This window comes from uncultured Sphingomonas sp. (assembly GCF_964244265.1).
GTDB lineage: Bacteria > Pseudomonadota > Alphaproteobacteria > Sphingomonadales > Sphingomonadaceae > Sphingomonas.
This window is the reverse complement of sequence record NZ_CAXTHV010000014.1, coordinates 1-82,095: the sequence shown is the minus strand read 5'-3', so window position 1 is coordinate 82,095 and position 82,095 is coordinate 1. Positions and strand designations below refer to the sequence as shown.

At 67.6% G+C, this 82,095-nt stretch carries 73 protein-coding genes; 45 read left to right on the top strand and 28 right to left on the bottom strand.

Annotated features, from left to right (window positions below):
- Positions 1-16 precede the first annotated feature (16 nt).
- Positions 17-319 (bottom strand): hypothetical protein, encoded by a 303-nt coding sequence (locus tag ACFE7K_RS07840; protein WP_375397623.1) that lies wholly within the window; start codon positions 317-319, stop codon positions 17-19.
- Positions 320-701: 382 nt separating this feature from the next.
- On the opposite strand from ACFE7K_RS07840, the gene ACFE7K_RS07835 reads away from it, so the two are divergent.
- On the top strand, positions 702-959 hold the full coding sequence (locus ACFE7K_RS07835) for a type II toxin-antitoxin system RelB/DinJ family antitoxin (RefSeq protein WP_375397622.1): 258 nt from the start codon (positions 702-704) through the stop codon (positions 957-959).
- A gap of 46 nt (positions 960-1,005) precedes the next feature.
- Here the strand turns inward: ACFE7K_RS07835 and ACFE7K_RS07830 are convergent, their stop codons facing one another.
- From ACFE7K_RS07830 to ACFE7K_RS07820, 3 genes are all read right to left on the bottom strand, one after another.
- Positions 1,006-1,860 carry an SMP-30/gluconolactonase/LRE family protein gene (locus ACFE7K_RS07830; RefSeq protein ID WP_375397621.1) on the bottom strand — a complete coding sequence of 285 codons (855 nt, stop codon included), beginning with the start codon at positions 1,858-1,860 and terminating at the stop codon, positions 1,006-1,008.
- A gap of 137 nt (positions 1,861-1,997) precedes the next feature.
- Positions 1,998-2,633: a 2-dehydro-3-deoxy-6-phosphogalactonate aldolase gene (locus tag ACFE7K_RS07825; protein WP_375397620.1), complete on the bottom strand. Its 636-nt coding sequence runs from the start codon at positions 2,631-2,633 to the stop codon at positions 1,998-2,000.
- A complete protein-coding gene (locus ACFE7K_RS07820) occupies positions 2,633-3,529 on the bottom strand; it encodes a 2-dehydro-3-deoxygalactonokinase (protein WP_375397619.1) in 897 nt (298 codons plus the stop codon). The genes ACFE7K_RS07825 and ACFE7K_RS07820 overlap by 1 nt, the downstream gene beginning before the upstream one ends.
- Before the next feature lie 284 nt (positions 3,530-3,813).
- On the opposite strand from ACFE7K_RS07820, the gene dgoD reads away from it, so the two are divergent.
- From dgoD to ACFE7K_RS07790, 6 genes are all read left to right on the top strand, one after another.
- Positions 3,814-4,953 carry a galactonate dehydratase gene (dgoD, locus tag ACFE7K_RS07815; protein WP_375397618.1) on the top strand — a complete coding sequence of 380 codons (1,140 nt, stop codon included), beginning with the start codon at positions 3,814-3,816 and terminating at the stop codon, positions 4,951-4,953.
- 378 nt (positions 4,954-5,331) lie between these two features.
- Positions 5,332-7,767, top strand: a complete 2,436-nt coding sequence (locus ACFE7K_RS07810; protein WP_375397617.1) for a TonB-dependent receptor — start codon at positions 5,332-5,334, stop codon at positions 7,765-7,767.
- Positions 7,768-7,784: 17 nt separating this feature from the next.
- On the top strand, positions 7,785-8,735 hold the full coding sequence (locus ACFE7K_RS07805) for an NAD-dependent epimerase/dehydratase family protein (protein ID WP_375397616.1): 951 nt from the start codon (positions 7,785-7,787) through the stop codon (positions 8,733-8,735).
- A gap of 16 nt (positions 8,736-8,751) precedes the next feature.
- The gene (locus ACFE7K_RS07800; RefSeq protein ID WP_375397615.1) at positions 8,752-9,558 is read left to right on the top strand and encodes a sugar phosphate isomerase/epimerase family protein; all 807 of its coding nucleotides are present in this window, start codon (positions 8,752-8,754) and stop codon (positions 9,556-9,558) included.
- A 96-nt stretch (positions 9,559-9,654) separates the two neighbouring features.
- On the top strand, positions 9,655-11,031 hold the full coding sequence (locus ACFE7K_RS07795; protein ID WP_375397614.1) for an SRPBCC family protein: 1,377 nt from the start codon (positions 9,655-9,657) through the stop codon (positions 11,029-11,031).
- A gap of 29 nt (positions 11,032-11,060) precedes the next feature.
- Entirely contained in the window at positions 11,061-11,480 is a 420-nt protein-coding gene (locus tag ACFE7K_RS07790; RefSeq protein ID WP_375397613.1) for a DUF3237 domain-containing protein, read from the top strand.
- 37 nt (positions 11,481-11,517) lie between these two features.
- Here the strand turns inward: ACFE7K_RS07790 and ACFE7K_RS07785 are convergent, their stop codons facing one another.
- Entirely contained in the window at positions 11,518-12,732 is a 1,215-nt protein-coding gene (locus ACFE7K_RS07785) for a cytochrome P450 (protein WP_375397612.1), read from the bottom strand.
- A 112-nt stretch (positions 12,733-12,844) separates the two neighbouring features.
- Complete coding sequence (locus ACFE7K_RS07780; protein ID WP_375397611.1) at positions 12,845-14,236, bottom strand: VOC family protein; 1,392 nt, start codon at positions 14,234-14,236, stop codon at positions 12,845-12,847.
- 227 nt (positions 14,237-14,463) lie between these two features.
- On the opposite strand from ACFE7K_RS07780, the gene ACFE7K_RS07775 reads away from it, so the two are divergent.
- The 10 genes from ACFE7K_RS07775 to ACFE7K_RS07730 all read left to right on the top strand — a co-directional run bounded on the left by ACFE7K_RS07775 (position 14,464) and on the right by ACFE7K_RS07730 (position 28,551).
- Positions 14,464-16,947 carry a DegT/DnrJ/EryC1/StrS family aminotransferase gene (locus ACFE7K_RS07775; RefSeq protein ID WP_375397610.1) on the top strand — a complete coding sequence of 828 codons (2,484 nt, stop codon included), beginning with the start codon at positions 14,464-14,466 and terminating at the stop codon, positions 16,945-16,947.
- A complete protein-coding gene (locus ACFE7K_RS07770) occupies positions 16,932-18,068 on the top strand; it encodes a glycoside hydrolase family 5 protein (protein ID WP_375397609.1) in 1,137 nt (378 codons plus the stop codon). Before ACFE7K_RS07775 ends, ACFE7K_RS07770 begins: the two co-directional genes overlap by 16 nt.
- Before the next feature lie 25 nt (positions 18,069-18,093).
- Positions 18,094-19,470 (top strand): hypothetical protein, encoded by a 1,377-nt coding sequence (locus ACFE7K_RS07765; RefSeq protein WP_375397608.1) that lies wholly within the window; start codon positions 18,094-18,096, stop codon positions 19,468-19,470.
- The gene (locus tag ACFE7K_RS07760; protein ID WP_375397607.1) at positions 19,470-20,174 is read left to right on the top strand and encodes a hypothetical protein; all 705 of its coding nucleotides are present in this window, start codon (positions 19,470-19,472) and stop codon (positions 20,172-20,174) included. Before ACFE7K_RS07765 ends, ACFE7K_RS07760 begins: the two co-directional genes overlap by 1 nt.
- Before the next feature lie 25 nt (positions 20,175-20,199).
- Positions 20,200-21,480 (top strand): polysaccharide biosynthesis protein GumE, encoded by a 1,281-nt coding sequence (locus tag ACFE7K_RS07755; protein WP_375397606.1) that lies wholly within the window; start codon positions 20,200-20,202, stop codon positions 21,478-21,480.
- A 183-nt stretch (positions 21,481-21,663) separates the two neighbouring features.
- Positions 21,664-22,938 carry an AAA family ATPase gene (locus tag ACFE7K_RS07750; protein WP_375397605.1) on the top strand — a complete coding sequence of 425 codons (1,275 nt, stop codon included), beginning with the start codon at positions 21,664-21,666 and terminating at the stop codon, positions 22,936-22,938.
- A complete protein-coding gene (locus tag ACFE7K_RS07745; protein WP_375397604.1) occupies positions 22,931-24,856 on the top strand; it encodes a WecB/TagA/CpsF family glycosyltransferase in 1,926 nt (641 codons plus the stop codon). Before ACFE7K_RS07750 ends, ACFE7K_RS07745 begins: the two co-directional genes overlap by 8 nt.
- Positions 24,826-26,073, top strand: a complete 1,248-nt coding sequence (locus ACFE7K_RS07740) for a glycosyltransferase (protein ID WP_375397603.1) — start codon at positions 24,826-24,828, stop codon at positions 26,071-26,073. The genes ACFE7K_RS07745 and ACFE7K_RS07740 overlap by 31 nt, the downstream gene beginning before the upstream one ends.
- Entirely contained in the window at positions 26,066-27,226 is a 1,161-nt protein-coding gene (locus ACFE7K_RS07735; protein ID WP_375397602.1) for a glycosyltransferase family A protein, read from the top strand. The genes ACFE7K_RS07740 and ACFE7K_RS07735 overlap by 8 nt, the downstream gene beginning before the upstream one ends.
- Positions 27,223-28,551: a lipopolysaccharide biosynthesis protein gene (locus tag ACFE7K_RS07730; protein WP_375397601.1), complete on the top strand. Its 1,329-nt coding sequence runs from the start codon at positions 27,223-27,225 to the stop codon at positions 28,549-28,551. The genes ACFE7K_RS07735 and ACFE7K_RS07730 overlap by 4 nt, the downstream gene beginning before the upstream one ends.
- 28 nt (positions 28,552-28,579) lie before the next feature.
- Here ACFE7K_RS07730 and ACFE7K_RS07725 read toward each other — a convergent pair whose 3' ends face one another.
- Entirely contained in the window at positions 28,580-29,119 is a 540-nt protein-coding gene (locus ACFE7K_RS07725; RefSeq protein ID WP_375397600.1) for a cytochrome b, read from the bottom strand.
- Here ACFE7K_RS07725 and ACFE7K_RS07720 point away from each other — a divergent pair.
- Complete coding sequence (locus ACFE7K_RS07720) at positions 29,096-29,638, top strand: MarR family winged helix-turn-helix transcriptional regulator (protein ID WP_375397599.1); 543 nt, start codon at positions 29,096-29,098, stop codon at positions 29,636-29,638. The two genes, ACFE7K_RS07725 and ACFE7K_RS07720, sit on opposite strands and share 24 nt — an antisense overlap.
- Positions 29,639-29,668: 30 nt before the next feature.
- Here the strand turns inward: ACFE7K_RS07720 and ACFE7K_RS07715 are convergent, their stop codons facing one another.
- From ACFE7K_RS07715 to ACFE7K_RS07705, 3 genes are all read right to left on the bottom strand, one after another.
- On the bottom strand, positions 29,669-30,319 hold the full coding sequence (locus ACFE7K_RS07715) for a 3-oxoacid CoA-transferase subunit B (RefSeq protein WP_375397598.1): 651 nt from the start codon (positions 30,317-30,319) through the stop codon (positions 29,669-29,671).
- The gene (locus ACFE7K_RS07710) at positions 30,319-31,050 is read right to left on the bottom strand and encodes a CoA transferase subunit A (protein WP_375397597.1); all 732 of its coding nucleotides are present in this window, start codon (positions 31,048-31,050) and stop codon (positions 30,319-30,321) included. The genes ACFE7K_RS07715 and ACFE7K_RS07710 overlap by 1 nt, the downstream gene beginning before the upstream one ends.
- A gap of 178 nt (positions 31,051-31,228) precedes the next feature.
- Positions 31,229-34,300, bottom strand: coding sequence for a TRCF domain-containing protein (locus ACFE7K_RS07705; protein WP_375397629.1), 3,072 nt, complete (start codon positions 34,298-34,300; stop codon positions 31,229-31,231).
- An 81-nt stretch (positions 34,301-34,381) separates the two neighbouring features.
- Here ACFE7K_RS07705 and ACFE7K_RS07700 point away from each other — a divergent pair, with 81 nt between their 5' ends.
- Both ACFE7K_RS07700 and ACFE7K_RS07695 read left to right on the top strand, forming a co-directional pair.
- Complete coding sequence (locus ACFE7K_RS07700; RefSeq protein WP_375397596.1) at positions 34,382-34,726, top strand: DUF2945 domain-containing protein; 345 nt, start codon at positions 34,382-34,384, stop codon at positions 34,724-34,726.
- 22 nt (positions 34,727-34,748) lie between these two features.
- Positions 34,749-36,296 carry a cryptochrome/photolyase family protein gene (locus tag ACFE7K_RS07695; RefSeq protein WP_375397595.1) on the top strand — a complete coding sequence of 516 codons (1,548 nt, stop codon included), beginning with the start codon at positions 34,749-34,751 and terminating at the stop codon, positions 36,294-36,296.
- A gap of 140 nt (positions 36,297-36,436) precedes the next feature.
- Here the strand turns inward: ACFE7K_RS07695 and ACFE7K_RS07690 are convergent, their stop codons facing one another.
- The 6 genes from ACFE7K_RS07690 to ACFE7K_RS07665 all read right to left on the bottom strand — a co-directional run bounded on the left by ACFE7K_RS07690 (position 36,437) and on the right by ACFE7K_RS07665 (position 40,976).
- On the bottom strand, positions 36,437-37,888 hold the full coding sequence (locus ACFE7K_RS07690; protein WP_375397594.1) for an ammonium transporter: 1,452 nt from the start codon (positions 37,886-37,888) through the stop codon (positions 36,437-36,439).
- Between the two features lie 14 nt (positions 37,889-37,902).
- Positions 37,903-38,241, bottom strand: a complete 339-nt coding sequence (locus tag ACFE7K_RS07685; RefSeq protein WP_375397593.1) for a P-II family nitrogen regulator — start codon at positions 38,239-38,241, stop codon at positions 37,903-37,905.
- Positions 38,242-38,380: 139 nt separating this feature from the next.
- Positions 38,381-38,584 (bottom strand): DUF2007 domain-containing protein, encoded by a 204-nt coding sequence (locus ACFE7K_RS07680; RefSeq protein ID WP_375397592.1) that lies wholly within the window; start codon positions 38,582-38,584, stop codon positions 38,381-38,383.
- A gap of 210 nt (positions 38,585-38,794) precedes the next feature.
- Complete coding sequence (gene tldD / locus ACFE7K_RS07675) at positions 38,795-40,222, bottom strand: metalloprotease TldD (RefSeq protein ID WP_375397591.1); 1,428 nt, start codon at positions 40,220-40,222, stop codon at positions 38,795-38,797.
- Between the two features lie 47 nt (positions 40,223-40,269).
- Complete coding sequence (locus ACFE7K_RS07670) at positions 40,270-40,743, bottom strand: DUF3224 domain-containing protein (RefSeq protein WP_375397590.1); 474 nt, start codon at positions 40,741-40,743, stop codon at positions 40,270-40,272.
- Positions 40,743-40,976: a zinc-finger domain-containing protein gene (locus ACFE7K_RS07665; protein ID WP_375397589.1), complete on the bottom strand. Its 234-nt coding sequence runs from the start codon at positions 40,974-40,976 to the stop codon at positions 40,743-40,745. Before ACFE7K_RS07665 ends, ACFE7K_RS07670 begins: the two co-directional genes overlap by 1 nt.
- Positions 40,977-41,070: 94 nt before the next feature.
- On the opposite strand from ACFE7K_RS07665, the gene ACFE7K_RS07660 reads away from it, so the two are divergent.
- From ACFE7K_RS07660 to ACFE7K_RS07645, 4 genes are all read left to right on the top strand, one after another.
- Positions 41,071-41,997, top strand: a complete 927-nt coding sequence (locus ACFE7K_RS07660; RefSeq protein ID WP_375397588.1) for an ABC transporter ATP-binding protein — start codon at positions 41,071-41,073, stop codon at positions 41,995-41,997.
- Positions 41,998-42,092: 95 nt separating this feature from the next.
- On the top strand, positions 42,093-42,455 hold the full coding sequence (locus ACFE7K_RS07655; protein ID WP_375397587.1) for a hypothetical protein: 363 nt from the start codon (positions 42,093-42,095) through the stop codon (positions 42,453-42,455).
- 164 nt (positions 42,456-42,619) lie between these two features.
- Positions 42,620-44,206 carry an L-aspartate oxidase gene (nadB, locus tag ACFE7K_RS07650; RefSeq protein ID WP_375397586.1) on the top strand — a complete coding sequence of 529 codons (1,587 nt, stop codon included), beginning with the start codon at positions 42,620-42,622 and terminating at the stop codon, positions 44,204-44,206.
- 144 nt (positions 44,207-44,350) lie between these two features.
- Positions 44,351-45,433 carry a serine hydrolase gene (locus ACFE7K_RS07645; protein ID WP_375397585.1) on the top strand — a complete coding sequence of 361 codons (1,083 nt, stop codon included), beginning with the start codon at positions 44,351-44,353 and terminating at the stop codon, positions 45,431-45,433.
- A gap of 140 nt (positions 45,434-45,573) precedes the next feature.
- On the opposite strand, the gene ACFE7K_RS07640 is transcribed toward ACFE7K_RS07645, so the two are convergent.
- Positions 45,574-46,053 (bottom strand): SspB family protein, encoded by a 480-nt coding sequence (locus ACFE7K_RS07640; protein ID WP_375397584.1) that lies wholly within the window; start codon positions 46,051-46,053, stop codon positions 45,574-45,576.
- Between the two features lie 71 nt (positions 46,054-46,124).
- Here ACFE7K_RS07640 and hisB point away from each other — a divergent pair, with 71 nt between their 5' ends.
- From hisB to ACFE7K_RS07595, 9 genes are all read left to right on the top strand, one after another.
- Complete coding sequence (gene hisB, locus ACFE7K_RS07635; protein WP_375397583.1) at positions 46,125-46,712, top strand: imidazoleglycerol-phosphate dehydratase HisB; 588 nt, start codon at positions 46,125-46,127, stop codon at positions 46,710-46,712.
- A 25-nt stretch (positions 46,713-46,737) separates the two neighbouring features.
- Positions 46,738-47,343: an imidazole glycerol phosphate synthase subunit HisH gene (gene hisH / locus ACFE7K_RS07630; protein ID WP_375397582.1), complete on the top strand. Its 606-nt coding sequence runs from the start codon at positions 46,738-46,740 to the stop codon at positions 47,341-47,343.
- 25 nt (positions 47,344-47,368) lie between these two features.
- Positions 47,369-48,103: a 1-(5-phosphoribosyl)-5-[(5-phosphoribosylamino)methylideneamino]imidazole-4-carboxamide isomerase gene (hisA, locus tag ACFE7K_RS07625; protein ID WP_375397581.1), complete on the top strand. Its 735-nt coding sequence runs from the start codon at positions 47,369-47,371 to the stop codon at positions 48,101-48,103.
- A gap of 40 nt (positions 48,104-48,143) precedes the next feature.
- A complete protein-coding gene (hisF, locus tag ACFE7K_RS07620; RefSeq protein WP_375397628.1) occupies positions 48,144-48,908 on the top strand; it encodes an imidazole glycerol phosphate synthase subunit HisF in 765 nt (254 codons plus the stop codon).
- Positions 48,909-48,957: 49 nt separating this feature from the next.
- On the top strand, positions 48,958-49,152 hold the full coding sequence (locus ACFE7K_RS07615; RefSeq protein ID WP_375397580.1) for a hypothetical protein: 195 nt from the start codon (positions 48,958-48,960) through the stop codon (positions 49,150-49,152).
- Positions 49,153-49,184: 32 nt separating this feature from the next.
- On the top strand, positions 49,185-49,508 hold the full coding sequence (locus ACFE7K_RS07610) for a phosphoribosyl-ATP diphosphatase (RefSeq protein WP_375397579.1): 324 nt from the start codon (positions 49,185-49,187) through the stop codon (positions 49,506-49,508).
- Positions 49,505-49,906, top strand: coding sequence for an HIT domain-containing protein (locus ACFE7K_RS07605; protein ID WP_375397578.1), 402 nt, complete (start codon positions 49,505-49,507; stop codon positions 49,904-49,906). Before ACFE7K_RS07610 ends, ACFE7K_RS07605 begins: the two co-directional genes overlap by 4 nt.
- Before the next feature lie 107 nt (positions 49,907-50,013).
- Complete coding sequence (locus ACFE7K_RS07600; protein WP_375397577.1) at positions 50,014-51,573, top strand: amino acid permease; 1,560 nt, start codon at positions 50,014-50,016, stop codon at positions 51,571-51,573.
- Between the two features lie 27 nt (positions 51,574-51,600).
- Positions 51,601-52,017 carry an anthrone oxygenase family protein gene (locus tag ACFE7K_RS07595; protein WP_375397576.1) on the top strand — a complete coding sequence of 139 codons (417 nt, stop codon included), beginning with the start codon at positions 51,601-51,603 and terminating at the stop codon, positions 52,015-52,017.
- A gap of 3 nt (positions 52,018-52,020) precedes the next feature.
- On the opposite strand, the gene ACFE7K_RS07590 is transcribed toward ACFE7K_RS07595, so the two are convergent.
- Complete coding sequence (locus ACFE7K_RS07590) at positions 52,021-53,046, bottom strand: adenosine kinase (RefSeq protein ID WP_375397575.1); 1,026 nt, start codon at positions 53,044-53,046, stop codon at positions 52,021-52,023.
- 98 nt (positions 53,047-53,144) lie between these two features.
- On the opposite strand from ACFE7K_RS07590, the gene ACFE7K_RS07585 reads away from it, so the two are divergent.
- The gene (locus ACFE7K_RS07585) at positions 53,145-53,552 is read left to right on the top strand and encodes a hypothetical protein (protein ID WP_375397574.1); all 408 of its coding nucleotides are present in this window, start codon (positions 53,145-53,147) and stop codon (positions 53,550-53,552) included.
- Here ACFE7K_RS07585 and queG read toward each other — a convergent pair.
- Entirely contained in the window at positions 53,529-54,587 is a 1,059-nt protein-coding gene (gene queG, locus ACFE7K_RS07580) for a tRNA epoxyqueuosine(34) reductase QueG (RefSeq protein ID WP_375397573.1), read from the bottom strand. The two genes, ACFE7K_RS07585 and queG, sit on opposite strands and share 24 nt — an antisense overlap.
- Before the next feature lie 84 nt (positions 54,588-54,671).
- Between queG and ACFE7K_RS07575 the strand changes: the two genes are divergently transcribed.
- The 3 genes from ACFE7K_RS07575 (at position 54,672) to msrB (ending at position 57,469) form a co-directional block, all read left to right on the top strand.
- Entirely contained in the window at positions 54,672-55,595 is a 924-nt protein-coding gene (locus ACFE7K_RS07575; RefSeq protein WP_375397572.1) for an ABC transporter ATP-binding protein, read from the top strand.
- Positions 55,595-56,851, top strand: coding sequence for an ABC transporter permease (locus ACFE7K_RS07570; protein WP_375397571.1), 1,257 nt, complete (start codon positions 55,595-55,597; stop codon positions 56,849-56,851). Before ACFE7K_RS07575 ends, ACFE7K_RS07570 begins: the two co-directional genes overlap by 1 nt.
- Before the next feature lie 123 nt (positions 56,852-56,974).
- Positions 56,975-57,469, top strand: a complete 495-nt coding sequence (gene msrB, locus ACFE7K_RS07565) for a peptide-methionine (R)-S-oxide reductase MsrB (RefSeq protein WP_375397570.1) — start codon at positions 56,975-56,977, stop codon at positions 57,467-57,469.
- Between the two features lie 30 nt (positions 57,470-57,499).
- Here the strand turns inward: msrB and ACFE7K_RS07560 are convergent, their stop codons facing one another.
- From ACFE7K_RS07560 to ACFE7K_RS07545, 4 genes are all read right to left on the bottom strand, one after another.
- Entirely contained in the window at positions 57,500-58,057 is a 558-nt protein-coding gene (locus ACFE7K_RS07560; protein WP_375397569.1) for a CHAP domain-containing protein, read from the bottom strand.
- A 194-nt stretch (positions 58,058-58,251) separates the two neighbouring features.
- The gene (locus ACFE7K_RS07555) at positions 58,252-59,709 is read right to left on the bottom strand and encodes an MFS transporter (RefSeq protein WP_375397568.1); all 1,458 of its coding nucleotides are present in this window, start codon (positions 59,707-59,709) and stop codon (positions 58,252-58,254) included.
- Positions 59,710-59,824: 115 nt separating this feature from the next.
- Complete coding sequence (locus ACFE7K_RS07550) at positions 59,825-60,451, bottom strand: TIGR02281 family clan AA aspartic protease (protein ID WP_375397567.1); 627 nt, start codon at positions 60,449-60,451, stop codon at positions 59,825-59,827.
- Positions 60,452-60,503: 52 nt separating this feature from the next.
- On the bottom strand, positions 60,504-62,765 hold the full coding sequence (locus tag ACFE7K_RS07545; RefSeq protein ID WP_375397566.1) for an NADP-dependent malic enzyme: 2,262 nt from the start codon (positions 62,763-62,765) through the stop codon (positions 60,504-60,506).
- Positions 62,766-62,828: 63 nt separating this feature from the next.
- Between ACFE7K_RS07545 and ACFE7K_RS07540 the strand changes: the two genes are divergently transcribed.
- From ACFE7K_RS07540 to ACFE7K_RS07520, 5 genes are all read left to right on the top strand, one after another.
- A complete protein-coding gene (locus ACFE7K_RS07540) occupies positions 62,829-63,095 on the top strand; it encodes a hypothetical protein (protein WP_375397565.1) in 267 nt (88 codons plus the stop codon).
- A complete protein-coding gene (locus tag ACFE7K_RS07535; protein ID WP_375397564.1) occupies positions 63,035-63,283 on the top strand; it encodes a type II toxin-antitoxin system RelE/ParE family toxin in 249 nt (82 codons plus the stop codon). The genes ACFE7K_RS07540 and ACFE7K_RS07535 overlap by 61 nt, the downstream gene beginning before the upstream one ends.
- 94 nt (positions 63,284-63,377) lie before the next feature.
- Positions 63,378-65,978, top strand: coding sequence for a DNA mismatch repair protein MutS (gene mutS, locus ACFE7K_RS07530; protein ID WP_375397627.1), 2,601 nt, complete (start codon positions 63,378-63,380; stop codon positions 65,976-65,978).
- A gap of 73 nt (positions 65,979-66,051) precedes the next feature.
- Positions 66,052-68,832 (top strand): DNA polymerase I, encoded by a 2,781-nt coding sequence (gene polA / locus ACFE7K_RS07525; RefSeq protein ID WP_375397563.1) that lies wholly within the window; start codon positions 66,052-66,054, stop codon positions 68,830-68,832.
- Between the two features lie 21 nt (positions 68,833-68,853).
- Positions 68,854-70,350, top strand: coding sequence for a lipopolysaccharide biosynthesis protein (locus tag ACFE7K_RS07520; protein WP_375397562.1), 1,497 nt, complete (start codon positions 68,854-68,856; stop codon positions 70,348-70,350).
- 66 nt (positions 70,351-70,416) lie between these two features.
- On the opposite strand, the gene pepN is transcribed toward ACFE7K_RS07520, so the two are convergent.
- Positions 70,417-73,032: an aminopeptidase N gene (pepN, locus tag ACFE7K_RS07515; RefSeq protein ID WP_375397626.1), complete on the bottom strand. Its 2,616-nt coding sequence runs from the start codon at positions 73,030-73,032 to the stop codon at positions 70,417-70,419.
- A gap of 152 nt (positions 73,033-73,184) precedes the next feature.
- Between pepN and ACFE7K_RS07510 the strand changes: the two genes are divergently transcribed.
- Positions 73,185-73,994 (top strand): SDR family NAD(P)-dependent oxidoreductase, encoded by an 810-nt coding sequence (locus tag ACFE7K_RS07510; protein WP_375397625.1) that lies wholly within the window; start codon positions 73,185-73,187, stop codon positions 73,992-73,994.
- Here the strand turns inward: ACFE7K_RS07510 and ACFE7K_RS07505 are convergent.
- From ACFE7K_RS07505 to ACFE7K_RS07490, 4 genes are all read right to left on the bottom strand, one after another.
- Positions 73,904-74,821 carry a DMT family transporter gene (locus ACFE7K_RS07505; protein WP_375397624.1) on the bottom strand — a complete coding sequence of 306 codons (918 nt, stop codon included), beginning with the start codon at positions 74,819-74,821 and terminating at the stop codon, positions 73,904-73,906. The genes ACFE7K_RS07510 and ACFE7K_RS07505 overlap by 91 nt on opposite strands.
- Before the next feature lie 12 nt (positions 74,822-74,833).
- Positions 74,834-75,838: a threonine aldolase family protein gene (locus ACFE7K_RS07500; protein WP_375397561.1), complete on the bottom strand. Its 1,005-nt coding sequence runs from the start codon at positions 75,836-75,838 to the stop codon at positions 74,834-74,836.
- Positions 75,839-76,034: 196 nt separating this feature from the next.
- Positions 76,035-78,125 carry a transglycosylase domain-containing protein gene (locus ACFE7K_RS07495; protein WP_375397560.1) on the bottom strand — a complete coding sequence of 697 codons (2,091 nt, stop codon included), beginning with the start codon at positions 78,123-78,125 and terminating at the stop codon, positions 76,035-76,037.
- Between the two features lie 105 nt (positions 78,126-78,230).
- Positions 78,231-79,304: a protease inhibitor I42 family protein gene (locus ACFE7K_RS07490; RefSeq protein WP_375397559.1), complete on the bottom strand. Its 1,074-nt coding sequence runs from the start codon at positions 79,302-79,304 to the stop codon at positions 78,231-78,233.
- A gap of 169 nt (positions 79,305-79,473) precedes the next feature.
- Between ACFE7K_RS07490 and ACFE7K_RS07485 the strand changes: the two genes are divergently transcribed.
- Positions 79,474-80,040 (top strand): LemA family protein, encoded by a 567-nt coding sequence (locus ACFE7K_RS07485; protein WP_375397558.1) that lies wholly within the window; start codon positions 79,474-79,476, stop codon positions 80,038-80,040.
- Positions 80,037-82,016: a DUF2207 domain-containing protein gene (locus tag ACFE7K_RS07480; protein WP_375397557.1), complete on the top strand. Its 1,980-nt coding sequence runs from the start codon at positions 80,037-80,039 to the stop codon at positions 82,014-82,016. Before ACFE7K_RS07485 ends, ACFE7K_RS07480 begins: the two co-directional genes overlap by 4 nt.
- The last annotated feature ends 79 nt before the right edge of the window (positions 82,017-82,095 follow it).

The window sequence follows — 82,095 nt, the reverse complement described above, 5'->3', positions numbered from 1 at the left end:
GGTATGGCGGCGTGACTCACAACCAATGGCCTCCGGCAAACCCGGGGCGGTTCACCATTTCGCCGGGCTTGTTGAGCGTCACGAATGCGTTGTTGTCCCACGTACAACACCAAAGGGTGATGTACGTTGACGAAACCGGCGCACCCTTCGTCATTTCGTCCATGATCTTGGCGAGCAACGGGAGCGTTTTGGGCATTCGCGTGAAGCCCTTATCCGCGTGGAAATCCCACACCCATCGTTTATCAATGCCCGGCCAAAGATGCTCTCGCAACGCGATCTGCTTTTTTGCAATTGCCCCAGCTTCACGTCCCGAAACCATCTGCGTAGCCCTTATTCGTCAAAATCGACAAAAATGCTTCTACAGCACTTATCATTATTTATCATGGACTTAGATAGATATTTGCGACGGTCGAATCTAAATATACGACATTTTACATGTATGAGTTTTAGCCATACATTTCACCTCTTCGACGCGACATGCAACATATGTTGCGATATGTGTTCGGTAAGTTATTAAAAATGCTGATAAATATTGTCTTCAGCACAGTAATGCCGTCATGCCACGTCATGCGGTCATGCGGTCATGCGGTCATGCTGTGATGCCGGGGAGAGTGCAGAGAGGGGGTGGACCATTGACGGCTTGGTCAATGAACAGATATAGATCGTAGCTACAACGTGGCTACGAATTTGAGAGGTGTTAGATGAGTGCGGTTGATGTGGTGCGGGCGCGGATCGAACCAGGCTTGAAGAAAGAGGCTGCGGCGGTCCTGTCTTCAATGGGATTATCGGTGTCGGACGCAATCCGGCTGCTCCTTACGCGCGTGGCAACGGAAAAGGCCCTTCCGTTCGAAGTGCGCACCCCCAACGCCGGAACGCGCGAGGCCATTCAGGAATTGCGTGACGGTAAGGTTGCGGGCTTTGATAGTGTGGCGGACCTAATGGTAGATCTGAAGGGCTGAAGCTCAACGCCGGACGATGCCCGGGCGACGGCGCCGGGCCGGCCGCTCAGCCGGCGAAGTACGGCTCGGCCACGCCGCGCACGCCGGGCACCGCCATGAACACTCCGCCGGCGCAGGGCTGCGACGCCAGTGCCGCCGCGGTCAGGCCGCGCCGCGCGCTGGTGACGAACAGGTGATCGAGATCGAGGCCGCCGAACGCGACGCTGGTCGGGCGTTGCGCCGGCACCTTCAGTTCGGCGATCGGCTCGCCCGCAGGGGAGAGGCGCCGCACGCACCAGCCATCCCAGAAGGCGATCCACAGGCAATCGTCGGCATCGACGGTCATGCCGTCGGGATGGCCGTCACCCTTGCCGAACTGCGCGAAGACGCGGCGATTGGCGACGCTGCCGTCGGCCGCCAGGTCGAAGGCATAGACGCGCTGAAGCGCTGAATCGGTGTGATACATCGTCCGTCCGTCGACGCTGAAGGCGGGGCCGTTGGTGATGCGGTAACCGTCGTCGATCCGGGTCGATGCAAGGTTCGGGTCGAGCCGGTACAGCGCGCCGCTCGCCTGCCGCTCGTGTCGGTCCATGGTCCCGGCCCAGAACCGGCCTTCCCGGTCGACCTTGCCGTCGTTGAAGCGATTGCCTTCACGATCCGGCTCCGGGTCGCCCAGGACGGTGATGGCCGCGCCGATCTCGACCGCGAGAAAGCCGTCATGTCCCGCCCCGACGAACCCGCCGCCGGTCCGCGGCGCCAGCGTCGAGACGTGGATCGGCACGTCCCAGGTTCGCACGCCTTCGGTCGCGGACCAGCGGAAGATCTTCTTGCCGACGATATCCACCCAATAAAGCGCGGCGTCGCGCGCGACCCAGATCGGCCCTTCGCCCAGGATAGCGCGGACGTCGGCGATGCAGTCCATCTCAGTCCCGTTCGGCGTCGACGATGAGCGCCATCACCTCGGCGATCAGCTTGGTCATCGCGCCGTGCCCCGTCATCGATCAAGTCGGACGACCGGCGCGGCGATGGCGGGATGGCCGACCACGGCGATCCGGATCGTCATGCCAGCGGTCCCAGCGCCGCGACGAAGCCGCGCGCCTGGGCACCGACCTGCGCGGCGGTCTGGCCCGGTTTGTAGAGCGCGCCGCCCAGCCCGAACCCGTTAGCGCCCGCGTCGGCATAAGCCGCCATCTTGTCCGGTGTGATTCCCCCCACCATGACGAGCGGCACGTCCTTGGGGAGCACTGCCCGTTGCGCCTTGACGACCGCGGGCGGCGCGGCCTCGGCCGGAAAGAGCTTCAGCACATGCGCGCCGGCGTCGAGCGCGGCGAACGCTTCAGTCGGCGTGAAATAGCCGGGCGCCGAGACCAGCCCGGCGCGTGCGCTGGCGGCGATCACCGCGCTATCTGCGCCGGGCGACACCACGATGCCGCCGCCCGCATCGGCGACCCGCGCCACGTCATCGGCGCGCAGCACGGTCCCCGCGCCGACCAGGGCTTCGCCGCCGAACGCGCGAACCAGGCGCGCGATACTGTCGAACGGCGCCGGGGAGTTCAGCGGCACCTCGATGATGCGGATGCCGGCCTCGATCAATGCCGCGCCGATCGCTTCGACCTCGTCCGGCGTCACGCCGCGGGTGATGGCGATGAGCGGGCAGGCCGCGAAATGGCGGCGAAAAGCAACGAGGGCGTTCATCACAGCATCTCCGCAATCAGCCGGATGCCGGCAAGGAAGGCCTCGGCGCCGTCCACCCGGCGCGTCGCCACGCCGCGCATGGCCAGGGCGGCGGCATAGAGCGCACATAGATCGGGCCGACCGATCAACACGACTTCCCGAGCGGGGGCGGCGGCGTCCTCCGCCAGGGCGGCCCGGACGTCGCTTCCGATCAGCAATCCGCTCGCGAACGAAGCCGGCTCGCCGACGCTTTCGCCGAGCAGGTAGCGCGCGCGAACGCCGAACAGGCCCGAAAGGACGTCCCCCCCGGCAAAAGCCGCCGCGACACCCGCCGAAAAGCTGTCATCCGGCGCCGCCGGCCCCCGGAGCTGCGGGGCCAGGATGCTGTGCGTCCTGAGCAGGTTAAACAGCTCGCCCGTCATCATCGTCCGGAACCGCGCGATACGCCCGGCCTGCAACCGGATCCATTTGGCATGGGTCCCGGGATGGCAGACTAGGCCGTCCGGCGGCGTCACGCCCATCGCGGCGGCGCCAAACACCTGCACCTCCTCGCCGCGCATCACATCGGCGCCAGTCCCGGCCGCCCCGCACTGGCTCACCCCGGGCACGATGCCGGTGCGCCCGGGCTCGATCCAGACGATCGCCGCCGCCAGCGCCTCGGCGCCAACGGGACAGGGGAAATAGGGTGCCTCGCGCCAGCCGCGATCCGACCCGACCATCCCGGCGAGTATCATCGGATCGTCGCCCAGCCGCTGCCGGATCGCCGCCGCGGCCGCCGGGAAGCCCCCCTCCGGCACCGCTAGCAGGCCAAGATCGTCTTCGAACGATGCGGAAATTACGCCGTCCGGCCCCACCCGCCAGGCGCGCCGGTTGGTAGTGCCCCAATCCACCGCGATATAGCCGTCGTGCCAGGTCATGCTTGCTCCAGAGGTTGCCCTGCGGAATCCGCCGAGCCCGCGCGATATCTTTCGTGCGCCTGTATTATCCTTGCAGGCACATGATCATAAGATAAATGCTTAGAGTGCGGCGCCATGAAGCACGAGGTCGAGATGGAGCCGAAGATCGGCGCCGGGAGGAAGGGCGCGCCGCCGGATAGCGGGTTATCCGGCTAGCCTGCGTCCGCGCCGGCGCCGATCTTCGGCCCATTTGCAGGGCAGGGCTGTCAGCACGCTAGATGGCTCGGACGTGGTTGGAAGTTCCCATGAAGATAAGCCGTATCGAGACTTTCCTGGTGCCGCCGAGATGGCTGTTCGTCCGTATCGAGGCTGACGATGGCGCGTTCGGCTGGGGCGAGGCAAGCCTTGAGGGCCATGCCGAAGCGGTCGGCGGCGCGTTCGAGGCGATCCGGGACCGCCTGATCGGCGCCGACCCTCGCCGCATCGAGGACAATTGGCAGATCACCTATCGTGGCGGCTTTTATCGTGGCGGCCCGGTGATGATGTCGGCGCTGTCGGGCCTCGACCAGGCGCTGTGGGATTTGAAGGGTCGTCATTACGGTCTGCCGGCCTGGGAAATGCTGGGCGGCCGGGTGCGCGACAAGGTGCGCGCTTATGCCTGGATCGGCGGCGACCGTCCCGAGCACATCGCCGACGCGGCCAGGGCGCGCCGCGAGCAGGGCTTCTCGGCGGTCAAGATGAACGCGACGGCCGAGCTCGACTATCTCGTCTCGCCGCGCGCGCTGGAGGAAGTGAGCGAGCGGGTCCGCGCGGCGCAGGCGGCCGGCATGGATGTCGGCCTCGACTTTCACGGCCGGGTCCATCGCGCGATGGCCAAGCAGCTTGCCAAGGCGCTCGAGCCGCTCGGGCTGCTGTTCATCGAGGAACCAATGCTGTCGGAAAACGCGGAAGCGCTGGCCCGGATCGCCGGCCTGACCGCGACGCCCATCGCGCTTGGCGAAAGGCTCTATTCGCGCTGGGACTTCAAGCCGTTCCTCGCTTCGGGCATGGTCGATATCATCCAGCCCGATCTCAGCCATGCCGGCGGTCTCTCCGAATGCCGGCGGATCGCGGCCATGGCTGAGGCGTTCGACGTGGCGGTCGCGCCGCATTGCCCGCTCGGTCCGCTTGCCCTGGGCGCCTGCCTGCAACTCGCCGGTTGCACCCCCAACGTCGTGCTGCAGGAGACGTCGCTCGGCATCCACTATAACCAGGGTCACGATCTGCTCAGCTTTTGCACGAACCCTGAGGTTCTTACCCCCATCGACGGATTTCTGCCGATCCCGACCGGGCCGGGCCTCGGCATCGAGATCGACGAGGCAAAGGTACGTTTGGTCCAGGCGGAGCCGCATCGCTGGCGCAACCCGATCTGGCGCCAGGCCGACGGCAGCGTCGCTGAATGGTGAGCCGGCGGTTCGGATGACGCGTTAGCGTGGCTGCGCAGGGCGGCACCGCACCAAACTCGCTCTTCCGCGAGTTTTCAAACGGACTTTTGGACCGCCCGCACGATATCCGGCCGGGCGTCGTCCACGTCCTTGACGATTGCGGCGGCTGCCGACAGTTGGTCGGATATGATCCCGAAGCGGGATGGCGACGAGCGGCATCCGGCTCGGCGGATCGACGTACCGCTGCACAAGGCGGTCAGAACAGGAAGGACCCGTCGCATAGCGCGCGCTATCGAAAGGGTTCTCGTACAGCAGACTGAAGACCAGAAGGGTTCGGAGGGGATTTTTACCATGATGATGCAGCGGAAATCCGCGCTCGGTATGACGAGCGTGCTCGCGATGATTCACGCCGTTCCGGCCCTGGCGCAGACGGCGCCGGCGCCTGCCGGACCGGCGCCCGCCGCCGCCGCTGTCGGCCAGGCCGGCGATGATGTCGCCGGCGCCGGCGACATCATCGTGACGGCGCGGCGCGTCGAGGAACGGCTGCAGGACGTGCCGATCTCGATCACGACGTTCAGCCAGCAGCAGCTCGCCAGCCGCAACATCACGACGGCGGCCGATCTTTCGATCTACACGCCCTCGCTCCAGACCGACAATTTCTTCGGCGCGACCAAGACCCAATTCTCGATCCGCGGCTTTGTCCAGAATCTCGGGACCCAGCCGTCCGTCGGCGTCTATTTCGCCGACGTCGTCGCGCCGCGCGCCCCGGCGGTCAACGTGCCGGCGGGCGACGGCGCGGGCCCGGGCAGCCTGTTCGACCTGGAGAACGTGCAGGTGCTGAAGGGCCCGCAGGGGACCTTGTTCGGCCGCAACACGACCGGCGGCGCGGTGCTGCTCGTGCCGCAGAGGCCCAAGGACACGCTTGGCGGCTATGTCGAGGCATCCTACGGCAATTACGACATGAAGCGCATCCAGGGCGTGTTCAACACCCCGCTCGGCGATCGCGCGCGGCTCCGCATCGGCGTCGATCATATGGAGCGCGACGGATATCTGCGGAACGACAGCGGCATCGGGCCGGGCCGGCTCGCCGACGTCAATTATACCTCGATTCGCGCCAGTCTCGTGGTCGATCTGACGCCCACGCTCGAAAACTACACGATTGCCTCCTACACGCGCTCCCGGACGAACGGCGATCAGCAGAAGCTCGCGGTCTGCGATCCGGCGGTGGGCCTGGGTGCGCTCGCCTGTGCCCAGCTCGCCGGCGAAGCCGCGAAGGGTGCGGACTTCTTTACCCTCCAGAACGTCATACCCGAATCGACCGACAATCTGACGCAGTGGCAGGTCGTCAACACCACGACCTGGCAGGCCGGCGACAATGTGACGATCAAGAACATCGCCAGCTATGCACAACTTACCGAGCGTTATTCCTCGGGCGTGTTCGGCACCGTGCTCGACACCAGCCTGTTCGTTCCCTTCTATGCCAAGGGCACCGTCGTCGGCCTGAACAGCTTGCAGCCCGCCCCCAATCTTCCCACCGCCGACCAATATACGATGACCGAGGAGTTCCGCGTCCAGGGCACGAGCCTGAACGGGCGGCTGAACTGGCAAAGCGGCGCCTATCTTGAGGTCAGCCAGCCGCTGGGCCAGTCGGGCTACCGCATCCAGACGCTCGTCAATTGCGCCAATCTCGATACGCTGGTCTGCAACAATCCGCTCGGCGCGGGCGGGGTGATCGAACAGACGGCGCGGACCCGGTTCCACGATGTCGGGCTCTATGCGCAGAGCACCTACAGCCTCACCGACACGCTCAAGCTGACCGGCGGCTTCCGCTATACCTGGGATCGCGTGAGGACCGACGCCAATTTGCTCAGCTATTCCTTCGCGCCGGGGCCGGTCGCGGCGCCGTCGACCGCCACGGCGTGCGGCGAACCGGGGCTGACGCTGCCGACGTGCGCGGTCACCTTTCGCGAGCAATCCTCGAAGCCGACGTGGCTGATCGACCTCGACTACAAGCCCGGCCGCGACGTGCTGATCTATGCCAAATATGCCCGCGGCTATCGCGCGGGCGGCATCGCGGCCAACGTGCCGTCGCAATTTGCCGTCTTCGGACCGGAAAAGGTCGATTCCTATGAACTGGGGCTCAAGACCAGCTTTCGCGGCGCCGTGCGCGGCACCTTCGATGTCTCCGCCTTCTACAACGACTTTTCCGACCAGCAGCTCAACGTGCTGTTCAATCCCAAGCCGGGGACCAACGTGCCGACGATCAGCGGCATCTTCAACGCCGGCAGGTCGCGTATTTCGGGCGTCGAGGTCAGCGGGACGATCACGCCGTTCCGCGGCTTCACGCTGGAGGGCGCCTACACTTATCTCCACACCGAGCTCAGGAGCGTGAGCCTGGCCGCGACCCCGGCAAACAGCCCCTACACGATCGGCGCGTCCGAATTTCCGGGCGACCCGCTCACCTTCGCGCCGAAGAACAAGTTCACCGCCACGGGCACCTACACGCTGCCGATCGACCCGTCGGCCGGCATGGTGTCCGTGGGCGCGACCTTCGTCCATGAAGACCGCATGCTGACGAATTATGCGAGCCGCGACGCGAACGGCAGGCTGTTCGGCTACTCCTATGTGAAGGCGCGCGACCTGCTAAACCTCAATGCCAACTGGAACGACATCGCCGGCAGCAATATCGATCTCGCGCTGTTCGCGACCAACGTGCTGCAGAAGAAATATTACAGCGTCTTCGCGCCGCTGCTGCCGATCGTGGGCTTCACCTCCGGCACGGTCGGCGAGCCGCGCATGTACGGCCTTCGGCTCCGCTATAGGTTCGGAAACTGATTTTGGAGAGCGCGGCGATGGGCGGTTCGGCAATGCGCATCCTGGTGTTCGGTGCGACCGGCTATGTCGGCCGCCACGTCGTCGCCCGGCTGGTGACGGCGGGGCATGACGTGACCGGCTTCATCCGCAACCCTGCGGATGCGGCACTCGTCGAGACGCAAGGCGCGCGGGCCGTGGCCGGCGATGTGGCGGCGCCGGCGACCATTGCCCTGTTCGCCGATCACGACGTCGTCGTCTGGGCCGCGCAGCTCATGCTCGAGGACGAGCGGCGCTTCGTCGAGGCGGCGCTGGCCGCGCTGGCGGATACGGGCAAGACCTTCCTCTTCACCGGCGGGACCAGCCTGATCTCCGAACGCACCGACGGCGACTGGAGCGAGAACAGCTTCGCCGAGGACGACGCGTTCGAGTCGCGCCGGCAGATCGCCGCGCGGCTGGACACAGAACGCCTCGTCCGGGCCGCCGGCGGCCCGGGCCTGCGCACGATCTGCCTGCGGCCGCCGCTGATCTGGGGCAACCATGCGATCAAGCCGATCGCCGACCTCTACCATTCGGCGCGTGAGACAGGCGCGGTCTGCTATGTCGGGCGCGGCCTCAATTGCTATTCCAGCGTCCATGTCGACGATCTCGCCGATCTCTACGCGCTGGCGATCGAGCGCGGCGTATCGGGGGCGCTCTACCATTCGGTATCGGGCGAGGTGAACTGGCGGATGATGGCCGAGACCATCGCCGCCCATCTCGGCGTGCCGACGCGCAGCATCGGCTTTGACGAGGCGGCGGCGATATGGGACCGCTTCACCGCGCTCATCGTGTTCGCATCGTGCAGCCGGTCGCGCAGTCCGCGCGCGCGCGCCGAGCTCGGCTGGGCGCCCGATCCGGCGCGGCTTGACCTCCTCGGCGAATGCCTCCACCCCCGCTTCCAGACCGCGGAGGAGCGCGGCCTGTCTTCCTGGGTCCGCAAGGCCGGCTGACCGGACCGGCCGCCGCATGATCGCGCTCGAACTGTGGAGCTATACCTTCCGCGACGCGCCACTCGTCGAGCTTGCCCGCGCGGGCGGAAGGGCGGGCTTCGCGCATGTCACCACGACGGTGGGGCAATTCGTGGCGAGCGGCGGCGCGGCGGCCGGCCTGCGCGCGCGGATCGAGGATGCGGGCGTCACCGTCAGCTTCATTGACGGTTTGTGCAGCGCGCTGCCCGGAGTTCCGGCATCGCGCGGCCCGGACGATCCACACGCCGCCACCCTTGTGGATTGCATCGAGGCGGCGCACGCGCTGGGTGCGGGCGCGATCAACCTCGTCCATATGGGGGGAGTGCCGACGCCGGTCGAGCAGCTGGCCGAGGCGTTCGCCAGGGCTTGCCGCCGGGCGCGCGAGGAGGGCCTGCGGCTCGCGATCGAATTTCTTCCCGGCACCGGCATTCCCGATTTGCGCACTGCCGTCGCAATAGTCCGCGCGGCGGGCGCGGAAAACGGGTCGGTGCTGCTCGATACGTGGCATTTCGCACGGAGCGGAGAGACGCTCGAGGAGCTCGACCCGGCGACGGCGATGCTCATCGGCGGGCTGCAGCTGGCCGATCGCTCGCCCGACCAGGACCTGCTGCCCTATGTGCCGATGCGCGGGCGCAAGCTGCCCGGCGCGGGCGCGCTGCCGCTGCGCGAGATCGTCGCGCGCGTGCTCGCCGCCCGGCCCGGCCTGCCCGTGGGCGCCGAGGTGCTCAGCGACGAGATGGACGCGCTGGGTCCGGAGGCGGGTGCGGGGCGGCTGGCGGAGGCCTGTCGCTCCTGTCTGCCCTGATATCGTCAGGGCGTTGCGCCGGCCGATATCCTCCAAACCGCATCTGGATTAATGTGTCGCCGCATGGCGCTCGCCAACCCACTGCAGGATAGATCGATGGATCAGCCCGTTTTCACGCCGCCGCCCCCCGCCGAACCGGTGCTGATCCCGGCCGAGGCTTATATCTCCGAGGCTTATGCTCGCGCCGAGAACGAGAAGCTCTGGGCCAAGGTGTGGCAATGGGCCTGCCGGGTCGAGGAGATCCCCAAGGTGGGGGATTTCGTCACCTACGATATTCTCGATGAGTCGATCATCGTCACGCGCGCGTCGAAGGACGAGATCAGGGCCTATTACAACGTCTGCCAGCATCGCGGCCGCCGGCTGACCGCCGGCAAGGGCTGCACCAAGCGCTTCCATTGCCCCTTCCACGGTTGGCAATGGAACCTCGACGGCACCAACGCGCGGGTCGTCGACAAGCACGACTGGAACGGCCAGCTGACCGACGACCGGCTCGCCTTGCGCCCGGTCAAGGTCGATATCTGGGGCGGCTATGTGTTCATCAACATGGACCCGGATTGCGAGCCGCTGCACGACTATCTGGAGCCGGCCAAGTCGATGCTCGATCCGTTCGAGATCGATCGCATGCGCTTTCGCTGGCGCAAGGCAACGGTCATGCCGTGCAACTGGAAGACCGCGCTCGAGGCGTTCAACGAGAGCTACCACCTCCAGACCTCGCATCCGCAGCTGCTCGAATGGTCCGACGATCTCCATTGGAGCAAGGCGTGGGGCAAGCATTCCAACAGCGGCATGATGCCCTTTCCCGCCAACCGTTTCGCCGGCCAGGGCTCGAAGCGCATCAAGCCGGAGCCGCTGGAGGACGTGCGCGAGGCGCTGGCGGTCAACCAGCAGCATCTGGTCGATACGCTCGACGCCTTTCTCAGCCACTCGATGGTCGAGGCCGCGCAGCGCCTGCCCAAGGAACTGCCCGAAGGCACGCCACCGCTGGAAGTGCTCCAGAAGATGGTCGAATGGACGATCGAGATCGACGCGAAGAAGGGCGTCACCTGGCCGGCGATCACCCCGCAGCACATGCTTGATGCGGGCTATGACTGGCACATCTTCCCGAATTGCCTGATCCTCGCCGCGCCGACCTATGTGCTGGGCTATCGCACGCGCCCGAACGGCTACGATCCTGACAGCTGCATCTTCGAGGCCTATGCGATGGATCGCGTCCCCGAGGGGACCGAGCCGCCACAGCCCGAGATCGAATGGTCGATGGATCTGACCGACGAGAGGTTCTGGGGCCTGATCCTCATGCAGGACATCCACAACATGCCGGAGGTGCAGCGCGGCATGAAGTCGCGCGGCTTCGTCGGCGCGCGGCCCAATCCGGTGTGGGAGCAGGCGGTGTCCAACTTTCACAAGACGCTTGCCGATTACATGGGGACGGGCGCGCCGGTGGTCGAGCCGGTCGGCGAAACGCCCGCCGGGTGACCGCTGGCGCCAATAGGATGGAAAGCGTCATGGAACTCGTTCCCCTCTGCACCGCCCGGTTCGAGGTGGATCCCCCGTTCCAGTTCGGCAAGACGCCCACCGGCCAGCGGTCGCAGAGCGACATCCGCAGCGCCGTCTTCGAAGGTGATCGGCTGCGCGCGACATTGGCCGGCGCCGCCTCGGACTGGCTGATCCTCGCCGGCGACATCGGGACGATCGACGTTCGCATGACGCTGCGCACCGACGACGGCGCGCTGATCGGGCTGCGCTATACGGGCAAGCTCGACCTGTCGGACACCGGCAATCGAACATCGCGCGTCGCGGCCAGCTTCGAGACGGGGCACGACCGCTATCGCTGGCTGTCGCGGATCCAGGCGGTCGGCAAGTCCCGCCTGGAACGGCGCGGCCAGGAATGGAGCGTCCATTACGACTTCTACGAATTGCGCTGACGCGAATTGCGCCGAAGTCTTCGCGTAGAAAAGATCGTCAGGCGACATCCCAGACGAGCGGCAGCGAGTCCATGCCGATCACGATGCCGCCATGGTAACGAGGCGGCTGGTCCGGATCGAGGCGGAACTGCGGCACGCGCGTCAGCAGTTCATTATACATGATCTGCAATTCGAGGCGCGCGAGATGCGACCCCAGGCAGCGGTGCGGCCCGGCGCTGAACGCCATGTGCGGGGTCTTGCGATCCAAGTCTACCTCGGTCGGCCGGTCGAATGCCTTGGGATCGCGGTTGGCGGCGGCGAGGAACAGCAGCACGCGATCGCGCTTGCCGAAGCGGACGCCGTTCCACTCGACGTCGCGGGTCACGCCCCGCGTCGGCTGCGCGGGCGCGTAGCAGCGCAGCAACTCCTCCGAGGCGGCGACGATGTCCTTCGGGTTCTCGCGAAGATGGGTCTGCAGCGCCTGCTCCTTGGCGAGCCGCAGCGTGCCGAACGACATCGCGTTCGTCACCGTGTCGAGACCGGCGAAGAAGATCTGGACGGCAAACCCGATGCATTCCTCGTCGGTGACCGGGCGGCCATCGATCTGGATATCGACCAGCATGCTGATCAGGTCGTCCTCGCGCTTGATCTTGCGCTGCTCGATGAGCGCCCACATCTCGGCCGCCACCTGCCCCATCGCGGCCATCCGCGATTCCTCGTCATGGTTGAGGAGGCACAGCGGCACCAGCGCCCGGAACTCGTGGAGCCGCTCGAGCGGCATGCCCATCAGCTCCATGAAGATCATGACCGGCATCGGCTCGGCGACCGCGGCGACGAAATCGCACCGGCCCTTGCCGGCGATCTGGTCGATCAGGCGAACCGCGAGTTCCCTGATATGGCCTTCCAGGGCCTGCATCAGCTTTGGCGTGAACGCCTGCACGATCGGCTTGCGATATTGGTCGTGCAGCGGCGGATCGACGGTGATCGGCGGCGAGAACTGCTCCTCCTGGCCGGGAGGAGCCGGGATGCCCATCAGGCGGCTGGTGAAGATGTCGGTCGCGCGCGCCGCCTGAAAGACCAGTTCGTGGTCATGGATCACCCAGTGGCCGCCATATTCCGGCGTGTAGAAGATACCCGGCGCCCCCTCGGCGCGGAGCCTGTCAATGCCTTCGTAGATGCCGCCCGCCTGCGCGTAGCGCTGGTCATTGTAGAAGTCGAAATGCCGGACAAGGCCGGGATCGACGTGCTCGGGTACGACACTGTTCGTGGCCATTGAGCTTCTTTCCGTCTTGCAGCGTGGATCCAGACCCGCTTGTGCCACCTTCGCGCGCCAAAACAAAGACATTGAAGATCGCCGCGGCGATAGCTCGATCCCGGACCGGCCGTCACCGTTCGATCGTGGCGTCGGCGCGACAGCCGTCGGCCACGCCGAGTGAGGCAAGGGCGGCGTCGATCGACTCCCCCTGAATGGCCGCGTACAGGTCGAACGGGTCAAGTACGGCCATGCCCAGTTCCGCTTCGAACAGGGCTTGCGATGACCGACCAACGACATTGCGCGGTTCGGCATCGCCCAGGTTCGATTGGAAGATACCCGCCGCGCTGACCGGCAGGAAGTCCTCATAGAGGATCGGCTCAGCCGACAACCACCCGGCATCGACCAGCGCCGCCACGTCGTTATGACCGGGGCCCTTGCTCGCCGCCACGATCCCCGCCTGGGTCGGTGCGTAGCGGTAGAAGGCCAGTTTCTCGCGGCGCAGGGTCGCGTGATCGTCCGGGAAACGGGTGAATGCGGCGGCAAGCCGCTCTCCGTAAGGGATGCCGGAGGCGCTTTCCGACCGCGCTTCGGCCAGCAGCGCGTCATAGAGCGCGCGCCCCGTGCGGGTCAGCGCAACCCCCCGCTGCTCGATTTCGCCAAAGCGCGCGGCGTGGGTGCCGGCCGTTTCCGAGCCGCTTGCCGGAAACCGGACCGGTTCCTCGATTGCCTTGAAGCTTGTCTGGCGCAGCAGGATGGGTGCGGCGCGCGGCGGCGGACCTTCCACCTCGGCCTTCATCTCGATACCGGCGGCGCGCATTTCCCGCTGGACGGCATCGATGTCGAGCGTCCCCGGCGTGAGATGATTGATGTGCGGTCCCTGAAAGGACACCACGTCGGCGACCAGGCGATGCGCCTGGAGGAGCCGGTGATAGGTCGCTTCATCGATGCAGGCGTCCTGATGCCAGCGAAAGGTCTCCAGGACTTCGGCAACGAACCGTCCTGCTTGCGACGCGTCGAGTCCCCCCTGGTTGCCGCACCGGTCGACCAGCGCCAGCGCGTCATCGCTCACGATCTTGCGGCGCGACACTATCCCTGCCGCCAGCATGCGCAGTTCCTCGTCCTCGATCAGGTCGAGGCGGAGCAAGGACGTGAAGACGCGGAAGGGGTGCCGGTCGAGCGATCGGCGTTCGATCGGCCGGAAGGCAGTCGCATGGACGGGCACGCCGGCGGGGGCGAGATCGTAATAGCCGACCGGCCGCATGCCCATGACCGCGAAGATCCTGCTGATGATCGACAGTTCCGCTGCGGTGCCGACGCGGATCGCGCCGTGCCGTTCGCGACGCGCGCGCGCTCCATCCGCCTGGCCAACATCGCCCTCTTTTCCCGGGGCACCGGCCACGCGCGCGTCGACCTTTGCCACGATGTCGACGAGCGTGCCGTATAACGGCACCTCTTTTCGGTACATGTCCGACAGCGCATCGGAGAACGCGTCCCGGATCTCCTCGGGAGGAACGAACGCCATGATAATCACCCTGATCCCGTAAAATCCGCGCTGGTCCGCCAGGCCGAAGCTCCACGAACATAACGCGTCGTCCCGGTAATTTCGACGGTTCCTTCCCCCTGGCTTCGCCCCTCGTGCGTATGAAGCTGGGCGCGGCGTTTGTGCCGTCGCGGGACCGGCGCCGTGCTTGACTTGGGGCACCGCCGGCCCTGTTGTCGGCACTTCGACATCGCTGCCGGGGGGCATATATGGACTTGCCGCTTATCCGGCCCAGCCCGCCGCGGCTGAGCACGCTGACCACCGAGCTCGAGGCAATCGAGGCCTCGGGCGTATACAGCAATGGCGGTCCGGTCGCCCGCGGCTTCGAGGCGGAGGTTACCGACCAGCTGTTCGGCGGCCAGGGCCATTGTCTGGCGGTCGCCAATGCGACGCTCGGCTTGATGATCGCGCTGCGCCACGCGATGCTCGATCGTCCGCGCGGTCGCCGGCTGGCGCTGATGCCGGCCTTCACCTTTGCCGCGACCGCCCATGCCGCCGACTGGGCGGGGTTGACCCCCCTGCTGGCCGATTGCGACCCCGACGATTGGGCGATCGACGCCCGGGTCGAAGAGCGGATGCTGGCCGAATACGGTCCCCAGATCGGCGCGATCATACCCTATGCGACCTTCGGCAACCCGATCGACCTCGATCGCTACGCCTGGATCTCGCGGCGGCATGATGTCGCGGTGGTGGTCGACGCGGCGTCGTCGCTCGGTTCGCTCGACGACGAGGGACGCGGATTCGGTGCCGGCTGTTCCTTTCCAATGGTCTATTCGATGCACGCGACCAAGACGTTCGCCACCTCCGAGGGCGGGCTGATCCACTGCGGCGACGCAGCGACGATCGACGCGCTGCGGGCGATGACCAATTTCGGCTTCGTCAACGGGCGTTCGGCCGAGCTTCCCGGCCTGAACGCCAAGCTTGCCGAAATCCCCGCGCTCCTCGCCACAGCCAAGCTTCGCGAGATCGAATCGGTCGCCCGGCATCGCGAACGGCTCGAACAGCGTTACCGCCGGCAGCTGCCGTCCTTCACCTTTCAGAAGACGCGCGGCCACCGCCAGACGCGGCAGTTCATGCCGGTGCTGCTGGCGACCGCGCTGGCCGTGCATCGCGATACGATCATCGCGCGGCTGGCCGACGAGGGGATCGGCGCGGGCACCTATTTCAGCCCGCATCTGGGCGAGCAGCCCTGGTTCCGCGAACATGCCGTGTCCGGGCTCCTGCCGGTCACCGACAATATCGCGGCGCGGATGCTCGCGCTGCCGATCGCCGATGTCATGACCATTGCCGATGTCGACCGCGTCGCCGGCACGCTGGCCGCGATCTGCCGCTCGCTCCCGATCGTGGCGCAGGTGCGCGATGGCGCCGCGAAGGCCGGCCCGCTCAATGTGGTCGTGATCGGCGGGGGCCCGGCGGGAACCGCGCTGCTCTGTGCCGCCAGCAAGATCGGGCAGCTCGACGCGCTGACGCGTGCGGGCATCGCGCTGGTCGATCGGGAAGAACGGATCGGCGGCGGCCAGATCGGCGATTATGCGATCACCTCGGACAGCACGGCCGAGACCTTCCTGACCGCGGATGCCGCGCTGCCGGCAGCCTTGTCGCTGGTCGACCAGCCGGTCGGCCGCGCGATCGCCGAACATCGCGGCGCGCTGGGCGTGCCCCTGGCCAAGGTCGGCGCCTATCTCGACCAGCTCGGCGCGACGCTCGCCCGCCGCATCACCGCGTCGGGTGGCGAGGTGCTGGCCGGGCACGAGGCGATCGCCGCCCGCCGCGGGGAGGACGGCCTGTGGTACAGCTGCCTCAGGCGGCGGTGCGACGGCGAGATGATCGAGCTCGCCTCGCGCCATCTCGTCCTCGCAACGGGCGGTATCCAGCCCGCGGTGCGGCTGGCCGAGGAGATCGTCGGCGGCCGCTCGCTGCTCGATCAGTGCGGCGACCGGCTGGTCCAGTCGGATGCGGTGCTGCGCTCGTCGGGCATCGACGCGCTGCTGGCGGGACTGCCCGGCAATCGACCCGCGCGGATCGCCATCGTCGGCGGGTCGACCAGTGCGGTTTCGGTCGCTGCCCGCCTGTTGCGCGGTGCCGCGTCGATCGAGCGGGTGACGATCCTGCATCGCCGGCCGCTCAAGATCTTCTATCCGTCCGTCGATGCCGCTCGCGCGGACGGATATTCGGCTTTCACGCCCGACGACGTGTGCCCGTTGTCGGGCTTCGTCCACCGGCTGGGCGGCCTGCGGCTGGAGGCGCGCGAACTTGCGCTGCATGCGCTTGGCATCGGCCGGCGAGCCAGTGACCCGCGGCTGGTCCTGCATCGCCTGGACGGGCCCGATGATCCGGCCGCGGGCGCCGTCCTGGCGGCGGCGGATCTGGTTGTCGCGGCGTTCGGCTATCACCCCCAGGCATTGCGCCTGATCGATGCCCAGGGACGGACATTACGCTTGCGCTCCGACGGGCCCCGGCGCGGGCCGATGGTCGACGATCGTTGCCGCGTGGTCGATCCGGCGGGCGTGCCGCTGCCCGATGTGTTCGGCATCGGACTGGCGGCGGGGTTCCGCCCGTCCGGCCAGTTGGGCGGCGAGCCGAGCTTTCGCGGTCAGGCGAACGGCCTGTGGCTGTGGCAGAACGAAGTGGGGCGGATCATCGTCGAACAGCTGTCCGACGTGCCCGCCCGCGCGACATGGCGCGCGGCCTGAGCGTGGCCATGCGGGCGCTGGCGGTCGCCGCCGTGGCGCTGCTTCTTGCCGGACCGCGCGGTCCGATGCTCTCGGCGGCCGACAATGATGCGCAGATCCCCGTGCGTCGCCTGGCGATGACGGGCGTCAACCTGGCCGGCGGCGAGTTCGGCGGCGAGGGACGGCCGTTGGTGGTGAACCGCGATTACGTATATCCCGACGGCGCGGCGGCGGCGCCTTTCCTGGCGGCCGGCATGAATATTGCGCGCGTTCCAATACGCTGGGAAAATATCCAGCGCGCGCCGCTCGCGCTGCTCGACCCTGAGGAGATGGCGCATGTCGACGCGGCCCTGGCGGCGCTGGCCGGGTTTCGCTGGATCGTGCTCGATATCCACAATTACGCACGGTTCCAGGGCGTCCGGCTGACCGACGACGACCGCTCGGCGGCGATGCTCGCCAATCTCTGGGGACAGCTGGCGCGGCGCTGTCGGGGCAATCCGCGCCTCGTATTCGGGTTGATGAACGAGCCTGTCGATGTGTCCGCCGCCGCCTGGCGCCGCATCGCCGAAGCAAGCGTTCTGGCGATTCGCCGCACGGGTGCGCGCAACCTGATCCTGGTTCCCGGCACCAACTGGTCGGGCGCGCACAGCTGGACGACCGGCGGCGCGCAATCCAATGCCGCCGCCATGGCCGGCTTTCGCGATCCGGGAAACCGGTTCGCCTTCGAGCTTCATCAATATCTCGATCGCGACTCCTCGGGCACCAACCCCGAATGCGTCGGTCGCAAGGAGGCGGTCGACCGCCTCCGCGCCGCGACCGCCTGGCTGGAAGCGCAGGGCGCGCGCGGCTTCCTGGGCGAGTTCGGGAGCGGCCCGGGCCGCGACTGCCTCGATAGCTTGGAGGGGATGCTCGATCATCTCGAACGCCATTCGCGTGCCTGGATCGGCTGGACCGCCTGGGCGGGCGGTGCCTGGTGGGGCGACAATCCGTTCAGCCTGCAGCCGGACGGAGGAGGACGAAGCAAGCCGCAGCTCCTGGTGTTGCGCCGGCATGTGCGAACCGACGCCACGAAGACTGGCCTGATACGGGACAGGGACACCGGCCCGAACGCTACTGGACAGCCGGCGGATGCCGGCGGATAGCTTTGCCCAAGGGAGGGTTCGGGACATGTCGGCCAGAGACCTGGCAAGGGCCATCATGCTGCGTTGGCGGCTGGAGCTTCTGATCGCGCTGGCGTTCGGTGCCGCGGCGCTGGCGTTTGCGCTGGCGGTGCCAAGGGTCAGCGTCGCCACGGCCACGGTGATGATCGATCAGCGGCCGGTCGAGGCCGATACCGGCGGCAAGGACACGCCCGCAATCGACATGGACCAGCTGCTCGGCGCGCAAGCCGATCTCGCCAGGAGCGCGCGGGTCCTGGACCGGGTGGCGCGTGATCCGGCGGTTGGGGCCGACACCTCGCTCCGCATGCGCTGGCGGCGGGCGACGCGTGGCCGCGTGTCCTTCGTCGAGTGGACGATGCAGAATCTCGGCGCGCAACTGGTGGTCGATCACGATCATGGCTCCAACTTGCTGCGGTTTCAGGTAACCGCGCCCGATCCGACCGGGGCGGCCACGCTCGCCAATGCCGCGGCACGGGCCTATATCGTGGTGCAACGCCGGATCGCGACCGATCCCGCGCGGACCTATGCCGACTGGTATGCGGCGCGGATCGCCGAGGCGCGCGCCGCTCTGGAGAAAGCGCAGGCGACATTGGTCGCGTTCCAGCGGGCGCACGGCCTGGTCGCCGGTCAGTCGTTCGATGCCGAGGGTGAGGAGCTCCAGGCGCTGACCGGGCAATTGGCGCTGGCCGAGGGCGCCCGGGCGGAATCGAATGCGCGTGCGGCGAGTGACGGCACCGCCGCCGCCGGCGCTCAGGGCAACAAGACGCTGCAGGATCTGCGTACCGCGCTGGCCCAGCAAGCGGCGAAGGTCGCCGAACTCGGCAAGCGCCTGGGCCCCAATCATCCCGAAATGATCGCCGCCCAGGCGACGCTGACGCGCCTGCGCGAGGAGGTTGCGGCGATCCAGGGCGACGTCGCCAAGTCGCAGCGGATCGAGAGCAGCGGGGCCGATCGGCGCGCGGCCGACCTGCGGCGGCTGGTGGCGGCGCAGCGCGCGCGGATCCTGGCGTTGCAACCCGATCGCGCGCAGTTCGACCTGCTCCAGCGCGACGTGCAATCGGCCAGCGCCGCCTATGACGCGGTGCACGCGCGGTTGACGGCGATGCGTCTCCAGTCCGAGGCGCCGCGCTCGAACGTCCGCCAGCTCGACATGGCCAAGGTTCCGGCGGCGGCCGGCCGTACGCTGCTGGTGATGCGCGTGGTGCTGGGGCTGATCCTGGGCCTGGCGGTGGGCGTCACGGCGGCGGTCATGCTCGAATGGCTTGATCCGCGCGTGCGGACCAGCGCGACGCTTGCCGAGCTGGTCGCGGCGCCGGTGCTGACGGCGCTGCCGCTGCGGGTGTCCGGCCTGCTGCCCGCGGGCGACATGCGGACGGCGGCGTGATGCGGCTGCGCAGCCTGCCCGACGATGACGACGATGTCATCGTCGCCCCGCCTGGGGGCACCCGGCTCGCCGCGCGGGAGGCGGGCGTCCACCCGCTGCTAGCGGCGGCGCTCGACCCGGCGGGTCCGCTGGCGGGTCCGATCGGCCAGTTGCGGCTGCAGCTGGCCGGCATCCGTCGCCCCGACGGCACGCCGGCCCGGCTGGTCGCGATCGCCGGGATCGACGCGCCCGACGAGACCGCGCTGATCGCCGCCGCGCTGGCGGTCACCACCGCGCGCGCCGGCTATCAGGCGCTGCTGGTCGACGCCTGCCTCAGCCGTCCGATGCTGCATCCGCTGTTCGGCTGCGGCAACGCGATGGGGCTGACGACGCTGATGCCCGCGCGGCTGGCCGGCGATGCGCTCCAGCCGACCGGACAGCCGCGCCTGCTGCTGCTGTCGCCCGGGCCGCGGGTGGACGGCGAGGAATCGTTCATCGACGGCGCGCGACTGTTCGGCAAGCTGCGCACGCTGGCCGATCGGTTCCAGTCGATCCTCGTGCTGAGCCAGGGCGATCCCGGCATTGTCGCGGGAACCAGCGAGGGGTTTGACGGGGCGGTCTTGGTCGTCCGCCGCGACGTGTCGTCGACCCGCCGGTTGCAGGCCGCAGCGGCGGCGCTCGCCGAGCGGAAGACACCGCTGATCGGCATCGTCTGCGTTCATTGACCGGCGCCTCGTCGCGTAGCGGGCCATGGCGCTGATCCTCTCGCCCGATCCGTCGGACCCGATCCTCGATCGGCCCGCCGCGGCGACCCCGATGGCGGCGCGGGGGCCGCGCCGGTTCGTGCCGGGGGTCGCGGTGGTGCTGCTGGCGCTGACATTGTTCTTCAACCCGGCGCTGGCGATCGTCAACGGCCATGTCCGACCGCTCGGCGGCGGCATCGTCGCGGGGGTCCAGGCGGTTCTCGTCCTCGGCGCCTTTGCCTGCGGGCTGGCCAGCCGGCCGCTGCCGATCCGCTGGCTGCTGCTCGCCTGGGTGGCCACGCTGGCGTTCATCGCCCTGTGCGTGATGCGGGGCGAGGTCGTTGCCAAGGACCTTGGCGACGCGCTGCTGATCCCCGGCTTCATCTGCCTGGGGACGCAGTTGAGCGAGCGTTCGCTGCTGCGCACGGCGGGCTGGCTGCAACTGGCGGTGGTGGCGGTCGGCGCGTGGGAGCTGGTCAGCCCCGGCACGTTCGGCGCGGTGTTCCGCATCCTCGATTATTACGTCTCGACCCGCGGCTTCAGCAAGGAGGAGTTCTGGGCGGGCGGCGACCTGTTCGTCAGTTCGGAGCGGGGCGGCGGGCGCATGCTGCTTGCCTGGACCGGCTTTCATCGCGGTTCCTCGCTGTTTCTGGAGCCGGTGTCGCTGGGCAATTGGTCGGTGGTGATCGCGATCCTGCTCGGCGCCTATTGGGACCGGCTGTCCGTCCGCGCCCGTATGCTGTTTGCCGCCAGCATCGTCTGGACGCTGTTCGTCTGCGACGGGCGGCTGGCGCTCGGCGTGTGCCTGTTCCTCGCCGTCTGGCTGCCCGTCGCCCGCCGGCTCGACGCCCGCCTTGCCGTGCTCTACGTACCGCTGATCTTCGTGCTGCTGCTCGCGCTGGACAGCGTCGGCGCGCTGCCGGCGTCGGGCGACACGCTGACCGGGCGCTTCCACGGCGGCGTCACGTTGCTCGTGTCGCTGACGCCGGCCCAGTTGATGGGCGTCGGCGGCCTCGGCAAGGCGGCGGTCGATGCCGGCTGGGTGTATGTCGTGGAGACCCAGTCGGCGCCGATGGCGAGCTTCCTCTGGCTGATGCTGATGCTGTCGCGCTCGGGCCAGGACCCCGGCGCGCGGACAATGAAGCACGGCGTCGGGCTGTTCATCGCGCTGTGCCTGCCGATCACGTACGCCATTCTGTCGATCAAGACGTCGGCGCTGATGTGGGCCATGTACGGCCAGTTTTTTCAATCAAACATGGTTAAAAAGCTGCCCGCCGCCACATCATAGACGTTAACATTGAAGATTACTTGTTTTATTGGACAATTGATTTGTCCCAAAGATGGACACGCGTTGCAGGATCGCGCGATTTACCGTTAAATATTTGGTAGTACTTCGGCCGATTGGCCGCAATGCTCGACACGTGATCCTGAGGGGACTGACGTGTATCGAGCCTTGACGCGTGGCCGTCGATTGTGGCGGTGGCTCGACGGTCGTCCCGCCTCGAACATCCTTCAGCCGGAGCCTGTGGACGCTGCCGCCGGACCCATCGCGGCCCTGCCGGATGCCGCCGACGTCCTCCCGGCAGAGCGGCGCGCGGCGCTGGTCGACGCCTTCAATCCCTCCCACCCGATCCGCTTTCGTCGCGATCTTAGGGGACGCGCGCTGGAACTGGATGCGTTGTTCGAGGCGCTGCTGCACCAGCGCCAGCACGCCATCGTCTACGGTCCGCGCGGCGCCGGCAAGACCTCGCTGGTCCGGGTATTCGCGCATCACGCCGATCGTCGGGGGGTGGTGCTGATCTATGCCGCGTCCGAGGGCAAGGCGAGCTTCGTCGAGCTGATCCGCCCGTTCCTGCGCACCGTCCCGCCGGCCAATCTGCCGGTCGGTTCCGACGCCGCCTATCGCGCCGAGCTGGCCGAAATGGGCAAGGTCTTCGGTCCCCAGGCGGTCGTCTCCCTGCTCAGCCGCCTCGAATCCCGGCCGATCATCTTCATCCTGGACGAATTCGACCGCGTGACCAGCCGCGAGGTGCAGGATCAGGTCGCGACGCTGATGAAGCTCCTGTCCGACACCCTGTCGCCAGTGCAATTGCTGGTGGTCGGCATCGCCCAGAGTGTCGAGGGGCTGGTCGATTGCCACCCGTCGCTTCGTCGCCACGTGACGGCGGTCAGTATCGGCCCGATCCCTGACCGTGAGGTCGAGCAGCTGCTGATCTCGGGTGGCGAACGGGCGGGTCTCGCATTCGCGCCGGACGCTACCGCGCTGATCGTCGAAATCGCCAGCGGATCGCCCTATCACGCGCGGCTGTTCGCCTATCATGCCGGCGCCGTGGCGCTGGCCGACGGGGCGCAGACGGTCGGACGCCGCGACGTGGTCGCGGGCCTGCGCGCCGCCTATCGCCGCTGGGCGGGGCTGAACCGCGAGGACAGCGCGCTGTTCGACCGGCTTGCCGAAATGCCGGCGACGACGCGGGCGATGCTGGCGGCCGCCGTGACCCAGGTCGCGCGCGACGACGGCACCGAATCGCGCATGAGCGGCGCGGCGTCGCGCGCGGCGCTGGGGCCGATGCTCGCTCCGGCGCTGGTGCACGGCAGCGACGAGGCGCGGCCGGCGTTTCGCGACACCACCGCGCCCCAGTTCCTGCTCGCCGTGCTCAAATTGCCCGACGAGCCGCTCGATCGCGGCTGGGCCGCCTCGCCGGCCATCGCCGATGCGACCGCGCAACTGCCGGTGACCCTTGGCTAGCCTGCCCGAACCCCTGTCGCTCGCCCCCGAGCCGACCCGCATCGCCCATGTCCGTCCGGCGGACGGCGGGCGGCCGCTCCATGTGCTTCATGTCGTGCGGCAATATATGCCGGCGATCGGCGGGCTGGAGACCTATGTCGCGCTGTTGGCGCGCCAGCAGCGCGCGGCGGGTCATCGCGTCGAGGTGCTGACGCTCGACCGCGTCTTCCATGGCGACGGCCGCCGGCTTGCCGCCGAGGAGATGATCGACGGCGTCCGCGTGGTGCGCCTACCCTGGAAGGGGCCGCAACGTTATCCGCTGGCGCCCGGCGCGGTGGCGCGACTGGGCGCCGCCGATATCGTCCACATCCACGGCGTCGATTCGTTCGTCGATTGCCTCGCCGCCACCCGCATCATCCATCGCAAGCCGCTGGTGCTGTCGACCCATGGCGGCTTCTTCCACTCGGATTTCGCGCCGCGCGCCAAGCGTATGTTCTTTCATACCGTTACTCGCTGCTCGCTGCTCGCGATGCGCGCCGTGCTGGCGTCGAGCGCGCAGGATCAACAGGCATTTGCGCGGCTCGCCGGCAGCAAGGCGGTGCTGGTCGAAAACGGCGTCGACCTGACGCGCTTTCGCGGGCTGGCGGCGGCGGATCAGAACCGCATCGTCTATTTCGGTCGCCTCGCCCCGAACAAGGGGCTCGACCGGCTGGTGGCGTGGTTCGCCGCGCTCCACCGCCACGATCCGTCCTGGAGCCTGGTCATTGCCGGCCGCCCGTCGGGTGTCGACGCGGACATGGTGCGACTGGCCGTCGATCGGCTGGGCCTGTCGTCCAGCGTGGAGATCTATCCGTCGCCGACCGACGAAACCATTGCGGCGATCATCGAGCGCTCGTCGGTCTATGCGTGCGCGTCCAGCTATGAAGGCTTCGGCATTGCCGCCGTGGAGGCGGCGTCGGCCGGGCTCTATCCGGTATTGAGCGACATTCCCCCGTTCGCCCGGACGCGGATGCGGCTGGGCTTCGGCACGCTGGTCGATTTTGCCGCCCCCGCCGATCCCGCCGCTTTCCTGGCTGACCTCCGCCGCTATCGCGCCGACCGGCCGGGCCAGGACGAACTCGACCGGGCCTTGGCGCCGTTCGACTGGTGCAGCGTCGCGCGCGAGGTGGAATCGGTCTATCGCAAGGTGTTGGGCGACGGCGTGCACCATGTCGGTCGCGTCGACATCCAGGTGGCCCGACGCGAGACGGCGCTCGCGCGCATCATGGACGCCATTGCCGCGCGCGAGCCGACGGTGATCGCCTTCTGCAATGCCCATACGGTGAACCTCGCCTCGCGCAACCCCGCACTGGCGGGGGTCCTGAAGAAGGCGATCATCTATAATGACGGGGTCGGGGTCGGGATCGCCGCGCGCCTGCTGTACGGCCGCGCCTTTCCGGCGAACCTCAACGGCACCGATCTGATACCGGATCTGCTCGAGCGGCTGCCGCCGGGCACGAGGCTGTTCCTGGTCGGCAGCGCCCCCGGCGTCGCTGCAAAGGCGGGCGCCGAATTTGAGCGCCGCTATCCGCAGATCGCCGTCGTCGGGACGCAGCACGGCTTCCTGGCGGTGGAGGAGGAGCCGGCGCTGGTCCAGCGCATCGTCGCGTCGCGTGCCGACCTGGTGCTGGTCGGCATGGGCCAGCCGCGGCAGGAATTCTGGGCCGCCACGCACGTCGCCCGGCTCGACCGGCCCGTGCTGTGCGTCGGCGGCCTGCTCGATTTTACCGCCCGTGTCGTGCCGCGCGCGCCGTTGCCGTTCCGCCGGCTGGGACTCGAATGGGCCTTCCGGCTGATGATGGAACCGCGTCGGCTGGCGCGGCGCTATGTCGTCGGCAACGGGCGCTTCCTCGCCGGTATCTTCTGGCAATGGGCGACCAACCGGCGCGCGAGCGGCTGAACGCCATGCGCATCCTCCTTGTGTGCGCCGCCTATCCGCCGTTCGGCAAGGGTGGCGGCCCGGCCACGTCGGCGGCCATCGCGCGCGCGCTGGCGGCGGCGGGGCATGAGGTGGAGGTCATCACCGCCAGCGACACGCCGCTCGACGAACAGCATGAGGGCTATCGTGTCCGCTCGATCGGTTCGCCGAACATCTATGCCGATTATTGGACGCGCCGTCCGGCCTGGCAGCGCTTGTTGTGGCACATGCTGGAGAACGGCAATCCGCGCGCTTATGTGCGGATGCGCGCGGCGATGCGCGCGTTCGCGCCCGATCTGGTCGCCACTGCCAGCATCGAGAACGTCAACGTCGCGACCTGGCTCGCCGCCAGGCGGCTGGGCATTCCGGTGCTTCACTTTCCGCACAGCTATTTCGTGCTCTGCTGGCGCGGAACGATGTTTCGCGGCGGCAGGCGCTGCACCAGGCGCTGCACCGATTGCCGGATCGCGTCGCTTGGCAAGGAACGCTTTGCGCGGCATGTCGGCACGGTGGTGGGGGAAAGTCGCTTCGTGGTCGATCGTCATCGTGAACACGGCGTGTTCGTCGATGCGCGCCGGCTGACCATCCCCACGCCCATCCCGCTGCCTGTCCCGCTGCCCGCCGCGCCGGCGCGCGCGCTGCGTGCCGCAGCGCCGGTGACGATCGGCTATATCGGCAACATCAGCGTGGAAAAGGACCTGGCCACGCTCGCGCGCGCGACCCGGCGGCTGATCGATCGGGTCGGCGATCGGGCGCGGGTGGTCGTCGCGGGCAGCGGGGCGGAACCGCTGGTCGCAACGCTGCGCGCGCTGTTCCCGCCCGGGACGACCTTTCTCGGCTGGACCGATCCCGCCGATTTCTACCGGCAGGTCGACCTTGTCGTGGTGCCATCGGCGTGGGACGAACCCTATGGCCGGGTCAGCGTCGAACCGCTCGCTTACGGTATTCCGGTCGTCGCCGCGCGGGCCGGCGGCCTGCCTGAAAATGTCGTCGAAGGGGTCAGCGGCCATGTCTTCACGCCGGGGGACGATGCCGGGCTTGCCGTCATCCTCGAACGGCTGGTGACCGATCCGGACGCGCTCCACCGGCTGTCGGCGGGCGCGCTGGCACGCGCCGGGGACTATGGCGCCGCCGCCTATGTCGCGCGGCTCGACGCCGCGGTCAGGATCGCGGTCGGGCAGGGAGAAGATGTTGGCTGACGGCGACGCCTTGATCCCGGCGCTGATCTCGATCGTCGTGCCGGCCTATAATCGGCCCGAACAATTGTTCGAGGCAATTCAAAGCTGCTTCGATCAGCAATATCGTCCGATCGAGATCCTGGTATCGGACGATTCGGCCGATGACGCGGTGGGGGAGATGGTCGCCGCGATCGAACCCCCGCCCGGGATCAGCCTGGCCTATCGCCGCAACCGCCCGGGCAAGGGGCAGTCGGGCAACGTCAACGCGCTGTTCGCGATGGCGCGCGGACGGCGGCTGGTCATCCTCCATGACGACGACCTGCTGCTGCCCGGCGGGCTCGACCGGCTGGACGAGGAATGGCGCGCGTTTGCCGACCCGGTCTGCGTGTTCGGCAAGCAGGTCGTGATCCACGAGGACGGCGCCGTCGCGATCGGCGAGACGCTGGCGGTCAACCGCCGCTATCACCGCGCGCGCAAGCCGACCGCGGTCCAGCGGCCGAGCGAGACGGTCGGCCTCCTGCAACAGATTCCCAACGATTGCTTCCTGGTTGACGCCGCGCTGGCGCGGTCGGTCGGCTATCGGCCGGAAAGCGAGGTCGGGCTTGCCGCCGATTCGGATTTCGGCATCCGGCTGGCGCTCGCGGCGCCCGACCGCGAGTTCGTGCTGGTCGACGCCTATGTCTCCGCCTACCGCATCAATCGCGATTCGATGATGCGCTGGACGCATCGCAATCAGGCGCATCCGCTGATGTTTGTTGCCGTCGAACAGCTCCGATTGCCCCCCGAAGCCGAAAACGCCCGGCGCATTTATCTAAACCGCCTAGGCCCCGCCGCCGTCCTCGACGCGGCCAATGCCGGTGACCTGGCATTGGCGCGGCGCATCTTCCGTTCGACGCATTACCGACGATCGCCGGTAAGCGTGCACCGGCTGGTCGCGATGATCTCGATCGCAAGTCCGACCTTGGGCGCGGCGTTGCGGCCGTTCCTCAAGAGTGCCGTCCATGCGATGCGGCGCTGGCCGTGGCGTTGGCCCTCGGCCCAGGAACGGCTGCCCCGCCGCGATCGCGCTATTGAGCGTGCTGCCATCCAGGCCGTGATGCGCCACCATGTCGCGTGCGTTCGCGCCCGCCGCGCTGCTTTTACCGGGCTGGCGCGGGGCAGGGCTACCGCATGAGCCCGCCGCCGGCGGACGCCGCCCCTTCCGTTCCGCTGCAAAGCGCCGCCGACCGGCTCCTCGCCAAGCTGATGCATCCCGAGCAGATCGAGCAATGGGCGGCCCTGATCCTGCGCGTGATCAGCGCGGGGCTGGGATACGGCATCCTGGCGCTCGCCGCGCGCGTGACCGAAAGCCTTCATGCGTTCAGCGATTTCGCGCTGGTGATGGCGGCGACCGCATTGTTCGGCGCGGTCGCCACGATGGGTCAGGAGACGTTGCTGCTGCGCCGGCTGCCGGTGATCCAGGCCGATGGTCTGGTCGGTTATCGCCCCGCGATCCTGCGCAGCGCGCGGATCGTCACCGTCGGCCTCGCGGTTTTCGCGTTGTTGGCCATGGTCTATGGCGCGGCGTCGTTCGACCGGCCGGACCTTCAGCTGATTGTCCTGACCGGGCTGCTGGTAGTGGGAAGCGGTAGTGCCGAGCTGTTCTTTGCGATCCAGCGGGGCGGCGGCCATGTGCTGGGCCCGGTGTTCCGGCGGGAGATCGTCTGGAAGCTTGTCTTGTTCCTGGCGGCCGCCGGGCTGCTCCTGGCGGGCCGCCGGGTCGGTGCGGCCACGCTTGCGGGCTGGTATCTGGTCGGGATTGTGGCCGCCGTGGTATTATCGCTTGCGGCAATCGCCCGCGTCTGGTGGCGCGCGCCGGGAGGAGGCGCGGAGGGTGCGGGTGAGCAGGGAGGGGCCGTTGCGTTCTTTCTCCTCAACTTCATCGTTCAGGCGGGTACACAGCTCGATGTCCTGGTGCTCGGGCTCGCGGCCAATATCCCGGCGGCGCAGCTGGGCGCTTTCTATGCCGCGCAACGGACCATCCAGATTCTGTACATCCTGCCTTATGGCGCTTCCATGACCGCCGCGCCGCGGCTGCCGCTCGCCTGGGCGACGCGCGACCGGGCAGAGATCGCCCGGCTGTCGCGCCAGGTGTCGCGCAGCGTTGCGCTGGTCGTCGCGGCGTTGGCGCTGGCGGCGTTCGTATTTCGCGACGAGATCATGGCGATCTTCCGTCCCGAGTTCGTCCCCTATGCGGCGCTGCTGCCCATCCTGGCGCTCAGCCCGCTATTGTCCGCGCTGGGCGGGCTTCATGGTCAGGTCGCGTCGATGTGCGGGCTAGAAGGCACCTATGCGCGCTGGCGGTTTGCCATCCTGATCGTCTTTCTCGCGGCCAAGCTGTTGGTGGCCCATGAAGGATCGCTGATCCTGTTCGCGTGCGTGAGCGCAACGGAAGCACTGGCTATCACCCTTGCCGGCGTGCTGCTCGCTTGGCGGCGGCTCGGCGTTCGGTTGCTGTAAAACCAACGCGTCCCCGGGCCCTTGACGGCTATCGTGACGCGTCGATGTCCATCCTTGCGAGCAGACCGTCGCGCCGGTAGGATTGGTGATAGAGCGCCGCGCCGATATGGAGGCAAAGCAAGCCCATCAGCGCGAAGGCACTGAACGCATGGGCCTTCATCGGCGCGAAGTCGAAGAAGTGCGGCAATGCGGCATTTGACCCGAAGAACAGGATCGGCGCGGCATCGGACAGCACCATTACGCCGATGCCGCTAAAGCCGATCAATACCAGGATCGCGTAGAGCAACACGTGCGTGACATGGGTGATCAGGGCTTGCCACCGGGGCTGGCCGGAAGGATCGCCGGGTCTCACGTCGAAAAATCGCCAGACGATACGCATCAGCGTCAACCCCAACACCAGCACGCCAAGCGGCACATGAACACGCAACAATGTTGCCGCCCGTGCCGGATCGGCAGTGTTGGCCGCCGCCAAACCGAGCGCCAGCAGCACGAATACCGCCAACCCCGATGCCCAATGGAGCGTAATTGCCAATTGCCCGTAACGGTGGGCATCGCCCCTTATCTTCATGCCGGCAGCCTTGTCGTTTTACACCGAGACAGATACATAGCGTACTATGTTAAACATAGCCAGCTATATAAAATGACTGATGAACCGTCGCTGGGTGAAACGGTCAACCGGGCTGCACGATTGTTGCGGCGGCTTGCGGACGAGCGACTAGCGCCATTCGGCCTGTCGTCGGCTTACCTCCCGGTACTGACCGCGCTTCTGCGGTGCGAGCCGCTATCGCAAAAGGCACTGACCGAGCATGCGGGGATCGAGCAGCCGACCATGGCCGCCACGCTGGGCCGCATGGAGCGCGACGGTGTTATCGAACGCCGATCGCACCCCGCCGACCGGCGTAGCGCGCATTTCGTGCTGACATCGGCAACCCGCGAGAAAACAGCGGCGATCGCAGAGGCTGTCCAGGACCTTAGCAAGGACGCCCTTGCGCCTCTGTCCGCGGCCGATCGCAAGAAATTCGCGGCGATGCTTCACGACGTCGCCGGCGCGGTCGAGGAGGCGCTGGCCGAGCGGGGCAAGCCATAGGCATTCCGAGGATTGCCGCAGGCCAGACCCTCAGACCGTGATCCGGGCCTCGGTCTTGGCCAGGACCTCGTCCTGCGTAACGAGAGGGGCCAGTTCGACCAGCCGGAACGGTTCGCCTTTGCCGGGTCGCTCCAGCACGCACAGGTCGGTAATGATCATGTCGACGACGCCCTTGCCGGTCAGCGGCAGGCTGCATTCGCGCCTGATCTTGGGTTCACCGTTCTTCGAGACGTGGTCCATTGTCACCACGATACGCCGCACTCCGGCAACGAGGTCCATTGCGCCACCCATGCCCTTCACCACCTTGCCCGGGATCATCCAATTGGCGAGGTCGCCCTTTTCCGAGACCTCCATCGCGCCCAGGATTGTCAGGTCGATATGCCCGCCGCGGATCATCGCGAAGCTGTCGGCCGACGAGAAGAAGCTCGACGACGGCAGCGCGCTGATCGTCTGCTTGCCCGCGTTGATGAGGTCGGGGTCGACCTCGTCCTCATAGGGGAACGGGCCGATGCCAAGCATCCCGTTCTCCGACTGGAGCGTCACCGTCATCCCGTCGGGGATGTTGTTGGCGACCAGCGTGGGAATGCCGATGCCGAGGTTGACATAATAGCCGTCGCGCAGTTCCTGGGCGGCGCGCGCTGCCATCTGGTTGCGGTCCCACCCTTTGGTGTCTTGAGCCATCAGACTTCACTTCCCGTAGCGGCCAGCGCGACGCCGCGCTGGCGGGTGGTGCGAAACTCGATCTTCTTGTCCGGCTGCGGGTTGAGCAGCAGCCGCTGGACGTAGATTCCGGGCAGATGGATCTGGTCGGGATCGAAAGTGCCGACGGGCACGATCTCCTCGATCTCGGCGACGCAGATTTTCCCCGCGGTCGCCATGGGCTGATTGAAGTTGCGCGCCGTGCGGTGAAAGACGAGATTGCCCGCTTCGTCCGCCTTCCAGCCCTTTATCAGCGAGATGTCGGCGACGAGCGCCGTCTCCATCACATATTCCTCGCCCCCAAATTCCCGCACTTCCTTGCCATCGGCGACGACGGTGCCGACGCCGGTGCGGGTGAAGAAGGCGGGAATACCGGCCCCGCCCGCCCGGCATCGCTCGGCAAGACTGCCTTGCGGGCAGAATTCAAGCTGGAGCTCGCCGGCAAGGAACTGGCGTTCAAATTCTTTATTCTCGCCCACATAGGAACTGATCATCTTCTTGATCTGGCGAGAGCGCAGCAGCTTGCCCAGGCCGACGCCATCGATGCCGGCATTGTTCGAGATGCAGGTCAGTCCCTTGACCCCCAGCACCGCCATTGCGTCGATAAGTGCCTCGGGAATGCCGCAAAGGCCAAAGCCCCCGACCATCAGCGTCATGTCGTCGGCGAGGATGTCGCGCAGCGCCTCCTCGGCCTCGTGGTATACCGGCTTCACTTCCCGCCCTCCATGACCTGCTTGCCCCTGTTCTGACTAGAGCGCCCATCGATGTCCCGGAGCACAGTAACGATGATGGGGTTCGTCAGCCATGAATGGTTGATCGCGTCAAGCATGGGAAAAGCAAGACCGTCATGATCGTCTCTACCTTGTCCGCAAAGAGAGATTGAGTTCGAATCTAGTTCAAGGCTTCCAGTATTTCGCGGATGCGATCCAGGCGGCTGTTTTCCTCCTCGATCCTTTCCGACAGGATCAGCCGCCCGCCCCGGGCTTCCAGCCCAAGCTCGTGGACGTCGGTCTTAAAGCCGTTCCGAGGAGTCAGGGCGACCGCGGCCGGCCCCGCATCGATCCGCGCAATCCCGGCATCCCGCGCCAGGCATCGCAGGCGGGTGACCGCCATCAGCACTTCCGCCTCCCGCGGCAGCGGCCCGAAGCGATCCGCCATTTCCTCCTCCAAAGCATCGGTTGCGACGCTGTCCTCCATTCGCGCGAGCCGGGCGTACAGCGCAATGCGGATCTCGGGTTCGGGTATCCAATGCGCCGGCAGGCAGCCCGTGGCTCCAAGGTTGAGTTCCGGCAACCAGCGGTCGACCGTTTCCCCGCGCGCCTGACGCAGCGCGCCCTCAAGCAGGTGCTGGTAGAGCGCCACGCCGATCATCTTCATGTGTCCCGCCTGCACGTCGCCGATGAGATCGCCGGCGCCGCGCATGTCGAGATCGCGCCCGCTGATGGCAAAGCCGGCACCCAGGCGATCGAACGCTTGCAGCGTGCGAAGACGCTGAAGCGTATGCTCGGCGATCTGGCTTCCCGCGTCGGTCGTGAGGAGCACCTGTCCGCGCCGACTGCCTCGACCGACGCGTCCCCGCAGCTGGTGGAGTTGCGCCAGGCCGAACCGGTCCGCATGAACGACGACCATCGTGTTGGCGCGGGGCACGTCCAGCCCCGCCTCGATGATGTTGGTTGCCAGCAGCACGTCGCCGTCTCCCCCGGCAAACTGTACCATTGCAGTGTCCAGGTCGGCCGCCGCCATCTTGCCATGTGCCTGGACGAGGCGAAGCTCGGGCGCGAGCCGCCCGATCACGTCGGCGAGGCCGGCCAGTTCCTCGACGTGCGGCGCGACGACGAAGCTCTGACCGCCACGCGCCTTTTCGCGCATCAGCGCGATACGGATCCGCACTGGGTCGAAGGTGCCCAGGGTGGTGCGGACCGGTTGCCGGCGCGCCGGCGGGGTGGCGATGACCGACAATTGCTGCAAGCCGACCAGCGCGGTTTGCAAGGTGCGGGGGATCGGCGTGGCGCTGAGCGTCAGCACGTGCGTGCCGTCGCCTTGCCGCAGCCGGGCCTTGTCGATCGCGCCGAAGCGCTGCTCCTCGTCGATCACGACCAGCCCCAGTGCCCGATAGGTCACGTTTTTGCCGGCAACCGCGCCCGTGCCGACGACGATCTGGATCGAACCTTCCGCCAGGCCCGCCCTGACTGCCTTCTTTTCCGCCGCACTCGAGAATCGCGAGAGGCCGGCGACGTTTATGTCGCTGCCATCGAAACGGCGGCGAAAGCTTTCAAGGTGCTGGCGGACGAGGACGGTCGTCGGGGCGGCGACCACGACTTGGCCGCCGGCCAGCGCTACCATCGCCGCCGCACGCAACGCCACCTCGGTCTTGCCATAGCCGACGTCACCGACCACCAACCTGTCCATCGGCTTGCCGGAGGCCAGATCATCCCGCACCGCCATGATGGCGCGCGCCTGATCGCTCGTCTCCGTAAAGGGGAAGCCCGCGGCGAACCGCTCATAACGGGCCAGGTCGGGCACGAAGGCGCGCGCGGTCAAGCTTGCGCGGGCGGTTGCCTTGGTCGCGAGTGCCTTGGCGCTTTCGGCCACGGCCGCATCAATGGCGCTACGCCGCTTCTCCCAGCTGCTTCCATCGAGCTTGTCCAGCGCCACTGCATCGGCGTCGGCGCCGTATCGCCACAACCGGTCGGCGGCCTCGACGGGGATCAGGCGGCGTGCCTCGGCGGCAAATTCCAGGACGATGGCATCGCCGCCGGCGCCTGCCGGCATGGATTCAAGTCCTATCACCTTGGCGATGCCGTGATCTTCATGCACGACGATGTCGGCGATGCGCAGGTCCACCATGTCGCCGAGAATGTCGCCGGGACGGGTTGCGTCGCCCTGGTCCTGGACCGCGCGGCTCCCCAGCAGATCGGCGGCGGCGACCAGTAGGACGTCCGGGAGGCGGAAGCCCGCAAGGGCGGGCATGGACAGGGTCGCCACTGCGCCTTTCGCAAGCATCTGCGCCTCTGTCCAGGTAGACAGCGCGACAGGCTCGCCAAGGTCCCTGGTCAGTCGGCGGCGGATGAAGCGCAGATCGCGTTCGCCCCCCGCCATGACCAGCCGCATCCCTTCGGCGAGCGCGGGGCGCACCAAGCGCAGGAACGCCGCCCACGGCGCCCTGCGTTCGACGAAGCGCGGCATGGGCTCGACATCGTCGCAACTCCAGTCGAGTATTTCCCATCCGACCAATGCCCTGTCCCAGTCATCGTCGGACACCGCGGACGAGGCTCGCCCACTCGCGCGGGATGCCTCGGCCGCCAGCGACACGAAGCGCTCACGCCGCGCGTCCGTCTGGGCGCCGAAAACGATGCGGGCGGGGGCGAGATGTGCCAGCAGCGACACTCCCGCTCCGATCGGGGGCTCGGCGGCAGGACCGATCTCGACTTGATCGAGATCGGTCACGCTGCGCTGGCTGACGGGATCATAGGCGCGAATAGACGAGATCCTGCCTTCGGCGATCTCGATCCGGACAGGCAGTTCGGCATCGGCGGGGAACAGGTCGATCACCTCGCCACGCACCGCGATTTCCCCCGGCTCGTCGACGCGCTCGTCCACAAAATATCCGGCCTCAAGCAGTCTATCGGAAAGAGCGGTGACGTCGATCACGTCATTCGGCGACAGAAGGGGCTGGGCCGAGGAGAACGCTTCGGATGGGGGATAGATCCGTGCTATCGCCTCGGCACTCGCAATGAGGGCAACTGGCTGTCGTGACTTTGCGTGCGTCAGCATATGCAGGCGTCGCAACGCGCCGACGCGATGGCCGGCATTGGCGGGACTGGCGGGTGTGTCATCGCCCGGCAGGGCATCGCTGGAGGGAACGTGGACCACCGCACCGTTGGCGATCGCCCGCGCCGCGGCGGCCAGTCCTTCGGCCTCCCGCTCATCGGTAGCGACGTAGACGATGTTGCCCGCATTCATGGTTTCGGCAATGCGCGTCGCGACGCGTGTCACATTGATCTGGTCTGGCATGATTTCTCCCCGAAAAAGGGGGCAACGTCGATGGCGGTCAAAGGCTGCGTCGGGATCGAGCGTGTAAGCGCTTCGCTCGACCGGGGCTCGATCGCGGTGAACTACGAGGATTGCGGCAACTCTTGTTGCACCCGGCGGGTTGAAGACAGGAATCGACAGGAGGGCGTGATGACGAAGGAGCTGAAAGCAGGCGACGAGGTCACATGGCGCAGCCATGGCGGCACCGCGCATGGCAAAGTGGTCAAGAAGATCACCACCCCCACTACCATCAAGGGCCACAAGGCCGCCGCCTCCAGCGATGAACCGCAATTCATTGTTGAAACCGACGAGGGAAAGCAGGCCGCGCACAAGCCCGACGCGCTCCGGAAGGGGTGAGGTCCGACACCGCGCCAGCGAAATGATCCTGATCCCCGTTCTGGGCGACCAATGCAGCCACGGCCTCGCTTCGCTGCGCGATGTGTACAAGGACAATGCGGTGATCCTGATGATGGAGGTGGTCGACGAGACCACCTACGTCAAACACCACAAGGTCAAGATCGCGCTGATCCTGTCGGCCATGCGCCATTTCGCCGCCGAGCTGGAGGCGGACGGCTGGACTGTCGACTATGTGCGGCTGGACCAGACCGGCAACACGGGTAGCTTCACAGGCGAGGTCCAACGCGCGATTGGTCGCCACCAGGTCGATCGTGTCCGCATCGTCGAAGCAGGCGAGTGGCGGGTCCAGAAGATGATCGAGGGATGGGCAGAGGCGTCAGGACTGCCGGTCGAGATCCTGGTCGACGACCGGTTCTTCTGCTCCATCCTCGACTTTCAGACCTGGGCGCAGAGCCGGCACGATCTGGTCATGGAGCCTTTCTATCGCCTGATGCGCGGCCGGACCGGCCTCCTGATGGACGGTGCGGAGCCGGTGGGCGGCGTCTGGAACCTGGACAAACAAAATCGCATGCCGCCCCGGAAGGGCGTCGATTATCCTCAACCGATGCGGTTCTCCCCCGATGCGGTCACCAGCGAGGTGCTGGTGCTGGTCGAGCATCGCTTCGCCGATCATTTCGGATCGCTCGATAATTTTCACCTGCCGGTCACCGCCGGTGAGGCGAGACAGGCGCTCGACCATTTCGTCCGCGCCGCGCTGCCTGACTTCGGAAACTGGCAGGACGCGATGGTGACGGATGAACGGTTTCTCTTCCATTCCTGGCTGTCGCCCGCGCTCAATTGCGGGTTGCTCGACGCCCGCACGGTGTGTGATGCCGTCGCGGAGGCCCATGCGGCGGGCGACATACCGCTGAATTCGGCCGAAGGCTTTATTCGCCAGATCCTGGGTTGGCGCGAATATATGCGTGGCGTATATTGGCTGGAAATGCCCGATTTCGCCAACGCCAACGCGTTGCGCCATGAGCGGCCTTTGCCCGAATTCTACTGGACGGGCGAGACCGACATGCTTTGCCTGCGTCAAGCGATTCACTCGACGCGCGACCTCGCTTACGCCCATCATATCGAGCGATTGATGGTGCTTGGCAACTTTGCGCTACTCGCAGGGGTATTGCCGCAGGCGGTTTCGGACTGGTTTCTGATTGTCTATGCCGATGCGTACGAATGGGTCGAGCTGCCGAACGTCATCGGCATGTCGCAATTCGCCGACGGCGGGAGATTGGGGTCGAAACCCTATGTCTCGGGCGGCGCCTACATCAATCGCATGTCTACCTATTGCGGCGAGTGCCGTTACGACGTGAAACTGAAGACTGGCCCGGACGCTTGTCCGTTCAATGCGCTCTACTGGGATTTTCTTGCCCGGCACGAACGAACCCTGCGCGGCAATCACCGCCTGTCGCCGGTCTATCGCAACTGGGATCGGATGACGGACGAGCAAAAGCGCACCTACCGATCGTCTGCCGGCAGCTTCCTGGAAACACTTGAACCGGCGGCCAAGGACTGGGCGAGGACCTGACGGGCGCTGAGAAAATGGCTGGGTACATGAGCCGTCCTCATGATCGATCGACAAAAAATGGCCGGTGACTTTCGCCACCGGCCAGGTTGTCCGCAGGAGGAACATCATGTGGGGAACGGGTGTGTCGCCCCCCAATCCCGTCAATAATGATAAGCGCGTTCGCCATGTTCGGCGATGTCGAGGCCTTCCTGCTCGACATCCTCGGTGGCGCGCATGCCCCAGGTCTTGTCGATCAGGAGGAAGAGAACGGTGGCACCGATCGAGGACCAAGCCAGCGTCACGATCACGCCCTGGCATTGAATCCACAGCTGGGTGGCCATGTCGTAGGTTCCCGCAACGAGAGCCCCCGGCTTGGTCGCATAATCGGCGATTCCCTGGCCGCCGAGCTTGGGATCGACGAGGATGCCGGTCATGATAGCACCGGTGATGCCGCCGATGCAGTGCACGCCGAATACGTCGAGCGAGTCGTCATAGTTGAACTTCGATTTCACCCAACTGACGAAGAAGAAGCAGATCGGCGACACGATCAGCCCGAGCACGACCGAGCCCATCGGCCCGGCATAGCCCGACGCCGGCGTGACCGCGACCAGCCCCGCGACGACCCCCGTGGCGGCGCCGAGCAGCGATGGCTTGCCGCGCACGATCTGTTCGACCAGCAGCCACGACAATCCGGCGGCGGCGGTGGCGACGAAGGTGTTGATGAATGCCACCGCGGTCACGCCGTTCGCTTCGAGGTTCGACCCCGCGTTGAATCCGAACCAGCCGACCCACAGCAAGCTGGCGCCGATCATCGTCATGGTCAGGGAATGCGGCGGCATCGCCTCCTTGGGAAACCCGATGCGCTTGCCGAGCAGCAGGCACAGGACGAGGCCGGTAATGCCTGCATTGATATGCACCACGGTGCCGCCGGCAAAGTCGAGCGCACCCTTCTGGAACAGCCAGCCCGCATCGGCATTCTGCGCGGTCAGCGCGTCGGCGCCGGCCAGGGCCGCCTTGGCGATGGCGTCCGGCCCCCCCCAATACCATACCATGTGTGCGATCGGAAAATACACGAAGGTCACCCACAGGGCGGTGAACAGCATAAGCGGCGAGAACTTAACCCGCTCCGCGACCGATCCGACGAACAAGGCGGGGGTGATGCAGGCGAAGGTCATCTGAAAGCAGATATAGACATATTCGGGGATGTAGACGCCGTTCGAGAAGGTCGCCGCCTGGCTGTTGGCATCGACGCCCATGAGGAACGCCTTGCCGAACCCGCCGAAGAAGGCGTTGCCCCCGGTAAACGCCTCCGAATAGCCATAGGTCACCCACAGCACGGCTACCATGCAGGTGATCATCAGCACCTGGGTCAGCACGCTGAGCATGTTCTTGGTGCGGACCAGGCCGCCATAGAACAGCGCCAGCCCCGGCACCGACATCATCAGCACCAATAGCGACGACACCAGCATCCAGGCGGTATCGCCTTTGTCAACGGTCGGCGCCGGGATCGCCGAGGCCGGTGCCGCGGCACCCTGCGCCCAGGCCGGCAGGGCAGCGAACAGCGCGATAGCGCCAAATCCCGCCAGCGCCGTGATCTTCATCGATTGCTTCATGTCACCCCCTGTCATCACAGCGCGCTGTCGTCGGTTTCGCCGGTGCGGATGCGCACCGCCTGGTCCACGTCGAGCACGAAGATCTTGCCGTCGCCGATCGCCCCGGTATTGGCCGCCGCCTGGATCGCCTCGACCACCTGCGCCGTCATGTCGGCGGCGCAGACCACTTCGATCTTGATCTTGGGCACCATGTTGGTGCTGTATTCCGCCCCGCGATAGATTTCGGTCTGGCCCTTCTGCCGACCAAATCCCTTGACCTCGGTGACGGTCATGCCGGCGACCCCGACACTCGCCAGAGCCTCGCGCACCTCATCGAGTTTGAACGGTTTGATGATGGCGATAACTAGCTTCATCGCGCCCCTTCCCTGATTATGAACTGAGATGATGCAATCGACGTGCCAGAGTCGTAACAAAGTGTTAATGGCGTCAGCCGCGCAACCAAATGTTACAAACAGGTAAAAATTTGTGCAGTCGCGGGGGAGTGCCCATTTTTCAGGCAGCACCACCAACGAGACGGGAAGCCGCTGAGAGGTCGTCGTCATCGACCATCACCCGTACCGGGATCAGGAAATAGCTGCCGTCGGCAATGGAGGCGTTGCCGTCGAGGGTGATCGCGTCGATCCCCTCGGCGGCAAGCCGGCCGACGATGATATGCGCCTCGTTGCGGGCATAGCGGCCGAGTTCTACCAGGCTCATGTCGCACGCAGCCTCGGCGAACGGCCGACCGGATAGGCGAGACCGATGGGCTGGATATCGACTCTGCTCATGGCGGCTCCGATTTGACCGTCTATGGCATCGCGCATGGACCATGCGTTTGGCACACGCGCCAGTATCATGCCGCAAGCGCCGCGACCACGATGTCGAGATCAGCGCGCGCTCGCCGTCCTGATCTCCGGCTTCTGATCGTCAGATCGCCGTGCCACCGACCGTCAGCCCGCTGACCAGCAGGCTCGGCTGGCCGACACCGGCCGGTACGCTCTGCCCGCCTTTGCCGCACATGCCGACGCCTTCGTCGAGCGCGAAGTCGTTGCCGATGCCGGTGACCCTGGTCAGCACGCTGGGGCCGTCGCCGATCAGCGTCGCGCCCTTGATCGGGGCGCCCAATCTGCCGTCCTCGACCAGATAGGCTTCGGTGCAGCTGAACACGAATTTGCCCGACACTATGTCGACCTGCCCGCCGCCGAACGATTTGGCGAAGATCCCCTTCTTGACCCGGGCCAGCAGCGCGGCGGGGTCGTCATTGCCCGCCTTCATGAAGGTGTTGGTCATCCGCGGCATCGGCGCATGAGCATAGCTTTCGCGCCGGCCGTTGCCGGTCGGCGCGACGCCCATCAGCCGGGCGTTCAGGCGATCGTGGATATAACCCTTCAAAATGCCGTCCTCGATCAGGATGTTCTCCTGCGTCGGCGTGCCCTCGTCGTCGATTGACAGCGATCCGCGCCGATCCTGGATCGATCCGTCGTCGACCACGGTGACGCCGGGCGCGGCGACTCGCTCGCCAATGCGGCCGGAAAAGGCGCTGGTGCCCTTGCGGTTGAAATCGCCCTCCAGCCCATGGCCGATCGCCTCGTGGAGCAGCACGCCGGGCCATCCCGGCCCGAGCAGCACGGTCATCTCGCCCGCGGGTGCTGCGACCGAATCGAGGTTGACCAGCGCCTGGGCGAGCGCCTCGTCGATCGCGCGGCTCCAGGTCTGTTCCTCGAACAGCGATTTGTAGAGGTAGCGTCCGCCGATCCCGAACGTGCCGGTCTCGCGCCGGCCGTTCTGTTCGACGACGATCGACACGTTGAGCCGTACCAACGGCCGGACGTCGGTGGCGACAAAGCCGTCCGGTCGCATGATCTCGACCACCTCCCACGATCCCGACAGGCCGACGGAGACCTGCGCGACGCGCGGGTCGCGGGCGCGGGCGGCGGCGTCGATCGTCTGGCACAAATTCACCTTGGCGGCGAAGGGGACCAGGTCGAGCGGGTCGGCATCGGTATAGAGATAGCGGTTGGTCGCGCGCGGCGGCGTGGCGCGCGGGCCCGTCGCGGGATCGATCAGCGCCATCGTCTCGGCGGCGCGGGCAATCGCGGCGGCGCTGATCTCGCTGGCATGGGCGAACGCGGTGGTCTCGCCCGACACCGCGCGCAACCCAAAGCCCGAATGCGTGTCGTAGCTCGCGGTCTTCAGCCGCCCGTCGTCGAACCCGAACGCCTCGGCCCGGCGATATTGCAAATAGAGTTCGCCGTCATCGGCCTGACCCAAGGCAGCGGCGGTGAGGGACTGTGCCTCGGCGGGGTCGAGGCCGTCGCGATAGAGGAACGCGCGGGGATCGGTGGTGCTGGTCATTGCCGGTAAATAGGGGCGCCGCCGTGCCAGGTAAACCAGCGGCTTAGTTATTCGGGCAGCGTATAGGCCAGATCGTAATGATGCACGCCATCCTTGATCTCGATCGACAGCGTTCCGGCAATGCCGGTCAGCGCATCCGTGCCGGTATCGGGCGAGATCACGATAACGAGGTCGCCCTTGCCGGCTTTGTCCATCGTGCCGCGATGGAGCAGCAGGAAGCCGCCGCGGCGGCCGTCCACCGTGCCGGTGAACTGGTCGACCGCGACATAGGCACCCGCATTGCCCGGCGTGGGCGCACCCGCCGAAATCATCGTGCCGGTCGCCGTGCCGGTCAGGCCGCCGGAAAAGGTCTTGGCAATCCCCATGCGGCCCGTCGGCAGGCCGCCGGCCGGGGCGGGCGCCTGCGCTTCGGGGGTTATCTTCACCGCGAACGTGCCGGTGGCGTGGTGCATCGTCGGTTCCTTATAAGCGGCGGTAGCGAGCCCGGCGGCGGCCAGCGCCAAGACCACGCGCATCCTCATCAAAGGCTCGCGCCTTCGGAAATGTCCGGCAGCTTTGCCTGGTCAGCCCCATCCGCGGGGCCGCCGATCAGCACGAAGCGGCGGTCGCAATACCCGCAATCGACATAGCCCGCCTCGTCGATCTGGAGGAACACGCGCGGGTGGCCGAGCGCCGCGCCGCCCGAAATGTCGGTCGCGCCGTCACAGGCGACGCGGGCGTGGGAAACGCGGACGGTTTCGGGCGGCGGCAGCATTGGGGGCGGGATAGCAAGCGGCAGGCGGCTGCTCAATCCTCCGCGTGCCGGGGAGGAATTGCCGTCACGCTTTCCCAAGCCTAAGCCCCCGCCCATGACCGACGCCGCGATTGTGATCGACCAATTGTGCAAGACCTATAAGGGCGGCAAGGTCGCGCTTGACCAGGTCAGTTTCGAGGTGCCGCGCGGCAGCATCTTCGGGCTGCTCGGCCCCAATGGCGCCGGCAAGTCGACGCTGATCAACATCCTCGCCGGCTTGGTCAACAAGACGTCGGGCAAGGCGAGGATCTGGGGCTTCGACGTCGACCAGCATCCGCGCAACGCCAAGGTATCGATCGGCATCGTCAACCAGGAAATCACCTTCGACCCGTTCTTCACGCCGTTCGAGATGCTGGAGATCGCCGCCGGGCTGTACGGCGTGCCCAAGGCGAAGCGGCGATCGATGGAACTGCTGCGCGCCGTCCATCTGGAGGACAAGGCCCATGCCTATGCCCGCACGTTGTCGGGCGGCATGAAACGGCGGCTGATGGTGGCCAAGGCGATGACCCATTCGCCGCCCGTGCTGGTGCTCGACGAGCCGACCGCGGGTGTCGACATCGAACTGCGCCAGCAACTCTGGGCCTATGTCAAGCAGCTCAACCAGCGCGGCGTGACGGTCGTCCTGACCACGCATTACCTGGAGGAAGCCGAGCAATTATGCGATCGCATCGCGATCATCAACCACGGCCGGGTGATCGCCAACCAGCCGACCCGCGCGCTGCTCGGCATGGCGCAGGAAAAGGTCGTCGAGGTGACGGTCGACCGCGACATCACCGCGCCGCCCCAGGCGGGCTGTTTCCAGAAGGTCGAGCTGAAGCGCGCACGCGTGCTCGAGATCACCTATCGCAAGGACCAGGCCAATGCCGGGCAGGTGCTCGACGCGGTGCGGAAGGACGGGCTGGGCATCGTCGACGTCTCGACGCGAGAGGCCGATCTGGAGGACGTGTTCCTCAACCTGACGCGCGCCGCCGACGCTGCCTGAAAAGCTTTACCGATACGAGCAACTGACGATATAAATGCGATGGGTGGTATAAATGCGATGGGTGGTCCGGGATAGCTGCAAGGGGGAGTTTGCCGATGTCGATCGACGGATCCGGATGGTCGGGCGCGGGCATATCCGCTGCCTTGCTGTTGGTTGCGCTTACCGCCTCCTGCGCCGGCTCCGGACCCCCGGCCAATCCAATCATCGGCGAATGGCGGATCGTCGACGGCAATTGCAATCCGATGTCACGGATCATCTACACGCCGACGACCTATGCGGGCTACGAGACGGCGGCCGGGTCGTTCCCCGGGTGGAAGAAGCTGGACGCCAGCTATACCGTCAGCGCGGAGGAAGTGTGGATGCGCGCGGGCGGCAGCAACTACCGGATCATTCCGCTCGACGCCGATCACATCAAGCCCGACGATCTGAGCGCGTGCATCTATCAGCGCGTCAAATAGCCGCCGGGCTGTTCCACGGACCCCCGCCTGTGCCACAATGAGCGGATGATCGCTTCCCTCATTCCGTCCGCGTCCGTTTCCGTGCCTGTTTCCGCTGCCTTTGCGGCCCATCCCCTGACATCGCGGCGGAGCCTCAACGTCGTCAACCCTTTCGGAGGCGGGCGGTGAGCGACGCCCGCGCCTCGGACATCCTGATCATCGGGTCGGGTGCGGCCGGGCTGACCGCGGCGCTCAACCTCGCCGATCGCTTCAAGGTGACCGTCCTTGCCAAGAGCGGACTCGCCGAGGGATCGACCGCCTGGGCGCAGGGCGGGATCGCCGCGGTGCTCGAGCCCGGCGACACGTTCGACAGCCATATCGAGGACACGATGATCGCCGGCGCGGGGCTGAACGACCGCCGGACCGTCGAGTTCGTGGTCGAGCGCGCGCCCCGCGCGATCGCGCGGCTGGTCGATCTGGGTGTGCCGTTCAACCACGACGGCAATGAACTCCACCTCACGCGGGAAGGCGGGCACAGCCACCGCCGCATCGTCCATGTCAACGACGCGACCGGCCGGGCGGTGCAGGAGGCACTGCTCCAGGCGGCGCGGAGCCACGGGAACATCACCCTCGTGCCCGACCAGATCGTCATCGACCTCGCCACGTCGAAACATGAGCAGCGTTATTCGGGGGCGGGCAATGTTTGGGGCGTCTATGCGGTCGATCGCGCGACCGGCCGCGTCGAACTCTACACCGCCAACGCCACGATCCTGGCGACGGGCGGCGCGGGGCGGACGTACCTGTTCTCGACCGCGCCGCGCGGGGCGACCGGCGACGGCATCGCGATGGCGTGGCGCGCGGGCGCACGCATCTCGAACATGGAGATGATGCAGTTCCACCCGACCTGCCTCTACAATCTCGACGTCAAGAACTTCCTGATTACCGAGGCGGTGCGCGGCGAGGGCGGGCAGCTCAGGAACCCCAATACCGGCCACCGCTTCATGCCCGAGCTCGACCCGCGTGCCGAGCTTGCGCCCCGCGACATCGTCGCGCGCGCAATCGACGCCGAGATCAAGCGCTACGGCCTCGATTACGTCCATCTGGACATCAGCCATGTGGGTGCCGATTTCGTCCGACATCACTTCCCGACAATCTACGAGAAGCTGATGGGGCTGGGCATCGACATGACGATGGAACCGATCCCGGTCGTCCCGGCACAGCATTATACGTGCGGCGGGATTATGGTGGATCTCGACGCGCGGACTGATCTGCCCCGGCTTTATGCGGCGGGCGAGTGCACGCAATCGGGGCTGCACGGTGCCAACCGGCTCGCCTCCAACTCGCTCCTAGAATGCTTCGTGTTCGGAGAGGCGGCCGCCAGGCATATCAATACGCATTGGGAGGACCTGTCGCCGCCGCCCGCGATCCGGCAGTGGGACGAAAGCCGCGTCACCGATTCGGACGAAGAGGTCGTCATCAAGCAGAACTGGACCGAGATCCGGCGCTTCATGTGGAATTATGTCGGCATCGTCCGCACCTCCAAGCGGCTGGAACGCGCCGCGCACCGGATCAAGATGCTGACCGACGAGGTCGGCGACTATTACGGCCATTTCCGCGTGACGCCCGACCTGATCGAGCTGCGCAACCTGCTCCAGACCGCCGACCTGATCGTGCGATCCGCGCTCCACCGCAAGGAAAGCCGCGGCCTGCACTATACCCTCGATTATCCCGAGACGTTGTCGGTCGCCGTCGATACGATCCTGGTGCCTTAGCCTTTGGCGGGAATATCCTTGCCTTTCATCGGCTTGCCTTCCTCGCTTCGTCGTGCTTCAGAATCCGTTCATCGCGTGCGCGCTATGAACCGATTTTGTGCGGATCGCCAGCATCGTAGCGATCGTCATGAGTGGGCGAAAACGATGATCGTCGAGTTGAATCGCAAAGCCAAGATCGCGGTCGGGATGGCGATCGGACTGTTGTTCTCGGGCTGTGTAGGCGACCGCCGCGCGCCGATCGTACCGGTCGCGGTCGTCCGGCCGCCGCTGCCCGTCTCCACCCCGGTCAGGCCCGCGAAAGCGACCCCGCCGCAGGCGCTGGTGGTGCTGGTCGACTCGCTGACCCGCAATTTCGGCGGCAAGGTCGGGATCGCGGTCAGGAGCATCGACGACGGCTGGACCGTCGCGTCGAACGGCGACCTGAAGCTGCCCCAGCAGAGTGTGTCGAAGCTGTGGGTGGCGATGACCGTCCTCGACCTGCGCGACCAGGGCAGGCTGACATTGGCCGATCCGGTTACCGTGCGGCGCGCCGACCTGACGCTGTTCCACCAGCCGATCGCCGCCCTAGTCAAGGGCGACGGCTATATGACGACGGTCGGCGAGTTGCTGCAGCGCGCGCTGACGCAGAGCGACAACACGGCCAATGACCGGCTGCTGCAATTCGTCGGGGGGCCGACCGCGGTGCGCGCGTTCCTGGCCCGCAAGGCGATCGCCGACATCCGCTTCGGCCCGGGCGAACGGCTGCTCCAGGCGGGGACCGCCGGGCTGACCTGGAAGCCCGAATATTCGACCGGCAGCGCGTTCGTTCGTGCGCGCGCGGCGTTGCCGGGATCGATCCGCCTGGAGGCGTTCGAACGCTATATCGCCGATCCCCCCGACGGCGCGGCGCCCCGCGCGATCGCCACTGTGCTGGGCCGGTTGCAGCGCGGCGAGTTGCTGTCGAGGGACTCGACGCAATATCTGATCGGTACGATGGAATCGTCGCGCACCGGCAGGCAGCGGATGCGCGGCGCGGTCCCGCCGGGCTGGAGCTTCGGGCACAAGACCGGCACGGGCCAGGACCTGAACGGCCGCACCGCCGGCTATAACGATGTCGGCATCCTGATCGCCCCCGACGGCCGCGCCTATGCGATCGCGGTGATGATCGGGGATACCGTCAAGACCATCCCCCAACGCCAGGACCTGATGCAGGCGGTGGTGATGGGGGTTGTCGCCAACCATCGCTAGCCTGGCGTCCGTCTTGTTCAGGCGGCACCGGCCCGCTCCCCCTCCCGGCCGCCCGTTCAGGATAGGCTATGGGCGGCCGGGAGGGGGAGCGGGCCGGTGCCGGTTCCGTCGAAGAGGGGTAAGGTCTGCGTGCAGACCCGCTACTTCTTCCGCTTGAAATCCACGCTGACCACGTTCGATCCGTCGTCGACCCTGGACGTTGCGCCGTCATTCTCGGCTTCGTCGTGCGGTTCGGGTTCGTCGGGGCCTTCCTGCGCCTGGAAGCGGAGCTCGAAATTGACCGCGGGATCATGGAAACCGGTAATCGCGCCATAGGGAATGACCAGCTTTGACGGCACCTGGTTGAAGCTCAACCCAACGGAAAACTTCTCGTCGTCGACCATCAGGTCCCAGAAGCGGTTCTGGAGGACGATCGTCATCTCGTCGGGAAAGCGCTCGATCAGCCGTTGCGGGATGTCGACGCCCGCGGCGTGGGTCTTGAACGTCACGTAGAAATGATGCTCGCCGGGCAGCCCGCCCCCCGCCGCGACCGAGCCCAGCACGCGGCCGACGACCGCGCGCAACGCTTCCTGGACGATCTCGTCATAGGGAATCAGGCTGTCGGGCAGTCCATCGCTCATCCCCCTTCGGTAGCCGATGCCGGGCGAGGGTCAAGATTGCACAGCCCGGCCCAGCCGCTATGGGGGTCGCGATGCGCCGGGCAACGATCAGCCGCAAGACCAGCGAGACCGCGATCGACGTGACCATCGATCTCGACGGGACCGGCGCGTATGACGTGTCGACCGGCATCGGTTTCTTCGACCACATGCTCGAACAGCTCAGCCGCCATGCGCTGATCGACCTTCACGTCCGCGCCGTCGGCGACCTGCACATCGACCAGCACCACACGATCGAGGACACCGGCCTGGCGATCGGCGAGGCGGTGGCCAGGGCGCTGGGCGAAAAGCGCGGCATCCGTCGCTATGCCGACGCCCTGTCGCCGATGGACGAGACGCTGACCCGCGTCGCACTCGACCTATCGGGCCGGCCGTTCCTGGTGTGGAAGGTCGGTTTTTCGCAGAAACGACTGGGCGAGCTGGACACCGAGATGGTCGAGCATTGGTTCCACAGTTTTGCCCAGGCCGCCGGCATCACCCTCCATGTCGAGACGCTGTATGGCGTCAACAACCATCATATTGCCGAAGCGGCGTTCAAGGGGGTGGCGCGAGCGCTGCGCGAGGCAGTCGAGATCGACCCGCGCAAGGCCGATGCGATCCCGTCGACCAAGGGCCTGCTGTGAGCCTCGCTTCGTTTCGGGGAGAGGAATGATGTTGGCGCTGATCGATTACGGCGCGGGCAACCTCCATTCGGTGGCCAATGCGCTGAAGGCGGCCGGTGCGCGCGACGTCGCCATTACCTCCGATCCGGACGCGATTGCCGCCGCCGACCGCATCGTCCTCCCGGGCGTCGGCGCGTTCGGGACGTGCGCCGCGGCGCTCCGGGCGATCGACGGCATGGTCGATGCAATCGAACAGCGCGTGCGGCGCGAAGGCGTGCCTTTTCTGGGCATCTGCGTCGGCATGCAGCTGATGGCCGGCACGGGCGAAGAAATGGGGAGCCATGCCGGGCTCGGCTGGATCGCCGGGTCGGTCCGCCGGCTCGAACCCGGCGAGGTCGACGCCAAGGTTCCGCACATGGGCTGGAACGACGTGCGCCCGACCGCCCCCCACCCGCTGATCGTGCCGGGAGAGGCGTATTTCCTGCACAGCTATGGCTTTGTCGGCGCCGATGTCGTCGCCATCACCGATCATGCCGGCGCGGTCACCGCGGCGATTGCGCGCGACAATCTGGCCGGGGTGCAGTTCCACCCCGAAAAGAGCCAGCGTTACGGGCTGGAACTGCTCCAGAGGTTCCTGACATGGCGGCCTTGATTTCCTTCCCGGCACGGGGAGATCGATGACCCTGATCGTCTTTCCCGCGATCGACCTGAAGGGCGGCAAGGTCGTGCGCCTCGCCGAGGGGGACATGGATCGCGCCACCATCTATGGCGACGATCCCGCCGCCCAGGCGCTGGCGTTCGCCGAGGCAGGCGCGCAATTCCTGCACATGGTCGATCTGGACGGCGCGTTTGCGGGCCATTCGGTCAATGGCGATGCGGTGCGTCGGGTCGTGACCGCCTTTCCCGGCCACGTCCAGCTCGGCGGCGGCATCCGTGACCGCGCGGCGATCGAAGGCTGGTTCGAGGCCGGCGTATCGCGGCTGGTCATCGGCACCGCCGCGCTGGAGGATCCCGCTTTGGTGCGCGCGGCGGCCCGCGACTTTCCCGGCGGGATCGTCGTCGCGGTCGACGCCAAGGAAGGGATGGTCGCGACGCGCGGCTGGTCCGATGTCTCGGACGTGCCGGCGATCGACCTGGCGCGGCGGTTCGAGGATGCCGGAGTCGCCGCCCTGTTGTTTACCGATGTCGGGCGTGACGGCTTGCTGAAAGGGTGCAACGTCCAGGCGACCGTCGACCTCGCGCGGGCGGTCGCCATTCCGGTTATCGCGTCGGGCGGGGTCAGCGGGATCGGCGAGATCCGCGTGCTGGCGCTGCATGCGCGCAACGGCATCGAAGGCGTGATCACCGGGCGGGCATTGTATGACGGGCGGCTCGATCTGGCGGCGGCGCTGGCCGTGGCGGCGGCGGCGTGAAGCCGGCGACTGCAATCCTCTCCGGGCCGTGGAGGAGCAATTGACCGTCCGCGCGCGCGTGATCCCCTGCCTCGATGTCGCCGGCGGGCGCGTGGTCAAGGGCGTGAACTTCGTCGACTTGCGGGACGCCGGCGACCCCGTCGAGCAGGCACAGGCCTATGATGCGGCCGGCGCGGACGAGCTCTGCTTCCTCGACATCACCGCCAGCCATGAGGCGCGCGGGACCATGCTGGACGTCGTCAGGCGCACGGCGGCGGTGTGCTTCATGCCGGTGACGGTCGGCGGCGGCGTACGATCGGTCGAGGATGCGCGCGCGCTGCTGCTCGCCGGGGCGGACAAGGTCGCCGTCAATTCAGCCGCGGTCGCGCGACCCGAACTGGTGTCCGACATGGCCGAACGATTCGGCAGCCAGTGCGTCGTCGCCTCGGTCGACGCGCGGCGGGTTGGTGGAGGATGGGAGGTGTTTACCCATGGCGGCCGCACGTCCACCGGCATCGACGCGGTCGCGCATGCGTTGCTGCTGGCCGATCGGGGCGCGGGCGAGCTGCTGATCACCAGCATGGACCATGACGGCACGCGCCAGGGCTATGACCTGGACCTGATCCGCACCATCGCTGACCGCGTGCGCGTGCCGGTGGTGGCGTCGGGCGGGGTAGGGGGCCTGCACGATCTCGTCGCGGGCATCCGCGACGGCCATGCCAGCGCGGTGCTGGCGGCGAGCATCTTCCATTATAGCGAAGCGAGCATCGGCGACGCCCACCGCGCGCTGGCGGCGGCGGGAATTGCGGTCAGGACGCCGATCTAGACCTCTTCTCGAAGGCGCAAGTTAACCCCGTCCCGCTACACCATAGTCGATGCGGTATGCTCTCGCCTTCCTCCTGCTCGCGACGCCTGCCTTCGCCGCGGATCCGCTGCCGCACAGCGGCATGGTCAAGGTGCGGCGCGGGCCCGAATTGTCCGACATCGCGCTGTTCGGGATGGCGGCGGGCGGGGTGTGGCTGGCGCGGCGGGCGCTGCGCAGGCGGTTTGCGGCGCCGCCCAGGGATTGACGCAGGCGCACGGGCGCGGCAGCGCGCACGGCATGGCCGAAGACTCCCTGGACCGGCTCGCTGCCGTCATCGCCGCCCGGCGCGGCGCCGATCCGGAATCGTCCTATACCGCCAGCCTGTTCGCTAGCGGTCGGGCACGGATCGCGCAGAAGCTGGGCGAGGAGGCGATCGAGACCGTCATCGCCGCGTGCGGCCGCGACGATGCCGCGATCGTGCCGGAGGCGGCCGACCTCCTCTACCATTTGATCGTCCTGCTCGCCGATGCCGGCCTGTCGCTGGACGACGTCCGCGCCGAACTGACGCAGCGCGAAGGGCAATCGGGGCACGACGAAAAAGCCGCGCGGAGCACCATATGACCGGGATCGACGCCACCCAACCCTATGACGACGGGAACATCTTCGCCAGGATCCTGCGCGGCGAGATCCCGTCGCAGCGTGTCCATGAGGACGATTTCGCCATCGCCTTCCACGACATCAACCCGCAGGCGCCGACGCATATCGTGGTGATCCCGCGCGGCGCCTATGTCTCGTGGGACGATTTCAGCGCGCGCGGATCGGATGCGGACATTGCCGGCTTCGTCCGCGCAGTCGGCGCGGTTGCGCGCAGGGCGGGGTTGGTCGAACCCGGCTATCGCCTGCTCGCCAATACCGGGGCGGACAGCCACCAGACGATCGCGCATTTCCACGTCCACATCTTCGCCGGCAAGCCGCTCGGCCCGCTGCTGGCGGACTGGCGCGGCGGCGCGGTCGGCTGAGCCGCCGCGGCGGTCACGGATAAGGGATTGCACCCCGGGGATTAGCGATTAGGCTCACCCGTTCGGACAACCGGCGGCAGGCGCCGCTTCCCCGGGGGAAAACCTTCATGATTTTCGGGCGCGTCAAGCCGCTGGAGGCGATCCTCGCCACCGCTCAGAAGAAGTCGCTGCACCGTTCGCTCGGCGCTTTCCAGCTGATGCTGTTCGGGATCGGCTGCGTCATCGGCACCGGCATCTTCGTGCTGACCGCGTCCGGTGCGCAAAAGGCCGGCCCGGGCCTGATGCTCGCCTTCGCCATCGCGGGCGCGATCTGCATCATCGCGGCGCTGTGCTATGCGGAGATCGCGGCGATGGTCCCGGTCGCGGGCTCCGCCTACACCTATACCTATGCGACGATGGGCGAATTGCTCGCCTGGACGGTCGGCTGGGCGCTGGTGCTCGAATATGCGGTCGCGGCCAGCGCGGTGTCGGTCGGCTGGTCGGGCTATTTCACGGGATCGATTCTCGACAAGACATTCGGCATCCACCTGCCCGCCTGGCTGACGGCGGGGCCGCTGGCGCTGGGCGGCGCGCCCGGCGGGTTGATCAACCTGCCGGCGTTCATCATCGCCATGCTGGTGACGTGGCTGCTGATGGTCGGTACGACCGAGAGCGCGCGGGTCAATGCGGCGCTGGTCGCGATCAAGGTCACCGCGCTGACCGCGTTCATCGTCCTGACCGTCCCGCATATCGATGCCGCCAAGTTCAACCCGTTCCTGCCCGCCGGCGTGTTCGGCTCGCTGGGCAGCGGGGTCGGCGCGGTCGGCGCGGCCGCCACGATCTTCTTCGCCTATGTCGGTTTCGACGCGGTATCGACGGCGGCGGAGGAAACCAAGAATCCCCAGCGCAACGTGCCGATCGGGCTGATCGGGTCGCTGTTGTTCTGCACGATCTTCTACATCATCGTCGCCGCCGGCGCGATCGGATCGATCGGCGGCCAGCCGATCATGGGGCCGGGCGGCGTGCCCTTCCCGGCCGGCTCCGAGGAGCTTGCCCGCCAATGCGCGCTGCCCCAATTCAAGGACATGCTGGTCTGTTCGAACGAGGCATTGGCGCACGTGCTGCGTGAGATCGGCTATTCGACGGTCGGCAACCTGCTAGGCTATGCCGCCGGCATCGCGCTGCCGTCGGTCATCCTGATCCTGATGTTCGGCCAGACGCGCATCTTTTTCGTGATGGCGCGCGATGGTCTGCTGCCGGAGGCGCTGGCCAAGGTCCACCCGAAGTGGAAGACGCCCTATGTCGTGACCGCGATCACCGGCCTGGCGGTGGCGATCGCGGCGGCGTTCCTGCCGGTGGGGCAGCTGGCCGACATCGCCAATGCCGGCACGCTCTACGCCTTCATGATGGTCGCCATCGCGGTGTTGATCCTGCGCAGGACCGCCCCGGACCAGCCGCGTGCGTTCAGGACGCCCCTCGTGTGGGTAATCGCGCCGCTGACGGTCGTCGGCTGCATCTTCCTGTTCGTCAACCTGCCGGCGGCGGCGATGCTGGTGCTGCCGATTTGGGGTTTGCTCGGATTGGTGATCTATTTCGGGTATAGCCGCAGCCGCAGCTATCTCGGCCGCGGCATCGTCGAGCGGCTGTCGTTCGACGACGAGGGGCTCGATTCGCCGATACGCGACTGAGGCAATTGGATGAACGGTGCGGAGGGGATGGCGACCACATCCGTCGTCTTTGTCGACGGTCTGCTGGCCGGGGTGTTCCTGGGTTCCTGCATGGTCGAGCATGCCGCCAGGAAGCTGGGCGCCGCCGCCTGGATACCGTATAAGCAAGCCAAGGAAGCGGTATTCGGGCCGGTGATGCCGATCTTCTTCGGCATCGGATTGATCGTGTGCGTCGTCGCTGCCGTGCTGACCGGGCGGGCCGCCGTCATCGCCGCCGCCCTCCTCCTCGTCGTCGTGCTCGCCATCACGGCGATCGTGCACCTGCCGCTCAACAAGCTGTTCCAGACCTGGTCGCCGACCGCGTTTCCGGCCGACTGGGACGATTCGCGCCGACGCTGGCGCGACTGGAACTGGGTGCGCGGTGTGCTGGCGGTGATCGCGTTCGGGGCGACGCTGGTCGCCTGACGATCAGCGGCCGACCTTCTCCGCCACCAGCGCCTTCATGTCGTGCATCGGCCGGGCGCCATAATGCGAGATGATCTCCGCTGCGCAGATCGCGCCGATCTTCAGCGACGCCTCCAGTCCCTGCCCCTGCGCTTGGCCATGTAGAAATCCGGCGGCGAACAGGTCGCCCGCGCCGGTCGTGTCGACGACGCGGTCGATCGGCTCGGCGGCGACCGCCACCCGCCGGCCGTCCCGGACCGCGATCGCGCCCTGTTCGCTGCGGGTCACGACCAGGGTCGGCACCTGCGCCGCGACGGTCGCCACCGCCGCTTCGAAATCGCCGCTGTCGGCCAGCGCGAGCAATTCGTTCTCGTTGGCGAACAGGATGTCGACCAGGCCGTCGGCGATCAACGCGCGGAAATCATCGCCATGGCGCGAAATGCAGAAGACGTCGCTGAGCGTGAAGGCGACCTTGCGTCCAGCGTCGCGGGCGATCCTGATCCCCTCGCGCATCGCCGCGCGTGGTTCCTCGGGGTCCCAGAGATATCCTTCGAGATACAGGATCGCGGCGTCGGCGATCAGCGCGTGGTCGAGCGCTGTGGCCGGCAGATATTGCGACGCGCCGAGAAAGGTGTTCATCGTCCGCTGGCCGTCGGGCGTGACGAAGATCAGGCAGCGCGCGGTGGTCGGCTCGCCGGTGCGCGGCGCGGTAGCGAAATGTACCCCCGCGGCGCGGATGTCGTGCGCGAAGACCTCGCCCAGCTGGTCGTCGGCGACCTGGCCGATAAACCCGGCCTTGCTGCCCAGCGCCGCCAGCCCGGCGACGGTATTGGCCGCCGACCCGCCCGACGCCTCGGTCCCCGGACCCATCTTCGCATAGAGCGCGTCGGCATCGGCGGGCGAGAATACCAGCGCCATCGATCCCTTGGTCATCCCTTCCACCGCCAGGAACTCGTCGGTCGACTGCGAGAGGATGTCGACGATCGCGTTGCCGATGGCGACAACGTCGTAGCTGGGATCGTAGCTGGGGTCGTGAATGGGGCTGGTCAAGCTGGTCTCCGTAGCGAGTTGCCGCTGCGTAGAGCCGGTGTGCCGCATGCGCAATCGCGCGCGTTGGCGTTGGCGGCCCGGCCGCGCTAGACGGGACCATGGCTCATGCGCTTTTTCCCTCGGCCGCGCGATCCGCCGGCACCGCGCGCGCCGTCGCCGCGCTGACCGTCGGACTGGCGCTGGCGGGATGCTCGGCGACGGGTGCCGAGGTGGCACGACCGGCGACGCTGCCGGTGGCGCCGCCGGTCGCCGGGCTGGAACGCGTGATCGGACAGAACGCCGCCGGGCTGGCCAGGCTGTTCGGCCTGCCCGATGCCGACATCCGCGAGGGGTCGGCCCGCAAGCTGCAATATCAGGGCGCGATCTGCGTGCTCGACGCCTATCTCTATCCGCGCCCGATCGGCGACGCGGTGGTTACCTATGTCGATGCACGCCAGCCCGACGGCAGCACGATCGACCGCGCGAGCTGCGTCGCCGCCTTGTCACGACGCGGCGTCGGCAAATAGCCGGCCGAGCGCCCATCGCGCGGCGTCCCGTATCACGGCCGAAGGATCGTTGCATAACGGCGCCAGGGCGGGAGCGAGCGCCACGTCTCCGCTATTGCCCGCCGCATAGGCCGCGTTGCGGACCAGCCGGTCGCGCCCGATCCGCTTGATCGGCGATCCGGCGAACACCCGGCGAAACGTTGCGTCGTTCAGCGCGAGCAGGTCGGCAAGCGCGGGTGCGGCGAGTTCGGCGCGCGGCAGGAAGGCGCGATGGGCATGGGCGGCGGCGGCGAACTTGTTCCACGGGCATACCGCCAGGCAATCGTCGCAGCCATAGATGCGGTTGCCCAGCGCGGCGCGGAACGCGACGGGCACCGGGCCGGCATGCTCGATCGTGAGGTAGGAGATGCAGCGCCGCGCGTCGAGCCGGTACGGCGCCGGAAACGCTTGGGTCGGGCAGGCCCGCTGGCACGCGTCGCACGACCCGCATCGATCACGCCCGGCCATGTCCGGCTGCAGATCGATCGTCGTGTAGATCGCGCCGAGGAACAGCCAGCTGCCATGGTCGCGGCTGACCAGATTGGTGTGCTTGCCCTGCCAGCCGAGCCCGGCCGCCTCGGCCAGCGGCTTTTCCATGACCGGCGCGGTGTCGACGAAGACCTTGAGGTCGGTCTCCGGACTGGTCGCCACGATCCACCGCGCCAGCGCTTTCAACGCCCGCTTGACGACGTCGTGATAGTCGCCGCCTTGCGCATAGACCGAGATCCGCGCGCGGTCGCGCTCGCCCGCCAGCGCCAGCGGATCGCGCCCCGGCGCATAGCTCATGCCGAGCGCGATGACGCTGCGCACGTCGGGCCACAATCCCGCGGGCGACGCGCGCTCGCCGACGCGCCTCTCCATCCAGATCATCTCGCCATGCGCGCCGTCCGCCAGCCATTGCCGCAGACGCGCGCCCGTCAGCGGTGCTGCGTCGCCGTGTGCGACGCCACAGGCGGCAAAGCCCAACATCGTCGCCTTGTCGCGCAGCCGCTGTCCGAAGGTGCTGGTTTCGTTCACCTTCCCCCGCTACCACGACATGCGGCGGGGCAGCACCCTCTCCGTCGGCGATTCTCGACTTTGCTCGAACCGAACGGACGTAGATTGCCCGACACTCCCGCGATTTCAGCCACGGGGCTCGTCAAAAGGTTCGGTGGCCGCCGCGTCGTCGACGGGGTCGACATCCGGGTGCCGACCGGCGCCGTCTATGGCGTGCTCGGCCCCAACGGCGCGGGCAAGACGACGACGTTGCGCATGCTGCTCGGCATCATCGAACCGGATGAGGGCGAACGCACGCTGCTCGGCCATTCGCGTCCGCGCGACGCCAGCGACCGGGTCGGCTATTTGCCCGAGGAGCGCGGCCTGTATCCGGCGATGAAGGCGCGCGAGGCGATCGCGTTCATGGGCGCGCTGCGCGGCCTGCCCTGGTCGACCGGGCGCAAGCGCGCCGCAGCGCTGCTCGAGCAATCGGGGCTGGGCCACGCGGTCGATACGAAGATACGCAAGCTGTCCAAGGGCATGGCGCAGCTGGTGCAATTGCTCGGATCGGTCGTCCACCAGCCCGACCTGCTGGTGCTCGATGAGCCGTTTTCGGGGCTCGATCCGGTCAACCAGGAGGGGCTGGAAAAGCTGATTCGCGCCGAGCAGCAACGCGGCGCCACCATCCTGTTCTCGACGCACGTCATGGCGCATGCAGAGCGCCTGTGCGACCGGCTGGCGATCATCGCCGGGGGCAAGCGGCGGTTCGAGGGCACCGTGGCCGAGGCGCGGGGCATGCTGCCGCTAAAGGCACATTATGTTCCCGACCGTAACGATCCCGGCCTCCGTTCGCTGCTGCCGTGCGATGCCGAGGCCGAGGGCGACGGCTGGCGATTTGTGGTGCCCGATGGCGAGGTCGAGGCAATCCTGTCGCGGCTGATCGCCAACGGCCATGGCATCGCCGGGCTGTCGATCGAACGGCCGGGCCTTCACGACGCCTTTGTCCGCATCGTCGGCCCGGACGCGCTCGCCGCGACGGAGGCGGCGTGATGGCGGCACCGGGCAACACTCGTCGGCTGATCCGTCAGACGCTGACGATCGCGCGCCGCGACTTCATCGCCACGGTGTTCACGCCGACCTTCCTGCTGTTCCTGCTCGCGCCGGTCATCATGGGTTCGTTCGGTGCGATCGGCGGGCTGGGCGCCTCCGCCGTGGCGGGCGGCGGCGGTGATCGCGCGCGGATCGTCGCGGTCGCGGCGGGCGACGACGCTGCCGCGCTGACCGCCGCCGACACGAACCTGCGCAAGCTGTTCCGCCGCGACGAGGGGCCGCCCAGCCTCAAGCTCGTGACTCCCGGCGCCGATCGCGAGGGGCAGATCGCCGCCCTTTTCGCGGACAAGGGTGTCGACGCGAGCGCGGTACTGACCGGGCCGCTGACCGCGCCGCGCATCTATTACCAACCGGTCAGCGTCCGTCACGCGCGCTGGCTGGCCGCGCTCGCCGAGGAAGCGCTGCGTGAACGGCGTATCGGCACTGCGAGGTTGAGCAAGCCTGAACTCGTCGAGCGCAAGACATCCCCGCGCCTGTCGATCAGCGGCCAGCACCAATCGGCGTTCTTCACCGTGTTCGCCTTGTTCTTCCTGACGCTGATGCTGTCGGGCCAGGCGGTCGGCACCATGGCCGAGGAACGCGGCAACAAGGTGATTGAGGTACTCGCCGCCGCCGTCCCCCTGGAAAGCGTGTTCCTGGGCAAGCTGGTCGGGATGTTCGGCGTCGCGGTGCTGTTCGTGCTGTTCTGGGCGACGGTGATCAGCCAGCTGGGCACGGCCATTCCGGGCGTTGCCGACGCATTCGCCTCGATCGGGCCCGCGGTCGGCATGCCCGCTTTCGTTATCCTGTTCGCGGTTTATTTCACGATGGCCTACATGCTGCTTGGCGCGACGTTTCTCGGGGTGGGCGCGCAGGCATCGACGATGCGCGAGATCCAGATGCTGTCCCTGCCGATCACCATCGTCCAGGTCGCGATGTTCGGGCTGGCATCGGCGGCGGCATCGAGCCCGGGCAGCAAATTGGCGCTGGTCGCCGAGCTGTTCCCGCTGAGCTCCCCCTTCGCCATGGGTGCGCGCGGAGCGACATCGCCCCAATTATGGCCCCATGTCGCCGCCATCCTGTGGCAATTGCTGTGGGTCGGCATCGTCATCACCATCGGCGCACGCGCGTTCCGGCGCGGCGTGCTGCAATCGGGCGGCGGCAGGGGCGGGTTGAAGGCGCTGTTCACGCGGTCCACCGGAACACGATCACCTTAGCGACCGCCATCACCGCCGGAGAAATGTAACCAGCATCGCGCGATTTCCAAGCCGTGCGCAATCGTCCGGCATCCGCTCCGGCGGTCGATCGTTTCTAAGGGATACGTCATCCGGAGTATTGCCATGATTTCCAACCGCCGCCAGTTCGTGATGCTGACCGCCGGCACCGCCGCCACCATCGTGCTGTTCGGATGCGGTGCCGCCCCGGCCCGGCCGCCCGAGACCTTCGCCTACAAGCTGAGCGACGGGCAATGGCAGAACAAGCTTGGCCCCGCCGCTTATGACGTGCTGCGCAAGGAAGGGACGGAGCGGCCCTATTCCAGCCCGCTCAATGACGAGCATCGCGCCGGCATCTTCGCATGCAGGGGCTGCGCGCTGCCGGCATTCTCGTCGAAGACCAAGTTCGACAGCGGCACCGGCTGGCCCAGCTTCTGGGCGCCGCTGGCCGATGCGGTGCGCACCCGCACCGATTCGACGCTGGGGATGAGCCGGACCGAAGTACATTGCCGGCGCTGCGGCGGGCACCTTGGCCATGTGTTCGACGACGGCCCGGCACCGACCGGCAAGCGTTACTGCATGAACGGCGTGGCGATGACCTTTGCGCCGGCCAAGGCGTAGCCTCTGGCCGGTGCCGCCTAGACAACGAAGTTAATCGCCGATCCCGACCGATCCCCGGACGCCAACGGGCGCGACGGTGGCGATGATCATCGGCGGCAGGGTGTTGCCGGCATCGGGCCGCGCATCGTCGGGCGCGCTGCCACGATAGATGAAGCCGCGGGCCGGATAGGTGGTCGTGCCCAGGCCGGCCATCGGGCCGTACCACACCTTCACCTGGCTCCAGTCGCCCGCCACCGAAACGTCGACTGCGCGGACGTCGGTCTCGATCCCGCCGCGGCGCGACCAATTGGCGTGGGTCAACAGGATCTCGCGGTCGCTGACGATGGCGCTGACAGTGGCGACATGGCCCAGCGGCATGCGGCCAATCGCCGCAAAGGCGAGCACCGCGCCGATCTGCGGCCGGTTGCCGCGCTCGTACCGGCCGGCGGCCTGATCCCACCAGGTCTTGGCATTGCCGAATATCTGAATGCCCGAAACCTCCCGGGCATAAGGCACGCATTGCCAGAACCGCGCCGATGCCGGGGCCGCCATCGCCAGGGCACACGCCACCATCAGCGCAAAACGCGCTGCAAAACCACTGAATTTCATGCGACCCCCCGAAGGTCTTGATCTGTTGCGATTGTGCTACGGGGACCTGACGCGGGAGAAAACCCCAACGGGTTAAGCTATGGAACCTTTTCCGACGAACCGTGTCCGCCCGCCGATCAATACCCCGATAGGTCAGGCAGCGGCCGCTTCTCGCAGGTGCAGCATGATCCAGCGTGTCGGCGCAACTGCTCGATTCAGCCGTTTGCCAGAGCGTTGGACTCGGTCGCAACCGCGGCGACGCGTGCCTCATGCTCGCGTTTCCCGAACGGAAAGCGCGCATAGAGGATCGCCCCGACGACCCCCAGCACCGCATAGACCGCGCAGAACACGATCGTCATCCGATCGACCGTGGCCGGCGCAACCTGTCCCGGCGCGCGACCTGCCGGGAAACGCGCGGCGGTCAGGATCATGCTGGCGGTGAAGATGCCGACCCCGGTGGTGCATTTCTGGATGAAGAACGCGCCGGCGAAGAACACGCCTTCCGACCGGCGACCGGTACGCTGTTCGGATTCCTCGACGACGTCGGCCATCATCGACGCGCCCAGGATCATCGACGCGACATTGCACGCGGTGTTGATCGCGAAGATCGTCATCAGCACCGGCAGCATCGCCGCGTCATGGGGCGCCGGGAACAGTCCAAACAGGCGTAGCGCATAAGGCAGTACCAGCAGGAACACTGCCGCCAGCATCAGCACCATCGCCGACACCGGCTTGCCGAACCGCGCGCCCAATCGCGGCGCCACGGCGAACGCCATCGCCGCGCCCGCCAGCAGCGCGAGCGCCAGCCACGAATAGGCGGTGCCGGAGAACCGCCAGACATGGCCGTAGAGATAGGTCGACAAGGCGAAGCTGATACCCTGGTCGGTATAGAGGCACAACCCCGCCAGCATCAGCACCGCAAAGCCGCGATTGCGCACCGTCTCGCGCAATTCGCGGAGGTTGGCGGACAATGTCTGGCTGCTCGGCGTCGCCGGGGGAAGCCTGGCGATCTCGCGATGCGTCCCGATCGCCGAGACCAGGATCGCGACCACGATCGCCGCCGCTGCCGCCCACGCCATCGCCGCATAGCCGCGCCGGTCGAGCAGCCCCAGCGGGTGCGCCGCGTCGCTTGGCAGGAAGATCGTATAGGCCGCCATCAGCATCGCCAGCCCGCCGGCCCAGCCGAACAGATAACGATATGCCATGATCCGCGTGCGCTCGTCATAATCGCTGGTCAGCTCGGCGGTCAGCGCCACCGACGGCACCTCATAGGCCGATACCGCGCTGCGCACGATCACCGCGGTCACGAACAGCCACGCCAGCATAACAGGCTCGCTCAGCGCCGGCGGGTTCCACAACAGGATCCAGCCGATCGCGATCGGCACGGGCGCGGCATACATCCACGGATGCCGCCGCCCCCAGCGGCTGCGCGTGCGGTCAGACAGGAAGCCGATCGCCGGGTCGACCATCGCATCGACCACCAGGGCCGCCATCACCACCAGCCCGACCGCAGCCGAGGGCAGGCCGAGCACCTGATTGTAGAACAGCAGCAGGAACGTGCCGAAGCCGTTGTCCTTCACGCCATAGGCGATCGCGCCGACCGCATAGGCCAGCATCGTGCCGGTCGCCAGGCGCCGGACGGGTGGCACGGCAATCGCGGACGGCTCGGTCATGCCGAATTGGCTGTGCGGCGCCTGCCGGTAAGCTGCATTGCTCGTCCCCGCTTGTTACGCCCTTTGCGAGCATAAGAGGGAGTGGCACCGGGTCAACGGGATGATTGGAAGAAGGTCAGCGCCCCGTGCCCGGCTGCGGGTGGTGGGGGGTCAGGATCAGCGTCCGTCCCTCCACGCGCCACGATTTCAGCCGCGACAGGAAGTTCATGCCGATCACGTCCATCTCGCCGAATGCGGGGGAGACGACGACGGGCAGGTCGCGCGCGACGATATTGCCGATGCGCAGCTCGGGGATGGTGCCGGTTTCGGCGCGGATCGTGCCGTTGGCGGTCTGGATCAGCATCGGGAACGGGCCGTCGCGCGCTTCCACGCCCATCGCGGCGGCGGTGCGGGCGGACAGCGCGGTGACCGTCGCGCCGCTGTCGACCAGCATGCGCCGCTTTACCCCGCCGATCGTGACGCGCACCCAGAAATGGCCGTCGGTCGCCATCGGCACCGTCATCTCCTTGCCGACGACCTTCTGGTCCTGCGTCAAGTCCAGCGCGCGCGTCACGCGACCGAGCAGCGGGTCATAGCCGCCGCGCTGGCCGACGATCGCCAGCAGCGCCGCGACCGCCAGCGCCATCGTCCCCAGCGAGACGATCGTCCCGACCAGCCGGACGCGGCGCGCGACGATGAGCAACGCGACGATCGCGGCGATGATCAGGTAGAAGGACGTCGAATGTGACAGCTGATCGATCATGAAAGGCCACTACCCTGCGCAAGATGTACCGGCGCTGACGGAGAGCATGCCGTCAGCGGGCGATCCCGCCCGCCGCCAGCACCGCCAGCGTCATCAATTGGCTCGCGGTCGAGGTCATCGTGGCGATCTGGACGGGCTTCTCCATGCCCACGAGCATCGGCCCGATCACCGCGTCGCCGCCCAGTTCGCCGAGCAGCTTGGCCGAGATATGCGCCGATTGCAGACCGGGCATGATCAGCACGTTGGCCGGTCCGGACAGCCGCGAGAACGGGAAGTTGGCGAGCTGGCGCGGGTTCAGCGCGACGTCGGGCGGCATCTCGCCTTCATATTCGAAGCCGACCCGGCGCTCGTCGAGCACCCTCAGCGCGTCGCGGATGTTGTCGAGCCACGCCCCCTTGGGATTGCCGAAGGTCGAGAAGCTCATGAACGCGACGCGCGGCTCGTGGCCCATCTTGCGCGCGACCGCGGCGGTCTGTTCGGCGATGTCGGCCAGCTCGACGGCCGACGGCCGCTCGTTGACCGTGGTGTCGGCGATGAACACCGTGTGCGACTGGCCGACCATGATGTGGATGCCCAGCGCGGTGCGCCCGGCTTCCGGATCGATCACCCGCTTCACCTCGCGGATCGTCTGCGCAAAGGTCCGCGTGACGCCGGTCACCATGGCATCGGCCTCGCCCAGCTGGAGCAGCAGCGAGCCGAAGATGTTGCGGTCCTGGTTGACCATGCGTTCGCATTCGCGGCGCAGATAGCCGCGGCGTTGCAGTCGTCCATAGAGGAAGTCGACCATCCGCGGCACCAGCGGCGAGACGCGGCTGTTGTGGACCTCGTAAGTTTCGGGATCGCGCACGCCCAGCGCGCGCAACCGGTCGAGGACGTCGTCGCGCCCGACCAATACCGGCGTGCCATAGCCGCCCTCGCGAAAGGCCACGGCCGCGCGCAGCACGACCTCCTCTTCGCCTTCCGCGAACAATACGCGCTTGGGGTGCGCGCGCGCGCCCTCATAGGCCAGGCTGAGCACCGATGTGGTCGGGTTGAGCCGTCCGCGCAATCGGTGGCGATATCCCGCCATGTCGAGGATCGGCTTGGTCGCGACGCCCGAGTCCATCGCCGCGCGCGCGACCGCGGCGGGCACCACCTCCATCAGCCGCGGATCGAACGGCGCCGGAATGATATAGTCCGGCCCGAACATGCGGCGCACGCCATAGGCGACCGCGACCTCCTCGGGCACCGGCTCGCGCGCCAGGTCGGCGATCGCGCGCGCGGCGGCGATCTTCATCTCCTCGTTGATCCCCGTCGCGCGCACGTCGAGCGCGCCCCTGAAGATGAAGGGAAAGCCGAGCACGTTGTTGACCTGGTTGGGATAGTCCGATCGGCCCGTGGCGATGATCGCGTCGGGGCGGGCGGCCTTGGCCAGTTCGGGAAGGATTTCGGGCACCGGATTGGCCATTGCGAAGATGATCGGCGACTTGGCCATCCGCGTCACCATCTCGGGCGTGACGGCACCCGCCGCCGACAGGCCCAGGAACACGTCCGCGCCGTCCAGCGCCTCGGCCAGCGTGCGTTTGGTCGTGTTGGCGGCATGCGCCGACTTCCACTGGTCCATGCCGTCTTCGCGGCCCTGGTAGATCACGCCCGACCGGTCGCACATGACGACGTTGTCGCCGCGTACGCCCATCGCCTTGATCAGCTCGGTGCAGGCGATGGCCGCGGCGCCCGCACCGTTCACCGCGACCTTGATGTCGCTCAGCTGGCGCCCGGTCAGCAGGCAGGCATTGAGCAATCCGGCCGCCGTGATGATCGCGGTGCCGTGCTGGTCGTCATGGAATACTGGGATGTTCATCCGCTCGCGCAGGGTCTGTTCGATGATGAAGCATTCGGGCGCCTTGATGTCCTCCAGGTTGATGCCCCCGAAGGTCGGCTCCATCAGCTCGACCGCATCGATGAAGCGATCCACGTCCTCGGTCTTCAGCTCGATGTCGATCGAATCGACGTCGGCGAAGCGCTTGAACAGCACCGCCTTGCCCTCCATCACCGGCTTGGACGCCAGCGCGCCGAGATTGCCGAGCCCCAGGATCGCCGTGCCGTTGGAGATCACCGCGACCAGATTGCCCTTCGCGGTATAGTCATAGGCGGTCGCCGGATCGTCGGCGATCGCCCTGACCGGCACCGCCACGCCCGGCGAATAGGCCAGTGCCAGGTCGCGCTGCGTCGCCATCGGCTTCGACGCGACGATCTCGATCTTGCCCGGCCGCCCTTCGGAATGGAAGAGCAGCGCCTCGCGGTCGGAAAACTGGATCGACGGTTCGTCGGACATGGGACCTCACACGATCGGTCCCTGTCCCTAGCCAGACCGCCACGCCTTAGCTATAGTCCGGCGATGGAACGCGATCCGCAGGATTTCGATCAACACCGGGCGAACGATGACGTCGCCGGCATGGATGACGCCGCGTTGGACGCCTGGCTCGAAGCGCTGCCGCTCGCACCCGGTATTCCTTCGACGCCCGAAGAAGTCGCCGCGGCCGACGCGCGGGCTTTAGAAGATTTGAAGGCGGGACGTGTTGTCTCGCACGATAGGGTCGCGACATGGCTGCGCACCTGGGGAACGCCCGATTTCAAGCCGATGCCGAGGGAATGGCTGGAATAGCCTGGTCGCGAAATGCGCTGTCGGATCTTCGCACCATTTCGGAATACATCGCCCAGTCCAATGATCAGGCGGCAAGAGCAAATTCTCGCCGCTTGCTCGATGCCGGCGACGCCTTGACCGACTTTCCCAATCGGGGACGGCCGATTGACGGCGGGCAAAGGGAGTTGGTTACCGTTCGCCCTTTTTGATGCGGTACGAAGTGATGGCTAATACGGTCCTGATCCTCGAAATTCGCCATGCTGCTAGGCAGCGCGACTGATGGCCGACGCCCCTCCCACCCCGATGATGGCGCAATATTCAGCGCTGAAGGCGGAAGCGGGGGATTGCCTGCTTTTCTATCGGATGGGCGACTTTTTCGAGCTGTTCTTCGAGGATGCCAGGGTCGCCGCCGCGATACTCGACATCGCGCTGACCGCGCGGGGCGAGCATGACGGGCAGCGGATCCCGATGTGCGGGGTGCCGGCGCATGCGATGGACGGCTATCTGGCGCGGCTGATCAAGGCCGGGCACCGCGTCGCCATCGCCAACCAGATCGAAAGTCCCGCCGAAGCGCGCAAGCGGGCAGGGTCGAAGGCACTGGTCGACCGCGCGATCGTCCGCATCGTCACTGCCGGTACGCTGACCGAGGAAGCGCTGCTCGACAACCGCGCGGCGAATTGGTGCGTCGCGCTGGGCGAAGCGGCGGGGAGCGTCGCGATCGCCGCCGCCGACGTCTCGACCGGGCGTTTCGAGCTGGTCGACACCGACGCCGCCAGGCTGCCCGCCGAGTTGGCGCGGCTGATGCCGGCCGAGGTGATCGCGTGCGAAGACGGCGCGCTGGCCGCGTACGCGACGGCGCTGCGTCCGCGCGGCGACTTTGACAGCGTTGCCGCCGAAGCCCGATTGCGCGCACTGTTCGGGGTAGCGACCCTCGATGGCTATGGCCGTTTCGGGCGCGCCGCGCTGGCGGCGGCGGGCGGACTGGTCGCGTATCTGGCGCATACCGCTAAGGGCGCGTTGCCGTTCCTCACGCCGCCGCGTGCCATTTCCGCCGGCGAGACGATGGCGATCGACGCGGCGACCCGCGAGAGCCTGGAGCTGACCCAGAGCCAGGCGGGTCAGCGCAAGGGCAGCTTGCTCGACGCGGTCGACCGCACCGTCACCGCCGCCGGCGCGCGGCTGCTCGCCGCCGATATCGGTGCGCCGCTGATGGACCGCGCCGGGGTCGAGGCGAGGCTCGCGCTGGTCGGGTTGTTCCATGACGATGGCGGCTTGCGCGAGGAGATGCGCGCGACGTTGCGCGCGCTGCCCGATATCGGCCGCGCGCTGGGACGGCTGGCGGCGAGGCGCGGCAGTCCGCGTGACCTGGGCCAGCTGCGCGACGGGCTCGACGGCGCGTGGATGCTGGGGGAGCGCATCGATCGGCTGGATCAGCCGCCCATCCTGTTGGCGGCGATCGCGCCGCAATTGCGCGGCCACGGCACGCTGATCGACCTCCTGAAACGCGCATTGGTGCCGGCGCCCCCGATCGACGCATCGGACGGCGGGTATATCGCGGCCGGCTATGACAATGCGCTCGACGACCTGCGTGACGTCGGCGCCGGGGGCCGGCGGGCGATCGCCACGCTGGAGGCGGGATATCGTGCGCGTACCGCCATCGGCGCGCTCAAGATCCGCCATAACGGCGTGCTCGGCTATCACGTCGAGGTGCCGGCGCGTGTCGCCGACTCGCTGATGGCGGCCGACAGCGGCTTCATCCATCGCCAGACCCTGGCCGGCGTGGTGCGGTTCAACGCGCCCGAACTGCACGAACTGGCAATGCGGGTGACCCAGGCGGGCGGCCACGCGCTCGCCGCCGAGGCCGCGCATCTCGAAGATCTGACCGCAACCGCGCTGGCGAGCCGCGAGGCGATTGCGGCCACCGCCGATGCGCTGGCGCGGCTGGACGTGGCCGCCGCTCTCGCCGAACGCGCGGTAGAGGGGGGATGGGCACGCCCGACGCTGGTCGACCGACCCTGTTTCGAGATCGCCGGCGGCCGCCACCCGGTGGTCGAGGCGGCGATGGCGCGCAGCGGCGCAGGGTTCGTCGCCAACGATTGCCGCCTGTCCGAAGCATCGCGGCTGTGGCTGGTCACCGGCCCCAATATGGGCGGCAAATCGACCTTCCTGCGCCAGAACGCGCTGATCGCCGTCCTCGCGCAGGCGGGCAGCTACGTCCCCGCGACCCGCGCCACGCTCGGTCTGGTCGATCGCCTGTTCAGCCGGGTCGGCGCCTCGGACAATCTCGCGCGCGGCCGTTCGACCTTCATGGTCGAGATGGTCGAGACCGCCGCGATCCTGGCCCAGGCGACGCCGCGATCGTTCGTGATCCTCGACGAGGTCGGGCGCGGCACCTCGACTTATGACGGGCTGGCGATCGCCTGGGCGGTGGTCGAGGCGATCCATGACGACAATCGCTGCCGCTGCCTGTTCGCGACGCATTATCACGAACTGACCCGGCTGGCCGAGCGCTGCGACGGGCTGACGCTGCACCATGTCCGCGCCCGCGAGTGGAAGGGCGACCTGGTGCTGCTCCACGAGGTCGCCGACGGTCCCGCCGATCGCAGTTACGGCCTGGCCGTCGCGCGTCTCGCCGGCTTGCCGCCCGCGGCGATCGCGCGCGCCAGGGCGGTGCTGGCAAAGCTGGAGGCGGGGCGCGCCAGGACGGGCGGGATCGCCGCTGGCCTGGATGACCTGCCGCTGTTCGCCGCGGCGGCGCATGCCGAGGAAGACCAATGCGACGTGATCCGCGCCGCGGTCGAGGCGCTGGACATCGACGCCCTGTCGCCGCGCGAGGCGCTGGACGCGCTGTATCGGCTGAAGGCGCTGACGCGGGAAGCGGCGCCCCAATACGGGCGGGAATGACCGGTACGGCATTGCGGGGAAGCGACAGCGCGGGCTTTGTCGCGAGCGTCCGCTGGGCTATCTGTCGCGCGCGATGCCCCATCTCTATCTCGTCGACGGCTCCGGCTACATCTTTCGCGCCTATCATCGGCTGCCGCCGCTGACCAACAAGCATGGCGAGCCGGTCGGCGCGGTCTATGGCTATACGACGATGCTGTGGAAGCTGGTCGACGAGCTGAACGAGGCCGATGGCCCGACCCACATGGCGGTGATTCTCGACAAGTCGAGCCGGACATTCCGCAACGACCTCTACGACCAGTACAAGGCGCACCGCCCGCCCCCGCCCGAGGATCTGGTCCCGCAATTCCCGATGATCCGCGATGCGACGCGCGCCTTCTCGCTGCCGTGCATCGAGACCGAGGGGCTGGAGGCCGACGACATCATCGCCTGCTATACCAAGGCGGCGCTGGCGCAGGGCTGGGCGGTGACGATCGTCAGCTCGGACAAGGACTTGATGCAGCTGATGACCGATCCGTCGGTCGACCTGTACGACACGATGAACAACCGGCGGCTGGGCCCCGACCATGTCATGGAGAAGTTCGGGGTCGGTCCCGACCGGCTTGGCGACGTCCTCGCGCTGATGGGGGACAGCGTCGACAACGTGCCGGGCGTGACCGGCGTCGGCGCCAAGACCGCGGCCAAGCTGGTCAACGAGCATGGCGACCTGGAGGGCGTGCTCGCCGCCGCGCCCTCGATGAAGCCCGGCAGGCTGCGCGACAATCTGATCGAACAGGCGGACAATGCCCGGCTGTCCAAGGTGCTGGTCACGCTGCATTGCGACGCGCCGTTGCCCGATCCGCTCGACGAGCTGGAGCTGAAGGGCATTCCCGACGCGCCGCTGCGCGCGTTCCTCGACCATCACGGCTTCAAGTCGCTGCTCGCCAAATTGTCGGCGGTCGCCGAGCCGCCGGTCGAGGAAGCGACGGCGGGCCTGGCCGGCACGCCGATCGGAGAGGATCCGCCGTGCGAGCATGACGGCTACGAAACCGTGGTGGACGAAACCGCGCTCGATCGCTGGATCACGATCGCGCGGCACCAGGGCTGGGTGGCGATCGATACCGAAACCACTGGGGTCGACGCCACCCGCGCCGAACTGGTCGGGGTCAGCATGGCGCTGCACCCCAACCTCGCTTGCTATGTGCCGATCGCGCATGGCGGCACCGACATGTTCGCCGAAGTGCCGGCGCAGCTGGATCGCGCGACGGTACTGGCGAAGCTGAAGCCGCTGTTCGAGGATCCGGCGGTGCTCAAGATCGCCCACAATCTGAAATACGATATGGTCGTGCTCGGCCGCGCGGGGATCGACGTCGCGCCGTATGACGACACGATCCTGATGAGCTTCGATCTCGACGCCGGGCTGCACGGCCACGGCATGGACGAGCTGGCGGCGACCCACCTGTCGCACAGCTGCATCGCGTTCAAGGACGTCGTCGGGGTCGGCAAGTCGCAGCGCAGCTTCGCCGAGATCGACCTCAAGGCGGCGACCCGCTACGCCGCCGAGGATGCCGACGTGACGCTCAGGCTGTGGCGGCGGTTCAAGGCGCGGCTGGCGGCCGAACGCGCGACGCGGGTGTACGAGATGGTCGACCGCCCGCTGCCCGCGGTGATCGCCGGGATGGAGCGCCACGGCATCCGGGTCGACGCCGACATCCTGGGCCGCCTGTCGACCGAATTCTCGCACCAGATCGCCGCGCTCGAGGAGGAAATCCATGGGCTGGCCGGGTTCAAGTTCACGATCGGCAGCCCCAAGCAGCTGGGCGACGTGCTGTTCGACAAGATGGGGATCAAGGGCGGGCGCAAGGGCAAGTCGGGTGTCTATTCGACCGACGTCAACGAGCTCGAACGCATTGCCGCCGATAAGAATTCGTCCAGCGATTCTGGCGGCCGCGAGATGGTGGTCAAGGTGCTCGACTGGCGCCAGTTGTCGAAATTGAAGAGCACCTATACCGACGCGCTCCAGGCGCAGATCAACCCCGCAACCGGGCGCGTCCACACCAGCTACAGCCTGACCGGCGCGCAGACCGGCCGATTGTCGTCGACCGACCCCAACCTCCAGAACATCCCGATCCGTACCGAGACCGGCCGCCGGATCCGCGACGCGTTCGTCGCCGAGCCGGGCAACGTCATCCTGGCCGCCGATTATTCGCAGATCGAGCTGCGCCTGGCCGCGCACATGGCGGACGTCCCCGCGCTGAAACAGGCATTCGCGCAAGGCGACGACATCCACTCGATGACCGCGACCGAATTGTTCGGCGAGGTCAATCGCGACACGCGCGGCCGTGCCAAGACGATCAACTTCGCGATCCTGTACGGCATCAGCCGCTGGGGCCTGGCCGGTCGGCTCGACGTCACGCCCGACGAGGCGCAGGCGATGATCGATCGCTATTTCGATCGCTTCCCCGGCATCCGCAACTATATCGCCGCGACCACCGAACTGGTGCGCGAGACCGGCTACACCTCCACCCTGTTCGGCCGGAAATGCCATTTCCCGCGGATCAAGTCGAAGGTCCAGCACGAGCGCCAGGGCGCCGAACGCGCGGCGATCAACGCGCCGATCCAGGGCACCAGCGCCGACATCATCAAGCGCGCGATGATCCGGATGGGCCCGGCGCTTGCCGCCGAAGGACTGACCGGCACGAAGATGCTGCTCCAGGTCCATGACGAACTGGTGTTCGAGGTGCCGGAGGCCGAAGTCGCCGGCGCAAGCGCGGTGATCGCGCGCGTCATGGCGACCGCCGCCGAGCCCGCCGTGATGCTCAGCGTGCCGCTGGCGGTGGAGATCGGCACCGGCCAGAGCTGGGGCGCGGCGCATTGATCCGATCGGGCGGTGTCGCCGATGACTGAGCCCGCGGCGTCCACCGACGGCCTGTCGGCGCTCGCCAAGGGCGGCCGGACCAACATCATCGGCTTTCTCCTGCGGCTGGCGGCGCGGCTGCCGTTCCTGTTCATTGCCGGGCGGCTCTATGGGCCGGATGCGGTCGGGCGGTTCGCGCTGGCCGTCGTCGTGATCGAGCTGGCCGCGCTGGTCGCGACGCTTGGCCTCAAGCGCGGGCTGGCGCAGGCGTTGAGCAGCACCGATCGGCCGCACGCCCATGTCGTATGGGACGGGATGGCGGTGGCGCTGCTGGTGTCGCTGGTCGCGGGCGCCGTTCTGGTCGCCTTTCCGATGGTGATGTACCCGGAGGGCGACATTTCCACGATCGAACGCGCGCTGCCCGCGATCATCGTCGCGATCGCCTGGTCGGACGTCAGCCTGGCGGCGCTAGCCTATCGCCTCAACGTCCGCGCGACAGTGACCGCGCGCGCCATCATCGAGCCGTGGACGATCAGCGCCGCCGCCTGGGGCTTCTTCTTCGTCACGGTCCAGGACGGCCTGGTGCTCGCCTATATGCTGTCGATGCTGGCGGCGCTGACCGCGTCGCTGGTGCCATTCGTCCGCGCTTATGGCCGGCCCGCCGGATGGACGCCGCATGTCGCGCGATTGGTGATGCTGGCCCGGCGCAACGTGCCGCTGGCCGGCGCCGATGCGATAGAATGGTCGACGCGCAACGTCGACCGCTTCATCCTGGGCATGGTGTTCGAACCGAAGATCGTCGGCATCTATTATATGGCGCAACAGGTCGCCTCGATTCCCGGCAAGCTCAAGACCAGCTTCGATCCGATCCTGGGCCCCGTAATCGCCGCCAGCCTGGCCCGCGACGATCGCGCCGCGGTCGCCAGCCAGGTGCGCCAGGTCGGATTCTGGATCATGGCGGCGCAGGCGGGGCTGGCGCTGATGGGCTCTCTCCCGGGCCAGGCGGTGATGGGCGTGGTCGGTCCGCAATTCGTCGCCGGCACCGCGGCGCTCGCCTTCCTGCTATGGGCGGAAGTGCTGGCCAGCCAGGGGGCGGTCAGCGAATCGGCGCTGGTCTATGTCGCGCGTCATCGCAACCTGGCGATCTCGGCGGCGATGCTCGCGTTCCAGATCGCGCTCAGCTTCGGGCTGATCTACGCGATGCGCGGGATCGGCTGGCCGATCGCCTTCCAGGCCGCGGGGCCGGCGGTGGCGCTGATGGCCAGCCTCGCGCTGACCTCGGTGATCAAGGTAACGTTGTTGTCGCGGCTGCTGCGCGCGTCGGTATCGGCGTGGCGCTGGCCGATCGCCTGGGCAGCGGCGGCGGCGATCGTGGTCGGCACGCTGTTCACCGCGCTGCCGCATCGCTTAGAATGGGCGGAACTGGTGATCGGTGAACCGATGATCGCCGCCATCTATCTGCTCGTGCTGTGGCGCTGGGCATTCGGCGCCGAGGACCGCGCGCTGTTCCGGCGCCTGCCGGGCGCCGCTCGCCCCTGAAGTTGGTTTCAGCAAAGCTGAAACGGTTGCGGTGCCGGCACCGCTTCAGCGACGCTGACATCGACGTTAGCCCGCCAGGCTCTTCGACGCCTGCTCGAACAGGTCCTTCGACAGGCCGGGCGTCGCCAGGATGCGTTCCAGCTCGCCGCGCATCAGCGCCGCGCGGCCGGCATCGAACCGGCGCCAGCGGCCGAGCGGCGGCAGCAGCTTTGCCGCGGTCTGCGGGTTGAGCTTGTCAAGCGCGATCAGATGGTCGGCGACGAACCGGTATCCGGCCCCGCCGGCGACATGGAACGCGCGCTGGTTGACGCTGAACGCGCCGATCAGCGCGCGGGCACGGTTGGGATTGGCCAGCGTGAAATCGGGATGCTGCGCCAGGTCGGCGACCACCGCACTGGTATCGTCGCGTGATGACAGCGCCTGGGTCGAGAACCACTTGTCGAGCACCAGCGCGTCGGCGGAGTAGCGATTATAGAAGATGTCGAGCGCGGCGACGCGCTTGGCCGCCCATGTCCGATCGTCCTGGCCGCCGGCCAGGGTGGTCAGTGCGCCCTGGCGGTCGGTCATGTTGTCGGCCGCCTCGAACTGGGCGAAGGCGAGCGTCGCGCCATCCTCCACGCCGCTCGCCGCGATATAACCCAGTGCCACCGTGCGCAGCCTTCGGCCCGCCTTGGCAGTGGGGGAAAACACGAACGGCCCGCCCCTGCTCGCACCGGCATAGGCCGAGCGCCACAGCGCATCCAGCTGGCGGCCCAGATCGCCGCGGAGCGTATCGCGGGCGGTGAAGATCGCCTCGGGATCGACGGTCGCCAGATGGTCGCCGATGAAGCTGTCCGACGGCAGCAATACCGCCTCGGCGACAAAGGCCGGGTCGAGCGCGGGATCCTCCAGCGTGCGGCGGACCGCCTCGATCACCGGCCGGTGATCGGCGTGCCCGATCGTGGTCGCGACCACCAGGGTATCGAGCATCAGCTGCTGCATCGCCTCATAGCGGGCGAAAGGATCGTCGTCATGCGCCGACAGGAAGGCGAGGTCGGCAGCCGAACGGTCGCTTTCGATGATCACGGGCGCCGAAAAACCGCGGTTGATCGACAGGACCGGCCGCTCGGTCACGCCTTCGAACACCCATTGCTCGGTCGCTCCGTCGAGGATGACGAGCTGTTCGTCCGACAAGGAGCGACCGGTCGCGCTGCCGAACAGCTTGATCGCCAGCGGCAGGACGAACGGTTCCTTGGCGGGCTGGCCCGGCGTCGGCGGGGTGCGCTGGGCGAGCTTCAGCGTGGCGCGGTCTTGTCCGGCGTGGTGCTCCAGCGCAGCGACGACGCGCGGCGTGCCGGCCTGGGAATACCAGCGCCGGAACTGCGCCAGGTCGACTCCGCTGGCTTCCTCCATGCAGGCGACGAAGTCCTCGCACGTCGCGGCGGTGCCGTCGAAACGGTCGAAATAGAGGTCGGTCGCGGCGCGGAATTCCACCGGCCCGAGCATCCGCGCCATCATCCGGATCAGCTCGGCGCCCTTGTTGTAGATCGTCGCGGTGTAGAAGTTGCTGATCTCCATATAGCTTTCGGGCCGCACCGGGTGGGCCAGCGGACCCTGGTCTTCGGGGAACTGGCCGGCGCGCAAGGACCGGACGTCGTCGATCCGCTTGACCGCCGCCGATCCCTGGTCACCGGAGAAACCCTGGTCGCGAAAGACCGTGAAGCCCTCCTTCAGCGACAGCTGGAACCAGTCGCGGCAGGTCACCCGGTTGCCCGACCAGTTATGGAAATATTCGTGCGCGACCACCGCGGCGATGGCGTCGTAATCGTAATCGGTGGCGGTATCGGGGTCGGCCAGGATGTAGCGGCTGTTGAAGATGTTCAGCCCCTTGTTTTCCATCGCGCCGAAGTTGAAATCGTCCACCGCGACGATGTTGAACATCTCGAGATCATATTCGCGGCCATAGACACGCTCGTCCCACGCCATCGCCAGCTTCAGCGCGGCCAGCGCATGTTCGGTGCGCGGCAGGTCGGGGTGGCGGACCCAGATGCCCAGCGCGACCTCGCGTCCCGACATCGTCGTGAAGGTGCCGCGATTGCAGCTGAGGTCGCCCGCGACCAGCGCGAACAGGTAACAGGGCTTGAGGAACGGATCGTGCCACTCCGCCCAGTGCCGGCCGTCGTCGAGATCGCCCGATGCCACCGGGTCGCCATTGGCGAGCAGCACCGGATAGCGCGCGCGCTCGGCGGTCAGGCGAACCTTGTACCGGCTGAGCACGTCGGGCCGGTCGGGGAAGAACGTGATGCGGCGGAACCCCTCGGCCTCGCATTGCGTGCACAGATTGCCGCCCGACGCATAAAGTCCCATCAGCTGGGTGTTGCGGTCGGGCGCGATCTCGACCTCGGTCTCGACCCGCTGGGCATCGCCCGACAACGCGATCACCAGCGTATCGCCGTCCATCCGCCAGTCATTGCGGGCGATGCCGTCGACCAGCACGCGCACCGGCTGCTGCCCGCCGCCGTCGAGCCGGAGCGGCCGGTCGTGGTTGCCGCTGCGCATCACGTCGAGCGTCGCCACCACGCGGGTTGCCGAGGGCGCCAGGTTGAAATCGAGCGTGATGTGCGGGACCAGCCAGTCGGGCGGCCGATACTCCTCGCGGCGGATCACGGTCGGCAGGGAAGGGGCGGCAGTGGCGTCGATCATTGCGGGGATTGTCATCCGTACCTTGCCGGCCCGGCTCGCGTCGCGGCGTTGCCAGGCCTTTGTCCCGTGCTACGCTCGGGCGGGGGGACAGCCAAGAGGAAAGCCGTGCCCGCCGCGATCCGGGAAGGGCGGAAGGGAGCGACGTGGTGCGGATGTTCGTCTTCGGCCTGGGCTATGCCGCGGCGGTGATCGCCCGGCGGCTGGCCGGGGCGGGCTGGCGGATCGATGCGACGGGCAGCGCGGGCAATATCGCCTTCGATGACGGCCGCGCGGTACGGGCCGCGCTGGCCGCGGCGAGCCATGTCCTGTCCTCGGTGCCGCCGGGCGATGGCGACCCGGTGCTGGCGCGGTATCGCGACGCCTTGGCCGGCAAGTGGCTCGGCTATCTGTCGTCGACCGGGGTATATGGCGATACCGGGGGCGCGTGGGTCGACGAAAGCGCGCCGATCGGCGGCCGGCGGCCGGCGCGCGACGCCGCCGATCGCCAATGGCTAGCCTTGGGCGCGCGCGTCTTCCGGCTGCCCGGCATCTATGGCCCCGGTCGGTCGGCGCTCGACCGCGTGCGCCAGGGCACCGCGCATCGCGTCGGGCTGGCCGGCCAGGTGTTCAGCCGCATCCATGTCGACGACATCGCGATCGGGGTCATCGCCGCGCTCGACGGCCCGCCCGGCGCCTACAACCTCGCCGACGACCTGCCGGCCGGCCAGGATGCGGTCGCCGCCTTTGCCGCGACGTTGCTGGGATTGCCGCCGCCGCCGTTCGTCGATCTGGCCACGCTGTCCGCCCCGGCGCGCGCCTTCTATGCCGAAAATCGCCGCGTTTCGAACCTGCGGGCCCGGCGCGTGCTCGGCTGGCATCCGGCCTATCCCGATTATCGCGCGGGCCTGCGCGCCCTTAACGCGATGACCAGTCCGGCGGCGGTCAGCGCCGCGCCCGATACCGCCAGCCCCGACCAGCGATAGCCCTCGAAGAGCGTCGACAGCAGCATCGCGATGACCGGCACGATCACGCTCGAATAGGCCGCCTTGGCCGGGCCGATCGTCCGGACCACGCCGAAATACAGCGGAAACGCCAGTGCCGACGCGAACACGCCGAGATAGGCGATCCCCAGCAGATAGCCGATCCGCATCTCGATCACCGGCGGCCCGGCGACGGCGAAGGCATAGCCGGCGTCTATCCCCGCGCCGATCAGCATCGCCGTCGCCAGCATCGCGCCCATCGGATAGCTTCTGGCGGTCGGCGTCGCCTGCATCACGTTGGCGACCGACGCGGACAACGTCGCGCACAGGGTCAGTCCGATGCCGGCCAGCGCTTCGCTCGTGCCCCTCGGATCGGCACGCGCCTCATGGACGAACAGCAGGGTGACGCCGGCCATCGCCACCGCCGATCCGGCGATCAGCTGCCCGCCCATCCGCTGGCCGAGGAAGAGCCGCGCGAATATGGCGTTGGGCACGAGCAGCAGCGCGAACATCACCGCGACCAGTCCCGAGGTGACGTGCTCCTCCGCGCGATAGACGAAGTTGAAGTTCAGGCAGAATTGAGCAAGGCCCAGCACGGCGGCGAAAGCCACGCCGCGCCTGCCCAGGTTCCACCGTTCGCGCCGGACGATCGCATAGCCCGCCATGACCAGCCCGGCGAGCAGGAAGCGATAGGTCACCGACCAGCTTGGCGGCACCACGCCCAATTGGTCGCGGATCACCAGCCAGGTCGAACTCCAGATCAGCGTGACGATGCCGAACGGGACCAGCACTGCGAGGCGAGTTGATCGGGGCGGGGGCGCATCGGGCATCGCCACGGCGGATCAAGCCAACGCCGCGATCGCGTCGGCCAGCGGGCGGATCGCCGCCTCGCTCTGGTCCCACGACACCACCAGCCGGATCTCGCCCGGCGCCCAGTCGTAAAAGTCGAACCCCAGGGCCCGCAACGCCGCCGCCTCGTCCGCGGCGACACGCACGAACACCTCATTGGCCTCGACCGGATGGACCAGCCGCCCGCCCGCCGCGCGCGCGAGCAGCGCGGCGCCGGCATTGGCGGCGCGTGCATTGGCCAGCCAGATGTCGTCGTCGAGCATCGCCAGGATCTGTGCCGCCAGATACCGTCCCTTGGACAGCAGCAGCCCGGCGCGCTTGCGGCGATAGCGCGTCGCGTCGACCAGGTCGCGACGAAAGAACACCAGCGCCTCCGCGGTCATCCCGCCATTCTTGATGAAGCCGAAGCTCAGCGCATCGACGCCCGCGCGCCATGTCAGGTCGGCCGGCGCCGCGGCGGTCGTCGCCACCGCATTGGCGAAGCGCGCGCCGTCCATGTGCAGGCCAAGGCCCCGCGCGCGCGCCAGCGCGCCGATCGCGGCGACCTCGTCGGGGCGATAGACCAGGCCATATTCGGTGGCGTTGGTGATCGAAACGGCATGCGGCTGGACGCGGTGGACGTCGTCGGCGATCAGGTCGATGACCTGGGTGATCCGCGCCGGGGTCAGCTTGGCGCCGTCGCCCTCTGCGAGCAGCAGCTTGGCGCCATGGGTGTAGAATTCGGGCGCGCCGCACTCGTCATTCTGGATGTGGGCGTCGCGATGGCACACGATCGCGCCGTGCGGCGGGCACAAGGCCGCGAGCGCCAGGCAATTGGCCGCGGTGCCGCTGGGTGTCCACAGCACGCTGACCTCGGTCTCGAACAGCGCGCCGAAGCGCGCGTCGAGCGCCGCCGACCATCGGTCACCGTCATAAGCGGTGTCGACGCGATTGGCCGCGACGATCGCGTCGAGCACGGCGGGGCAGGCGGGGGCGGCATTGTCCGAAAAGAAGCGCATGGCCCCGCGCCCTTGCGGCGCGGCGGGGCGGGCGTCAACGCCCGTGCTTTCGGTGCGTCGCCCCGGCGAAGGCCGGGGCCGTTATGTTGTGACGCGGTGGAGGGCCAAACCCGGTGGCCGGCCGCCACCGGGGCGACGGACAGTCGGTACGCGGCTCGGTCGCAAGCGCCGCGGACCATTCCGCCGCCGCCGTCTTCTACTGCTCGTTCCCGCCGCCATCGCCGGGTGCCCGGCGCGGCCGGTCGCGCGCGTCGCCGGACGGACCGATATGGAACGCCCCGTCGCGCCCGATGCTGACGTTGATCCCCAGGCCCGGTATGTCGCCCTGGAGCAGCGGGCCGGCATCCGGAATGGGGGCGGGCGCTGGCGGCGGGGGCGGCTCGCGCGGGCCGACGCCGAGCGCACGCATCATGAAGTCGCGCCAGATCCGCGCCGGGATGCCGCCCCCCGACAAGCCCGGATTGGCGCTGTTGTCGTCATTGCCGACCCACACGCCGCACACCAGCCCGTTGGCGAAGCCGATGAACAGCGCGTCGCGATTGTCCTGGGTCGTGCCGGTCTTGCCATAGGTATCGATCGACAGCGCGGCCTGCTTGCCCGTACCGTCCTGCGCGGAGGCGGCAAGCAGGTCGAGCATCTCGCCGCGGACCCGGCCGCCCAGCGGGCGTTGCGCGCCGACCATCGCATTGTACCAATTGCCCGACCCGCCGGCATCCAGCCCGCGCGGCCGCACCGGATAGCTGTCGGCGGCGACGCCCGCAAAGGCGCTGGTCAGTTCGAGCAGCGACACGGTCGACGTGCCGAGCGCGATCGACGCTTCGCGCGGGATCGGTGTCGAGATGCCCAGGTCGCGCGCCGCGCGGATGACGTTGTCAACGCCGACCCGCTGGATCAGCCGCGCGGCGGCGACGTTGCTCGATTTCTGGAAGGCGCGGCGCAGGCTGATCGGACCTTCATACTGGCCGTTGCTGTTCCGGGGCGACCATTTGGCGATCGTGACCGGCGAATCGTCGACCATGTCGTCGGGGGTCAGGCCGGCGCGCATCGCCGCCAGGTAGACGAACAGCTTGAAGGTCGATCCCGGCTGGCGCCGCGCCTGGGTTGCCCGATTGAACGGGCTCTTCGCATAGTTCTTGCCGCCGACCATCGCCACCACGCGGCCGTCGGGACGCATCGCCACGATCGCGACCTGTGCGGTCCTGAGGCCGGCACGGCGCACCGCGCGTTCGGCGGCGTCCTGCATCCGGCGGTCGAGCGTGGTCGTCACCATCATCTCGCGGCTGAGGTCGCCGGCATTGTCCCGCGCCGAGGGCAACACCCAATCGGCGAAATAGGTGCCGTCGGGCACCAGCTTGAGCGGACGCGGGCGGGGCGTGGCCGGCCCCACGTCCGCCGCCTGTTCCCTGGTCAGGAAGCCGGCGGCGACCATGGCGGCGACGACCACCGTTTGCCGCTTGCGCGCGCCGGTCAAATTGCCGGTCGGCGCCAGCCGCGACGGCGCCTTGACCAGGCCGGCGAGCATCGCCGACTGGGCGATCGTCAGGTCTTCGGGATCGCAGTCGAAATAATGCCGCGCGGCGGCGCGCAGGCCATAGACGTTGTCGCCGAAATATACCGTCGACAGATAACGCGACAGGATCTGGTCCTTGGTCAGCCATGCTTCGAGCCAGAACGAGATCAGGACCTCGCGCAGCTTGCGTCCCGCGGTACGGTCCGAATCGAGAAAGGCGTTCTTGGCCAGTTGCTGCGTGATCGTGCTGCCGCCCTCGCGGACGCTGCGCAGCATGATGTTGTGGACCATCGCGCGGCCGATGCTCCACGGATCGATCCCCCAATGCGAGAAGAAGCGGCGATCCTCGATCGCCAGGAACGCGCGGGTGACGTGACGCGGCAGCGCCGAGGCGACCACCGGATCACCGATGATCGCGCCCCGCCGGGCGATCGGCGAGCGGTCCGCCGAGAGCAGCGTGATGGACGGCGGCGTCGGCGGCTGCAGCGACTTGGACAACGGCGCGGTGACCATCAGCCACGCGACCGCGACGATGAACAGCACGACCAGCACCGCCAGCAAGCGGATGAACCAGCGCAGCAGGTGGCGCGGGCGCACCGCCGGCGGGGTCGTGGTGCCGTCTCCGCCCGGCAGTGGCGCGACCGAAGGATAATAAGGGGGGGACGGCGGCGGCGGTCCGCCCGGCGGGGCGGGGGCCAGGTCGAGCGCGTCGCTCGCCCGGGCGCCGCCCCACGGATCGGGGCGGCGCGGACCGTGGTCAAACTGGTCGATCGTCATCCGTTCGTTCCAACCATGCACGCGGCGGCAAGCCGTATTGCCCTAATAACACAGCTCATGCAAATCATACCGGCCGGGCAACGTCCTGCCTAGCGTGGTCCTGCCTTAGCGTGCGGCCAGCACGAAACGGACGGTCCGTGCCGGCGCCCGTCCGCTTTCCCACGACCGGGCATAGTTCAGCGTCAGCACGTGCGTGCCGCGCCTGGCCACCCGGAAACGGAACACCGCGGTGCCGCCGCTGCCCACCATGACCTCGCCCGCATCCTTGGGCATCGGATCGGCGATATAGGCCTGCGTGCCGACCTGCTCGATGCCCGGCGCGGCGACCGCCGTCCAGCCATAGCCGGTACTGGGATTTTCGGTCAGCCTGACGGTCACGTCACTGCCCGGCGTGACCGTGACGGTCCTGCCGGCATCGGCCTCGGTCAAGGTCAGCGGGGTTCCGCCATTGCCGCCGGGCGGGCGGGGGCCCGGCCAGCGCTTGCCCGGGCCGTCATTGGCGGCCGGCAGCTTGGGCAGTGCGCGTCGTGACAGCCGACCCTCCCGATCCTTGTCCAGCATCGCGAACCGGTCGCGCGCCGCCGCAATGAACTCGCGCAAGTCGATGCCGCGATTGAAATTGGCGTCGGCAACGGTGACCGGCTCGGGGAAATCGAAGAACGAGAAGCGCGCCGCGCCGCGCCGGGTGTCGTCGTAGCGGGCGGTGGGAGCCGTCGACGAACTCCGGCCGTCGCCCTGCCCCCCGCCGAAGCCACCCATGCCGCCGCCCCGGCGTCGGCCGCCGCCGTCCCGGCGACCGCCACCAGCGCGCGCGTTGCCGCCGCCGATGCTCGCGCCGCCCGTGCGTATTTCGGGGGCCACCACCGTCTCATAATGCTCGATGTCGTCGGGATCGATCTCACCGTCCCGGCCGCGATCGAGCACCCCGAAGAACCGGGCGGCATCGGCGACGAATTCGTCCTCGGTAATCCAGCCGTCACGATTGGCATCGGCGCGGTCGAACCACATCGAGATCGGGTCCGGGCCGCGGAACGGCTCCCCCATCGGGCTGATGAACAGCGGGCCGCGCGGGCGGTCGTCGGACGCGCTCGACGACCGCGCCGCCGGGGGCAGCGTGCCGGCCAGGGGCGGCCTGGGCGGCGGCGTATCCGTCTGCCCGGCGACGATCGCCAGGGCCATCCACCAAACCTGCATCGCCGAACTCCTCAACGTCAGCGCCCCCGCTATGCCGGGTTTGTCGCACGATTGTGTCAGGCCGGTCGTCCCCGTCCCTCACGCGGTCTCTTGCGGCGGCCCGCCCGCGCGGGTGATAAGGACGCGCCCCGCGGGTGGGCAGTCGGGAGGGCATATGGTCGGTTTCATCGTTCTGGGCGTGCTTGCGCTGGTGCTGGTCTATCTGGTGATCCTCTATAACGGGCTGGTCCGGCTGCGCGCGCTGGTGCGCGAGGGGTTCAGCGGCATCACCGTCCAGCTGCGCCGTCGCGCCGATCTGGTGCCGAATCTGGTCGCGACGGTGCAAGGTTACGCCACGCACGAAGGCGATTTATTTAAACAAGTAACCGCCCGCCGCACCGACCCCCTGTCGGCCCAGGGCGTCGCCGCCACTGCTCAGGCCGATGCGCAGATGACCGGCATGTTGGGCAGGATCGTCGCCGTCGCCGAGGCCTATCCGACGCTGAAGGCGGACGCCAATTTCCGCCAGTTGCAGGAGGAACTGAGCGGGATCGAGACCGAGCTGGCCGGCGCGCGCCGCTATTACAACGCCACCGTTCGCGACCTCAACTCCAGCATTCAGTCCTTTCCCTCGGTGCTGGTCGCGAGCCCCCTGGGCTTTAAGGAAGAGGAATTCTACGCCGACGACGTCGCCACGTTGCAGACCGTGCCGCGTGTACAGTTCGACGGCCAGCCAAAATGAGGCGCCGGCTGGCGCGCCTGATCGCGCTGGCGCTGGCCTGCATCGTTCTGCCGGTCCTGGCGCAGGACGATCGGGCGGCGATACCGGTCGTGGGAATCGCGTCCGACAGCACGGCCGATCAGGGCCAGGAGCGCATCCTGAGCTTCCTGAGCGACGTCAGGATAAAGAAATCGGGTGCCCTCGACGTCACCGAGACGATTCGTTTCCTGGTGACCGGCGACGCGATCCGGCACGGCATCAACCGCGAATTTCCGACCCGCTACCGGACGCCGCTGGGCCGCACGACGACAGTCGCGTTCACGATGGTCTCCGCCGCGCGCGACGGCGCCGCCGAGCAATACAGCCTGACCTACCTGTCCAACGGCGTGCGGATGCAGATCGGCAAGCCCGACGTGATCGTGCCGCCGGGCGAGCATGTCTATGTGATCCGCTATCGCACCTCGCGTCAGGTGATCCGTGGGTCGGACCGGGACGAACTCTATTGGAACGCCACCGGCAATGGCTGGCGGTTCGCGATCGATAGCGCGGAGGCGCGGATCACGCTGCCGACGCCGGCCGCATTCGGCGACCGTGCCGCCTATACCGGGCCGCAAGGGTCGACCGCGGCCGATGCTATGGTGGTCGACGAGCGGCCGGGCTATATCGCCTTCCGCACCACCCGGCCGCTGCCGATCGCGGCGGGGCTGACCGTTGCCGCCGCCTTCCCGCCGACCGCGATCGATCCGGTCACGGCCAATCGGCGATTGGGCTGGTGGTTGCAGGACTGGGCCGGTCTGGCCGCCAGCCTGCTCTCGATCGTCGGCATGGGCATCTATTATTTCCGCGCCTGGCTGGGCGCGGGTCGCGGTCCCCGCCCCGGCCCCGTCGTACCGATCTTCTCACCGCCGGCGGGGCTCAGCGCGGCGGCGGCGCGGTACATCAACCGGATGAAGCTCGACAATCGTGGGTTCACCGCGGCAGTCGTTCAGCTCGGCGTCCTCGGCCAGCTTCACATCCGCAAGGAAGACGGCGGCTGGTTTCACAAGGGAACCACCACGCTGGACCGCACTATGCGGGATGTCACGGTGCCCGCGGCGGAGGGCGCGATGCTGTCGACGCTGTTCGGCGGCGGCGATACGCTGGCTCTCAAGCAGGACAACCACGCCACGCTGCAGGCAGCGCGGACCGCATTGGAAAAGCAGCTGAAGCAGCAATATGCGGCCACGATGTTCAGCGCCAACACCGATTGGGCGACATATGGCGTGCTTACGCTGATCGGCTGCATGCTCGCTATCGCTTTCGTCTCAATGGCGGTACGCGATCCGGTCGCGGCGCCCCAGGAGCTGGGTATCCCGGTCATGGGCGCCGCATTCCTGGCCGGCGCGGTCTGGCTGCACCGGGTGGCCAGGCGCAGCACCGGATCGCAATGCCTGTTATGGGCGGGGATCGTCATTGCCGCTATGTTCGCTGCGTTGTTCTGCGTGGCGGCGGTGCTCGATGCGCTGGCCGGCGGCGAGGTGGCAGTGCTGTTTCCGCTGGTCATTATCCCGCTGGCCATCTCTGCTTTTATCTGGATGGCTGCACCGACCGCCGAAGGACGTCGCGCGATGGACCAGATCGCGGGGTTCAAACAATATCTAGGGATTGCCGAGGAACAGCGGCTCGACCGGATGAACCCGCCGGAAAAGACGCCCGAACTGTTCGAGCAATATCTGCCCTATGCCATCGCGCTGGACGTCGAGAACCGCTGGGCGGCGCGTTTTACCGGCGTGCTGGCGGCCGCGGCCGCCGCGGGGACCACCGCCAACTCGATGATGTGGTATTCGGGCAACGGAAATTTTTGGAGCGATCCCGGCAGCTTCGCCTCGGAAGTCGGCGGCTCGCTCAACAGCGCGATCTCGTCGGCGGCGACCTCCCCGAGTAGCAGCGATGGCGGTTTGGGCGGCGGCGGATCGTCGGGCGGCGGGGGTGGCGGCGGCGGCGGATCGGGCTGGTAAGATCGGTCTGGTGCGGCGATGCTTTAGGGTCCAGGCCCATAAGGTGGATTCCCAAGGTTGTTGGGATGTGGTTCAAGCT

Bases quoted from the DNA above. Each gene is read 5' to 3' on its own strand.
- ACFE7K_RS07695 (WP_375397595.1), top strand. From the start codon at position 34,749: ATGATCCTGATCCCCGTTCTGGGCGACCAATGCAGCCACGGCCTCGCT.
- ACFE7K_RS07520 (WP_375397562.1), top strand. From the start codon at position 68,854: ATGACTGAGCCCGCGGCGTCCACCGACGGCCTGTCGGCGCTCGCCAAG.
- dgoD (WP_375397618.1), top strand. From the start codon at position 3,814: ATGAAGATAAGCCGTATCGAGACTTTCCTGGTGCCGCCGAGATGGCTG.
- ACFE7K_RS07655 (WP_375397587.1), top strand. From the start codon at position 42,093: ATGTCGATCGACGGATCCGGATGGTCGGGCGCGGGCATATCCGCTGCC.
- ACFE7K_RS07660 (WP_375397588.1), top strand. From the start codon at position 41,071: ATGACCGACGCCGCGATTGTGATCGACCAATTGTGCAAGACCTATAAG.
- ACFE7K_RS07490 (WP_375397559.1), bottom strand. From the start codon at position 79,304: ATGGCCCTGGCGATCGTCGCCGGGCAGACGGATACGCCGCCGCCCAGG.
- ACFE7K_RS07830 (WP_375397621.1), bottom strand. From the start codon at position 1,860: ATGGACTGCATCGCCGACGTCCGCGCTATCCTGGGCGAAGGGCCGATC.
- hisA (WP_375397581.1), top strand. From the start codon at position 47,369: ATGACCCTGATCGTCTTTCCCGCGATCGACCTGAAGGGCGGCAAGGTC.
- ACFE7K_RS07800 (WP_375397615.1), top strand. From the start codon at position 8,752: ATGATCGCGCTCGAACTGTGGAGCTATACCTTCCGCGACGCGCCACTC.
- ACFE7K_RS07840 (WP_375397623.1), bottom strand. From the start codon at position 319: ATGGTTTCGGGACGTGAAGCTGGGGCAATTGCAAAAAAGCAGATCGCG.
- ACFE7K_RS07820 (WP_375397619.1), bottom strand. From the start codon at position 3,529: ATGACCTGGCACGACGGCTATATCGCGGTGGATTGGGGCACTACCAAC.
- ACFE7K_RS07700 (WP_375397596.1), top strand. From the start codon at position 34,382: ATGGCGGTCAAAGGCTGCGTCGGGATCGAGCGTGTAAGCGCTTCGCTC.
- ACFE7K_RS07595 (WP_375397576.1), top strand. From the start codon at position 51,601: ATGGCGACCACATCCGTCGTCTTTGTCGACGGTCTGCTGGCCGGGGTG.
- ACFE7K_RS07605 (WP_375397578.1), top strand. From the start codon at position 49,505: ATGACCGGGATCGACGCCACCCAACCCTATGACGACGGGAACATCTTC.
- ACFE7K_RS07810 (WP_375397617.1), top strand. From the start codon at position 5,332: ATGATTCACGCCGTTCCGGCCCTGGCGCAGACGGCGCCGGCGCCTGCC.
- ACFE7K_RS07665 (WP_375397589.1), bottom strand. From the start codon at position 40,976: ATGCTGCCGCCGCCCGAAACCGTCCGCGTTTCCCACGCCCGCGTCGCC.
- ACFE7K_RS07645 (WP_375397585.1), top strand. From the start codon at position 44,351: ATGATCGTCGAGTTGAATCGCAAAGCCAAGATCGCGGTCGGGATGGCG.
- ACFE7K_RS07555 (WP_375397568.1), bottom strand. From the start codon at position 59,709: ATGACCGAGCCGTCCGCGATTGCCGTGCCACCCGTCCGGCGCCTGGCG.
- polA (WP_375397563.1), top strand. From the start codon at position 66,052: ATGCCCCATCTCTATCTCGTCGACGGCTCCGGCTACATCTTTCGCGCC.
- ACFE7K_RS07780 (WP_375397611.1), bottom strand. From the start codon at position 14,236: ATGGCGTTCGTTCCTCCCGAGGAGATCCGGGACGCGTTCTCCGATGCG.
- ACFE7K_RS07775 (WP_375397610.1), top strand. From the start codon at position 14,464: ATGGACTTGCCGCTTATCCGGCCCAGCCCGCCGCGGCTGAGCACGCTG.
- ACFE7K_RS07545 (WP_375397566.1), bottom strand. From the start codon at position 62,765: ATGTCCGACGAACCGTCGATCCAGTTTTCCGACCGCGAGGCGCTGCTC.
- ACFE7K_RS07505 (WP_375397624.1), bottom strand. From the start codon at position 74,821: ATGCCCGATGCGCCCCCGCCCCGATCAACTCGCCTCGCAGTGCTGGTC.
- ACFE7K_RS07730 (WP_375397601.1), top strand. From the start codon at position 27,223: ATGAGCCCGCCGCCGGCGGACGCCGCCCCTTCCGTTCCGCTGCAAAGC.
- ACFE7K_RS07715 (WP_375397598.1), bottom strand. From the start codon at position 30,319: ATGGCTCAAGACACCAAAGGGTGGGACCGCAACCAGATGGCAGCGCGC.
- pepN (WP_375397626.1), bottom strand. From the start codon at position 73,032: ATGATCGACGCCACTGCCGCCCCTTCCCTGCCGACCGTGATCCGCCGC.
- ACFE7K_RS07740 (WP_375397603.1), top strand. From the start codon at position 24,826: ATGGGCGACCAACCGGCGCGCGAGCGGCTGAACGCCATGCGCATCCTC.
- ACFE7K_RS07785 (WP_375397612.1), bottom strand. From the start codon at position 12,732: ATGGCCACGAACAGTGTCGTACCCGAGCACGTCGATCCCGGCCTTGTC.
- ACFE7K_RS07510 (WP_375397625.1), top strand. From the start codon at position 73,185: ATGTTCGTCTTCGGCCTGGGCTATGCCGCGGCGGTGATCGCCCGGCGG.
- ACFE7K_RS07680 (WP_375397592.1), bottom strand. From the start codon at position 38,584: ATGAGCCTGGTAGAACTCGGCCGCTATGCCCGCAACGAGGCGCATATC.
- ACFE7K_RS07485 (WP_375397558.1), top strand. From the start codon at position 79,474: ATGGTCGGTTTCATCGTTCTGGGCGTGCTTGCGCTGGTGCTGGTCTAT.
- ACFE7K_RS07560 (WP_375397569.1), bottom strand. From the start codon at position 58,057: ATGAAATTCAGTGGTTTTGCAGCGCGTTTTGCGCTGATGGTGGCGTGT.
- ACFE7K_RS07765 (WP_375397608.1), top strand. From the start codon at position 18,094: ATGTCGGCCAGAGACCTGGCAAGGGCCATCATGCTGCGTTGGCGGCTG.
- ACFE7K_RS07705 (WP_375397629.1), bottom strand. From the start codon at position 34,300: ATGAATGCGGGCAACATCGTCTACGTCGCTACCGATGAGCGGGAGGCC.
- ACFE7K_RS07550 (WP_375397567.1), bottom strand. From the start codon at position 60,451: ATGATCGATCAGCTGTCACATTCGACGTCCTTCTACCTGATCATCGCC.
- tldD (WP_375397591.1), bottom strand. From the start codon at position 40,222: ATGACCAGCACCACCGATCCCCGCGCGTTCCTCTATCGCGACGGCCTC.
- ACFE7K_RS07640 (WP_375397584.1), bottom strand. From the start codon at position 46,053: ATGAGCGATGGACTGCCCGACAGCCTGATTCCCTATGACGAGATCGTC.
- ACFE7K_RS07500 (WP_375397561.1), bottom strand. From the start codon at position 75,838: ATGCGCTTCTTTTCGGACAATGCCGCCCCCGCCTGCCCCGCCGTGCTC.
- ACFE7K_RS07770 (WP_375397609.1), top strand. From the start codon at position 16,932: ATGGCGCGCGGCCTGAGCGTGGCCATGCGGGCGCTGGCGGTCGCCGCC.
- mutS (WP_375397627.1), top strand. From the start codon at position 63,378: ATGATGGCGCAATATTCAGCGCTGAAGGCGGAAGCGGGGGATTGCCTG.
- ACFE7K_RS07795 (WP_375397614.1), top strand. From the start codon at position 9,655: ATGGATCAGCCCGTTTTCACGCCGCCGCCCCCCGCCGAACCGGTGCTG.
- ACFE7K_RS07535 (WP_375397564.1), top strand. From the start codon at position 63,035: ATGGCTGCGCACCTGGGGAACGCCCGATTTCAAGCCGATGCCGAGGGA.
- hisH (WP_375397582.1), top strand. From the start codon at position 46,738: ATGATGTTGGCGCTGATCGATTACGGCGCGGGCAACCTCCATTCGGTG.
- ACFE7K_RS07755 (WP_375397606.1), top strand. From the start codon at position 20,200: ATGGCGCTGATCCTCTCGCCCGATCCGTCGGACCCGATCCTCGATCGG.
- ACFE7K_RS07790 (WP_375397613.1), top strand. From the start codon at position 11,061: ATGGAACTCGTTCCCCTCTGCACCGCCCGGTTCGAGGTGGATCCCCCG.
- ACFE7K_RS07585 (WP_375397574.1), top strand. From the start codon at position 53,145: ATGGCTCATGCGCTTTTTCCCTCGGCCGCGCGATCCGCCGGCACCGCG.
- ACFE7K_RS07725 (WP_375397600.1), bottom strand. From the start codon at position 29,119: ATGAAGATAAGGGGCGATGCCCACCGTTACGGGCAATTGGCAATTACG.
- ACFE7K_RS07615 (WP_375397580.1), top strand. From the start codon at position 48,958: ATGCGGTATGCTCTCGCCTTCCTCCTGCTCGCGACGCCTGCCTTCGCC.
- ACFE7K_RS07495 (WP_375397560.1), bottom strand. From the start codon at position 78,125: ATGACGATCGACCAGTTTGACCACGGTCCGCGCCGCCCCGATCCGTGG.
- ACFE7K_RS07835 (WP_375397622.1), top strand. From the start codon at position 702: ATGAGTGCGGTTGATGTGGTGCGGGCGCGGATCGAACCAGGCTTGAAG.
- hisB (WP_375397583.1), top strand. From the start codon at position 46,125: ATGCGCCGGGCAACGATCAGCCGCAAGACCAGCGAGACCGCGATCGAC.
- ACFE7K_RS07670 (WP_375397590.1), bottom strand. From the start codon at position 40,743: ATGAGGATGCGCGTGGTCTTGGCGCTGGCCGCCGCCGGGCTCGCTACC.
- ACFE7K_RS07825 (WP_375397620.1), bottom strand. From the start codon at position 2,633: ATGAACGCCCTCGTTGCTTTTCGCCGCCATTTCGCGGCCTGCCCGCTC.
- ACFE7K_RS07685 (WP_375397593.1), bottom strand. From the start codon at position 38,241: ATGAAGCTAGTTATCGCCATCATCAAACCGTTCAAACTCGATGAGGTG.
- ACFE7K_RS07540 (WP_375397565.1), top strand. From the start codon at position 62,829: ATGGAACGCGATCCGCAGGATTTCGATCAACACCGGGCGAACGATGAC.
- ACFE7K_RS07600 (WP_375397577.1), top strand. From the start codon at position 50,014: ATGATTTTCGGGCGCGTCAAGCCGCTGGAGGCGATCCTCGCCACCGCT.
- ACFE7K_RS07805 (WP_375397616.1), top strand. From the start codon at position 7,785: ATGGGCGGTTCGGCAATGCGCATCCTGGTGTTCGGTGCGACCGGCTAT.
- ACFE7K_RS07480 (WP_375397557.1), top strand. From the start codon at position 80,037: ATGAGGCGCCGGCTGGCGCGCCTGATCGCGCTGGCGCTGGCCTGCATC.
- ACFE7K_RS07760 (WP_375397607.1), top strand. From the start codon at position 19,470: ATGCGGCTGCGCAGCCTGCCCGACGATGACGACGATGTCATCGTCGCC.
- ACFE7K_RS07610 (WP_375397579.1), top strand. From the start codon at position 49,185: ATGGCCGAAGACTCCCTGGACCGGCTCGCTGCCGTCATCGCCGCCCGG.
- ACFE7K_RS07570 (WP_375397571.1), top strand. From the start codon at position 55,595: ATGGCGGCACCGGGCAACACTCGTCGGCTGATCCGTCAGACGCTGACG.
- ACFE7K_RS07690 (WP_375397594.1), bottom strand. From the start codon at position 37,888: ATGAAGCAATCGATGAAGATCACGGCGCTGGCGGGATTTGGCGCTATC.
- msrB (WP_375397570.1), top strand. From the start codon at position 56,975: ATGATTTCCAACCGCCGCCAGTTCGTGATGCTGACCGCCGGCACCGCC.